Source organism: Streptococcus sp. 27098_8_186 (assembly GCF_041432055.1).
GTDB classification, from domain to species: domain Bacteria; phylum Bacillota; class Bacilli; order Lactobacillales; family Streptococcaceae; genus Streptococcus; species Streptococcus dentalis.
The window spans coordinates 288358-403700 of record NZ_JAPVYV010000001.1; the positions used below are offsets into that span (position 1 = coordinate 288358).

Annotated in this window: 106 protein-coding genes and 1 tRNA gene (1 of these 107 running past the window's edge); 27 read left to right on the plus strand and 80 right to left on the minus strand. The window is 42.5% G+C overall.

The features are described 5' to 3' along the window. Positions 1–99 precede the first annotated feature (99 nt). The gene (gene trpX / locus O3602_RS01410; protein ID WP_371610996.1) at positions 100–1101 is read right to left on the minus strand and encodes a tryptophan ABC transporter substrate-binding protein; all 1002 of its coding nucleotides are present in this window, start codon (positions 1099–1101) and stop codon (positions 100–102) included. A 516-nt stretch (positions 1102–1617) separates the two neighbouring features. Here trpX and O3602_RS01415 point away from each other — a divergent pair. Continuing rightward, positions 1618–3279 (plus strand): NFACT family protein, encoded by a 1662-nt coding sequence (locus O3602_RS01415; RefSeq protein WP_371610997.1) that lies wholly within the window; start codon positions 1618–1620, stop codon positions 3277–3279. A gap of 562 nt (positions 3280–3841) precedes the next feature. Here O3602_RS01415 and budA read toward each other — a convergent pair. The 3 genes from budA to O3602_RS01430 form a co-directional block, all read right to left on the minus strand. Then, a complete protein-coding gene (gene budA, locus O3602_RS01420; RefSeq protein ID WP_003002766.1) occupies positions 3842–4558 on the minus strand; it encodes an acetolactate decarboxylase in 717 nt (238 codons plus the stop codon). Positions 4559–4630: 72 nt separating this feature from the next. Next, the gene (locus O3602_RS01425; protein ID WP_371610998.1) at positions 4631–5860 is read right to left on the minus strand and encodes a tetratricopeptide repeat protein; all 1230 of its coding nucleotides are present in this window, start codon (positions 5858–5860) and stop codon (positions 4631–4633) included. After that, entirely contained in the window at positions 5850–7025 is a 1176-nt protein-coding gene (locus O3602_RS01430) for an AI-2E family transporter (protein WP_151378623.1), read from the minus strand. Before O3602_RS01430 ends, O3602_RS01425 begins: the two co-directional genes overlap by 11 nt. Positions 7026–7193: 168 nt before the next feature. Here O3602_RS01430 and O3602_RS01435 point away from each other — a divergent pair, with 168 nt between their 5' ends. Further along, positions 7194–8204: a lactonase family protein gene (locus O3602_RS01435; RefSeq protein WP_003011099.1), complete on the plus strand. Its 1011-nt coding sequence runs from the start codon at positions 7194–7196 to the stop codon at positions 8202–8204. A gap of 95 nt (positions 8205–8299) precedes the next feature. Next, positions 8300–8485 carry a hypothetical protein gene (locus tag O3602_RS01440; RefSeq protein WP_003002861.1) on the plus strand — a complete coding sequence of 62 codons (186 nt, stop codon included), beginning with the start codon at positions 8300–8302 and terminating at the stop codon, positions 8483–8485. Between the two features lie 104 nt (positions 8486–8589). Here O3602_RS01440 and eno read toward each other — a convergent pair whose 3' ends face one another. Continuing rightward, the gene (eno, locus tag O3602_RS01445; protein WP_003011192.1) at positions 8590–9894 is read right to left on the minus strand and encodes a surface-displayed alpha-enolase; all 1305 of its coding nucleotides are present in this window, start codon (positions 9892–9894) and stop codon (positions 8590–8592) included. Between the two features lie 210 nt (positions 9895–10104). Between eno and O3602_RS01450 the strand changes: the two genes are divergently transcribed. Continuing rightward, a complete protein-coding gene (locus O3602_RS01450; protein WP_371610999.1) occupies positions 10105–10557 on the plus strand; it encodes a DUF1694 domain-containing protein in 453 nt (150 codons plus the stop codon). Between the two features lie 42 nt (positions 10558–10599). Here O3602_RS01450 and O3602_RS01455 read toward each other — a convergent pair whose 3' ends face one another. The 9 genes from O3602_RS01455 to O3602_RS01495 all read right to left on the minus strand — a co-directional run bounded on the left by O3602_RS01455 (position 10600) and on the right by O3602_RS01495 (position 22256). After that, on the minus strand, positions 10600–11715 hold the full coding sequence (locus O3602_RS01455) for a glycerate kinase (RefSeq protein ID WP_371611000.1): 1116 nt from the start codon (positions 11713–11715) through the stop codon (positions 10600–10602). Next, positions 11700–12368 (minus strand): phosphoserine phosphatase SerB, encoded by a 669-nt coding sequence (gene serB, locus O3602_RS01460; RefSeq protein ID WP_371611001.1) that lies wholly within the window; start codon positions 12366–12368, stop codon positions 11700–11702. Before serB ends, O3602_RS01455 begins: the two co-directional genes overlap by 16 nt. Positions 12369–12480: 112 nt before the next feature. Further along, complete coding sequence (gene ezrA / locus O3602_RS01465; RefSeq protein ID WP_371611002.1) at positions 12481–14205, minus strand: septation ring formation regulator EzrA; 1725 nt, start codon at positions 14203–14205, stop codon at positions 12481–12483. An 87-nt stretch (positions 14206–14292) separates the two neighbouring features. Continuing rightward, on the minus strand, positions 14293–16242 hold the full coding sequence (gene gyrB / locus O3602_RS01470; RefSeq protein ID WP_003012372.1) for a DNA topoisomerase (ATP-hydrolyzing) subunit B: 1950 nt from the start codon (positions 16240–16242) through the stop codon (positions 14293–14295). A gap of 12 nt (positions 16243–16254) precedes the next feature. Next, complete coding sequence (locus O3602_RS01475; protein ID WP_003012375.1) at positions 16255–16818, minus strand: HAD-IA family hydrolase; 564 nt, start codon at positions 16816–16818, stop codon at positions 16255–16257. Positions 16819–16983: 165 nt separating this feature from the next. Continuing rightward, a complete protein-coding gene (locus O3602_RS01480) occupies positions 16984–17535 on the minus strand; it encodes a DJ-1 family glyoxalase III (protein ID WP_371611003.1) in 552 nt (183 codons plus the stop codon). A gap of 19 nt (positions 17536–17554) precedes the next feature. Further along, a complete protein-coding gene (locus O3602_RS01485) occupies positions 17555–18784 on the minus strand; it encodes an FtsW/RodA/SpoVE family cell cycle protein (protein WP_371611004.1) in 1230 nt (409 codons plus the stop codon). 33 nt (positions 18785–18817) lie between these two features. Beyond that, on the minus strand, positions 18818–19798 hold the full coding sequence (locus O3602_RS01490) for a YeiH family protein (RefSeq protein ID WP_371611005.1): 981 nt from the start codon (positions 19796–19798) through the stop codon (positions 18818–18820). A 4-nt stretch (positions 19799–19802) separates the two neighbouring features. Then, positions 19803–22256 (minus strand): bifunctional DnaQ family exonuclease/ATP-dependent helicase, encoded by a 2454-nt coding sequence (locus O3602_RS01495; RefSeq protein ID WP_371611100.1) that lies wholly within the window; start codon positions 22254–22256, stop codon positions 19803–19805. A 118-nt stretch (positions 22257–22374) separates the two neighbouring features. Between O3602_RS01495 and O3602_RS01500 the strand changes: the two genes are divergently transcribed. Next, positions 22375–23016: an MBL fold metallo-hydrolase gene (locus O3602_RS01500; protein ID WP_155126251.1), complete on the plus strand. Its 642-nt coding sequence runs from the start codon at positions 22375–22377 to the stop codon at positions 23014–23016. Positions 23017–23085: 69 nt separating this feature from the next. Here O3602_RS01500 and ftsX read toward each other — a convergent pair whose 3' ends face one another. The 3 genes from ftsX to prfB all read right to left on the minus strand — a co-directional run bounded on the left by ftsX (position 23086) and on the right by prfB (position 25837). Further along, a complete protein-coding gene (gene ftsX / locus O3602_RS01505) occupies positions 23086–24012 on the minus strand; it encodes a permease-like cell division protein FtsX (protein WP_037606699.1) in 927 nt (308 codons plus the stop codon). Further along, positions 24005–24697 (minus strand): cell division ATP-binding protein FtsE, encoded by a 693-nt coding sequence (gene ftsE, locus O3602_RS01510; protein WP_003002791.1) that lies wholly within the window; start codon positions 24695–24697, stop codon positions 24005–24007. The genes ftsX and ftsE overlap by 8 nt, the downstream gene beginning before the upstream one ends. Before the next feature lie 44 nt (positions 24698–24741). Next, a protein-coding gene (prfB, locus tag O3602_RS01515) for a peptide chain release factor 2 (protein WP_371611006.1) occupies positions 24742–25837 on the minus strand; the annotation gives its coding sequence in 2 pieces (ribosomal slippage) (positions 24742–25764 and positions 25766–25837; 1095 coding nt in all). 174 nt (positions 25838–26011) lie between these two features. On the opposite strand from prfB, the gene O3602_RS01520 reads away from it, so the two are divergent. After that, on the plus strand, positions 26012–26869 hold the full coding sequence (locus tag O3602_RS01520) for a metallophosphoesterase (protein WP_003002655.1): 858 nt from the start codon (positions 26012–26014) through the stop codon (positions 26867–26869). A gap of 28 nt (positions 26870–26897) precedes the next feature. Here O3602_RS01520 and O3602_RS01525 read toward each other — a convergent pair whose 3' ends face one another. From O3602_RS01525 to O3602_RS01535, 3 genes are all read right to left on the minus strand, one after another. After that, the gene (locus O3602_RS01525; protein WP_371611007.1) at positions 26898–27566 is read right to left on the minus strand and encodes an MIP/aquaporin family protein; all 669 of its coding nucleotides are present in this window, start codon (positions 27564–27566) and stop codon (positions 26898–26900) included. A gap of 121 nt (positions 27567–27687) precedes the next feature. Continuing rightward, positions 27688–30372, minus strand: coding sequence for a cation-translocating P-type ATPase (locus O3602_RS01530; protein ID WP_371611008.1), 2685 nt, complete (start codon positions 30370–30372; stop codon positions 27688–27690). A 211-nt stretch (positions 30373–30583) separates the two neighbouring features. Further along, positions 30584–30967 (minus strand): DUF1934 domain-containing protein, encoded by a 384-nt coding sequence (locus tag O3602_RS01535; protein ID WP_003008038.1) that lies wholly within the window; start codon positions 30965–30967, stop codon positions 30584–30586. Between the two features lie 115 nt (positions 30968–31082). Between O3602_RS01535 and O3602_RS01540 the strand changes: the two genes are divergently transcribed. Genes O3602_RS01540 through O3602_RS01555 form a run of 4 tightly spaced genes read left to right on the plus strand, consistent with a single transcriptional unit; the run spans position 31083 to position 35645 of the window. Beyond that, entirely contained in the window at positions 31083–32393 is a 1311-nt protein-coding gene (locus O3602_RS01540) for an HD domain-containing protein (protein ID WP_371611009.1), read from the plus strand. Next, positions 32383–33189 (plus strand): sugar-phosphatase, encoded by an 807-nt coding sequence (gene yidA / locus O3602_RS01545; protein ID WP_371611010.1) that lies wholly within the window; start codon positions 32383–32385, stop codon positions 33187–33189. The genes O3602_RS01540 and yidA overlap by 11 nt, the downstream gene beginning before the upstream one ends. A 3-nt stretch (positions 33190–33192) precedes the next feature. After that, a complete protein-coding gene (locus O3602_RS01550) occupies positions 33193–34404 on the plus strand; it encodes an aminoacyltransferase (protein WP_371611011.1) in 1212 nt (403 codons plus the stop codon). Between the two features lie 5 nt (positions 34405–34409). Then, a complete protein-coding gene (locus O3602_RS01555) occupies positions 34410–35645 on the plus strand; it encodes an aminoacyltransferase (RefSeq protein ID WP_371611012.1) in 1236 nt (411 codons plus the stop codon). Positions 35646–35719: 74 nt separating this feature from the next. On the opposite strand, the gene tpiA is transcribed toward O3602_RS01555, so the two are convergent. From tpiA to ftsW, 4 genes are all read right to left on the minus strand, one after another. Further along, complete coding sequence (tpiA, locus tag O3602_RS01560; protein WP_003008052.1) at positions 35720–36478, minus strand: triose-phosphate isomerase; 759 nt, start codon at positions 36476–36478, stop codon at positions 35720–35722. A 164-nt stretch (positions 36479–36642) separates the two neighbouring features. After that, positions 36643–37839, minus strand: a complete 1197-nt coding sequence (gene tuf / locus O3602_RS01565; protein ID WP_003008055.1) for an elongation factor Tu — start codon at positions 37837–37839, stop codon at positions 36643–36645. Positions 37840–38117: 278 nt separating this feature from the next. After that, positions 38118–40943, minus strand: coding sequence for a phosphoenolpyruvate carboxylase (ppc, locus tag O3602_RS01570; RefSeq protein ID WP_371611013.1), 2826 nt, complete (start codon positions 40941–40943; stop codon positions 38118–38120). A gap of 38 nt (positions 40944–40981) precedes the next feature. Beyond that, the gene (gene ftsW / locus O3602_RS01575) at positions 40982–42223 is read right to left on the minus strand and encodes a cell division peptidoglycan polymerase FtsW (RefSeq protein WP_371611014.1); all 1242 of its coding nucleotides are present in this window, start codon (positions 42221–42223) and stop codon (positions 40982–40984) included. A 248-nt stretch (positions 42224–42471) separates the two neighbouring features. On the opposite strand from ftsW, the gene O3602_RS01580 reads away from it, so the two are divergent. The 3 genes from O3602_RS01580 (at position 42472) to O3602_RS01590 (ending at position 44604) form a co-directional block, all read left to right on the plus strand. Beyond that, positions 42472–43344, plus strand: a complete 873-nt coding sequence (locus tag O3602_RS01580; protein WP_371611015.1) for a GH25 family lysozyme — start codon at positions 42472–42474, stop codon at positions 43342–43344. Between the two features lie 140 nt (positions 43345–43484). Then, entirely contained in the window at positions 43485–43958 is a 474-nt protein-coding gene (locus O3602_RS01585) for an aminoacyl-tRNA deacylase (RefSeq protein ID WP_371611016.1), read from the plus strand. 22 nt (positions 43959–43980) lie between these two features. Beyond that, positions 43981–44604 carry a histidine phosphatase family protein gene (locus tag O3602_RS01590; protein ID WP_371611017.1) on the plus strand — a complete coding sequence of 208 codons (624 nt, stop codon included), beginning with the start codon at positions 43981–43983 and terminating at the stop codon, positions 44602–44604. 36 nt (positions 44605–44640) lie between these two features. Here O3602_RS01590 and lysS read toward each other — a convergent pair whose 3' ends face one another. The 4 genes from lysS to O3602_RS01610 all read right to left on the minus strand — a co-directional run bounded on the left by lysS (position 44641) and on the right by O3602_RS01610 (position 49572). Then, the gene (gene lysS / locus O3602_RS01595; protein ID WP_371611018.1) at positions 44641–46131 is read right to left on the minus strand and encodes a lysine--tRNA ligase; all 1491 of its coding nucleotides are present in this window, start codon (positions 46129–46131) and stop codon (positions 44641–44643) included. Between the two features lie 270 nt (positions 46132–46401). Next, complete coding sequence (locus tag O3602_RS01600) at positions 46402–47736, minus strand: ABC transporter permease (protein ID WP_371611019.1); 1335 nt, start codon at positions 47734–47736, stop codon at positions 46402–46404. Beyond that, complete coding sequence (locus O3602_RS01605; protein WP_003002759.1) at positions 47736–48431, minus strand: ABC transporter ATP-binding protein; 696 nt, start codon at positions 48429–48431, stop codon at positions 47736–47738. Before O3602_RS01605 ends, O3602_RS01600 begins: the two co-directional genes overlap by 1 nt. Continuing rightward, positions 48415–49572, minus strand: coding sequence for an efflux RND transporter periplasmic adaptor subunit (locus tag O3602_RS01610; RefSeq protein WP_371611020.1), 1158 nt, complete (start codon positions 49570–49572; stop codon positions 48415–48417). Before O3602_RS01610 ends, O3602_RS01605 begins: the two co-directional genes overlap by 17 nt. A gap of 179 nt (positions 49573–49751) precedes the next feature. Between O3602_RS01610 and gorA the strand changes: the two genes are divergently transcribed. Next, complete coding sequence (gene gorA, locus O3602_RS01615) at positions 49752–51101, plus strand: glutathione-disulfide reductase (protein WP_371611021.1); 1350 nt, start codon at positions 49752–49754, stop codon at positions 51099–51101. A 193-nt stretch (positions 51102–51294) separates the two neighbouring features. Here the strand turns inward: gorA and O3602_RS01620 are convergent, their stop codons facing one another. The 3 genes from O3602_RS01620 to O3602_RS01630 form a co-directional block, all read right to left on the minus strand. After that, the gene (locus O3602_RS01620) at positions 51295–52026 is read right to left on the minus strand and encodes a cyclase family protein (RefSeq protein ID WP_371611022.1); all 732 of its coding nucleotides are present in this window, start codon (positions 52024–52026) and stop codon (positions 51295–51297) included. Between the two features lie 12 nt (positions 52027–52038). Then, the gene (locus O3602_RS01625; protein WP_371611023.1) at positions 52039–53181 is read right to left on the minus strand and encodes a 5-methyltetrahydropteroyltriglutamate--homocysteine S-methyltransferase; all 1143 of its coding nucleotides are present in this window, start codon (positions 53179–53181) and stop codon (positions 52039–52041) included. A gap of 161 nt (positions 53182–53342) precedes the next feature. Further along, positions 53343–53555, minus strand: a complete 213-nt coding sequence (locus tag O3602_RS01630; protein ID WP_003002541.1) for a YdbC family protein — start codon at positions 53553–53555, stop codon at positions 53343–53345. A 90-nt stretch (positions 53556–53645) separates the two neighbouring features. Here O3602_RS01630 and O3602_RS01635 point away from each other — a divergent pair, with 90 nt between their 5' ends. Then, positions 53646–53978 (plus strand): hypothetical protein, encoded by a 333-nt coding sequence (locus tag O3602_RS01635; RefSeq protein ID WP_013903885.1) that lies wholly within the window; start codon positions 53646–53648, stop codon positions 53976–53978. A 17-nt stretch (positions 53979–53995) separates the two neighbouring features. Here O3602_RS01635 and O3602_RS01640 read toward each other — a convergent pair whose 3' ends face one another. Together O3602_RS01640 and O3602_RS01645 are read right to left on the minus strand one after the other, a co-directional pair. Further along, positions 53996–55282 (minus strand): U32 family peptidase, encoded by a 1287-nt coding sequence (locus O3602_RS01640; RefSeq protein WP_003002878.1) that lies wholly within the window; start codon positions 55280–55282, stop codon positions 53996–53998. Between the two features lie 94 nt (positions 55283–55376). After that, positions 55377–56306 carry a peptidase U32 family protein gene (locus tag O3602_RS01645; RefSeq protein WP_045759685.1) on the minus strand — a complete coding sequence of 310 codons (930 nt, stop codon included), beginning with the start codon at positions 56304–56306 and terminating at the stop codon, positions 55377–55379. 129 nt (positions 56307–56435) lie between these two features. Between O3602_RS01645 and O3602_RS01650 the strand changes: the two genes are divergently transcribed. Beyond that, a complete protein-coding gene (locus O3602_RS01650; protein ID WP_254742236.1) occupies positions 56436–56729 on the plus strand; it encodes a DUF3270 family protein in 294 nt (97 codons plus the stop codon). Between the two features lie 130 nt (positions 56730–56859). Here the strand turns inward: O3602_RS01650 and O3602_RS01655 are convergent, their stop codons facing one another. The 8 genes from O3602_RS01655 to O3602_RS01690 all read right to left on the minus strand — a co-directional run bounded on the left by O3602_RS01655 (position 56860) and on the right by O3602_RS01690 (position 62945). Continuing rightward, on the minus strand, positions 56860–57318 hold the full coding sequence (locus O3602_RS01655; protein ID WP_003008108.1) for a YtxH domain-containing protein: 459 nt from the start codon (positions 57316–57318) through the stop codon (positions 56860–56862). Positions 57319–57332: 14 nt separating this feature from the next. After that, a complete protein-coding gene (locus tag O3602_RS01660; protein WP_013903891.1) occupies positions 57333–57716 on the minus strand; it encodes a DUF948 domain-containing protein in 384 nt (127 codons plus the stop codon). Between the two features lie 3 nt (positions 57717–57719). Continuing rightward, positions 57720–58502 carry a prolipoprotein diacylglyceryl transferase gene (lgt, locus tag O3602_RS01665; protein ID WP_371611024.1) on the minus strand — a complete coding sequence of 261 codons (783 nt, stop codon included), beginning with the start codon at positions 58500–58502 and terminating at the stop codon, positions 57720–57722. Further along, the gene (gene hprK, locus O3602_RS01670; protein WP_003008114.1) at positions 58499–59431 is read right to left on the minus strand and encodes an HPr(Ser) kinase/phosphatase; all 933 of its coding nucleotides are present in this window, start codon (positions 59429–59431) and stop codon (positions 58499–58501) included. Before hprK ends, lgt begins: the two co-directional genes overlap by 4 nt. Before the next feature lie 172 nt (positions 59432–59603). Further along, entirely contained in the window at positions 59604–59978 is a 375-nt protein-coding gene (locus O3602_RS01675; protein WP_371611025.1) for a hypothetical protein, read from the minus strand. 12 nt (positions 59979–59990) lie between these two features. Continuing rightward, positions 59991–60272 carry a PspC domain-containing protein gene (locus tag O3602_RS01680; protein ID WP_013903896.1) on the minus strand — a complete coding sequence of 94 codons (282 nt, stop codon included), beginning with the start codon at positions 60270–60272 and terminating at the stop codon, positions 59991–59993. A gap of 74 nt (positions 60273–60346) precedes the next feature. After that, entirely contained in the window at positions 60347–60802 is a 456-nt protein-coding gene (locus O3602_RS01685) for a SprT family protein (protein WP_371611027.1), read from the minus strand. Next, positions 60789–62945, minus strand: a complete 2157-nt coding sequence (locus tag O3602_RS01690; RefSeq protein ID WP_023918702.1) for a Tex family protein — start codon at positions 62943–62945, stop codon at positions 60789–60791. The genes O3602_RS01685 and O3602_RS01690 overlap by 14 nt, the downstream gene beginning before the upstream one ends. Before the next feature lie 147 nt (positions 62946–63092). Between O3602_RS01690 and O3602_RS01695 the strand changes: the two genes are divergently transcribed. The 4 genes from O3602_RS01695 to zwf all read left to right on the plus strand — a co-directional run bounded on the left by O3602_RS01695 (position 63093) and on the right by zwf (position 66619). Then, positions 63093–63242, plus strand: a complete 150-nt coding sequence (locus O3602_RS01695) for an SPJ_0845 family protein (protein ID WP_023918704.1) — start codon at positions 63093–63095, stop codon at positions 63240–63242. Continuing rightward, positions 63242–64147, plus strand: coding sequence for a permease (locus O3602_RS01700; protein WP_045759689.1), 906 nt, complete (start codon positions 63242–63244; stop codon positions 64145–64147). The genes O3602_RS01695 and O3602_RS01700 overlap by 1 nt, the downstream gene beginning before the upstream one ends. Further along, positions 64144–64959, plus strand: a complete 816-nt coding sequence (locus O3602_RS01705) for a TIGR03943 family protein (protein WP_003005141.1) — start codon at positions 64144–64146, stop codon at positions 64957–64959. The genes O3602_RS01700 and O3602_RS01705 overlap by 4 nt, the downstream gene beginning before the upstream one ends. Positions 64960–65152: 193 nt before the next feature. Next, on the plus strand, positions 65153–66619 hold the full coding sequence (gene zwf, locus O3602_RS01710; RefSeq protein WP_371611028.1) for a glucose-6-phosphate dehydrogenase: 1467 nt from the start codon (positions 65153–65155) through the stop codon (positions 66617–66619). Positions 66620–66711: 92 nt separating this feature from the next. On the opposite strand, the gene ftsY is transcribed toward zwf, so the two are convergent. Genes ftsY through rnc form a run of 5 tightly spaced genes read right to left on the minus strand, consistent with a single transcriptional unit; the run spans position 66712 to position 74216 of the window. Then, a complete protein-coding gene (gene ftsY / locus O3602_RS01715) occupies positions 66712–68373 on the minus strand; it encodes a signal recognition particle-docking protein FtsY (RefSeq protein ID WP_270299417.1) in 1662 nt (553 codons plus the stop codon). Further along, complete coding sequence (locus O3602_RS01720) at positions 68374–69195, minus strand: Cof-type HAD-IIB family hydrolase (RefSeq protein ID WP_371611029.1); 822 nt, start codon at positions 69193–69195, stop codon at positions 68374–68376. Further along, positions 69192–69998, minus strand: a complete 807-nt coding sequence (locus tag O3602_RS01725) for a Cof-type HAD-IIB family hydrolase (protein WP_371611030.1) — start codon at positions 69996–69998, stop codon at positions 69192–69194. Before O3602_RS01725 ends, O3602_RS01720 begins: the two co-directional genes overlap by 4 nt. Then, complete coding sequence (smc, locus tag O3602_RS01730) at positions 69988–73524, minus strand: chromosome segregation protein SMC (protein WP_371611031.1); 3537 nt, start codon at positions 73522–73524, stop codon at positions 69988–69990. The genes O3602_RS01725 and smc overlap by 11 nt, the downstream gene beginning before the upstream one ends. Then, a complete protein-coding gene (gene rnc, locus O3602_RS01735; protein ID WP_371611032.1) occupies positions 73515–74216 on the minus strand; it encodes a ribonuclease III in 702 nt (233 codons plus the stop codon). The genes smc and rnc overlap by 10 nt, the downstream gene beginning before the upstream one ends. Before the next feature lie 333 nt (positions 74217–74549). Between rnc and O3602_RS01740 the strand changes: the two genes are divergently transcribed. Continuing rightward, complete coding sequence (locus tag O3602_RS01740; protein ID WP_024054733.1) at positions 74550–75011, plus strand: hypothetical protein; 462 nt, start codon at positions 74550–74552, stop codon at positions 75009–75011. 251 nt (positions 75012–75262) lie between these two features. Here the strand turns inward: O3602_RS01740 and O3602_RS01745 are convergent, their stop codons facing one another. The 4 genes from O3602_RS01745 to yycF form a co-directional block, all read right to left on the minus strand. Next, positions 75263–75649 carry a YbaN family protein gene (locus tag O3602_RS01745; RefSeq protein ID WP_070449711.1) on the minus strand — a complete coding sequence of 129 codons (387 nt, stop codon included), beginning with the start codon at positions 75647–75649 and terminating at the stop codon, positions 75263–75265. Between the two features lie 119 nt (positions 75650–75768). Continuing rightward, entirely contained in the window at positions 75769–76578 is an 810-nt protein-coding gene (locus O3602_RS01750; RefSeq protein ID WP_023918725.1) for an MBL fold metallo-hydrolase, read from the minus strand. A 7-nt stretch (positions 76579–76585) separates the two neighbouring features. Then, on the minus strand, positions 76586–77938 hold the full coding sequence (gene vicK / locus O3602_RS01755) for a cell wall metabolism sensor histidine kinase VicK (RefSeq protein WP_031573918.1): 1353 nt from the start codon (positions 77936–77938) through the stop codon (positions 76586–76588). Then, positions 77931–78632 (minus strand): response regulator YycF, encoded by a 702-nt coding sequence (gene yycF, locus O3602_RS01760; RefSeq protein WP_371611033.1) that lies wholly within the window; start codon positions 78630–78632, stop codon positions 77931–77933. The genes vicK and yycF overlap by 8 nt, the downstream gene beginning before the upstream one ends. A gap of 501 nt (positions 78633–79133) precedes the next feature. Between yycF and O3602_RS01765 the strand changes: the two genes are divergently transcribed. Next, positions 79134–80183: a DUF389 domain-containing protein gene (locus tag O3602_RS01765; protein WP_371611034.1), complete on the plus strand. Its 1050-nt coding sequence runs from the start codon at positions 79134–79136 to the stop codon at positions 80181–80183. A 211-nt stretch (positions 80184–80394) separates the two neighbouring features. Here the strand turns inward: O3602_RS01765 and thrS are convergent, their stop codons facing one another. The 4 genes from thrS to ccpA all read right to left on the minus strand — a co-directional run bounded on the left by thrS (position 80395) and on the right by ccpA (position 86160). Continuing rightward, complete coding sequence (gene thrS, locus O3602_RS01770) at positions 80395–82338, minus strand: threonine--tRNA ligase (RefSeq protein WP_003005013.1); 1944 nt, start codon at positions 82336–82338, stop codon at positions 80395–80397. 353 nt (positions 82339–82691) lie between these two features. Next, positions 82692–84014, minus strand: a complete 1323-nt coding sequence (locus tag O3602_RS01775) for a glycosyltransferase family 4 protein (RefSeq protein WP_125826745.1) — start codon at positions 84012–84014, stop codon at positions 82692–82694. Between the two features lies 1 nt (position 84015). Then, positions 84016–85014 carry a glycosyltransferase family 4 protein gene (locus O3602_RS01780; RefSeq protein WP_371611035.1) on the minus strand — a complete coding sequence of 333 codons (999 nt, stop codon included), beginning with the start codon at positions 85012–85014 and terminating at the stop codon, positions 84016–84018. Between the two features lie 141 nt (positions 85015–85155). Continuing rightward, the gene (gene ccpA, locus O3602_RS01785; RefSeq protein WP_371611036.1) at positions 85156–86160 is read right to left on the minus strand and encodes a catabolite control protein A; all 1005 of its coding nucleotides are present in this window, start codon (positions 86158–86160) and stop codon (positions 85156–85158) included. 160 nt (positions 86161–86320) lie between these two features. Between ccpA and O3602_RS01790 the strand changes: the two genes are divergently transcribed. Then, positions 86321–87403 (plus strand): Xaa-Pro peptidase family protein, encoded by a 1083-nt coding sequence (locus O3602_RS01790; protein WP_003013129.1) that lies wholly within the window; start codon positions 86321–86323, stop codon positions 87401–87403. A 21-nt stretch (positions 87404–87424) separates the two neighbouring features. Continuing rightward, on the plus strand, positions 87425–87763 hold the full coding sequence (locus O3602_RS01795; RefSeq protein WP_003013296.1) for a hypothetical protein: 339 nt from the start codon (positions 87425–87427) through the stop codon (positions 87761–87763). Positions 87764–87889: 126 nt separating this feature from the next. Here O3602_RS01795 and O3602_RS01800 read toward each other — a convergent pair whose 3' ends face one another. The 4 genes from O3602_RS01800 to O3602_RS01815 form a co-directional block, all read right to left on the minus strand. Continuing rightward, positions 87890–88333, minus strand: a complete 444-nt coding sequence (locus O3602_RS01800) for an Rrf2 family transcriptional regulator (protein ID WP_003013054.1) — start codon at positions 88331–88333, stop codon at positions 87890–87892. Positions 88334–88444: 111 nt separating this feature from the next. Further along, positions 88445–89287 (minus strand): metallophosphoesterase, encoded by an 843-nt coding sequence (locus O3602_RS01805; RefSeq protein WP_003013207.1) that lies wholly within the window; start codon positions 89285–89287, stop codon positions 88445–88447. A gap of 443 nt (positions 89288–89730) precedes the next feature. Further along, positions 89731–92454, minus strand: coding sequence for an FtsX-like permease family protein (locus O3602_RS01810; protein WP_371611037.1), 2724 nt, complete (start codon positions 92452–92454; stop codon positions 89731–89733). A 13-nt stretch (positions 92455–92467) separates the two neighbouring features. Beyond that, positions 92468–93169, minus strand: coding sequence for an ABC transporter ATP-binding protein (locus O3602_RS01815; protein WP_003013217.1), 702 nt, complete (start codon positions 93167–93169; stop codon positions 92468–92470). A gap of 168 nt (positions 93170–93337) precedes the next feature. Between O3602_RS01815 and O3602_RS01820 the strand changes: the two genes are divergently transcribed. Then, positions 93338–94684 (plus strand): Nramp family divalent metal transporter, encoded by a 1347-nt coding sequence (locus O3602_RS01820; RefSeq protein ID WP_003013089.1) that lies wholly within the window; start codon positions 93338–93340, stop codon positions 94682–94684. Between the two features lie 340 nt (positions 94685–95024). Next, entirely contained in the window at positions 95025–95567 is a 543-nt protein-coding gene (locus O3602_RS01825) for a TetR/AcrR family transcriptional regulator (protein ID WP_003013462.1), read from the plus strand. 128 nt (positions 95568–95695) lie between these two features. Here the strand turns inward: O3602_RS01825 and tehB are convergent, their stop codons facing one another. The 15 genes from tehB to O3602_RS01900 all read right to left on the minus strand — a co-directional run bounded on the left by tehB (position 95696) and on the right by O3602_RS01900 (position 109122). After that, the gene (gene tehB, locus O3602_RS01830) at positions 95696–96556 is read right to left on the minus strand and encodes an SAM-dependent methyltransferase TehB (protein ID WP_155126781.1); all 861 of its coding nucleotides are present in this window, start codon (positions 96554–96556) and stop codon (positions 95696–95698) included. 128 nt (positions 96557–96684) lie between these two features. Then, positions 96685–97152 carry an SsrA-binding protein SmpB gene (smpB, locus tag O3602_RS01835; protein WP_003005443.1) on the minus strand — a complete coding sequence of 156 codons (468 nt, stop codon included), beginning with the start codon at positions 97150–97152 and terminating at the stop codon, positions 96685–96687. Further along, on the minus strand, positions 97115–99475 hold the full coding sequence (gene rnr, locus O3602_RS01840) for a ribonuclease R (RefSeq protein WP_003013344.1): 2361 nt from the start codon (positions 99473–99475) through the stop codon (positions 97115–97117). The genes smpB and rnr overlap by 38 nt, the downstream gene beginning before the upstream one ends. 96 nt (positions 99476–99571) lie before the next feature. Beyond that, positions 99572–99805: a preprotein translocase subunit SecG gene (secG, locus tag O3602_RS01845; protein ID WP_003005710.1), complete on the minus strand. Its 234-nt coding sequence runs from the start codon at positions 99803–99805 to the stop codon at positions 99572–99574. 41 nt (positions 99806–99846) lie between these two features. Next, positions 99847–99996, minus strand: coding sequence for a 50S ribosomal protein L33 (rpmG, locus tag O3602_RS01850; RefSeq protein WP_003013480.1), 150 nt, complete (start codon positions 99994–99996; stop codon positions 99847–99849). Next, a complete protein-coding gene (locus tag O3602_RS01855; protein ID WP_227223626.1) occupies positions 99986–101185 on the minus strand; it encodes a multidrug efflux MFS transporter in 1200 nt (399 codons plus the stop codon). Before O3602_RS01855 ends, rpmG begins: the two co-directional genes overlap by 11 nt. A gap of 16 nt (positions 101186–101201) precedes the next feature. Then, positions 101202–101798: a dephospho-CoA kinase gene (coaE, locus tag O3602_RS01860; protein WP_342977171.1), complete on the minus strand. Its 597-nt coding sequence runs from the start codon at positions 101796–101798 to the stop codon at positions 101202–101204. Beyond that, complete coding sequence (gene mutM / locus O3602_RS01865; protein ID WP_371611038.1) at positions 101799–102623, minus strand: DNA-formamidopyrimidine glycosylase; 825 nt, start codon at positions 102621–102623, stop codon at positions 101799–101801. A 48-nt stretch (positions 102624–102671) separates the two neighbouring features. Next, a complete protein-coding gene (era, locus tag O3602_RS01870) occupies positions 102672–103571 on the minus strand; it encodes a GTPase Era (RefSeq protein ID WP_003004993.1) in 900 nt (299 codons plus the stop codon). Positions 103572–103600: 29 nt separating this feature from the next. Further along, positions 103601–103999 carry a diacylglycerol kinase family protein gene (locus O3602_RS01875; RefSeq protein ID WP_371611039.1) on the minus strand — a complete coding sequence of 133 codons (399 nt, stop codon included), beginning with the start codon at positions 103997–103999 and terminating at the stop codon, positions 103601–103603. Further along, positions 103980–104477, minus strand: a complete 498-nt coding sequence (gene ybeY, locus O3602_RS01880) for an rRNA maturation RNase YbeY (RefSeq protein WP_003005431.1) — start codon at positions 104475–104477, stop codon at positions 103980–103982. The genes O3602_RS01875 and ybeY overlap by 20 nt, the downstream gene beginning before the upstream one ends. Positions 104478–104573: 96 nt before the next feature. Next, positions 104574–106310: a tetracycline efflux ABC transporter Tet(46) subunit B gene (tetB(46), locus tag O3602_RS01885; RefSeq protein WP_371611040.1), complete on the minus strand. Its 1737-nt coding sequence runs from the start codon at positions 106308–106310 to the stop codon at positions 104574–104576. Position 106311: 1 nt separating this feature from the next. After that, complete coding sequence (tetA(46), locus tag O3602_RS01890) at positions 106312–108036, minus strand: tetracycline efflux ABC transporter Tet(46) subunit A (RefSeq protein ID WP_003013187.1); 1725 nt, start codon at positions 108034–108036, stop codon at positions 106312–106314. Between the two features lie 393 nt (positions 108037–108429). Next, positions 108430–108502: transfer RNA gene (locus O3602_RS01895), tRNA-Thr, on the minus strand. Between the two features lie 50 nt (positions 108503–108552). Beyond that, complete coding sequence (locus tag O3602_RS01900; RefSeq protein WP_003013062.1) at positions 108553–109122, minus strand: GNAT family N-acetyltransferase; 570 nt, start codon at positions 109120–109122, stop codon at positions 108553–108555. 200 nt (positions 109123–109322) lie between these two features. Between O3602_RS01900 and ald the strand changes: the two genes are divergently transcribed. After that, positions 109323–110435, plus strand: coding sequence for an alanine dehydrogenase (gene ald, locus O3602_RS01905; protein WP_003013302.1), 1113 nt, complete (start codon positions 109323–109325; stop codon positions 110433–110435). A 47-nt stretch (positions 110436–110482) separates the two neighbouring features. Here ald and O3602_RS01910 read toward each other — a convergent pair whose 3' ends face one another. The 7 genes from O3602_RS01910 to rplK all read right to left on the minus strand — a co-directional run. Continuing rightward, positions 110483–111478 carry a PhoH family protein gene (locus tag O3602_RS01910; RefSeq protein ID WP_270299351.1) on the minus strand — a complete coding sequence of 332 codons (996 nt, stop codon included), beginning with the start codon at positions 111476–111478 and terminating at the stop codon, positions 110483–110485. A 79-nt stretch (positions 111479–111557) separates the two neighbouring features. Next, positions 111558–111773: a YozE family protein gene (locus tag O3602_RS01915; protein WP_003005127.1), complete on the minus strand. Its 216-nt coding sequence runs from the start codon at positions 111771–111773 to the stop codon at positions 111558–111560. 10 nt (positions 111774–111783) lie between these two features. Further along, the gene (gene cvfB, locus O3602_RS01920; RefSeq protein WP_371611041.1) at positions 111784–112638 is read right to left on the minus strand and encodes an RNA-binding virulence regulatory protein CvfB; all 855 of its coding nucleotides are present in this window, start codon (positions 112636–112638) and stop codon (positions 111784–111786) included. A 99-nt stretch (positions 112639–112737) separates the two neighbouring features. Then, positions 112738–113295 carry a ribosome recycling factor gene (gene frr, locus O3602_RS01925; RefSeq protein WP_003005165.1) on the minus strand — a complete coding sequence of 186 codons (558 nt, stop codon included), beginning with the start codon at positions 113293–113295 and terminating at the stop codon, positions 112738–112740. A 19-nt stretch (positions 113296–113314) separates the two neighbouring features. Continuing rightward, positions 113315–114046, minus strand: a complete 732-nt coding sequence (gene pyrH / locus O3602_RS01930; protein ID WP_003005706.1) for a UMP kinase — start codon at positions 114044–114046, stop codon at positions 113315–113317. A gap of 163 nt (positions 114047–114209) precedes the next feature. Next, positions 114210–114899, minus strand: coding sequence for a 50S ribosomal protein L1 (gene rplA, locus O3602_RS01935; protein WP_003005355.1), 690 nt, complete (start codon positions 114897–114899; stop codon positions 114210–114212). A 97-nt stretch (positions 114900–114996) separates the two neighbouring features. Beyond that, positions 114997–115343: the 3' portion of a 50S ribosomal protein L11 gene (rplK, locus tag O3602_RS01940; protein WP_003005369.1), read on the minus strand. It continues 79 nt past the right edge of the window; the window shows 347 of its 426 coding nt (coding positions 80–426); the start codon falls outside the window, past its right edge; it ends in the stop codon at positions 114997–114999.

Genomic DNA, 115343 nt, shown 5'->3' on the forward strand with positions numbered 1-115343 from the left:
AAAAGTTGGTTCTGGGCACTGGTAGACATTTTCAAAGGTCACGATTTAAAGACCTGCCAAAGCCAAATTCCTCCGCCATTCTTGTGATTCGTTTTCTTTTTATTTAATGACTTGTCCAGCATCTTTCAAGACAGATTCTGGAATAGTAATGCCCAATTCATCTGCGACTTTTTTATTGATGACAGATTTTCCTTGGCTAAAGATTTCAACTGGTGTATCCGCAGGTTTTTGACCTTTCAAGATCTTCGCAGCCATTTTACCAGTTGCTACTCCAAGATCATGTTGGTCGACAACGACTGAACCAAGACCACCAGCTTCTACCATAGCTGTCGCACTTGGGAAGATTGGTTTTTTAGCTGTTTTGTTGGCTTCGACAACTGTTGAGAAGGCTGAAGCGATGGTATTGTCGATTGGAACCCAGATGGCATCGACTTTACCAGTCATGACAGAAACTGTTGAAGCAACTTCGTTTGTTGAAGGTACAGAGTAAGGAATCACCTTGAAGCCTGCTTTTTCAGCTAATTTTGTAAATTCTTCTACTTGAGATTTGGAATTATCTTCACTGGTTGAGTACAGGATCCCGATTGTTTTCACGTTCGGAGTCAACTCTTTGATTAATTTCAACTGTTGCTCAGTTGGATTGTGGTCAGATACCCCAGTGATATTGCCACCTGGTTTTTTCAAATCTTTGACCAAGTTTGCACCGACCGGATCGGTAATAGCACCCATGACAATTGGTTTGTCTTTGGTTGCACTAGCCAAACCTTGAGCAGATGGGGTTGCAATCCCAATCAAGACTTGGTTATCCTTGTCTACCAATTGTTTACTCATGGTTGCAACTTTGTTTTGGTCGCCTTCTGCATTAAGGAAATCAATGTCCACTTTGTCCTTGTCATAACCTTCTTCAGCTAAACCATCTTGAATCCCTTTGTAGATCAAATCAAGCGAAGGGTGACTGACCAACTGCAAGACCCCAACTTTAGCCTTTTCATTGCTGCTTGCTGCCTTGTTATCCTTGCCTGCTGTAGCTGAATAGATCGCTGTCCCAATGACTGCTGCTGCAATCAAACCAATAATTCCCATTAAACGTTTATTTTTCATTTTTAATACCTCTTCTATTTTTTTCATTTTCTTCTTTTTTTCCATCATCTAAAGACTGCGACGCCATCGTTTCTTCATATCTTTTCTCCCTTCTCATCTAAAACAAAAAACACGCCCACACATAGCAAAAGCTATGTGAGGACGTGTCATCGCGGTGCCACCTCACTTATGGGAAAAAGATAGTCTCCCCCATATCTCTGTCTTGTCTAGCAACAAGTTGCACGATAAGGTGTGCCAACCGAATTTTTATTGTTTCAAATTCATCTCATCATTAGTCCAATTTCATAAACTGCCGCTACCCACTCTCAGCAACCGTAGGCTCTCTTGAAACTTTCATTTACTACTTTTCTAATTTCTTACATTTTAAAATTTTCTTTCAAAAATGTCAATACTTTTTCTGAATTTTTTTGAAAACGTTCGCATTTTCTATTGAATAGCCTCTTGCTTCTTTCTGGGATTTCCTCGCTATTTTTGATATAATTTACTAGAATAAACGCTAGAATGATGAGGAATCCCATGTCTTTTGATGGATTTTTTTTACACCATATGGTGGAAGAATTGAAGGCCGAACTCTTGAGTGGTCGCATTCAAAAAATTAACCAACCTTTCGAGCAAGAATTGGTGCTCCAAATCCGAGGCAATCGGAAAAACCAAAAGCTCTTGCTCTCTGCCCATTCTGTCTTTGGACGGATTCAACGGACCCAGACCAACTTTGAAAATCCTGCCTTTCCCAATACCTTTATTATGGTTATGCGCAAATATCTTCAAGGAGCTGTTATTGAAGGGATTGAACAAATGGAGAACGACCGGATTCTCGAAATCCGTGTCTCCAATAAAAACGAAATTGGAGATGCTATTTCTGTCAGCCTCATGATCGAAATCATGGGTAAGCACAGTAACATTATTCTCCTGGACCGCACCAGTAATAAAATCATCGAAGCCATTAAACATGTCGGCTTCTCACAAAATAGCTACCGGACCATTCTCCCAGGGTCAACCTATGTAGCTCCTCCGAAAACCGACGCGGTCAATCCTTTTACTATTGGAGACGAAGCCCTTTTTGCCCTTCTTCACAAGGAAGAGTTAAGTCCAAAGAACCTTCAAAAATGTTTCCAAGGTTTGGGGCGAGATACGGCTCAAGAATTAGCCAAGAGACTTGAGACGAATGAAAAATTAAAGACCTTCCGTGCCTTTTTCGAGACGCCTACTGAGCCTCACCTAACGACCAAATCCTTCTCGGCTATCCCCTTTGCGGATGCGTCCAGTCAAACGTTTGAAACACTTTCAGATCTGCTAGATGACTATTACCGAGACAAGGCTGAACGCGATCGGGTGCAACAACAGGCTAGTGAATTGATCCGAAAGGTCGAAAACGATCTCGAAAAGAACCGAAAAAAATTAACCAAACAAGAAGCTGAGTTAGCAGCGACCGACAATGCGGAAGAATTCCGCCAAAAAGGAGAATTGCTGACAACTTTCCTCCATCAGGTACCAAACGACCAAGAGCAGGTTGTTTTGGATAATTACTATACAGATGAACCGGTCACCATCCAACTCAACAAAGCCCTGACCCCTAATCAAAATGCCCAACGCTACTTTAAACGCTATCAGAAGTTAAAAGAAGCCGTCAAACATTTGACCATCCTCATTCAAGAAACCAAGGAAACCATTTCTTATCTTGAAACGGTTGAAACAGCTCTTTCTCAAGCGAGCCTGGCTGAGGTGGCAGAGATTCGAGAGGAGTTAATCCAGACCGGCTTTATCAAACGACGCAACCGTGAAAAAATTCATAAACGGAAAAAACCAAAAAAATACCTGGCTAGTGACGGAAAAACCATTATTTTAGTGGGTCGCAACAATCTCCAAAACGATGAATTAACCTTTAAGATCGCTAAGAAAGACGAACTCTGGTTCCATGCCAAAGATATCCCAGGCAGCCACGTCGTCATTACAGGAAATCTAAATCCATCGGATGAAGTAAAGACCGATGCTGCAGAGTTGGCGGCCTACTATTCCAAGGCCCGTTTCTCTAACCTGGTCCAAGTGGATATGATCGAAGCCAAGAAACTCAATAAACCATCTGGCGGAAAACCAGGCTTTGTCACCTATACCGGCCAGAAGACTCTGCGGGTCACCCCAGAAGAAGAAAAAATCAAAGCTATGAAACTAGAAGACTGATTTCAAAAATAAAAGGTTGAGTATCGCTCAACCTTTGAGTATGTAGACAAACTGTTCCAAGTATGCTGAAAAATAAAATGAGGTATACTTTTAGGCTCATTCAACATATATTGAAACTTCCCGCCGTGAGAAAAGTGCTAGAAACAAGATTGTTTCTAGCACTCGGGAGTTTTGGGAGTAAAACAGTTTGGGAAACTGTTTTAGCCTGAGCCCAGAAATTAAAGAGTGAAGAGGTTCAAAACTAATTGAACACAGGCTGAGGATGGTGTCAAAACACAAGCTGCAATAGCAATAAATCCAAGACACAGTAGCTGATTGGATTCTTCTGTCGCTTTCAAGCTCGGAAGAATACCTAATCAGCCTTGTGGGGGTAGGACGACGAAGCGTTCATAAATAATATTGCTTCTGTCCTACTCCCTATTTTGACTTTATCCGCAAACGCCCTCTGTATCTTAATTAGTCATGGAACTTCTTTGAAGTTCGCTGACGTCCGTTCTCACCTAAGGAAAGTTTCTTAAATAACATTATCTTCAATACGAAAGGTTGAGCAATGCTCAACCTTTTATTCTGCTTTATGGATGTCTTCTTTGACCTCATCAACATTGAATTTGGCAAAGAGGTACTGACGGTCTTGAACTGGGAAACGTTGATCCAGCTGATCGATAGCCCCTACCTCTACAATCCCTTCTAAGATGACAAAATCCATGACATGGCCACCAAAGGTATGGTCATCTGAAATAAAGTGCAAATGGTAACCTGCCACACTCACGCCATGGAAAATTTCCGGTGTCCAAAAACCGACGATGGTACCTGTGACATTTTCCCGTGTATATTCTGGCTGATGGGTTGCAACCTCTGCAAACTTCATCTCTGGTGTTGATTTTGGAATCATACGGACATGCATCTTGGCAAAATCACCATGAATCTTAATAGAGCGGAACAGATTTTCCCCATCATAATAAGACTCAATACGGGCTTCCAATTCCTCGTCCGTCATTTCAAAGCGTTGGCGGAAAATCACTTCTGCTTGGTGAGGGACAACTGCTGCATAAGGAACCTTGGCATCCGGAGAAACTTCGACTATTTCAGGATGGTCCCCTGATCCTTTGGCCTGATATGCCTTACCATCTAATACGATCAACTCTCCATCAATAGAATCAAGCGTCCCAACTCCCAGATCTCCGTGTTCCAAGAGTTCTCCAATCGTAAATGAACCCCCGTACAGACCCGCCATTAGGGCACCTAAGGTATTGTATTGAAAAAGTTTCACTGGTTCCATGTTTTTCTCTCCTCATTCTATCTTCTACCAGTATACCACAAACTATTGCGAATCTTCACGATATGATTTATATTAGAGGTTATCATAGAGGGTTTGCATCTGCACATCGTCTGGTACGATCGCCAAATACTGGTTAGCCACTTCACGCGCCTTCGTCACATCTCCAGCCTCACGCAACAGATAAACGTAGGCTTCGAGGAATTCTGGGTTGTCCTTTAAATCCTCATAAAGCTCTTGGTAGGCTGAGACGGCCTCTTCTGTTTTCCCCAAGGCAGCCAAGGCACGGGCAATGTTCCAACGAGTGACAACTGTTTCGACTTCTTCATTTTGCCAATCTAAGACTTGGTCAAAACGTTCTTGTTCCAAATAAAGGGTAGTCAGGCGAAGAGCAATCTCTTCGAGATCATCCGCCACTTCTTTAGCCTCCAACAGATAAGTTTCTGCCTGTTCAGGCTGGTGGAGCTCATAAGAAAGCTGAGAAGCAAGGAGCTTCAACTGTGCGTCAAATGGATTCTTCTCAATCCCTTGTTTGGCAATTTCAAGCGCTTTTTCACGGTCATTTTCAGCCTGTAAAGCTAAGGCATACCCGTACTCATACCCTTCAAACTCAGGGGACAAAGTGTCAATTTGTTTGTAGTAGATCAGGGCTTTTTGGTATTCTTCTTGGTCTGACAATAAGGTCGCTAATTCGTAAGCAATTTGGTCATCAAACTCAATCTCCAGAGCTTTCTCTAAGAAAGGAACAGCTGCTTCAAACTTACCAAGATTGGCATAGGCAAAACCAATCCGTTGATAGGTGGAAATTCCTGTCGCTTCCAAAATCTCTCGATTGTCCAACTGGGCATACTCTTGGATAGCCTCTTGATAGCGTTCCAATTCCAGATCAATTTCAGCTAACCCTAATTGAATAATCGGATCATCAGACAGACTGGCTGCTTCAACTAATTTTTCACGCGCAACATCTGCGAGTCCTTCCAGTTGATAGAGATCCGCCTTAACCAAGAGACTCGCCACATACCAGTTAGACTCAGGACCAATTTCTTCTAAATAAGCAAAGGCCTCTTCCATTTGACCTTCCTCTGCAAGGATGGTTGCCAGACTTAGATACACTTCTGGATAGGTTTCTGCAATCTGTTCATAGATCTCTTTTGCCTGAGGGTAAAAACCGATACTTTCAAGATATTGACCCAAATCCAATAATTGTTCTTCACTATCTTCTAACAAGGCCTGTTGAAATTGAACTTCTGCCTCTTCTAGCTCTTGCCGATCGAGAGCCTCTACCATTTTTTGACTATGACTCACTATGTGTTTCCTCTTCTACTTCATTGTGTTCTTCGTACAAGCCACTGACGACCTTATACCATTCAAAGATAGCTCCGATAACAACCTTAGCAGATGCATAGACTGGAATTCCAAGGAAAACTCCCCAGATTCCAAACATAGATCCTGACGTCAAGAGCACAAATAAAATGGTAATCGGATGAATATTTAACTGGCTTCCCAAAACCAAAGGTGATACAAAACGTCCTTCAATGGTTTGTTCCACCGCAAATACAATCAAGACCTTGATAAACATTTCTGGTCCTGCTACTAGGCCTAATACTAAAGCAGGTAACATAGCTAAGAAACTACCCAAGTAAGGGATCAAATTTAAGATCCCTGCAGAAATCCCCAGTGTCACGGCATAGCGCAAGCCAATGATCTTAAAGAAGATGATGAACATAATGGCGACGACAATGGCTACTGTAATTTGCCCTCGAACATAATTGGAGAGTTGGGTGTTGACGTCGGAGAGAACTTGTTCCACAGATTTACGAATCTTGGTCGGTAAGAAGCGAACAATGTGGCCCTTTAAATTTTTTCCATCTCGTAGAAGATAAAAGACAATAAAAGGCATGATGATCAAGGCAACAATGACTTGCGAAGCAACTCCGATCAAATTGCTGACCCAATTAACAGCCCGCCCAGAGATCGAACTGGCCCAAGAAGTAATGTTTGCAGACAATTCCTTAGTGATCTCATCTAACTGGGGTTTGACATCAGAAGAAACGCGATTATCTAGAAAATCATCGATGGTTGCATTGGCCTTCTCCAAATAAGTTGGCAGGTTATGAAAGAAACTCACCACTTGTCGTTGGACAGCTGGAATCACTACAGCCAGACCCCAAATTAAGAGCACTGCAATCAAGAAAAAGACGAAGGAAATCGCAAAAATCCGCTTAAGTCCTTTTCTTTCAAGAAAGTCAACAATGGGGTTGAGCAGGTAATAGAGCAAACCAGAGATAATGACAGGCAGCATGACGGCTCCTGCAAACTCAAAAATAGGAATAAAAATAAAGGTGATTTTACTCAAAACCAAAAGGTTCAAACCCAAGAGCAAGGTGACTAAAAATACGGTAATGGCCTTGTTGTCTAAAAACCATCTAAAAAACCAGGACAAACTAAACTGTTTTTCTTTATTATCCACAGAGAACTCCTTTTTCATTTCAATCTGTTTCTATTTTAGCATTTTTTGAGCTTGAAGTTACGAAAAAACTAGCAAAATAAGAAAGAAAGGCCTCCCCTTTTCAACTAGCAATTGCCTTCCAATAGGACCTTTGATATAATAAACCTAACAAATCATACGAGGTGACCTATGTCTCAAACCATTTATTTCGGTACCTATACCAAAAAAGAATCCAAAGGAATTTACAAGGCACAATTTGATCCTGAAACAGGGATATTGAGCCAACTTGAACTAGTGGCAGCTGAGCCCAATCCAACCTATATCGCTTTTTCTGAAAAAGGCAACCTCTACAGTGTCGGAGCTGAAGAGGGAAAAGGAGGCATCGCAAGTTTTACAGCTGATTTTCAGCCACTCAATCACGTTGTTGAAGAGGGCGCTCCACTCTGCTATGTCTCTGTCGATGACAAGCGTCAACTGGTCTATGGAGCCAACTATCACAAAGGCCAAGTTCTCGTATATAAGCTAGAGGCAGATGGGCGTTTGTCCTTTGTCGATCAAGACACCCACCAAGGAAGTGGTCCTCATGCCAATCAAGCAAGTCCGCATACCCACTATGCAGACCTTACACCAGATCAGTACTTGATCACGTGTGACCTAGGAACAGACAGTTTGCATGTCTATGATGTCAGTGAGGAAGGAAAACTTACCCTGATCAATCAGTACCAAATAGCTCCAGGGGCAGGACCTCGTCACCTTGTCTTCCATCCTCATTATAAGACTGCCTATCTCATCAATGAATTAAATGCCACCATCGACGTCCTCTTTTATGACGGTATGGGTGAATTCGAACACTTCCAAACTGTTTCCACACTTCCATCAGACTACGATGGTCAAAAATGGGCTTCTGCAATCAAGCTCTCAGCTGATGGAAAATTCCTCTATGCATCTAACCGTGCTCATAATTCCATCGCGGTCTTCAAAGTTGTGGCTGATGGTAGCCTAGAACTGATTGAAATTGTTCCAAGTCAAGGGCTCAATCCACGAGATTTCACGCTTAGTCCTGATCAAAACTATTTGATCGTAGCCCATCAAGATTCACCTAATGCCACCGTCTTCAAACGAGATTCTGCTAGCGGAAAATTGACCCTTCTATCCGACGACTTCTATGTTCCAGAGGCCGTTTGTACGGTTTTTCATTAAGTCGTTTTAGTTGTCAAACCTCTAAAAAAATGATTAAATAGATGAGGAAAAGGCGTGAGCCTGACTTCACAACTTATATTTTAGGAGACCCTAACATGAATCCATTAGACTTATTTAACCAAGTGAAAGAAATGATCGAAAAGAAAGATTTCGACGCTGCAAAGAAATTTGTTGATGACAACAAAGACAACCTCGGTGACTACCTTGAACAAGCCAAAGGGCTTGTATCTGGAAATGAAATGGTCAGCGGTGCCTTGGACAAAATCAAAGGCTTGTTCTAATAAGATGATTCCTCAACTAGATAGTTGAGGAATTTTTGTTTACCCCAATCGCAAAAAAAGATCCTTGAGAAAACTCAAGGATCTTTCTAATCTAGTATACTAAATTATTTTTTAAGGTTATAGAAAGATTCCAATCCACGGTATTCAGCAACTTCACCAAGTTGATCTTCGATACGAAGCAATTGGTTGTATTTAGCGATACGGTCTGTACGTGAAAGTGAACCAGTCTTGATTTGTCCTGCATTTGTTGCAACTGCGATGTCAGCGATGGTTGAATCTTCAGTTTCACCTGAACGGTGTGATACAACGGCAGTGTAACCAGCTTCTTTCGCCATTTCGATAGCGTCGAATGTTTCAGTAAGAGTACCGATTTGGTTAACTTTGATAAGGATTGAGTTAGCACATCCTTCTTTGATACCACGTGAAAGGTAATCAGTGTTTGTTACGAAGAAGTCGTCACCAACCAATTGAACTTTACCACCAAGACGTTCAGTAAGAGCTTTCCAACCTTCCCAGTCGTTTTCATCCATACCATCTTCGATAGTGATGATTGGGTATTTGTTTACCAATTCTTCAAGGTAGTCGATTTGTTCAGCAGCAGTGCGGACAGCAGCTCCTTCACCTTCGAATTTAGTGTAATCATAAACTTTACGTTCTTTATCGTAGAATTCTGATGATGCACAGTCAAATCCGATAAATACGTCTTTACCTGGAACATAACCAGCAGCTTCGATAGCAGCGATGATAGTTTCTACACCATCTTCAGTTCCGTCGAAACGAGGAGCGAATCCACCTTCGTCACCAACGGCAGTTTCAAGACCACGACCTTTAAGGATTTTCTTAAGTGCGTGGAAGATTTCAGCACCCCAACGAAGAGCTTCTTTGAATGTAGGTGCACCAGCAGGTACGATCATGAATTCTTGGAAAGCGATTGGAGCATCTGAGTGAGATCCACCATTGATGATGTTCATCATTGGAGTTGGAAGAACTTTAGTGTTGAATCCACCAAGGTAGCTGTAAAGTGGGATTTCAAGGTAGTCAGCAGCAGCACGAGCTACAGCGATAGACACACCAAGGATTGCGTTTGCTCCCAATTTACCTTTGTTAGGAGTACCGTCAAGAGCGATCATTGCACGGTCAATAGCTTGTTGGTCACGTACATCGTAGCCGATGATTGCTTCAGCAATGATGTTGTTTACATTGTCAACAGCTTTTTGAGTTCCAAGACCACCGTAACGAGATTTGTCACCGTCGCGAAGTTCTACAGCTTCGTGTTCACCAGTAGAAGCTCCTGATGGAACCATACCACGTCCGAAAGCACCTGATTCAGTATAAACTTCTACTTCAAGTGTTGGGTTACCGCGTGAGTCTAGGACTTCGCGAGCGTAAACATCAGTAATAATTGACATTTCTTACTCTCCTTATTGAGTTATATTTTTTACTCCTCTATCATATCGTAATTAAGCTATTTTTTCAAGAAAAAACAAGGAAATCTACGAAAATTGAGAAGTTTTTAACAAGAAAACGGTTCCACGTTCTTTTTTTCTTTCATTTCCCTTCTTATTTAATTTTTTTGCATACTTCTATTCTTCTGCCGCGCTTTATGCTATACTAAGCTTATGACAGATATTAATAAAACAATTTTAGAAAAAGCCGCTGGTCCTACTCGATTCAATCCGGATGAGCAGCGTCGATTTTTGGAAACTTATGAGGAGCGGGTGATTGCTTCATGCACCTTGGAGGAGGCAAGGGACAAGATGTACCTGGAGCAGTATTCGACAATCCTCACTGATATTTCGGATCGCTTTCATCCTGTTTTGATCAAGATCTCCCCAGCTTTAGATGAAAGCAGCCAGCTACAATATTTGAAAAAAACCAAGGATCTTGGCTTGGTAGCGAGCATCGTTTCGGATGACTGTCGCCATTCTCCCTTTGGCCTCATCATCCATACTGACCACCCATCTGGAATTTCACCAACAGACATGAGTCTCCAGTATCCTAATTTATTTGAAAAGAAAGAAGAGACTGCCAGTCCAGAAAAGAAATCATTTTGGAAACGTCTCTTTAGCTAAAGAAAAACCAATGGAAGGGAACATCCCTTTTCCATTGGTTTTTTAGTTTGCTTTCATTTTTAAAAGGTTGCCAATATTTCGCGCGCAGGAAATTAGATTTCTTTCAGCGTGAGCGAGTGCATCTGCTACCTCACAAGGACCAGGTACGATAGAGAAGGCGGCTTCAATGTGATGGCTAGGAAAAGCAGGCAAATCCTCCGCTAAGCTACCACAAATAGCAAGCACTGGGATCTTCTCTGGTGTTCGTTTGGCTACCCCGACAGGTGCCTTCCCAGAAAGAGATTGGAGATCCATCCTACCTTCCCCGACCACGACCAGATCAGCTTTTTGTACTTTGTGATCAAAGTCAATCAAATCGAGGCTTTTTTCAATTCCTGATGAAATCTGACCTCCCGCAAAAGCGACCAAGCCAGCAGCCATGCCACCTCCAGCTCCGGCGCCAGGCATAGACAAAATTCGTGCATCAGCAAGCTGGTAAAAATCCTGCATAGCCTGATCAACAGCTGGAAACAGAAGGGGATTCAATCCCTTTTGCCCACCAAAGATATAGGTCGCTCCTTGACTGCCACAGAGAGGATTGGTTACATCCGTTAAGACTTGGAGCTCAATGTCTTGTAAAGCTTTTGGAACCGCACTGGTATCTATTCTAGCCACACGACCGAGCGAAGCCCCAACGGGACGAAGTAGATGGCCTTGATCATCATAGAAGGCTACCCCAAGTCCAGCAGCCATCCCAATCCCACCATCATTCGTTGCAGAACCACCAATTCCCACACAGATCGTTTTAACCCCTTTGTCAACCAATTGCAGAATAAGTTCACCAATTCCTCGTGTTTCCAGTTCAAGAGGATTTCGTTTTTCAGCTTGAATTAATCCTAGACCGACAAGAGAGGCCATCTCAAAAAAGGCCATCTCATCTTTTTGATAGTAGGACATTGAAACAGGCTGGCCAAATGGTCCTGTTACTTGAGTTTGGTACTCAGTTACATCCAGAACTCCAGCAAGGGTTTCCATGGTTCCTTCGCCACCATCCCCAATAGGAAGGAGATCAAAAGTTGCATCTGGTAGAGCTTCTTGAAATCCTTTTTTTAAGGCTTCTGCTACTTGTTTGGCGGATAGGGATTCTTTAAATGAATCCGGTGCTAGTAGGATATGCATTCTGTTTCCTTTCTGTGCTGGTCTAAAATTTCAAGAACAAGTCTTAGATCCCTCGTCTCGATACGATATGTGGCACGCTCTGCGACGATTGGCTTTGCCATAAAGGCAATCCCGACAGCAGCTGTTTCAATCATCGGAAGATCATTGGCACCATCTCCCATCGCAATCGTCTGACTTTGTGGGACATGATTTTCTTTTGCCCACGTCAAAAGTGCCTCTTTTTTCCTTTCAGGTGTGATTATCCCACCGAGGACTTCCCCTGTCAGACGGCCATTAGAAACCTGCAAATGGTTGGCTCGGACCAGATCAATTCCTAAAGACCTCGCGATGGGGTCGATGACTTCATGAAATCCCCCTGAAACAAGGCCAACCTTGTAACCTCTTTGATGAAGTTCCGTGATCAACGTTTCAGCACCCGGCGTGACTTCCATCTGCTCCAAAATTTTCGGAAAAATAGAGGTCTCTAATCCCTTCAATAAAGCGACACGCGCCTCTAAAGATGCTGAAAAATCCAGCTCCCCATTCATTGCTTGTGTTGTAATCTCTGCCACTTTTTCTCCCACGCCAGCTTCTTGAGCTAGTAGATCAATCCCTTCCTGTCGGACCAAGGTTCCATCTACATCCATAACCAGGAGTCCTGTTACTTCTTTCATCGCTTTCCTTTCTTATTTCTCACTTACTATACAAAAATAGGTAGTTAATTTCAAGTTTCAATGATCATTTGAAGATAAAAAAACAACCTCCTAAAAGGTCGTTTTTCTGTTATTAGAAGTGAATTTGCTCCCGCGTTTTTTCATATGATGTAACAAAGCGATCGGTTACGCCAGCTTCTACCATTTCCAAAGCATCTGAGATGACTTTGAAGGAAGCCGCATAGTCATATTCTCTTTCGAAAATATAAAGGGACTCATCAAAGGCTGCCTGTACATGATCATCAAATGAACGGTAACGGTTCGAGTATTGCAACAATTGCTCTGTCAAAGTCGCATTTTGAACAATTCGATAAGCCGCTTCTTCCAATTCATTCATATCATTGGTCAAGATTTCCAACAAACGATTGGTTGATTCGATATTGATTTTATCCCCTTCCAACTCATCCATCAAAGCTTCTGTATTGTTACTTGCTGTAAAGAAAATTTCTAAGAATTCTTGAGGAATTCCTGGCAAGTTCCGTTTGTCCATATAGCGTTTAATGGCATGCAAACGGTTGGCATAGATGTTGACTTTTTGGCGAGCATTGGCATCGTCTTTTTCAATTTTTGAAAGGGAATCACTCAAGGCGATTTGCTCATCTTCGATTTCTTTCAAGCGAGCCTCGATGGCTTCTAATTCTTCTTCTACGATAGAATAGGCTTTTTGTGTTTCAGATGAATCTTTCAAGGCATCTTCTACCACATTTTCTTGTGAAGATAGCTCAGCCTCTAACTCTTTTAACTGTTGGCTGAAGGCTTCATTCAAGACGAATGTTTTACCGAGACGTTCCACTTCTGCCGCAAGGTTGTTATTGTTATCTTTGGCATGTTTCAAATAGCCAGGCAGTTGTTTCACTAACTTCTTCACAACTTTTTGTGATTCAATTTCACGTGTAAAGATGTGATACAATGAATCAATTTCTTCTTGAATTTGTTCATTTTCGTAAATGGCATTGTCTAATTCAAGGGCAGATACATTTGCCATATTGTTCTTCAAGGAAGCATGCAACTGTTGGAAACGAGATTCAATATCTGTTTCAGTGAAGTGGTAGCCTGATTCCAAAAGCTTGCGGTAGCCACTTTCCAAATCCTCTAATTGGTCTGGAAGTTTTGACTGAAGAGCAGTGACAATTTCTGGCACTCGCTCAACAATTTGTTTTAAGGCTACAATATGATTCTCAGCTGTATCAAGGATTTCAGCCGCTTCAACAGGGTCACCTGAAGAATTTAAGGTTACAAATTGCGAAAACTCAGATTGAATATTTCCAATTTGTTTTTCAATTTCAGGAAGCGCACTGCCAAAACGATCTTGATCTGAGGAGACTTCTTTTTGAAGTTCTTCAAACATATCTAAGGCATGAACCACACGACCGCTATTCTTTTGTTCCTGCTCTTCCAGATCAGAAAGGGCTTTGCGAATCGCCTTGATATCTTCGTCGATCAATTGGATCTGACTTTCGACATTGTCAATGGCATGTTTAGCCTTTATGAAACGGAATGAATTATTATAGCCTTCCGCTTCAAACAGATTGTTTTCGATATCAGCAAATGAATTTAAGGATAGATCTACCCATTTTTGATTCCATTCACGAAATGCAATTTGACTTTGACCAATCAAATGCATGTTTTTTACGGCCTCTACTTCATCGTTGACCGGAAGGTTGTATAACTTTTCTTTTCGTTCTTCCAGTGCTGCCAGTAAGGCTTCATTTCGTTTTCTCAAAATGACTGCAACCACATATCCTACAATCAAGATAAGGGCGACAATAAGGATGAGAACAATTAGTCCACTAGACATATAAAAAACTCCTTCATCGTATTACTTGAACGTAATCCTAGTAATTATACCATAAAATATCCATTAATGGGAAGCGTTCGGTGAATTTTATACATCGAGTGTACTATATTCAGCGTTTTCTTCGATAAATTCACGACGTGGTTCCACACGGTCACCCATCAACATATCAAAGATCTTATCCGCTTCCGCAGCATCGTCTACTGATACTCGCGCCATCAAGCGGTGTTCTGGATTCATGGTTGTTTCCCATAATTGATGATCATCCATTTCTCCAAGACCTTTATAGCGTTGGATAGTTGGCTTTGAGCGACCTTCTGAATAACGTTCCAAAGCCGCAGCTAATTCTGCTTCTTGGTTGGCACCAGGTTGGATATATTCTTTGATCTCACTACCGACTTTAACCCCATAGATTGGTGGTTGCGCAATATAAACATATCCCGCTTCCAAGACTGGTTTCATATAGCGATAGATCAAGGTCAACAGAAGGGTTCGGATATGAGCACCATCGACATCAGCATCTGTCATGATCACTAATTTTTGATAACGCGCTTTTGTAACATCAAATTCTGCACCAAATCCAGTTCCCATAGCAGTAAATAAACTACGGATCTCTTCATTAGCTAGAATTTTGTCCATACTTGCTTTTTCAACGTTTAAGATCTTACCACGGATTGGTAAAATCGCTTGGAATTCCCGATTTCGACCGGATTTTGCAGATCCTCCTGCTGAATCCCCTTCAACAATAAAGAGTTCTGTTTCTTGTGGATTGTTTGAAGAACAGTCTGCCAATTTACCAGGTAAGTTGGAAATCTCAAGTCCTGATTTCTTACGTGTCACTTCACGAGCTCGCTTAGCAGCCACCCGAGCCTTCGCCGCTAAAATCCCTTTTTCGACGATTTTCTTAGCAATTTGTGGATTTTCCAAAAGGAAGTCAGAAAAGGCTTCACTAAAGAGTCGATTGGTAATTTTAACAACTTCTGAATTTCCAAGTTTGGTCTTGGTTTGTCCTTCAAACTGTGGATTAGGATGCTTAACTGAGATAACTGCCGTTAAGCCTTCTCGAACATCTTCCCCGGTTAGATTGTCTTCGTTTTCTTTTAAGAGCTTATTTTTCTTAGCATAATCATTGATCACACGAGTGAGAGCTGTACGGAAGCCCTGTTCATGCGTCCCACCTTCATGGGTATGAATGTTATTGGCAAAACTCATGACCGTCTCATAGTAGCCTGTGGTATATTGCATAGCTACTTCAACTGTAATATCATCCATTTCACCATCTGTGTAGATTGGTTTTTCAAAGATGACATCCTTGTTCTCATTGATGTATTCGACGTAACTAGAGATCCCACCTTCGTAGTGGTAATGCTTTTCTTGCTCTAAACCTTCCCGCTTATCTGTCAAGGAAATACGCAAACCACGATTCAAAAAGGCTAATTCTTGAATCCGTTTATTTAATTTTTCAAAATCATACTCGGTTGTTTCCGTGAAGATTTCTGGATCCGGAATAAAGTGGACGGTTGTCCCTGTCCGATCTGTCTCACCGATAACTTTCAAATCATCCACAACGTGTCCACGACGATACTCTTGGTAATAGATACTACCATTTTTATAGACGCGAACATCGAGGGATGTGGAGAGGGCATTCACAACGGATGACCCTACCCCGTGAAGACCACCAGATACCTTGTAGCCGCCTCCGCCGAATTTTCCTCCTGCATGAAGCACGGTAAAGACAGTTTCAACGGCAGGTCGCCCCGTCTTTTCTTGGATATCCACTGGGATCCCACGACCATCATCGACAACCGTGATAGAATTATCTGCTTCAATGAAAACTTCAATATGGCTAGCAAAACCAGCTAAGGCTTCGTCAATCGAGTTATCAACGATTTCCCAGACCAGATGATGAAGACCTTCTTTTGAGGTAGATCCAATATACATTCCCGGACGCATCCGAACGGCTTCTAGTCCTTCCAAGACCTGAATCTGACTGGCATCATATTCTTGTGCTTGATTTTCTTGCTGTTTATCCTCTGTCATAATTTCCCTTTTCTATTCAAATATAAACTGGCGTAAGTGTGGCATAGAATCAAATAAATAGGTCGAAAGCCCTGCAGCCTTCCCAGCTTCTATATCGATCGGACGATCTCCGATGACCAGACCGTCTTGAATGCCATATTTTTCCTTTAAATAAAGCATAGAGGCTGGGTCTGGTTTTCTAGGAAAGCCCTCGTCTGCTGTTACAATCTCCGCAAAGAAGGGAGCAATACCTGTCTGATCAAGAAGGGTCAAAACTTGGCGATCCCGATGTGATACCAAAAAATGACGTCCTCCATGTGCTTGTATCTCTTCTAGTAACTCTTTTGCTCCCTCAAATAAGACCGGCTCTTGCAAGCCCAAGGCTTCTTTTTTCTTGTATTCCGTACGAAAATTGGAAATATGAGGTGCAAAGGTTTGAATTGCATCCTGTGTTGAGATTTTTAATGCTGCATAAACAGAATCATGATCGGCTTGGATGTGAAAGTCCTTCAATGTCGCTACAAAGGCATTTGTGGACGTTTCGTAATTATCCAATAGCGTCCCACCAAGATCCCATATAAAATCATGATAATTCATAGTCAATATTATACCACAAATAGACAAAAAAAATAAGCTAAAACCCTCATTTAGGGGGGATTTTAGCCATTTTTTACGGTCATCTCATTTTAAATCAAATAGAAGGCATTTTCTATCATAGAATGTGATCTTTCAGCAGAAAAAATGGTGTCCAAAAGAGCCTTTTTAGGCATCTCCAAAGACATCTTGATAGAGCATTCCTTGACGAAGACTTTGGGCATCTCCTCCAAATTGGTCTACCAAGGCATAGGCTAAGGCAAGAGCAGTTGAAGGACCACGACTGGTCAGGAGATTCCCGTCTTTCACCACTGTTTCTTTCTGATAGTACCCATCTTGAATCTCTTCTTCAAAACCATCGTAACACGTATAGTGTTTATCTTTTAAGAGGCCAGCACGCGCCAAGACAATTGGTGCTGCACAAATCGCTGAGATGATTTTTCCTTTTTTACTTTCTTCTTGGAGAGCTACAATCAATTCCGGATTATCCCTCAAATTCGCAGCTCCTGGCATCCCACCTGGCAAGAAGATTCCATCATAATCTGACAGGTCCCCATTCCACAGGCGGTCGACTTCCACTGTGATCTGGTGAGAACCTGTGACCGTTTCTTCCATGCCAATGAGGTCACAGTCGATTCCAGCCCGTCTCAAAACATCGACAATGGTCAAGGCTTCAATTTCTTCAAAACCGTTTGCTAAAATCGTTGCTACTTTTTTCATTTTCATTCCTTCTTTCTATCTATTGCGCCTTTTTAAGAACTACTTTTTTACGGATTGGAGGCCCTTCTTCTGGCTCTTTCTTTTTGCTACTATGATTATATATTGAGAGGACCAGACCAATACCAATCAGATTACTAATAATAGAGGATCCACCTTGTGATATAAAGGGGAGGGGAATCCCCGTCAAGGGGAGAAGACCCGTTACTGCTCCAACATTTTCAAAAATATGAAAGACCAGCATCATAATAAATCCAATGGAAATATAGGTATAAAATTGGTTATTGGACTGGAGGGTAATTTTTAAAATGCGGTAAATCAGGGTCACATATAAAATCAACAGCACCAGAGCTCCAACAAAACCAAAGTCCTCTGCTACGACCGTAAAAATCATATCACTCTCCCGTACGGGAACCAATAAATTGGAGACATTAAAGCCTTGCCCAAAGAGACCACCACTTGCAATGGCTAGCTGTCCCTGCGCCTGCTGGTAGGTGGTGGTTTGTGCATAGTCAAAAGGATTTAACCAGGCTAAAATACGGTTCATCTGATAGGTTGGCATCCCTACTTGCTGGTGCAGAAAAGCCCGACCCCCTTCTGATAGAAAGAGGAAGAGAAAGCCTGCTAGCCCACCTGCTAGAAGCAAGATGACCGGCAAGATAATTTTCCAGGAAACTCCTGAAACGAGCACTAAGCCCGCAAAGATGGCCAAGAATACTAAGGCCGTTCCCAAGTCCTGCTGGAGAGCCAATAAGGCAAATACCGGAATCGTATAGATGGTCAACTCTAGAATCAAAAACCAATCTTGTCGTAATAATCGCTCACGCCCCTTATTTCTTTGCAAAAATCGGACAATAGAGCGTGACAGCATCAGGATGAAGGGGATCTTCATAAATTCTGAAGGCTGAAATAAGGTGATATTTCCATAAGCCACCCAGTTTTTAGCTCCAGTCGAAGCTACCAAGTTGGGATTATAAAAAACAAGGGGAAGAACCATCAAGGCCAGGCCAAGCATGTAAAGAAAGGGAGTGATTTTCCAAAGAAATTTCGTGCTAAAAATCGTCACAATCAGGCAAATGACACATCCCACACCAATCCAGGCCAATTGCTGCCCTAAAAAAGGCCACACCATTTGGGGATAGTCATGAGAAACTGCTACATAAACAGATAAAATCCCAATCATGAGAAGGGCGAAGACAATCCCAATGATCGAATAATCCAGGTGAATCGTCAAAAAATGATGTTTCTTCATTCACGTTCCTTTCTGTGAGAATCATCAAATCAATTAATAGAACAACATTTGTAGAATCAAGCTAGATCCTGCTACACAAAACCAAGCAATCAACCCTACTAAAAGAGGGGCTGCTCCTGCTGCACGGAACTGTTTCCAAGAAACCTTGCTTCCGATTCCGACCAAGGCCATAGCCATAAAGAGGTGAGAAAGGTCCTTTAGGTAAGGAAGAACCACTTTAGGTAGAAAGCCGATAGATGAAAGAATAGAAGCCACAATAAACCAAATGATGAACCAAGGAATAATTTTCTTTAACATTCCTTTGTTTCTTCCTTGTTGCTTGCTCCGATACCATTTTAAACCGATCAAGCCCAAACAAACTGGTACAATCATCAGGGCGCGTGTCAACTTAACAATGGTCGCCATTTCACCCGCCGCCTTACTATAAGAAAACGCTGCTGCTACAACTGATGACGTATCGTTAATGGCTGTTCCTGACCAGAGGCCAAATTGAAAATTAGACATATGCCATACATGCCCTAATACTGGAAAGATAAAGACAGCCAAAATGTTGAAGAAAAAGATGGTTGACATAGATAAGGCAATTTCCTCTTCGTCTGCTTCAATGATCGGCGCAGCTGCTGCGATAGCAGATCCACCACAAATAGCCGTTCCAAATCCAATTAAGGTCCGTAAGTGAGATTTCAGATGGAAGACTTTCCCAAAGATCATCGCTGCAAGAAAAGCAACTGTTATCGTTGGCAGACTAATCTTCAAAGAAGACAAGCCTGTAGAGGCAACCGTCGCAATCGGCAAGCTAAATCCCATGAAGATAATCGAATACTGCAATAATTTCTTACCGGACCAGTTCAGTCCTGGTCGTGAATTCTCCGGCAAATCTACTAATTCATTGAGGACAATTCCTAAAATCAAAGCAAAGACACTGGAGCCAATGATGGGAAAGAAAGTTCCCAAAAACATGGCGCAAAGAGCCAGTACAAATGCAATTGCAAGTCCAAATCCTTTATTTTTCATTCTCTCAATTCCTTTCAAAAAAGGCAGCTGCTTGCTCAACAAGCCGCTCTCTCACTGTCGTATGAAGGGGCAACACTTGCTGCAAACCATCTAAAATTTGTTTTCCATATCGTTTGGTCACCACTCGCTGATCCAATAAGAGGACCAACGATTCCTGGTCTTGAAAACGGCTGGTTCTCCCAATAGCCTGTTTGAGCCTTAAAATCGCGACCGGAAGGCTATAGTCATAAAAGGGATTTTTCCCCTGTTCTCTGAGTTGGGTATTCAGCTTTTGAACCATATAATCTTTGGGGTTGTCAAAAGGAAGGCGCGTGATGATTTGAATCACTTCTTTTTGTTGGGAAAAATCGACACCCTCCCAGAAGCTTCCTGTTCCCAATAAAATAGAGCTTTCTCCTCGGTCAAATCGTCGCTTAATATTAGCTGCATCGCCATTTCGATACTGGGCCAAATGAGGAAACTTCAATGCGTTTGACGTCTCCAGTAACAATTCTTTTGAGGTAAACAAAAGAAAAATTGGTTTTCTTAGAGGAAGGAGTTCATCGATGAGCTGACAAATCTCTCCTGCATACTCCACGGAAGATAAAGAAACGACATCTGGAAAATCTATCGGCACCAACAATTCCTGGTGTTGTTTGACTGTTATTGGCACCCGGTAGATTTGCTGCTCTTGGTATCCCAAAAGGGCAGGTAAATGCACCTTTTTACTGATCGCGATCGTCGCTGATACAAAGAGCACGGGAACTTCTTCAGGCACAAACTCCTTAAAGGATAGCAAGTCCTCAACTCCTCCATGGAGACGAAGAATCTGGTGGCTTTCGACCACTTCCTTGTCCATCCAAAAAATCTGGTAGCGCTCATCAAACAATTCTCTTAGATTCTCTAGAGATTCGTTTTTTAATTCCGATACATCCTGTCGAATTTTTGCCACTGTTTGATCTGATAAGATCGCTGTTTTTCCTTGTACAACTTCCTTAGAGCAGGCATTTAACTCAAATTGAATACTTTCCAGCAAACGCCGTTGCAGCAGATCTTTTTCCTCTTCAATAGCGTGTTGCAAGCTTAGAAGAAGAGATTGCAAGGTTTCTTCTCTCTGTGAAAACTGCTCCAAAGCAAAGAAGAGTTTTTGCGCTTCATCCACTACCAGAACAGATTCTTGAAGTAGACTCTTATCATCTTCTAGACGGGTTAACAGATAGGCATGATTGGTCAGAATTACTCGGCTGGTTTTCACTTTTTCCTGGCCGAGACGCCAAAAATCTTCCTGATAAAAAAGCGAACGTTTCGACAATTGGCCATCGTGGCAAATGTCAGCTACAAAATGAAGATGACGATAGAGTTGACCAATTTCACTGAGCTCTCCCGTTTCCGTCATGGTCAGCCAAACCAACAGTTGCATTTTAAAGCGTCGGATCATCCCATTATCTGACTCACTCTGTAAGGCCTCATAAAATTTATCGAGTTGGATGTAATCCTTGGGACTTTTCAGGCTATGAAAGGGAATTTGGAAAAGATCTTGGATGGTCTTTCCTTCCTTCTTCATAATTTGATCCTGAAGAATTTTAGTGGGAACACTGACAAGAATGCGCTTAGAGGTTTTCGCCAAAAGCGTTAATAGATAAGCGTATGTCTTCCCGATACCCGTTGGCGCTTCAATAAAACTCGGAAGTGGCTGTTGCAAACTATCCTCGATATAGGCAACAAATTCTCTCTGCTCCGGATAAGCCTCCATTCCCAACAGCTGCATATTGAGTTCAAACTGTTCAGACAAATGACGACTTTCTAAAAACTGCTGTGGCTTGCGCAGATAGAGACCATGAACTTCTACTAAATGAGCTGGTAAAAAAAGGCTACTGTCTTCAAGCGCATCTTCTATTAAGAGTCGTGATTCATAAATCAAACAATCTGCCATCGAAAGAAGTTTTTCGATCAATCCTCTCGGTAAGCTCGCAATTTTCTCTCTCAATTTCAACAGTAGCTGGGCTGTTGCCATAGCATCCGCTAAAGCGGAGTGAGCATGGTGCAACTCAATTTCCAGTTCAGCTGCAAGCGCTCCTAAATTGTAGCGTTCTAAAGTCGGATAGAAAATTTGAGACAATTCAACCGTATCAATCCGAGGAGTCGTTAGCTCAAATCCTTCCCAAAAGAGGGCTTCTGCTAATAAATTCGCATCAAATTTGACATTATGGGCCACAAAGACGGCATCTTCTATTAATTCAAAAATTTCTTTTGCCACTTGTGCAAACTCTGGTGCTTTTTTCAAGCGAGCATCTGTCAGGCCAGTCAATTGTTTGATATGCTCATCCAATCGTTCATGGGGATTCACATCCGTCTCATAGGATTGCGTAATCCTCCCATCTTCGATGATGACAATCCCAACCTGAATGATCTTAGCATTGCTTCCAGCACTGGTCGCTTCCAGATCCACAATGGCATATTTCCGTTTCTGTCTTGTCATAATACTTAAAATTATATCACGTTTGAGCAAGCTCTGCAGATTTTTTTCTCCTTTCATGTTGACTTCAATCCTGTTATTTTCCTTGCAATTTGATACACTATTCTAGAAAGGAGTCCTTATGAAAATCTATCGTACTGTTAATCCTGTAGCTTATGAAAACACCTACTACCTTGAAAATGACCACTCCCTCATTCTTGTCGATCCAGGTAGCGACTGGGCGACTATTCAAAAACAAATAGATCGCATCGGAAAACCAATCGTAGCGATTCTTTTAACCCATACGCATTACGATCACATTATGAGTCTTGAAAAGGTTCGTCAGACATATCATTTCCCACCAGTCTATGTCCATTCGGCAGAAGCCAGTTGGTTGTCTTCTCCTGTCGATAATTTATCTGGTTTGGATCGTCATGTGGATTTAGAAGATGTTGTATGTAAGGAGGCCGACTTCCTTTATGAAATTCTCTCCGATTACCAAATAGCCGATTTCCACTTTTATGTTCTGGAGACCCCAGGCCACTCTGCAGGAGGGGTTTCCATCGTCTTTCCTGAGGATCACCTGGTTCTATCTGGTGATGCCCTTTTTCGCGAAACCATTGGACGGACCGATCTTCCGACAGGGAACGCGACACAGTTGCTTAGCAGTATCAGAGAAGAACTCTTTACCCTTCCATCTTCCTACACCGTCTATCCCGGTCATGGCCCTGAAACTTCTATTGGTCACGAGAAAATGTTCAATCCCTTCTTTAGACAATCCTAAAGAGTCCTGTATCCTCCTTCCTGTCCTCGTATAGTAGACAAAAAAAGCAAGTGTGACCTTGCTTTTTTATTATATCTTAAGAAATCGTCTCATGGAGATTGAAGAACCAATCGCCCCGATCAAAATTCCTAATCCAAAGAGGCCACCCACCATGATCGGTACCAAAACATGTGGACTATAGAGATACAGATTTTGATCTGCCAAATTATTGTTCATTGATGTATAGACAACATTATAAACATAGAAGACCAAAGCTGAAGGAATCATGGCTCCCAAGAGACCAATCCAAGCACCTTCAAAAAGGAATGGTGCACGAATATAGCCATTTTTTGCTCCTACCAGTCGCATAATCTTAATCTCACGACTACGTGAAATGATGGTAATCCGAATGGTATTAGAAATCAAGAAGACTGCAATGAAGATCAATAAAGCTACACCAATCAATCCCCAGTTTCGAATGAAAGTTCCAAGTGCGAACAAGCGTTGGGTATCCACCCCACCATCTTTAACTTCAGAGACCCCTTCAATTTTTTTGGCATCTGCTGAGACTTGCTTTACATATTTTGGAGCTGTCGTCTCTACATAATAGGCATCGTAGAGAGGATTGGCATCTCCATCAAAAATCTTCCAGTTGTTCCCAGCCGTTTTGATCAGTTTATCATACTGTTCTTCCTTGCTAGAAAAATCAACCTTGTCAACATGTTTCATGGCTGTTAGAGCATCGTAGACCTTATGGTAGTTTTCATTGGTCACAGTTTGACCTTCTTTTTCAATCTGCTCGCTCTGATCTTGAATATCTTTACGCATGTATACCACAACACGCACACTATTTTGAATATCATCTGAAAGCTTGATGGTATTGGCAATCACAGAGGCGAAAATAGCAACCAAGCTAAGAGTAATCATAACCGAGCTGACCGCTGCAATCGTCATCCAACCATTTCGTTTCAAGCTTTTAAGCGATTCGATTAAGTGTCGGAAAAATCTTCTAATCATCGTATCCGTACTCTCCTTCCGCTTCATCACGCACTACACGACCATTTTCAATCGCGATGACACGGTGACGTAAAGTATTTACAATCTGGCTATTGTGGGTCGCCATCAATACTGTGGTCCCTTGGAGATTAATCCGCTCCAAAAGATTCATGATTTCCCAGGAATTATCTGGGTCCAAGTTACCAGTTGGTTCATCTGCAATCAAGACTTTCGGATTGTTGACGATCGCGCGAGCAATCGCAATCCGTTGTTGCTCCCCACCGGACAATTCATTCGGGAATGAGCGGACCTTGTGTTTCAAACCAACAAGATCCAAAACTTCCATTACACGTTTTTTAATATTGCGACGGCGTTCACCGATAACTTGCATTGCGTAGGCGATATTTTCATAAACGGTTTTCTTTGGAAGCAATTTATAATCTTGGAAGACCACTCCTACATTGCGTCGCAACATTGGGATATCGCGTTTTTTGATTTTATCCAAATTAAAACCAGCTACTTTTAAGCTTCCTTTATCGTGTTTGACTTCACGGTATAAAAGTCGAATAAAGGTCGACTTTCCTGCACCAGAAGGTCCTACGATATAGGCAAATTCTCCTGGTTCAATTTGGACAGAGACCCCGCGAAGGGCCGTAGTCCCGTTGTCATACTTTTTGACAACATCTTTCATTTCAATCATTGACATGTAATGAAATTCCTTTCATTCTTTTCTGTTTGATTCCCTTTAGGTTATTGGAGACGCCATTTGAGATAGGCATCGATAAAGCCATCGATATCTCCATCCATCACCTTATCCACCTGCGCTACTTCGTAGTTGGTCCGGTGATCCTTCACCATGGTATATGGGGTAAAGACATAAGAGCGGATTTGACTTCCCCAGGTGATTTCTTTTTTATCCCCTTTTAGAGAATCCACTTCTGCTGCTTTTTTCTCTTGCTCCAATTGGTAGAGTTTAGCTTGCAACATCTTCATAGCCCGATCACGGTTCCCGTATTGGGTCCGATCCACGGTGGATGCCACTACAATCCCTGTCGGAATGTGGGTCAAGCGCACCCCTGTAGAAACCTTGTTGACGTTTTGTCCACCAGCTCCACCAGAGCGGAAGGTATCCATCTTGATATCATCATCACGAACTTCGACTTCGATGGTATCGTCTAATTCGGGCATGACCTCAACAGATGTAAAGGAGGTATGACGTCGTTTAGCAGAGTCAAATGGAGAGATTCGAACCAAACGGTGTACCCCCATTTCAGATTTCAGAAGACCGTATGCATGTGGCCCTTCAAAGGATAGGGTCACAGACTTGATTCCAGCCTCATCCCCAGCCTGATAGTCCAAGACTTCAACTTTAAAGCCGTGGGCATTTCCAAAACGTGTATACATCCGAAGAAGCATGTCCCCCCAGTCCTGAGCTTCTGTTCCTCCAGAACCTGGGTGGATTTCTAAGATGGCATTATTATTGTCATAGGGTTCAGACAATAGCAAGGTCATCTCATAGCTGGCCATACGTTTATCCAGCTCCTCCAACTTCTCGATCAATTCTTCTTTGACCGAATCGTCTTCTGCCAAAAAATCCAGTAAGATTTCTGACTCATCAAAGAGATCCACCATTTGATGGAAATTTTCATAGGTCTGCTTAAGTTCATTTAATTCTTGAGATGTCTTTTGCGCAGCAATGTTATCATCCCAAAAATCAGGTTCTGTCATTTTATTTTCTAAAATGGCAATTTCTTCTTCCAATGCCTCTAAGTCAAAGAGACCCCCTGAAAGAAGCTAATTTTTCACGATTTGCGTCAATTTTTTGACGAATTTCTGAAATGTCCATAAGTACCTCTTTCTATGTATCTAGTCTATTATATCATAACCTTCACTATTTGCCCACCTTCCAATATTGGATCAGCTGGTTAACCATTAGCAATCTAGCTAATTTTCAACATTTTTCCATTCATTTGTAACCTAATTGTTAGAAAAAAAGATGCTCTTATGCTAGACTGGTAGCATGACAACTGTAGCTTTTATGTCCGATTTACATATTGATTCGAACAACTTTGGAAAAGAAGAATTAGAGACTCTGATCACCCTTTTCCAGCAACAAAACATTCAACATCTCCATATTGCAGGAGATATTGCCAACGGCTTTGAAAAGACATCACAGGAATTTATAGACCAACTTCAATGTCACCTTCCAGTAACCTTTAGCTTGGGAAATCATGATATGCTGGGCCTGTCAGAAGAAGCCATAAAACCTTTTGAATTTCAAAAGATTCCCTTCTCCAATCATACGCTTCTTACTTTTTCGGGCTGGTATGACTACAGCTTTGTTCCTACTATTTCTCCCCAAAAACATCTCCAAACCAAGAATCTGTTTTGGTTTGACAGACGCCTCCAACGAATGGGATCTGATCCAGCCATTACCAAAAATCTTTTACAAGAGCTGGAACAAGAGCTCATGCGTGTAGATCACCCCTTGATCATCGCCATGCACTTTGTGCCTCATCGTCAGTTTCTCCTGCGCCACCCTTATTTTGAACGCTTTAATGCTTTTCTAGGGAGTCAAGCCTTTCATGAGCTTTTTAGACAATATCCTGTCAAAGAGGTGATTTTTGGTCATAGCCACCATCGAATGCCAGCAACAACCATTGACAACATCACCTATCATGCCAGACCTTTAGGCTATGTCCGAGAATGGGAGCTCTGCAAACAATTTTTCGAAGCTTTTCCTGAATACGATTTTCCAAAACGATACGATCCCTACAAACGCTATCGCAGAATCAAAGACCTCCCCGAATTTAAAGCATACAAGAAAAAACAGCTCACTCATGAATTTTCTCAAGCTATGACGATCCTTGAACTATAAAAAAATTGGTTCCTTCGGAACCAATTTTTTACTCTTCTGTATCCAAAAGATTTTTTGCAACGATTGCAGCCAGAACACCACCGACAATTGGAGCCAAGATAAAGATCCAAATTTGTTGAAGGGCTGCACCACCAACAAAGAGGGCAGGTGCCAAGCTACGAGCTGGGTTAACAGAAAGTCCTGTAATGTTCAAACCAATAAGAATAATCAAAGTCAAGCTCAAACCGATCACAAGACCCGCGATCTTGCCATTTCCTTTAGAAGCTGATGTTACTGTCATGATGACCAAAATAAAGATAAAGGAAGCAATTACTTCAAACAAGAATCCGCCAAATGGAGTCACACCCTTCGCTAGGGCGTTTTCACCAAGACTAGCTGTTGACATACCTGAATTTGACAAGAGGAAGAGTACTGCTGCAGATGCGAGAACCGCGCCCACTACTTGCGCTGCAATATAATTAATCAAGTCCTTTGAAGACAAGCGTTTGTTCACAAACATGGCAATCGAAACAGCCGGGTTCAAGTGGGCACCCGAAACAGTCCCAATTGAGTAAGCTGCTGCAACAATGGATAAACCGAATGCCAAGGCAATTCCTAAATGTCCAAGACCTTCTGTCCCATTTCCAAAAACAACTGCGCCAGTCCCGATAAAGACAAGCATAAATGTGCCGATTACTTCAGCAAAAAACTTTTTCATAATATAAGTTTCCTTTCTTCAAACTGTTGTCTAGTTTATCAAAAATCCACACGTACCTCAAGAAATATGCCCAGTCTATTTTGCCCGCAAAAAAGCCATCCGGAGATGACTTCTTTTATGTTTAAATAGCGTTTTTATCTTTTCCAAGTGCACGTTGAACGGCTTTAACAATCTCAACGAGAACAACAATCAAGAGCGAGCCAATCATAACAGCTAACCATTGTGTCAAACTTAAATGAGACACATGGAAGAGTTTGTTAAATCCAGGGACAATGATGGTTGCCATCAAGAGAACAAAGGCAACTGGAATCGACCAGTTAAAGGTCTTGTTCTTAAAGAGTCCCACTTTAAAGATGGATTGGTAAACCGATTTGACGTTAAAGGCATGGAGCAATTGGATCAAACCAAGAGTTGCAAATGCCATGGTCAAAGCGTCTGCATGGATTTCTGCACGAGTCGCATGTTCTGGAGAGAGCAAAGCCCAGCCATAAACACCAAGAACCAGCATGGTTTGGAAGACACCTTGATAAAGAATGGCTCCAAAGACCCCACCGTCAAAGAAGTTAGATTTACGTCCACGAGGTTTGTGGGTCATGACACCTGGCTCAGCTGGTTCCACACCAAGAGCGATGGCTGGTAGCGTATCTGTCACCAAGTTGATCCAGAGAAGATGTACTGGTTGAAGCACATCCCATCCAAAGAGCGTTGAAAAGAAGATGGTGAAGACTTCAGCCATATTGGCGGACAAGAGATACTGAATAGATTTTTGGATATTGGAGAAGACCTTACGTCCTTCTTCTACCGCTACGATAATAGTGGCGAAGTTATCATCGGCAAGGACCATGTCTGAAGCTCCCTTAGAAACTTCTGTACCTGTAATCCCCATACCGATACCGATGTCAGCTGTCTTAAGTGATGGTGCATCGTTGACTCCATCCCCTGTCATGGCAACAACTTTTCCTTCATTTTGCCAAGCTTTCACGATTCGAACCTTGTGTTCAGGTGATACACGCGCATAGACAGAGTATTGCTTGAAGACTTTTTGGAATTCTTCATCAGAGAGTTCGTTCAACTCAGCTCCTGTAAAGACGTGGTCTTCTGTATCATTTGGATCGATGATTCCAAGACGTTTAGCAATGGCTTCTGCTGTATCTTGATGGTCACCCGTGATCATGATAGGACGGATACCCGCTTCCTTAGCGACACGGACCGCTTCTGCTGCTTCTGGACGCTCAGGGTCAATCATGCCGACCAAACCAGAGAAGATCAGATCAGACTCAACAATTTCAGATTCCAAGGTTGGAATTTCGTTGCTTGTCTTATAAGCCATCATCAAGACACGAAGGGCTTGTTTAGCCAAGTCTTTGTTGGTAGCAAGGATAGCTTTCTTATCTTCATCCGTGATAGGACGAACTTCCCCATTAACTTCAATACGCGTCACACGTTTGAGCAATTGGTCAGGGGCCCCCTTAACAGCGATAAAGTAAGAACCGTCAGCTTCCTTATGAATGGTTGACATAAGCTTACGGTCTGAGTCAAACGGCAATTCAGCCACACGTGGCTCATCCTTCAAGACTTCACGAACGTCAAAGTTGTGGTCCAAACCAAACTGAACAAGGGCTGTTTCCGTTGGATCCCCAATCAATTTACCAGATGGGTCCACTTTAGTGTCATTGGCAAAGTTCATGATACGAAGCGTATTGTTGTTAGCTCCAATTTCGGTTGCTGCACTTTGTAATTGACCGTTGGTATAGACTTTTTCAACTGTCATTTGGTTCATGGTCAAAGTACCTGTTTTATCAGATGCAATGATTTCTGTTGAACCAAGTGTTTCAACGGCTGGCAATTTACGAACAATCGAATTGCGTTTGGCAAGGGTTGTAGTTCCCAAAGAGAGAACGATGGTTACAATGGCAGGAAGTCCTTCTGGAATCGCCGCAACCGCAAGGGCAACAGCTACCATCAAGCCTTCCAATGGATGTTCACCACGAACGAATACACCAACCAAGAAAGTAATAACGGCAATCACAACAATCAAGTAAGTCAAGGCCTTAGATAATTGTTCCAAACTTTGCTTCAATGGTGTCTCTGTCTCGTCAGCATTAGCCAACATATCTGCAATCTTACCAACTTCTGTGTACATACCAGTGTTTGTCACGACACCAATACCACGACCGTATGTTACGTTTGAGTTTTGGTAACCCATGTTAACACGATCCCCGATACCAGCATCTGCTTCAACAAGTCCTGTCACATCTTTTTCTACTGGCACAGACTCCCCTGTAAGAGCTGCTTCTTCGATCTTAAGAGAAGCTGCTTCCAACAAGCGCATATCAGCAGGAACCACATCTCCAGCTTCTAGCAAGACGATGTCTCCAGGTACCAATTCTTTGGAATCAATTTCAATCACGTGACCATCACGGCGTACACGCGCTAATGGACTAGACATGTTTTTCAGTGCTTCGATAGCTGCTTCTGCTTGTCCTTCTTGGTAGACACCAAAGGCTGCGTTCAAAACAACAACGGCTAAGATGATCATGGCATCTGTAAGGCCGTCCATTCCTTCTGTAATCACAGAGAGAGCTGCGGCGATCAGCAAGATGATGATCATCAAATCTTTAAACTGATCGATAAACTTAGACAAGAGGCTAAGTTTTTCACCTTCGTCCAGTTCATTATGACCATAAGTCGCCAAACGTTCTTGAGCTTGAGCAGTTGACAAGCCTTCAATTGAAGAGTCCAATTCCTTTAGAACTTCTTCTTTACTCTGTGTATAAAACAAAGCTTTATTTTGTTCTTTTGACAAAATAATTTCCTCCTTATAGCTTTCTACTAGGTCTCTTTTGCACAAAAAAGAGACCTGTTTGAAAAAACAAGTCTCGCCGTTTAATATAGTGCCGGAAATAATTCGTAATGACGACACTATCGCGGAAAACCGCCAGCTACTCCCTTGAGTGGTTTTATTATACCATTTTTATAGAATAAAGCAAGCGGGATCTCGAATAATTTAATGAGGTCTATTCTTCCCATTCCACCAGTAATTGATAATTGGCAAATTCCTGTTCTCCATCGAGAGTTAACAAACGATAAGAGACTTGCAAATGACCTGCTTCTAATTGAAAGAGGTCCGTTGTAATCAAAAACTGCTGAATGCCCATCGGAGTTGGGATGATTGCCCCACCATCTTCATTTTTGTAGAAACGCATGATGGATTTAGGACTTGAGAATCGTGTCATGACCAGTTCATCATTGGAAAATTTCAAAGCAACCTTTTCATCTTCTTCATTGGTATACAAGAGATATTGAAAACCTGCTTTTTCCTTCCATTCACCTTGATAGTACTGATCAACGATTTCCATTTCTTCTCCAAATCGAATGGTATTTTGAATGCGAATCTGCATCTTTGTCTCCTTCTCTTCTTTTCTTGCCTTACTATTCTATCAAATTTTACGCATTTTGACTGCCCCTATTAGCCTCTAGATCGCAAAATAGGCTTTTTTTTGCTATAATAGACCCATGAATGAAAAAGTCTTTCGCGATCCCGTGCATGATTACGTTCATGTGGATCATCCCATCATTTATCAATTAATTAATAGTAAAGAATTTCAACGACTACGCCGCATCAAACAACTGGGGACATCTGGTTTTACCTTCCACGGTGGGGAGCATAGTCGTTTTTCTCACTGTCTTGGCGCCTATGAAATTTCAAGACGCATCCTGTCCATTTTTGAGGAAAAGTATGCAGAACAATGGAATTCTGATGAAAACTTACTGACCATGACAGCCGCTCTTCTTCATGACATTGGACATGGTGCCTATTCCCATACCTTCGAAGGACTCTTTGGGACCGATCATGAAAAAATGACACAGCTGATCATCACCAGTCCAGAGACGGAGGTCAATCAGATCCTCTTACAGGTAGCACCTGATTTCCCAAATCGTGTAGCCAGCGTCATTGATCATACCTATCCCAATAAACAAGTGGTACAATTGATTTCTAGTCAAATTGATGTGGACCGAATGGATTATTTACTGCGGGATGCCTACTTTACGGGTGCTTCCTATGGAAAATTTGACTTGACCCGTATTTTGCGCGTCATTCGACCGATTGAAAATGGCATTGCCTTCCAACAAAATGGCATGCACGCTGTCGAGGATTACGTGGTCAGCCGTTACCAAATGTATATGCAGGTCTACTTCCACCCGGCTACTCGTGCCATGGAAGTCCTCCTTCAAAATCTACTCAAGCGTGCTAGAACCATTTATCCAGATCAGAAAGAGTATTTTCGACTGACTTCACCTCGCTTGATTCCATTTTTTGAAGAAGAGGTCACCATTCAAGACTACCTAAATCTAGATGACGGTGTGATGAATACCTATTTCCAAGTCTGGATGGATAGTCCAGATACCATCTTGTCTGATCTTGCTCAGCGCTATATTAATCGGAAAGTCTTTAAATCGATTCTATTTACAGAAGATAAGCGAAAAGACTTAGTAATCCTTGAAAAACTGATTAAAGAGGTTGGGTTTAATCCAACCTACTACACAGCTATTCATCAAAATTTTGACCTGCCCTACGATATTTATCGACCAGAGCTTGAAAAACCGCGGACTCAGATCGAGATGATCCGAAAAGATGGGAGTCTCGCTGAATTGTCTCAGTTGTCTCCACTCGTCGCTGCTCTTGCAGGAACTCGCTATGGGGACAACCGCTTCTATTTCCCAAAAGAAATGCTGGAGGTTAATGGACTTTTCAGTAAGCAAGTAGAGGAATTCACTTCCTATATCAACAATGATTATTTTACAGGAGAGACGGATGTCCATTAAATTAGTTGCGATCGATATCGATGGTACACTTCTCAATTCAAAAAAAGAGATCACACCTTCCGTATTTGAAGCCATTCAAGACGCTAAAGCTGCAGGCGTTAAAATCGTGATCACAACCGGTCGTCCTATCGCAGGGGTCTCAAAACTTTTAAAAGAACTCCATTTGATGGATCCTGGAGACTATGTCATTACCTTTAATGGCGGTCTGGTGCAAGAAACCGCTACAGGAAAAGAACTCATTAAAGACCTTTTAGATTATGAGGACTATCTCGATATCGAGTCTCTTGCTAACAAACTCCAAATCCACTCTCATGCTATTACTAAAGACGGCATCTATACCAGCAATCGAGATATCGGACGCTACACCATTCGTGAATCCCAACTGGTCAATATGCCCCTTTATTACCGGACGCCTGAGGAAGTTCGTGAGAAAGAATTTGTCAAGGCCATGTATATCGATGAACCAGACATTCTGGATGCTGCTATTGCAAAAATTCCTAAAGAATTCAAGGACCGCTTCACCATGGTCAAATCAGCCCCTTTTTATTTAGAAATTCTAGGGAAAACAACCAATAAAGGAGCTGCCCTTCTTCATCTAGCTGAACGACTTGGAATCCAGCAAGAAGAAACCATGGCCATCGGAGATGAGGAAAATGACCGTTCCATGCTAGAAGTCGTGGGACATGCCGTCGTTATGGAAAATGGCAATCCAGCTCTTAAAAAAATTGCTACAACTATCACCAAATCAAATGATGAATCCGGCGTTGCATACGCCATTAGAAAGTGGGTATTATAAGAAATGTACCATTACCAGCTAGGAATTTCTGCTAGTGAGCATGATGACTTTGTTATTCAGAGTGACCAAACCAATCTCTTACAAAGTAGTTCATGGGCAAAAATCAAAGATAATTGGGGAAATGAACGGGTTGGTTTTTATCAAGAAGACCAATTAGTCGCTGTTGCAAGCATCTTGATTCAACCCCTGCCACTTGGCTTTTCCATGCTCTACATTCCTCGAGGCCCAATCATGGATTACCAAAATAAGGAGCTGGTTTCATATGTGATCCAGTCCCTTAAAAAGATAGCCAAACAATACAAGGCCTTATTTGTGAAATTTGATCCAAGTCTTTTCTTGAGTAAACACTTGATTGGACAAGAAAAGACGGAAGCTCCTGCTGTGCAAGCGGTGATCGACACCTTAACTAAAGAAGGTATTGAATGGACTGGCCGAACCAGTGATATGGCAGAAAATATCCAACCACGCTTTCAAGCGAATATCCACAAAGAGGTTTTCACTGAGCAAGATCTTTCAAAATCTACTCGACAAGCCATCCGAACTGCTCGAAACAAAGGGATCCAAGTCCAATTTGGCGGGACTGAATTGTTAGGGGACTTTGCTTCTCTCATGAAAAAGACTGAGGCACGTAAAAGCATTCATTTACGTGGAAAAGACTACTACGAAAAACTACTCACAACCTACCAAGGACAATCCTACATTACTTTGTCTACGCTTGATCTCGCAGAGCGGAAAACCTCCCTTACAAAGGATCTTGAAAAAAACAAGGCTGAGGCTGAAAAATTCACAGAAAAAACAAAGCCTGGCAAGGTTGAGAACAACCAAAAAGAAAAAGAGCGTATAGAGGAAGAACTGCAATTTCTTGAGCAGAATCTCCAAGCAGGTAGACAGATTGTTCCTTTATCTGGTACCTTAACCCTTGAATTCGGTGGGACGTCTGAAAATGTTTATGCAGGGATGGATGAAGAATTCCGCCGTTACCAACCTGCCATCCTCACCTGGTATGAAACTGCCCAACACGCTTTTGATCGTGGTGCTTCTTGGCAAAATATGGGGGGCATTGAAAATTCACTCGATGGTGGTCTCTATCATTTCAAATCAAAATTTAATCCTGTCATTGAAGAATTTGTTGGGGAATTCAACCTCCCAACCAGTCCACTCTATCCACTTGTAAACAAAGTCTACAAGATCCGGAAAAAATTAAGGAGTAAATAAGTTACATGACTCTTACGACAATTTCAAAAGAAGAATTTACCTCATTTGCAAATACTGTCTCCCATCGCTCTTTTATCCAGTCTGCTGAAATGGCAGATCTGCTTGAAAAGCGAGGAAACACGGTCCAATTTATCGCTTGGAAACAAGAAGATAAAGTCCAAGTGGCAGCGATCTTGTACAGTCTTCCTATGACAGGTGGTCTCCATATGGAAATCAATTCTGGACCCCTTTACCAAGAGGAAGCCATGCTAGAACCCTTCTATGCAGCTTTAAAAGACTATGCGAAAGAGAATGGAGCTATTGAACTCGTTATTAAGCCCTATGATACTTATCAAACCTTTGACAGTGACGGGAATCCAACCAGTGAAGAGCAAACCCATTTCATGGATACCCTAAAAAATTTGGGCTATCAGCATGATGGTTTAACAACAGGTTATCCAGGTGGAGAAGGAGATTGGCACTATGTGAAAGATATGGAGGGCATCACCGAAAAAAATCTTCTCAAGAGCTTCAGTAAAAAAGGAAAGCCACTTGTCAAGAAAGCTAAATCTTTCGGTATTGAACTGAAACGATTAAACCGGGATGAACTACAACTCTTTAAGGATATTACTTCCTCTACCAGTGACCGTCGAGACTATCAGGATAAGACCTTGGATTATTACCAAACCTTCTATGATAGTTTTGGCGACAAAGCAGATTTCATGATCGCAACATTGAACTTCCACCATTACTATACGAATCTTGAAAAAGACCAAGGAAAACTAGCACAGAAGATTGAGAAATTACAGAAGGATCTTGAAGTCAACCCACATTCAGAGAAAAGACAAAATCAACTTCGTGAATTCTCTAGCCAGTTTGATACCTTTGAAGTGAGAAAGACGGACGCAAAAGAATATATTGAAAAATATGGAGATCAAGACGTCATTCTTGCAGGTAGCCTCTTCGTCTACATGCCACAAGAATCCACCTATTTATTCAGTGGCTCTTATACAGAATTTAATAAGTTCTATGCTCCTGCTGTTCTCCAAGAATATATGATGCTTGAAACCATCAAACGTGGTATCCCAAGATATAACTTCCTTGGTATTCAAGGAATCTTTGACGGGTCAGACGGTGTTCTTCGCTTCAAACAAAACTTCAATGGTTACATCGTCCGTAAGATGGGGACCTTCCGTTATTACCCAAATCCTCTGAAATACAAAATGATTTCTCTCATTAAGAAATTATTAGGACGTTCCTAACTCAAAAGACCAGCTTTGAAGCTGGTCTTTTCTACTATAAAAAAGACGAGAAACCTCTCGCCTTTTAGATGTCATTATTTAACGAAGTCAAGCAATGCCAAGAAGCTTTCTGGATCAAGCGATGCACCACCTACAAGAGCTCCGTCAACGTCTGGACAAGCCATATATTCAGCAACGTTTTCAGGTTTCACAGAACCACCGTATTGAACACGTACTTTGTCAGCCACTTCTTGACCAAAGTCAGCAGCTACAACGTCACGAACAACTTTACACATTTTTTGTGCGTCGTCTTGTGAAGCTGATTTACCCGTACCGATCGCCCAGATTGGTTCGTATGCGATAACTGTTGAAGCGACTTGCTCTGCAGTCAATCCAGCAAGAGCAGCTGAAACTTGAGCCCCTACGAATTCTGCTGCTTTACCAGCTTCGTAAGTTTCAAGGCTTTCACCACAACAGATGATTGGAAGCATACCGTTCGCAAAGATTGCTTTTGCTTTTTTGTTGATATCTTCATCAGTTTCATGGAAGTAGTCACGACGTTCTGAGTGACCGATCACAACGTAGTCAGTACCGATTTCTTTCAAAACTTGTGGGCTAGTTTCACCAGTGAAGGCACCAGCATTTTCAAAGTAAGTGTTTTGGGCAGCAACTTTAAGGTTTGAACCTTTAGCAGCAGCAAGAACAGCTGTCAAGTCAACTGCAGGAGCTGCGATACCAGCTTCAACAAGGTCAGCTGAAGGAAGTTTTGATGCTACAGCTTCAACGAATGCTTTTGCTTCTTCTGGATTTTTGTTCATTTTCCAGTTACCAGCGATAAATGGTTTACGTGACATTTCACATACCTCTTTTTTCTATTTTTATACTATCTATTTTACCATAATTTTCGTCATAATGAAAGGTTGCACAAGCTCATTTTACTTTTTACCAAAATAAAAACCCCGTCTTCACGGGGTTTTCTGTCTGTCTATATAATTGTTAATCTGGGAACTAGATCGAATTAAGCTTCGATTTCAGTAACCATACCTGAACCAACAGTACGTCCACCTTCACGGATTGAGAATGTAGTACCTTGTTCAACGGCGATTGGGTGGATCAACTCAACGTCGATAGTCACGTTATCACCAGGCATTACCATTTCAGTTCCGGCTGGAAGTTCGATAGATCCAGTTACGTCAGTTGTACGGAAGTAGAACTGTGGACGGTAGTTGTTGAAGAATGGAGTATGACGTCCACCTTCTTCTTTAGTAAGGATGTAAACTTCACCTTTAAATTTAGTGTGTGGGTTGATTGAACCTGGTTTAGCGATAACTTGTCCACGTTCGATTTCATCACGTTGGATACCACGAAGAAGCACACCAACGTTATCCCCTGCAAGACCTTCGTCAAGTTGTTTACGGAACATTTCAACACCAGTAACAACTGCTTTTTGGATTTCGTCTTTGATACCAACGATTTCGATTTCGTCGTTGACACGAACAACACCACGGTCGATACGTCCTGAAGCAACTGTACCACGTCCAGTGATTGAGAATACGTCTTCGACTGGAAGAAGCAATGGTTTGTCAGTATCGCGTTCTGGTTCTGGGATGTACTCATCAACAGTATCCATCAATTCCATGATGATGTCTTCATATTTAGAGTCACCTTCAAGAGCTTTAAGAGCTGAACCTTGGATAACTGGAAGGTCATCACCTGGGAAATCGTATTCTGAAAGAAGATCACGGATTTCCATTTCAACCAATTCAAGCAATTCTTCATCGTCAACCAAGTCAACTTTGTTCATGAAGACGATCAAGTGTTTAACACCAACCTGACGTGAAAGAAGGATGTGTTCACGTGTTTGTGGCATTGGTCCGTCAGTTGAAGCTACTACAAGGATAGCTCCGTCCATTTGAGCGGCACCAGTGATCATGTTTTTAACGTAGTCCGCGTGTCCTGGAGCGTCGATGTGAGCGTAGTGACGTTTAGCAGTTTCGTACTCAACGTGTGCAGTGTTGATGGTGATACCGCGTTCGCGTTCTTCTGGAGCAGCATCGATAGACGCATAGTCTTTAGGTTGGTTAACTGATGAAGGCAAGCGACGTGCCAAAACAGTTGTGATTGCTGCAGTTAGGGTAGTTTTACCGTGGTCAACGTGTCCGATTGTACCGATGTTAACGTGCGGTTTACTACGATCGTATTTTTCTTTTGCCATTTGAGTAAAAGCCTCCAATAAAATATATTTTATAGATAGACAGTAGGCAATACAGTCTAACTTTCCTTACTATTCTATCGAATTTTAGATAAAATTGCAAGCCTTTTACCTATATTTTCTTAATTATTCCTCTTCTTTTCTTTTATTTTATCAGCTTGCTGAAAGATCCTGATCTAGCTTTGAAAATTCTCATTTTAAATCTTCTATTTAAGCCATTACATACCTTTTGGTCCTTTAATATCAGGGACTAAAAAAATCGGAACAATGTTCCGATTTTTTTAACCTGAATTTCGTAATCCTGTAGCCACCCCGTTGATGGTGATATGGATTAGCTTGTCTTGATCAGCTGATAATTGGCCGGTCCGTTGACGTCGAATCAATTCTAACTGAATATAGTTCAAAACGTTGAAGTACGGCATCCGATAATCCAAACTTTCTTTCAGATAAGGGTTTTCAGCGAGCAATTCGTCTTGCTCTTCAATCATCAATATGATATTCTTGGTCAATTGCCATTCATGTAAGATGATCTGATAGATATTACGGACTTCTTCTTCTTCACACAATTGCGCGTACTCAAAGGCAATATCCATGTTGGCTTTGGATAAGACCATGTCCACATTTGACAAGAGAGATTGGAAGAAAGGCCAGTTTTTATACATGTATCGAAGAGTTTCGATATTCTCAGGATCCTCATCGATAAATTCCTTAAAGCTAGAACCTACTCCGTACCAACCAGGGAACATCACTCGACTTTGTGACCAAGAGAAGACCCATGGGATAGCACGCAAACCACCGATTTCTGTAATGGTCTTACGAGCAGCAGGACGTGAACCAATATTAAAGCTTGAAATTGCTTTGATCGGACTTGATTCAAAGAAGTAATCATAGAAGTGCTCATTTCCAAAGACCAAATCACGATAGATATCGTAACTGCGATTCACGACTTTATCCATGACTTCCCCGAAACGATCAAACATAGAGAATGGACTCTTTTGTTCGGCAATCATTCGGTTAATGGTTGCCGAAACCAGCATCTCAAGGTTGTAGTAGGCAGCATCTTTATTTCCATATTTATTGCCGATTACTTCCCCTTGCTCGGTTAAGCGGATACGGTCATTAATGGATTTCAATGGTTGAGAAGTGATGGCTTCATAAGTAGGACCTCCACCACGACCAACAGTACCACCACGACCATGGAAGAAAGTAATCTTCACGCCAAACTCATCTCCGATAGCGGTCAATTGTTGTTGGGCTTTAAAGAGAGTCCAGCAAGAAGACAAGTATCCACCATCTTTGTTGGAATCAGAGTAACCTAACATAATCTCTTGGTAGTTGTTCTTAGAAGCAATCCAACGTTTGGCAATCGGTAGAGACAAGTAACTTCTCATGGTTTCTTCTGAATGATCCAAATCTTCGATCGTTTCAAACAACGGTACGATTTGAACGCGAGCTTTTTCCGTATCGACTAAGCCCACTTCTTTCAACATCACAGCCAATTCCAACATATCTGACACACTTGTTGCATGAGAAATGATGTTTTGACGAATGACTTCTTCTCCTAAACGATCCTTCAATTCACGGGCCGTTTGGAAAATCGCCAATTCTTTTTCAAGCAGTTCAGATTTTTCAGCATGGGTTGCTGATAAAATACGTGGGTCTTCTAAAAGTTCTTTCAAGAGAACTTGACACTTTTCATCCTCTGATAAATCAGAATAGTGGTCATTAATCCCTGCTGATTTCAGCAATTCTGCCACACAGGCTTCATGTACACTCGAATCCTGGCGCATATCAATAGAGGCGAGATAGAATCCAAAAACATCGATGGCTTCTAGAAGTTCTGCAAACTCACCAGAAATTAAATACTCTGATTTGTTTTCTAACAAGGAATCTTTGATCTTTTCAAGGTCTTCTTTAAATTCTTGAGCTGATGCATAAGCTGGAGACTCTTTCTCAGAAATTTTTTTTAGAGCTCCAGAGATACGATTGCCGATATAATCAGAAACTGGCCCTTGTTGATGAGCGTTTGCCCCTAATAATCTCTCAACAGCATAACGATCTTCTCTTGTTTCTCCCACCATCGTCCATTCTTTTAAATTGACCAAGGTTTGGATCAATTTTGACTGGATATAGTGGAAAGCACGACGGTAAGGTTCTTTTTCACGAAAGACAGATGTATCACTTGATAGGGCTGCCATTTCAGCTACTGCTTCACTTGTTTTAGAAAGACTCGTTGAAAGCGAGAAATGACGGTATAATTTAGAAATCTTTTCGATGTAATAGTTCAAAATGACTTCACTCTGAATAGTTGCTGAACGCTTTAAGGTCTCAGCTGTTACAAACGGATTCCCGTCCCGGTCTCCCCCAATCCACATGCCCATTGTGATCGGACGTGGTTGTTCAAGCTCTAATCCATGCTCTTTTGCCAAGCGTTTGTATTCCAACATAAGATTTGGAACAGCTTGTAAGAAAGAGCTATTGTAATATTCCATGACATTGGTGATCTCATTAGTAACCTTCAATTTTTTGTCACGAATCATATCCGTTTGCATCATGATTTCAATATTACAACGAAGGTTGTTATACCACTTATCCTCATTCATTAAACCCGCTTTAACATCCCGGTGCTGACGAAGAAGAGCATGAATATGATTGGTTAGATCCAGCATGGTTTTTCTTTGCACTTGAGTTGGATGGGCTGTTAAAACAGGTACAATATTGAGGTTTTCAAGAATTTCCTGTGCATCTTCATTTTTTGCAACTTCCTTGATCGTTGAAGAAAGTTTTCCGAGGTATTCACCATCCACGTTATTCAAATGATTGATTTCATAAGCCAAATCGACATCTTCTGAGATGTTAATCAAGAGTGGTAAAATGGCAAAATAACGTGAAATCACTGTCATTTCTTCATTTGTCAATTGTTCCACTAGTTGATTCAACTCACGATAGTTCTGTGTTTTTGATAGATCCTTCAACTGCGTAATTTTATCAAAGGTTTCCGGACGAACCAAATTTTTCGTAATATCATCTAATAAATTAGTTAAAATTTCGGCTTCTTCTTTGATAATATCTTTATTTGTGAAGTTCTCTAATTTTTGTAAGACCATTTTTTCTCCTTTTTGAATAGCCATTCAACAATTCCCTTTTAATAATAAGGTTTGATTTTACCTTTTTCTTCAAAAACCATACCTTCTTGTTCCATCTTGGCCCGTTTTTCACTAGCATCGATATTCAAAACGAAAGCAATCGCTATGGATAAGACCCATAAGCTATTTCCCCCTTGAGATAAGAAGGGGAAGGTCACTCCTGTAGACGGAATCAAACCAGAAATACCTCCGATGTTAATGAAGGTTTGCACTAAGATCATCCCACCGATCCCAATGGCCATCATCGAATTAAAAGGATTCTTTGCTCGAATACCGACTAAAATGATCCGAAGAATTAAGAAGAATAAGAGAGCAAGAATCAAGCTAGCTCCAACAAAACCTAATTCTTCAATCACAATCGCAAACACAAAGTCTGTGTGCGCTTCTGGTAAGTAACCTTGTTTTTCAATGGAATTTCCTAGCCCCAAGCCAAACCAACCACCATTACTCATGGCATAGTAAGAATTAGCTAATTGGTGACCTGCGCCAGACAAATCATTAAAGGGGTTAAAGAAGGCACTAAAACGTTTGGCTACATAACCAAAGACTGGAATTTTAGCGACACGGTCCACACCGATGATCCATATTGAACCAAGGACAATGGACGATGCTCCAACAACTAAAGCAAGTAGTGAGGTAAACCAACGGTAGCCCACCCCACTAACCGTAATCATAATCAAGACCGTCAAAGCCAAGATCGTCGCATTTCCCAAGTCCGGCATAATCACAACGATTCCAATCAGAATCAAGGTCAGCCAACGCCAATCGTTTAAATTTCTTGGAATCCATTCATTGTGCGTCAAGGCTTGATAATCATAATCACGGATTTCATCTTGTCGTTTAGAAAAAATCAAGGCCAGATACCAGACTAAGATCACCTTGAGGTATTCTGCTGGCTGGATACTAAACATTCCTGCAATCGTCAACCAACCGTGAGCTCCATTGACCGTATCCGTAATAAACCTAGACAAGATCAACAAAATCACCTCAATAAAGATGACAAAAGCTAATACTTTTTTATTTCGCAGGAAGTCTAGGCTAAATTTATAAATCAAGGCAATGGTTAGGAGACTAAAGATGAAGAAGAGCCCCTGTGTCCGTACCATTCGAATCGAACTCACTCCACTTTGAATTGCCAAGGCACTTGTTGTCGAATAGACTACAATCAAACCAATAATAGATAAAATCAAATAGGGAATGAGGATGGAATAATTTAAAAGATGTCTTTTTTCAATTTTCATAATTCACCATATTCCTAATGTTCAACCTCCATTATATCATTTTTAAGAAGCAAAACCAAGGAAAGGGTAGAAAAGATTCGGCTTCTTCCCCATTTTCAAGAAATATTCTAATGATTCTTCTTATTTTCATAAATTTTTATCCTTTTTTGATGAAAAGATTCCTTTTTTTTGAAAACAATGGCTGAAATCGTGATCTTTTAAGCATTAAGTTTTGCCTTTTCGTTTTATTTACGGTAAAATGATTTTGTATGAGAAAAAGGATAAAACCCGTTGTTCTCTTAGTCTTTTTTATCGGTTTCATTTCTTTTCTCGTTCTTTCACGAACGATTGCTGATATGCAAGCAAGAGAGCAACAAGAAACAACCCAAACGATTCCGAACTCCAATACACCTCGAAAAACAACCACTGCAAGCTCTTCTTCTAAAAAAGAAGACATCAATCCAGAACTAGTTGGCCGCCCGATCATTGATATCTCAGGCTGGCAATTGCCAAGCGAAATTGATTACGATATCCTCTCCAGAAATGTAGGTGGTGTGATCGTTCGTGTCCATAGCGGGGCTCAAGCTAAAAAGGAAAATGCGGCAACCTACTTAAATGGTCTGGATAAATCTTATAAAACCCATATCCAAGAATTCCAAAAACGAAATATCCCTGTCGCAGTCTATGCTTATGTCGCTGCTAAGGATAAAAAAGAAATGGAAAAAGAAGCAGAAGAATTTTACAAGGCTGCTTCTCCTTACAAACCGACCTACTATTGGTTAGACGTTGAGGAAAAAACCATGAAGGATATGAACGCAGGTGTTGAAGCTTTCCGAGCAAAACTACAAGCTTTGGGTGCAAAAAATATTGGACTCTATATCGGAACCTACTTCATGGAAGAACATAGTATCTCCACTGATAAATTTACGGCTCTTTGGATTCCTACTTATGGATTTGATGATGGCTACTATAATGCCGCGCCAGATACCAACACGGAATACGACTTGCATCAATATACCTCTCAAGGGCAATTAAATGGATTCTCACACTACTTGGATCTCAACCAAATTGCTCTGACGCAAGACCAAGAAGCGATTTATCGGAAACTATTCAAGGTACAAAAAGATGGCTCTTCCTCATAGCCTTAAAACAGCAGATCAAGTGATCTTCACTTTTTCTGCTGTTTTCTATTTTTAAGGAGAAGGCAATATTGTCGCTATTATATGTTATAATGGTCTAGTGAAATCTGATTTTGTAGAGAAAAAGAGAAAAGGAGAAAGCCGTGGCAAAAAAAAATAAAGTGAAAAAAACCTTGGTCGAGCAGATCTTGACGAAAGCAAAAATTGAGCACATAGGCTTACAAATCAACGCTTTAGAAGGGATCTTACCAGAAGGAATTGATCGCTCTACTATTTTCAAAACCCTAGCTCTCAAAGGGGATAAAACGGGTCCCGTGATTGGGATCATTCCTATTACAGAGCATTTATCAGAAAAAAAGTTAGCCAAATTATCGGGGAATAAGAAAGTGGCTATGATTCCTCAGAAAGATCTTGAAAAAACAACGGGTTATATTCATGGTGCCAATAATCCGGTGGGCATTCATCAAAAGCATTCTTTTCCTATCTTTATTGATAAATCAGCCCTTCGGTTAGAAACCATGATCGTATCTGCTGGGGAAATTGGCCATAGTATTCAAATCAAACCTCAACTTCTAGCAGACTTCGTCAAGGCGACTTTTGCTGATATTTTGGAATAAAGATAGAGAAGGAGACAAGATTGTGAAACTATATTTTATTCGACACGGACGGACAGAATGGAATGAAGAGGGACGTTTTCAAGGATCAAATGGCGATTCTCCGTTGTTGCCAGCCTCCATTCATCAGCTTGAAAAATTAGGAAAGCATCTAGCTACTGTCCCTTTTGATGCAGCATTTGCAAGTGATCTGCCACGGGCAGTCCATACCGCACAGATCATCCTCGATCAATTGGAGATACCTCTAAAATTACAAGTAACATCTGCTCTTCGTGAGTGGAATTTGGGAAAACTAGAAGGAGCTAAAATTTCTACCATTTCGGATATCTATCCCCAACAAATGGCTGCCTTTCGGCATAACTTAGCATGCTTTCAAAATGAAATCTTTGATGCAGAATCTGTCTATGAAACGACCAAACGTACCTGTGATTTTGTAAAAAGCTTGAACGGAAAAGAGCTCAATAGCGTTCTCATTGTTGGACACGGAGCTAATTTGACAGCTTCTATTCGGACTTTGCTTGGTTATGAAACAGGAGAACTCCGCAAAAATGGCGGACTAGACAATGCCAGCGTGACGATTTTGACAACAGATGATTTTGAGCACTATCACTTAGACACTTGGAACGACACTTCTTATATGGAAGACTAAAAAACACTGATCTTGCGATCAGTGTTTTCTTTTAGCTTATTTCATAGTTGGGAAGAGAAGGACGTCGCGAATTGTTGTTACATTGGTCAACAACATAACGAGACGGTCAATACCAATTCCAAGTCCACCTGTTGGTGGCATACCATATTCGAGGGCTTCAACATAGTCATAGTCGATGCCTGTAGCTTCGTCATCTCCCAATTCTTTCGCACGCGCTTGCGCTTCGAACCGTTGCAATTGATCGATCGGATCATTCAATTCCGTAAAGGCATTCGCATACTCTTTGGTCATGATGAAAAGTTCGAAACGGTCAGTGAAGCGTGGGTCTTCTGGATTTTTCTTAGCTAATGGTGACACTGCTACTGGGTGACCGTAAACAAAAGTTGGTTGTGTCAAGGTTTCTTCAACGAATTCTTCGAAGAAGGCATTGATAATTTGTCCCACTTCTGTGTAGTGTTTTTCAACTGGTACATGTTTTTCGTTTGCAAGTGCTACAGCTTCTTCAAAGGTCATGTCTTGCCAGAAGTCAACGCCTGTGATTTCTTTGATCGCATCAACCATGTGAACCCGTTTGAATGGTTCATTGATTTTGATTTCTGTTCCTTGATAGTCAATTGGACCATCACCATGAACCGCTTTCGCAGCATGTTGGATAATGCCTTCTGTTAAGTCCATGATATCGTGGAAGTCAGCGTAAGCTTGATAGACTTCGATCGAAGTGAATTCAGGGTTGTGAGTAGCATCCATTCCTTCGTTACGGAAGATCCGTCCGATTTCATAAACGCGTTCCATCCCACCAACAATCAAACGTTTCAAGTGGAGCTCAGTCGCGATACGAAGCACCATGTCAATATTTTGTGCATTGTGGTGAGTGATAAATGGTTTGGCTGCCGCACCACCAGCTTCATTGTGAAGCACTGGTGTTTCCACTTCAAGGAATCCTTGACCATCTAAATAACGACGGATTTCAGAGATGATTTTTGAACGGGTTACAAAGCGTTCGAAGCTTTCACGGTTTGAAATCAAATCCAAATAACGTTTGCGATAGATGGTTTCAACATCTGAAAGTCCGTGGAATTTTTCAGGTAAAGGACGAAGGGCTTTTGACAAGTGGGTGATATGAGTTGCTTTAATCGAAAGTTCACCCATGTCTGTGCGCATGATTTCCCCTTCAACACCAAGGAAATCACCAAGGTCTGCTTTTTTGAAGATTTCGTAGTTCTCTTCTCCAACAGCGTCTTTGCGAACGTAGATCTGAATCTGACCTTCACGGTCTTGAAGATGGGCAAAGCCAACCTTTCCTTTTCCACGTTTGGTTACGAGACGACCGGCAATAATAGCTTTTTCGTTCAAGTCGTGGAGTTGTTCTTTATCTAATTCTGAATATTTTTCTTTTAACTGACCTGAATTTGCAGTACGTTCAAATCGCTTTCCAAATGGATCGATTCCTTGTTCACGAAGGGCCGCCATTTTCTCACGACGGACAATCTGCTGGTCATTTAATTCTTCCATATGTTCAGTAGTCATTTGGAACCTCCTAAGTTATTCTCCCCTATTCTATCATATTTAGAGCAGAAATTCACTAATATTTACCAATTAAACAAAAATATGATGGAAGAAAAAATGCAGCTTCTTGAATGAATACTCAAAAATATCTGAAGACCGTTGTTGACCACCTAAATAGCTTGACCTGTATAAGACGAGATGATTGAAAATGTTTCGACAAGCTATCCACAACAGCATCAAAAAGGAGCGTGGAGAATCTTGAACCATTCATCCTGACACGCTCCTATTTTTTTATTCATAACGCAGTGCTTCGATCGGATTTAACTTAGAAGCCTTATTCGCTGGTAAAATTCCAAAGATGATTCCTACAAAAGCAGAGAAGATAATGCTACCGATTGCGACATTTAAGGAAATAATCGGTGGTCCTTCTAGGGAGGCTGCAGCGAGTGTAGTAATCAAGCTATTCACACCATAAGCAAGGCCAAGTCCAATCAGCCCACCAATGATGGTCAAAACCATCGACTCAATCAAAAATTGAACCAAAATCTTACCTCTGGTTGCTCCCAATGCTTTGCGAAGACCAATTTCTCTCGTCCGCTCGGTGACAGAAACCAACATGATATTCATGACTCCAATTCCACCAACTAAGAGGGAAATTCCTGCAATGGCACCGATGACTGTCGTCATGATTCCGACCACTTTGTTGGTTTCCTCTAGGATGCTATCCAAATTAAAGATTTGAAATTCTCCCTGGCGAACACCTGAAAGTTCTGTTAACTTTTGAGCAGCCTCAATCCCAACGGTTTTAATCTGCTTCACATCTGGCACATGGACGACAATATTTTGAATTTCATCGGTTCCGAATTCAGAGGCGAGTTGGGTATTGGCCATCAAGGCACTTCCACCTGAAGAAGCTCCATAGAGTGCTGTCCCTGCATTTGGATCCTTGAAAATACCAACGACGCGATAATTGTTATCCCCAACAGAGACCACCTGATTCAGTGGATTCTCCGTTCCAAATAATTGTTGAGCCAATCCTTCATCAAGGAGCACTACCCGTGAGAAATTACTATAGTCTGAAGGGGTTAATTTTCGTCCAGATAAGAGCTCAACCTTTTTGACAGAAAAATAGGTCTCATTTACCCCTTGGATGTTTACCCCTTCTGCTTTTTTCTTTTGAAAAGCAATGGTTGCATTGGAGGTATTGCCAACATAATAGCCATCAATTCCTTGAATCTTGGTTAATTCCTTGACCCAAGATTCTTGCACAACTGGAGGGGCTTCTTGGACTTGACCATCAACATCTTCAGCGTTTTCCCCATCCATATCCGATGGAGCAGCCATCCCTCGGTCTTCAGCTGCAGGGCCACTTTCGCCTCCTTCTCCTGTATCTTCAGAAGGGCCAATATTGATTCCTGTCACATAGCCACTCTTGTTCGGAGAATAAGAGATTTGTACATACTCTTGGTCTTTGGTGAAGGTCTTGGTGACACCAGCCTTCATACCATCTCCCAGTGCCATGATGACAACAACAGAAGCAACCCCAATAATGATTCCCACCATGGTCAAGAAAGACCGTAATTTATGGCTCATAATCGAGCTGATCGCAAATTTCCAATTTTGCATTAGGTCCCCCTTTCCAGCTTGCTATCTGAGGAGATTACTCCGTCACGAATGACAATGCGACGATGCGCAAAGGCTGCAATTTCTGGCTCGTGTGTAACCATGATAATGGTTTTTCCTTCCTGGTTTAGCTTGGTTAACAAGTCCATTATTTGCTCCCCCGTCTTGGTGTCTAGGGCTCCAGTCGGCTCATCTGCTAAGACGATGGCTGGCTGATTGACAAGAGCTCGAGCAATCGCAACCCGCTGTTTTTGACCCCCTGAGAGCTCTGAAGGCAAATGGTGCATGCGAGAATGGAGCTCCACCTTTTCAAGGTACTGCTCAGCTAATTCCTTCCGTTTAGCAGGATGAACTCCTGCATAAATGAGAGGTAGTTCTACATTTTGAAAAGCATTGAGCTTGGAAAGAAGGAAGAATTGTTGAAAGACAAAACCGATCTGTTCATTTCGAACACGTGCTAATTTTTTCTCACTGAGATTTCCAACTTCCTGTCCTTCTAGAAAATACTCTCCACTGGTCGGCCGATCCAACAAGCCAATGACGTTCATCAAGGTTGATTTCCCTGAGCCAGATGGGCCCATAATGGCTACAAACTCACCCTCTTCGACTTCTAAATCGATATCTTTTAAGACACGAAGTTCCTGATCCCCATTTTTATAGGTTTTATTGATTCCTTTTAGTTCAATCAATTTTGTCATATTTTCCGATCTCTTTTCCATCTTCCAGTTTCTCATTAGGATTCACAATAACTTGAGCATCTTTCTTCAAGCCTGACAAGATTTCCTGGTTTTCAGCATCGGCGTTACCAAGCGTTACTTTTACTTTCTTAGCCTTGCCATTTTCGACCGTCCATACATAACTTGTATCCCCATCAGCCATGACACTTGTCACGGGAACAAGAGGATGTTGAGTAGAACTTTTGACTTCAATATTGACAGAAAAGCCTTGTTTGAGTTCCCCAATCTCACTGGTAATATCCACTGTGAATGGGTACTTGGCCCCACCGCTTCCTTGTGTTCCACCTGCTGCATTAGCACCTGCTTGACCAGCGTCAGTCGGATAGTTGGCTACATAAGAAATTTTTCCTGTCCAGGTTTTATCCGGATAGACTTTGGAAGTGAGAATCACTTCCTGACCTTCAGAGATATTGGCCAAATTGTATTCAGACAATTCCCCTTTAACTTGTAAATTTCCGTTGCTCACAATGTGAACCAGAGTTTGGTTGGTCCCTGTAGTCGATTTTGAAACATCTTTATTGACTTCTACTACGGTACCATTTGTATTACTTTTTACGGTTGTCGCATCCAGAAGAGCCTTAGCCTTGTTCATATTATCAACCGCATCAGACAAGGCATCTCGTAAATCGCTAGCTTGAGAATCGACTGTCCGTTGGGTCTGTGAAGCTAACTTGGCATCTGCTTCTTTATCCCCTGTGGTATCAATAGTCACACCATTTGTCAGCAAATCATTTAACTGACGATCCGCTTTATTGACAGCACGAACGGCTGCATCGTAAGCTGTTTGGGCCTCCGTACTGCTATACTGAACGATTGGCTGACCAGCCGTTACTTGATCTCCTACATTGACCAAAATCGACTGCAAATCCCCTTTGGTTCCATCAAAATAGACATACTGTTCCTGGTTGGCAGTGACCTTTCCACTTAGCAAGACCGAAGAAGCGATCGATCCATCCTTGACCGTTTGCACCATTGGAGTTTCTTTCGTCACTGCTTGATCAGGTGTACTTGGGTGCGAAAACATCATCACACTTCCTGTTCCAATCACCACAATTGCTGCACCTGCAGCTGTAAATAGTTGCCATTTTTTCAATTTCTTCATCGTTTTTCTCCATCAAAGAAAGCGTTTTATTCTATACCATAGTATACCATATTTCCTTACTTTTCTATCTAAAATTGATACGGCAAAATGAAATTTAAATGCTTGGTAACATGCTAAACCCTTGACTTTTGTAACAGTTGATATTACAATCAAACTGAAATCCCATTTAGGAGGAAAACATGAAAGAATTTGATATTATTTCAATCGGTGGAGGTAGTGGAGGAATCGCTACGATGAACCGGGCTGGAGAGTACGGAGCGAGCGCTGCTGTCATTGAAGAAAAACAATTGGGTGGCACCTGTGTCAACAGAGGATGTGTGCCTAAAAAGATTATGTGGTATGGTGCGCAAATTGCAGAAGCTATTCGAGATTATGGACCAGACTATGGATTTACTTCTGAACAAACAAAATTTGATTTTGCAACCTTAAGAAAAAATCGCGAAGCCTATATTGACCGTTCCCGTAATTCCTATGATGGCAGTTTCAAACGCAATGGGGTTGAACGAATTGAAGGACGTGCTCGTTTTGTGGATGCTCATACGGTTGAGGTAAATGGAGAAACCATTAAGGCCAAGCATATCGTGATTGCGACCGGTGCCCATCCTTTTATCCCTTCTGTTCCTGGAGCTGAATTTGGCGAAACTTCTGATGATGTCTTTGCTTGGGAAGAACTCCCTACATCTGTTGCCATTATCGGGGCTGGCTACATCGCGGTGGAACTAGCTGGTGTGCTCCACCATTTAGGAGTCCAAATAGACCTCTTCATCCGAAGAGATCGGGTTTTACGTAGTTTTGATTCCTACATTGTCGATGGCTTAATGGAAGAAATGGAAAAACAAAACCTTCCGCTTCACAAACATAAGGTTCCCATGAAGCTTGAAAAATTAGAAGACGGTCGTGTGAAGATTTATTTTGAGGATATGACCAGCCACGTGGCAGATCATGTTATCTGGGCAACAGGACGAAAACCAAATGTCCAGGATCTCAATCTAGAAGCTGTAGGCGTCACCTTAAATGAAAAAGGATTCATTGCAGTGGATGAATACCAGAACACAGTTATTCCAGGAATCTATGCTCTTGGGGATGTCACAGGAGAAAAAGAGTTGACTCCTGTCGCTATTAAAGCTGGACGCACTCTTTCTGAACGACTATTCAATGGAAAAGTCAATGCCAAAATGGATTATACAAACATCCCAACCGTTGTCTTTTCTCACCCTGCTATTGGAACCGTTGGCCTAACGGAGGAAGAAGCCCAGCAAACTTATGGTAAAGAGAATATCAAAGTCTATACTTCTCAATTTGCTTCCATGTACACCGCTGTTACCCAACACCGCCAGCAAGCAAAATTCAAACTCATCACTGCTGGTCCCGAAGAAAGGGTCGTTGGCCTTCATGGTCTTGGCTACGGAGTCGATGAAATGATCCAAGGATTTGCAGTTGCTATCAAGATGGGAGCGACAAAAGCCGATTTCGACGCAACCGTCGCCATTCACCCAACCGGATCCGAAGAATTTGTGACAATGAGATAAAAAATAAGAGGCTGGGACAAAAGTCCTAGCCTCTCAATTGTTTTTGGATTGTCGAGCAAGACGCAGTGGTTGAGTGGGCTCTAATACGCTGATTTCATCAGCTTTTACAGCCCTACTCAACTGTGCGGAGGTGGGACGACGAAATCGAATTCTATCAAATTACCGATTTCTGTCCCACTCTCTTTTTCTTTGTTTATGGTAAGATGGCAATGGCACGAACAGGTGAACCAGTTGCCTTGTCCCAGTGAGGGAAAGCAATCGAAATCAAAGCACCTACAGCTGGAACTTGGTCCAATTGGTTCAAGACTTCTACTTGGTAGATATTTTGTTCCAAAAGGTAGTATTCATTGACCAAGCCATGCTCTGCTGCTGGAATACCTGCATCGGTATCGAAGGTTTCATGACCCACAGCCTTGACATGGCGTTCATGAATCAAGAATTCCAAGGCTTCACGGCTCCATCCTGGACTTTGTTGAACCCCATTTTCATCAAGATTGCGCATAGCATCTTGATCTGGCCAACGTTTTGACCAATCACTACGGAAGGCAACAAAAGCTCCTTCTGTAATTTGTCCATGCTCTGCCTCAAAGTCTAAGATATCTTGTTTGCTCAAGATAAAGTTTGGATTGGCTGCAACTTCTTTAGACTTGTCGATAACATAGAGTGGCAAGAGGAGATCTTTGAGGTCAATCTCATCCAACCAACGACCCCCTTCTACAAAGTGAATCGGCGCATCAATATGCGTTCCGTATTGACCAACCACTGTAAATTTTTGAACATGGAAACCATCTTTTAATGTGAAAAGATCTTCTTGCTGCAAGGCAGGAAGGGCTGGGAAGTGTGGACTTTCCGCATTGATTTGGTGGCTCAAGTCCACCCATTTTTTAGCTTGCAATTCTTTATAAATACTTAGTAAATCTGACATGTTTCTTCCTCCTTATTCGCCCCAAACTTCAGCGACAATTTCCTTAATCAAACCGATTTTTTTCCATTGGTCTTCTTCTGTCAAAATGTTTCCTTCTTCTGTCGAAGCAAAGCCACACTGAGTAGATAGGTATAGATTTTCCAACGGTACATACTGACTCGCTTCTTTAATACGAGCAATCACTTCGTACTTGTTCTCCAGTTGACCACTCTTAGATGTCAAGAGGCCTAATACCACTCCTTTTCCAGGGGTTACTTCCGCAAGTGGTTCAAAACCACCAGCCCGATCAGTATCAAACTCTAGGAAGTAAGCATTGACGGCTTCTTCTCCAAGGAGTTCTTTTGCAATCGGCGCATAGCCACCTGATGAAGCCCAAGTAGAATGGAAGTTCCCACGACAAACGTGCGTATTGACGGTCAAACCAGCTGGAACATTTTGGTAGACATCGTTGTTAAAGGTCAAGAAGAGATCAGCGAGTTCTCGGCGAACCTCATCTTTTGACTTGCCTTGAGCTGCTCCCCAAGCCGTCAAGAAATTATCATCTACCAAGACACCCCAAGTACAATCATCTACTTGAAGAGTTCGAAGACCTGCATCATACAAATCTTGAATCACTTGAAGATAGGCTTGCTTGATGTCTTCACGAACAGCCGCAAAATCAGGATAGATGGTATTCAATTGTTCTACATGTTCTGCATCACGGATCAATTCAAAATAGAATTGCGCAGGTGCTGGAATGGTATATTTAGCCTCTACACCATCTACATCTGCTACAAGATCCCGCAAGAACTTGTAATGCTCTACAAATGGATGATTGGCTCCTGTGATTTTTCCAACGACAAGCGCTGAATCCGCCTTGGTTGTTTCATCATGGAATTGATAGCCTTGAGCAGCTTGTACATGATCAATGCCACCAAAGCCCCAGAAGAAATCCAGATGCCAATAAGCTCGGCGGAATTCTCCATCTGTTACTGACTTCAGACCTGCAGCAATTTCTTTTTCAACGAGGTCACGAATCGCCTGATCTTCTACTTTTGTTAAGTCAGCCTGACTGATTTTTCCAGCTGCGAAATCTTCACGAGCTTGAACCAAAGCGGCTGGACGAAGAAATGAACCAACATGGTCTACACGATAAGGTGCATGTGTATGTGTCAATATGATTCCCTCTTTCCTATAAGTTTTACATTAATTCATCAATGCAACCATTATAGCAGTCTAAAACTTGATAAACAAGGGTTTAGGATAATCTAATATCTTTGACATCTATATAGCCTTAGACTATAACAAAAAAGAAGCCCTTGAAGGACCTCTTTTTCTTAATTTTTAAATGCATCGAGCATGACTTGGAACTCTTCGTTCGTGAGTGTAATGCCTTTTCCCATCTTTGTATGGTCGGGACTCCAGGTCCGGATATCATACTTAGCAGGAGCACCATTAAAACTCACACGGTTCAATTCTTTGGTCCAACCCTTGTCATTTTCTGACAAGACCAGCAAATGTTCTTCGATTTGGAATGAAAATTCTGCCATTTCACGACTCCTTTCTTGCCTTCTCATCTCTAATATTCGTAAATCATTTACAAAATCGTTGAAATTATCTATAATATATTGTATCAAGTTATGGAGAATTTAGCTATGAAAAAATTTCTCGAGATCGTTAAAGACCGAGCAAATGAATTTTTCAATGGAAAAGTCAGTACCCCTGCCCCATTAGAAGATGAGAGAATTATTGAAATCATTCAACAAGCATTGCGAAAAAAACAAGGGGTACATGTTATTTTTTCAAACAAGAGTTTTACAGGCGATATTGTCAAGTATGACCAAGAACGCCGACAACTGATCGTGAAAAATTTTAAAAAGAGTATGTCCACGATTATTCGGATTTCTGAGATCCAGAAAATCAGTTTGGTCCCCAATAATATTCGCATCGCCCAACAAAAAGGAGAGGTTTAACCCTCTCTTTTTTTTTGTTATACTCGAACAGTTTTACTTGCCCCATCTTTTGAGTAGAGATTGATTAAGCCCTCCTGGCAAGAACGAATCATATCTCCTGGCTTGACTTCTTGTGGGACCGTGATCGTGAGAAGTTCCATCGGATTTGGTGCGCGATCAATCTTCACTCCATCCTTATCATGCAAGTCTTGGATCTGGCATTCAAAATGACGGAAGCCTGGTCCGTAGAATTCCACTTGGTCGCCTTCATTGATGACATTCCGTTGGCGAATCGTCGCAGTCATGGTAGATGGATCAAAGTCCACCACTTCTCCTACAAATTTGTATTGAGGAATCTTACGACGTGCCCCAAACAATTGTTCATTTTCAGTCGGTGTTTGGTAGTAGAATCCAGTTGCTAATTCACGTTGAGCGACTTTCCACAATTCATTGATCAAATCATCCTTGATGGCATAAAAGGCTTCTGGACTTTCCATATAGGCATCACAAGCCGCCTTGTAACAGTTGGCCACTGTTGATACGTAATGGACAGATTTCATACGGCCTTCGATCTTCAAACTATCAACCCCATTATCAATCATGTCTGGAATATTTTCGATCATACACATGTCCACGGCTGACATAGAGTATTCTTCTGGGACTTGTCCTTTGATACTCTTACGTTCTTGGCCAAATGGCATATCGTAGAGATCGTATTTCCAACGGCAAGATTGAGAACAGCCACCACGGTTGGCATCCCGGTCAGACATGTGGTTAGAAAGGGTACAACGTCCGGAATAGGAAATACACATGGCTCCATGAACGAAGGCTTCGATCTCAAGATCGGTACGCTTACGAATCTCAGCCAACTCTTCCATGGATACCTCACGGGCCAAGACGACACGAGTCAGGCCATATTCTTTCCAGAAATGGAAGGTCTCCACGTTGGTTGCAGAAGCTTGCGTAGACAAGTGAATATTGAGTCCAGGTGCATAAGTTGCACAGATTTCAATCAAGGCCGGGTCTGAGACGATCACGGCATCAAGGCCCATATCCCGCAATTCACGGAACCATTCACCAGCCCCTTGTTCATTTCCCTCATGGGTTACCATGTTTGAAGCAACGTGAACATCAACGCCACGTGCATGAGCATATTCGATACCTTCACGAAGCTCATCCATGGTAAAGTTTCCGGCACGGCTACGCAAACCATAGGCTTGTCCACCAACGAAAACAGCATCTGCGCCATAATTAACGGCAACTTTTAACTTTTCTAATGTTCCAGCCGGTACCAAGACCTCTGGACGTTTTTTTGTATTTGTCATGTTTTCTCCAATTTACAAGATTGTCGATATGATGAATAGCTTCTTCGTTCCCTGAAAAAGGAAAACTCACAAACGAAGAGGCTTAATTTTTTTATTATTTTACACGATCTGGTTCATAATCGTAGAAACCAGTATCCAAACCACGATTAGCTGGATGCAATTTGCGGATTTCTTCATCAAACAGATAGGCTTGATCCTGTGTAAATGTTCCTTTTTGAATCAAATCACGGGCCTTGACAAAGTACTCTGTAATCTTGACAAAGTTTTCACCCGGACAGTAGACACCATCGAGTTTCCAATGATCAAAGCCATGTTCAACCAACTCAGACAATTTGGTCATCATATTCAAGTCATTATTTGAGAAGATATGGGTTCCATGTTTGTCTTCGTAGACCGAATAATGAGAATTGGGATCTCCTGGCTCGGCCAAGAACAGATCCCGATCTTTGGTCACAGACTCTTCTGTCTTGATAAAGTTGTAATAATTCTGAAGTAGCGGTCGTTTCGAATGGTGAATAATGCTAGCACCATAGACCAAGACTTCTGCTGGAATCTGAAGATTCTCAGCCATTACGAATAATTCGGCAGATGGAATCTCACGAGCCAAAACAGCCTCAGAAGCTCCTGCTTGTTTTCCCCAGAAGTTGATCTGGCGGCTCGAAGTGACCATGGTTGAGGCATCGTAAATCGTTTTGAATGGATAGCCATCTCGTTTCAAGACATAAAAAACGCCCGCATCTCCGACAGTAATATAATCAGCCTGAATTTCCTTTAGAAAATCTAGGAAAGGCTTGATTGAATCCATCATCGATTGGTGCATGAGTGCATTTACAGCTACTGTCAATTCTTTGCCAGCAGCATGGACCAGTTGGGCAATTCGATTTATTTCGTCATAGCTTAAAGTTTGAGGCAATCGTAATCCGTAATCTTTTTCACCGACATAGATTCGGTCAACCCCTGCATCAATCAGGGCTTGCGCTTGCTCAACACTCTCTGCTGTTGCTGTAATAATAATATTTTTCATAGAACCATTATAACAAAAATTCCGATATTCTAGAAAAATTTATTCATTTTGTAAAATTTGTAACATTTTTGTAACATTTATATACCTGAATTCATGATAGAATAATAGAGTACTGTTAGGAGAGAGAAAATGCCCGTAAGAAATTTAAGACACTATGATGAAGAATTCGATTATATCGAATTAACCAAACAAACCCAAGAAACCCCTATTCAGGACTATGCTCCTGAAGTTGAACCCGCACCTCAATTAAGTGAATTGCTATATTTTTTGAATATCGCTATTTTCTGTGTGTTGACGGTTGTATTTAGTTTTGTCTTTTTAGCAACAAAAATGAATACCTTCTTTGCGTTTGCTTTAGCGATTGGTTCTAGCTTTGCTACTATTCAAGGGTTCCGAATTTACTACAATAAACGAAAAAAATAAAAATCAGGTTCGCCTGATTTTTTTATTTACTCGAATTTTTTTAATTGGAATAACAGTTGGAAGACAAAACTTAACTGCCAATTGCCATCTTACCTTCCATAAAAAATGAGGCTCACTGAGCCTCATTTTTTTATACTTCTTTTGTTTCTTCTTCAGCTGCTTCTTTAGAATCTTTTTCATCCAACTCTAACACGATGTCTTCTGATTCTGTTTGTTTGCGAATGGATTGAACCAAGTCATTGCCACTTAGATTTTCTTTTTGAAGTTTATCCTTAAATGAGTGATAGACTTCTTGAGATTTTTCAACCACATCTTGCGTTTTTTCTTTGACAGATTCCAAAACAGTTCCTGTCGTAATTTCTCCAGAACCAACTTTTTCTTTGGTTTGTTGGATCACTTCTGCTGCTTGTTTTGAAACATCCTTAGCAGTTTGTTTTACCGATTCATGTACTTCTTGAGGATCTTCTTGATAATCTTTTACGAAGCGCACCACTTTTTTAGTGACTTTCTTTCCTTGCTCAGTTGATAAATAGTAGGCTGCTGAAGCACCTGAAATCACACCAATTAATAAACTAGATAAACGTCCCATATTCTTCCTCGATTCTATTTAAATAATTTTGAAGCCATCTTAATCGCTTTTAATCCGATAGAGGCTTTCACTGTTTTTCCACCAGCTGATACAGCTTTGACACTCAATTGACGGGCTTGATCATTCAAATCTGAAACAGACTCTGAAAGATCCGCCACGGCTGTAAAGAGTGGGTCAATCGTTGCAACTTTTTGATTCAAATCATCCGTTAAAACATTGACTTTTGCCAATAGATCATTGGTCTGATGCAAGGTGACATTGACATCTGATGTCAAAACTTGGATGGTTTTTTGCGTCTCATCTACAACTTTTCCAATCTTTGAGAGGAAAAAAATCATATAAATGACAAGCGCTACTAAGGCAAGGCCTAAGAGGCCGTAGGCAATTTCAATAAACATATATTACTCCTTTGCTTCTACATAATAAGGGGCTTTTTTGCGACGTTGGTAAAGGATAATGGCAAGTCCAACTAGAATCAGGATCATCGACAACCACTGGGAAACACGTAAGCCTGCAAACATCAAGCTATCCGTCCGCATTCCTTCGATGATCATCCGACCAAAACCATACCAGATAAGGTAAAAGGCTGTGACCTCACCTTGCCGCAAAAATTGGGGCTTCCTACGAAGAATCAAGATCAAGAGAAATCCTAGCAGATTCCAAATGGATTCATATAAGAAGGTTGGCTGACGGTAACTACCATCTATATACATTTGATCTCGAATAAAAGAGGGCAGGTAGTTGAGACTTTTAACAGCAGCTCCATAAGCTTCCTGGTTAAAGAAGTTTCCCCAGCGACCAATACTCTGTGCAATCATGACGCTTGGGGCCGCAATATCTAAGAAATCAATTGGCTCAATCAAGCGTCTACGAGAGAATAGATAGAGGACAAGGGCACCTGTCAAGAGGCCACCATAAATCGCGATTCCTCCGTTCCAGATGGCGAAAATCTCGCCAAGATGCTGGCTATAGTAGCCCCATTCGAAAATAACGTAATAGAGTCTGGCTCCCACAATCGCAAGCGGAAAGGCGATCAAAATGAAATCAATGATGGCATCTGGATCAATTTTTTTACGAGGTGCTTCTTTCATAGAAAGATAAACGGCTAGAATCAAGCCAGAGACAATACAAATTGCGTACCAACGAATACTGATCGGACCTAATTGAAGGGCTACTGGATTCATTCCTTCACCTCATTTTGACTAATCAACTGGGACAAACGTTCTTCAAAGGTTTTGGTGGCATCATAGCCCATTTCTTTAGCCCGAACATTCATAGCTGCGGCTTCGATCACGACCGAAATGTTCCGACCAGTCTTCACAGGGATGCGTATACGAGGTATAGTCACGCCACCGATTTCCAACTCTTCTGCATTATTACCAAGACGATCATAAACTTGATCCTTAGCATAATTTTCCAAGTAAACGGCAATTTGGACTTGTGAAGAATCCTTGACAGCACTCGCGCCGTAGAGACTCATGACATCGATAATCCCGACACCACGGATCTCTAGTAAGTGGCGTAGGATTTCAGCTGGCTCTCCCCAAAGGGTCATCTCGTCTCTCGCATAGATATCGACTCGGTCATCTGCTACGAGGCGGTGACCCCGTTTGACAAGTTCCAGACCTGTCTCGCTTTTTCCGATTCCGCTATCTCCTTGGATCAAGACACCCATCCCATAAATATCCATCAAGACACCGTGTACACTCGTACGTTCTGCTAGCCGACTATCCAAATAGCTAGAAAGCTCTCCAGATAAACGACTGGTTGCAACATTGCTCTTCAAAATGGCTAGTTGCTTCTCTTCCGCAGCACGCAACATTTCTTCTGGAATTTCTAAATTCCGCGCGACAATGATGACAGGTGTCTCTGGCTGGAACATCTTGCGCAGGACCTGATGACGGTTGTGAGAGCTCATCTTTACCAAGTAGGACCATTCTTTCATTCCTACAAGCTGAATCCGCTCAGGTGTGTAATAGTCGAAATAGCCCGTCATTTCAAGACCTGGACGTGAAATGTCCGCAGTCGTAATTTCCTTGCTTAAGAGGCTATCATCCCCATAAACAACCGATAGACGAAGCTTTTCCTGTATATCGCGAACAGTAACTGCCATATCATTCTCCCTTTTCAAATTCTCTCTCTATTATAGCAGATTTTCTCTTCAGACGAGAGACTGAAGTGTCATTTGAAAGATCCATTTTCAACTCCTTTTTAAGGCAAGCAAAAAGAGGCCGAGACAAAGGTCTCCAACCTCTAGGAAATGATGGGAACATATGAAAAATGCTCTAGCCTTCACCATGCAAGTAATCTGTAATCATGGATTTGATTCCGGTAGAGACCGCATAGACCACCGCATTTGAAGGGAATGCGATCAATCCGAGCATAAAGACGGCAGGTCCTCCCCCCAACAAGGAGAAAACCAGATACAAAACCGGCAGAAATAAAATCGAAAACCGATAAATTTGTGGCTTTCTAGCCATTTCTGTTGGCAGAAACAAGAGGTAGAAGAGACTATTCCAAATGCCCAGTGGAAAAAGGGCCATTCCGATCAAAACTGTTCCAACTCCTTCTCCAAAAACACGATTTAAAATGAAAAACTGTCCTATAAAACTGAAGAAGAGATATAGAATAAAAGCAAGGGAATAGAACTTCTGCTTCACTCAAATCTCCTTTTAGAAAAATGGACTATCATTCTGATCATGGATGGGTTCGGCCTCTTTTCTTCGACGAGGTCGAGGGCCATAGTCAAACATTTCCTGCTCCTCCTCGTCCTTATAAGGTAAGGTCGTATCTAACAGTAAATAGATAATCACACCGATAAAGGCATGAGAAACCGTAAAAAGAATAAACAAGAAGCGTAGGAGAGTTACACTAAGACCAAATTTATCAGCTAAGCCAGCTAGCACACCTGAAACCAGGCGATGTCGTTTTAATTTGTAAAATGATGCTGTCATTTGATTTTCCTCTTTCTAGTTAGACCTATTTTAGCAGAGTCGAACTGGAAAGAGATCCGCCTAAAGACTGATTCTTACACTTGTCTCATTTCAAGAAATTGCAGGCAGCTGTGACAGCGACCGCAGGCATATTTCTTCAGATCGATTTTTCGCTTTCGTCTATACTCTTGGCCACAATGGGGACATTGATAGAGATAGATCCGCTTGACTCGCCTAGTTCTATCTGGTAGAGGAGGTGTGAAACGAAGACCGTCCACTTGCTTAAGGAGTTGCTTAAAGGCTAGATCTTTGTGTCGATAGCCTTTACCTTGATCGTAAAGATGGTAATGGCAGAGCTCGTGGCGGACGATTTTGCGAAAGACCTCTAACCCGAAAACTTGGTATATTTTCGGGTTGAAATCAAGGTGTCGATCCTTGGGAAAGAAACGACCTCCAGTGCTTTGAAGACGTGAATTCCACTCTGCTCGATGACGGAATTCTCTCCCAAAATCTTCTAGGGATACTTGGCGCACATACTCAGTCAGATTCATTCGGAGCTACCAAACTGAGATTGACTTTTTCGCGTTCCACATCGATCTTCTTCACCCAGACGGTTACCAAATCACCTACTGAGACGACCTGGCTTGGATGCTTGATAAACTGCTTGCTCATATGGGAGATATGAATCAAGCCATCTTCGTGAATGCCAATATCGACAAAGGCCCCAAAGTCAACCACATTGCGCACAACCCCTTCTAATTTTTGGCCTATATGGAGGTCTTTAATATCTAAGACATCCTGACGGAGCACGGGTGCATCAAAGGAATCCCGCAAATCGCGACCTGGTTTTAGGAGATCGGCAATGATATCTTTCAAGGTTTCTGGTCCCAGATCCAGCTGAGTAGACATCTCCTTTATGTTCACAGCTTTTAATTTTTCCTGAGCGGATGCATCGAGGTCGGTAATTTCAAGAAGTTGAAAAAGTTTTTCAACTTCCTTGTAACTTTCAGGGTGAACGCCGGTATTGTCCAAGATATTTTTACTTTCAGGAATGCGTAAGAATCCAGCCGCTTGCTCGAAAGCCTTGGCGCCGAGACGAGGGACTTTTTTAATCTGTGCTCGTGAAAGAATCATTCCTTCTTCTTCCCGGTATTTCACAATATTTTCAGAGATGGTTTTATTGAGTCCTGCTACATGGGCTAAGAGAGAGGGACTAGCCGTATTGATATTGACCCCAACTTGGTTGACGACAGTATCTACCACGAAATCCAAGCTTTCTGTCAGTTTTTTCTGATTGACATCGTGTTGGTATTGACCGACACCGATGGATTTGGCATCGATTTTCACCAATTCTGCTAGCGGATCTTGCAAGCGACGGGCAATGGAGATGGCCGAGCGTTTTTCAACGGTTAGCTCTGGGAACTCATGACGGGCCAACTCACTAGCTGAATAGACAGAGGCTCCGCTTTCATTGACAATAACATAGCGAACTCCTGGATGGTCATGAAGCACCTCTGCGACAAAGGCCTCACTTTCACGGCTGGCGGTTCCATTTCCAATCGCAATAATTTCTATTCCGAACTCTTTGATCAAGGAGGATAGATCCTTTTTAGCCTGCTCGATCTGAGCTGGTTTTGCAGGAGCAACTGGATAGATGACCTGGGTGGCAAGCATCTTTCCTGTCTCATCAACAACGGCTAGTTTAGCACCGGTCCGAAAGGCTGGGTCAAATCCAAGGACCACGCGCCCTTTTAATGGAGGAATGAGCAATAGATTCCGTAGATTTTCAGAGAACAATTGAATGGCTCCGTCTTCTGCCACCTCCGTTAACTCTGTCCGAATCCGACGTTCAATCGCAGGAACGATTTTTTTCTTAACCGCTTGTTGAATAACCTCATCGACATAGGCATTTTTCGTTTTAAAACGAGCCTCAAAAATACGAATGATCCGATCCAGTTGGTGCTCGAATCCGACTTTGAGAACGCCCAATTTTTCCCCACGATTGAGAGCTAGAGTCCGGTAGCCTTGCATATTCTTGATCTTCTCAGAAAAATCATAATAGATTTCAAAGGTTCTCTTAGGATCTAAGCTTTCATCCTTCAAGGTTGACGTCATGAGGGAATGCCCATGAATTTCTTGATAGGTGAGGGCCCGTAATTGGGTATCCTCTGAAATAGCCTCTACCAGAATATCCACTGCACCAGCTAATGCTGCGGTTTCAGTTGGGAAGGCCTCGCAGGTAAATTTCCGAGCCTCTGCTTCCAAGTCTGGACTATTTTGCAAAATGAGACGTGCCAAGGGGAAAAGTCCTGCTTCTCGTGCAATCGTCGCCTTGGTCCGCCGTTTTTCCTTATATGGGAGATAGAGCTCTTCGACATCCGCTAATTTTTCAGCAGCCTCAATAGCCTGCTTGAGCGCCTCTGTCAGTTTGCCCTGTTCCTCAATCTTAGCAAGGACAGTTTCCTTTCGTTCGGCTAGAGTCGTTAAGGATTTGTCCCGGTCAATAATGGCCTTGATCGCTACTTCATCTAAATTTCCCGTCATATCTTTTCGATAGCGGGCAATGAAAGGAATAGTTGAGCCTTCTGCGGTCAGACTCAATACGGTATCGATTTGTTTTAAGCTAACACCCAATTCTTGGGCTATTTTTTCATATTTATCCATAGCCTCTATTATAGCATATTTTGCTGCCATCAAGGGTGAGAGCGCCTGTTCTGGTCTCTGTTTCAGGGATTTTTCAGAGAATAATTTTGACCCTATGGTTCTTTCCTTTTATGCTCCATTTCCCCCTTGCTCTTTCCTTTTTGTTATAATGAAAGAAAATAAAAAGGAGGCCCAACAATGGCTATTAAATTCTCAAAAACAGATGATCTTGATAAAATGTTTGAAAATTTTGCGAGTTTTCCGGATGTAGAAAAGAAAGTAGAATTTCCTGAAGAAAAAAAGAAGGCAGAAACTGCTACAACTAAAGAAGCAAAGAAGGTTAAGTAATGACATTCTTTCAACACCTTCCCTCTAGCGTCTTGCAGGCTGGGGCTATTTTTCTCTCGATTATTATCGAGGCCCTACCGTTTGTCCTAATCGGAAGTATCATTTCAGGGATTATTGAGGTCTATATCACCCCCGAGAGGGTCTACCGCTTTCTTCCCAAAAATAAATTTGGGCGGATCTTCTTTGGGACTTTTATCGGCTTTATCTTTCCTTCCTGTGAATGTGGAATTGTTCCCATTATCAATCGCTTTCTAGAAAAGAAAGTCCCAAGTTATACTGCTGTTCCCTTTCTGGTGACAGCACCGGTCATCAATCCCATCGTTCTCTTTGCGACCTACTCAGCCTTTGGGAATTCTGTTAAGATGGCCCTCTACCGCGCCCTTGGTTCCTTGCTTGTCGCAACAGTACTAGGGATCTTCCTTGGCTTTATTCAGACAGATTCGATCCAAAAAGAACATCGCAAACCTGTGCATGAACATGATTTTAGGGACTTGAGCAAAGGCCAAAAGCTCTTTCAAGTCTTGGTGCAAGCCATTGATGAATTCTTTGATACAGGACGTTACCTGGTATTTGGTTGTCTCTTTGCCAGCCTCGTCCAAGTCTATGTCCCAACACGGATCCTTACCTCGATCAGTGCGACACCGGTTATTGCTATTCTCCTCCTTATGGTCTTGTCCTTCCTCCTCTCACTTTGTAGCGAGGCGGACGCCTTTATCGGCTCTTCTCTTTTGAGTAGTTTTGGAGTAGCGCCTGTGCTTGCCTTTCTGGTGATTGGGCCTATGCTTGATGTCAAAAATCTCCTCATGATGAAAAATTATCTCAAAACCCGTTTCATCTGGCAATTTATCGGTATTGTGAGTGGAGTTGTGCTCCTTTATGCTTGGTTTGTGGGGGTAGTGCTATGATTCGTTTTTTGATATTAGCTGGCTATTTTGAGCTTACCATGTACCTGCAATTATCTGGTAAGCTCAATCAATACATCAACTTACACTATTCTTACTTGGCTTATATTTCCATGTTCTTGTCCTTTGTTTTAGCTCTTGTACAGCTGATCATCTGGGTCAAACAGATGAAGATCCACAGTCATCTCTCTGGCTTCTGGGCAAAAGTGGCGAGTATCTTCTTGCTCTGTATTCCTTTGTTTGTCGGGCTATTTTTCCCTACAGTGACACTGGATTCCCAAACAGTCTCTGCCAAAGGCTACCACTTCCCGGTTGCGGCCGGTTCTTCCAAGGAAATCCAGCAGGACGAAGGGACAACAACCCAGTATCTCAAACCAGATACTAGTAGCTATTTTACCAGATCTGCCTATGAGTCAGAAATGAAGCAGGCGGCAAAGAAATATGTTGATAAAAAAGTGATCCAGGTGACCACTGAGAATTACATGGAAGTCATGGAAGTTATTTATGATTATCCTGACCAATTTGCAGGAAAGACGATCGAGTTGACCGGCTTCGTATACAATGACCCCAATAACAAGGACAGCCAATTTCTCTTTCGTTTTGGGATCATCCACTGTATCGCAGATTCCGGAGTCTACGGTCTCTTAACGACTGGTGCTCCGCAGCATTTCGAAAACAATACCTGGATCCATGCGAAAGGAACCTTGTCCATTGAATACCACAAGCAACTCAAGCAAAGCTTGCCTGTTCTCCACATTAGCGATTGCCAGACCATTACGAAACCGGCTAATCCATATGTCTACCGCGTATTCTAATGGAGCTTCCGTTGTAGATCCAAACAGCTTATAGCAGTTGAAGCTAGAATCCACATTGGTTCTAGCTTTTTCTATGCTTTCTTCTCAAATCTCCTAATCCAAGCGGAAAATATTCGGAACAACGATTCCATCAAAGAAATCTTGTAGATTTTATGGTAAAATATGGTTAATAAGATAGGAAATAGGTACTTAAATGTCTTCAAAAGTTATTGTAACCATTTTCGGGGCCAGTGGAGATTTAGCTAAGCGAAAACTCTACCCATCCCTTTTTAGACTCTATAAATCAGGAAATCTATCTGAAAACTTTGCGGTTATCGGAACAGCCCGCAGACCATGGAGCAAAGAATACTTTGAATCCGTCGTGGTAGAATCCATTACAGATCTGGCCGATAGCCCTCAACAAGCTCAAGAATTCGCTAGTCATTTCTACTACCAAAGCCACGATGTCAATGATACCGAACATTACATCGCCTTGCGCGAATTGCAAAACAGCTTGGATGAAAAATACCAAACGGAACACAATAAGGTCTTCTTCTTGTCCATGGCTCCTCAATTTTTTGGAACCATTGCCAAACACCTCAAATCAGAAGGCATTGTGGATGGGCAAGGCTTTGAACGCTTGATCGTTGAAAAACCTTTCGGTACAGACCTAGAAACAGCTAGTCAGCTTAACAAGGAATTGGAAGAAACCTTTAATGAAGAACAAATCTTCCGGATCGACCATTACCTTGGAAAAGAAATGATCCAAAATATCTTTGCCATTCGTTTTGGAAATCTTATTTTTGATAATCTTTGGAACCGAGATTTTATTGACAATATCCAAATTACTTTTGCTGAACGCTTGGGGGTTGAAGAACGCGGTGGCTACTATGATCACTCGGGTGCCCTTCGAGATATGGTGCAAAACCATACCCTTCAGCTTTTGTCATTGCTTGCCATGGATAAACCAGCTACCTTTACCAAGGATGCAATTCGGGCAGAAAAAGTTAAAGTTTTTGAGCAATTGTACAATCCAACAGATGACGAATTAAAGAAATTCTTTATCCGTGGTCAATACCATTCAGGTACGATCGAAGGGAAAAAAGATATCTCTTATCGTAGTGAGCCCAATGTCGATCCTGAGTCTACTACAGAGACCTATGCTTCTGGTGCGTTCTTTGTTGATAGTGATCGCTTCCGCGGTGTGCCTTTCTTCTTCCGTACCGGAAAACGCTTGACGCAAAAAGGAACCATGGTCAATGTGGTCTTCAAGCAAACCGACTCCATCTTTGGACATAGTTTGCAACCAAATGTCTTGACCATTTATATCCAACCAAATGAAGGTTTCTCATTGAGCATCAACGGAAAAGAGGTCGGAGAAAAATTCAGTATCGCACCAATTTCCTTTGATTATGAAACAGATGCGACCGCAACTGGGGCTTCACCAGAGCCTTATGAAAAATTAATTTTCGACGTTTTGAACAATGACTCAACCAATTACAGCCACTGGCACGAAGTCCGTGCTTCATGGCAATTGATTGACCGGATTGAAAAACTATGGGCCGAAAATGGAGCACCGCTCTATGAATACAAGTCTGGATCCATGGGACCAACTGCATCCGATGATCTCCTTGCAGAATACGGAGCTGAATGGGTTTGGAAACCTGAACCTAAGAATTAAGGAAAGCCACCTTCGGGTGGTTTTTTTTGATAGCGCAAGGAAACAAAAAGACAAATTGTCCTTCCAACAACTTGTCTTTTTCTATTTGACTCTTAAATCAAGCCTTCCAAGAGACCCCTCATGAAGTTTTCTGAGTGGAATGGTCCGATGTCATCAATCTTTTCTCCAAATCCAATCAACTTCACTGGGATGTCCAACTCTTCACGGATCGCAAGGACGACCCCACCTCGAGCCGTTCCATCGATCTTGGTCAATACAATTCCTGTCACAGGTGTAATTTTTGAAAATTCTTTAGCTTGCACCAAGGCATTTTGACCGGTTGATGCATCGAGGGCCAGCAAGGTTTCATGCGGTGCATCAGGTACCACACGCTTGATAATGCGGCCGATTTTTTCAAGCTCGGCCATGAGGTTGTCCTTGTTTTGCAGACGCCCCGCCGTATCAATCATCAGAACATCGATGTTTTCAGCGATCGCGCGTTCCATTCCATCAAAGACGACGCTAGCAGGATCTGATTTTTCAGGACCTGTTACAACTGGAACATCTACACGGCGTCCCCATTCTGCCAGTTGAGCCACAGCTCCTGCACGGAAAGTATCTGCTGCAACCAACATGACTTTCTTGCCCTCTTGTTTGTAGCGGTGGGCTAACTTCCCGATAGAGGTTGTTTTACCAACTCCATTGACCCCAACAAAGAGCATGACCGTGAGACCATCTTGAAAACGAATGGCTTCATTAAATTGGCCATCCTTTTCATACAAGTCCACCAATTTTTCGATGATCACGCGCTTGAGAGCATCTGGTTTTTTGGCATTTTCCAAACGGGCTTCATAGCGCAACTCTTCGGTTAAATTAGAGGCCACTTGAACCCCAACGTCACTCATGATCAAGAGTTCTTCCAATTCTTCAAAGAATTCTTCATCAACTGAACGGAAATTGGCAAAGAAGGCATTGAGGCGTGCTCCAAATCCAGTCCGTGTCTTTTTCAAGCTACGATCGTATTTTTCCTGAATGGTTTCTTGCTGAGGTTCAACCTCGTCTGGAATTGGCTCTTCTGCCTCTTCAACAGTCCTATCCTCAACGGCTGATGCAGTTTCTCCTTCCGGAAGCCTGGACTCAGCTTCTGCTACTTCTGAAGTTTCCTCCACTTGAGCGATCGCTTCTGATACTTCAGGTTCTGAAACCTCATCCTGAGCGTCTACTAGTTCTGGAACCTCCTCTTCTGTCGTGCTCCCTTCTACTAGCTCAGCTTCAGATGATGGAGAAGCAATCGGTGACTCTTCTTCCAGTTCTGAACCGTTAGCCCCATCTGCTTCCTCACCATTTTCAGTTTCTTCCGCTTCAATTTTCTCTTCTTCAAGAGGCTCAATCTCCTCCGTTTCATCAGCTAGTGGTGAAACTTCTTCAGGACTTGCCTCTGCTTGAGCAGGTTCAAAGACAACTGGAGACTCCTCTTCTGGTTCCTGATCTTCATGAGTCTCTGAAGTCACGATTTCTTCAACAAGAGGTTCCTCTGCCGGCTCTTCTTGAGCGAAGGTTGAAACAGGTTGATGAGTGGCTGCAATTCGCGCTTTGAGCTCTTGGTAATAAGCCTCCATATCAGCGATTTTTTGCTCTTCTTTGTCATTTCGGGTAGCCGGTGGCTCCTCTTTGACAGTTTCTTCAACCTCAGTACTTTCCGTCACTTCTTCCGAAGACGGAAGCACTTTTTCAGTCTCTTCTTTTTTACCAAATAAACGATCAAATAATCCCATTTATTCACTCTCCTTTAGCACATAATTTTCAATCGCCCATGCGACGGCATCTTGGTCATTAGTCACGGGTGCGACAAGCGCCGCCACCTCTTTCACCGCCGGGACCGCATTGCCCATGGCAACCCCCAGTCCAGCCCACTGGATCATAGACAGGTCATTGGCTTCATCTCCACAGGCCATGACTTGATCTGCCTTAAGGCCCAAAATAGCTGCCAGTGCCTCTAAACCCGTTGCCTTGTGAACATTTTTAGGACACCATTCCAGCAACATTTCCCGAGATTTAAAAATTTCATAGTCTTGAAATAACTCCGGCTTGATCTGCTTGATCGCTGCATCTAAAAAGGCTTGATCGACGGCTGTCACACACTTGTTGTAGGAAATCGTGGATGGCAGGTCTTTAAAATCTGTCTCAATAAAGTTCAGGTAGGGATTGTAAAGGGAATAGAGAGACTTTCGCTCTGCATGAATCTCATAAACCGTTCCCTCACTGATAGCATCCAGCGGAAGGCCTAGACGGGCTGTTTCATCATGAATGGTTGCGACATCTTCTGGCGCCAAGACAACTTTTGAGAGGATTTCTCCATTATTTCGCTGCACTAGACCACCGTTGAAGGTAATCGTATACTCTTCTTTGAGGCCTGCTGTTCCCAATTCTTCCAAAAGAAAATCCATGGCTTTCAAGGGACGACCAGTGGTTAGAACCACCTTGACACCTTGGGCCTGTGCAGCAGCGAGGGCTGCTCTATTGCGAGGGGAAATCTTTTTTTCTGAATTGAGAAGGGTCCCATCTAAATCCAGCGCAATCAAGAAAATCTGACTCATACGATTTCCTCCATGTAGCGGAGGACAGAACCAGTCGCATGGTGGCCGATGACTGTTTCAGCAATGGCCAAGATTTCAGGACGTGCATTTTCTGGCGCTACAGGATGGCCCACGACTTGCATCATATGGAGGTCATTTAAGTTATCCCCGAATGCCATCACCTGATCCAAGGAGATCTCTAGTTTATCCGCTAAGGCAGTAATCGCCACTCCCTTATCGACATAATCGAGGACAATATCAATCGATTCAAAACCTGTCGTCATCGCTTTGACACCGGGGATATTCTCAGTGACCCATTGTTCACCTTCAAGTACAAGAGCTGCATCAAAGTTGGTGGTCAATTTGAAAATTTCATCCTGAATATCCGCTAGACTTTTCACTTTTTGAATGTTTTCATTGTAGTGTTGACTCAAGGCCAGATAGTCGGGATCTACTGTTTCTAAGACATAGCTTCCTTTTTTCCCAGTCAAAAGAAGCTTATTCGGGTCTGCATAAGGGGAAGCTTTCAAAGCCTCAAAAACACCCAAATAAAAGTCTTTGGACATGGTCGCTTCGTAGAGATCTTCTCCATGAAATTCTACCACACTACCATTTTCAGCAATGAAAATCATCTGGTCCTCAAATCCTTTAAAGAGGGATTTGAGAGAAAGGAGGGCACGGCCACTTGCAGCAGCAAAATAGATGCCTTTTTCTTTGCAGCTTGCTAACACCTTGCGTAAAAGGTCTTGATCATACTGATGTTGGTCATTAAGAAAGGTTCCATCCATATCCGTAGCAATCAATTTAATATCATTATTCTTCATTTTCTAAGTCTTTCAATTTTACTGAGACGATTTTAGAAACCCCAGATTCCTGCATGGTCACACCATAGATGGAATCTGCAGCTGACATGGTTCCCTTCCGGTGCGTCACGACAATAAATTGGCTTTCCTTATCAAAGCGGTTCAAATAATCCCCAAAACGCTTGACATTGGCCTCATCTAGGGCAGCCTCTACCTCATCCAGAATGACAAATGGAATGGTCTTGACACGAATAATCGAGAACAAGAGAGCCAAGGCAGACAAGGCCTTTTCTCCACCACTCATAAGGTTTAAGGATTGGATCTTTTTACCAGGTGGCTGTACAGAAATTTCAACACCAGCTGTCAGAAGATCTGGCTCTGTCAGAATCAAATCAGCAGAACCCCCACCAAACATTTGACGGAAAGTGACTTTAAAGGATTCACGAATGGCTTCAAAAGTTGATTTAAAGCGTTCCTTGACTTCGTCATTCATGTCGTTGATGGTAGACAGAAGCATATTTTTCGCAGCCAAGACATCCTCACGCTGGCTGGAAAGGAAATCAAAGCGCCCCTTCACCTCATCGTACTGCTCGATTGCATCCACATTGACTGGACCAAGTGCCTTAATATCTTTTTCGATGCTCTTGAGCTGGTTTTCAGCTGCTGCAAGATTTTCAACAGGTTTGGCCTGGTCTTTGGCTTGGTCAAAGCTTTGCATGAATTCATCGGTAATTTGCGTTAAGAGCTTGTTCAAACGATCTGCATGCTTTTCACGTGTCGCTTCAGCCTTAGCTTGTTGACGAATCCACTCTTCGTTTTTCTTACGAGCTTGTTCCATCTGTTCTGCCACATCTTCGGCCTGGCCTTCCAAATCATCCAGCTCAAAGCGTTTCCGAATGACCCCTTGTTCCAAGTCCGTTTTCTTGGCTTGGGCCTGTGCCAATTGATTGGCTAGCTGCTCCACATCTACTGTTTGAACTTGGGCATCGCCTTGTTCAATCAGCAATTGCAACTGATGCTCTTCTACTTCCAACTGGGAGATCGTTTCTTCCAAGCGACGAGCATCTGTTTGCTCATAGCTTTGTTGGCTCTTACATTCCGTCTGTTGAAGTCGCAGGTCTGCCAATTGCTCTTGCAGGTTTTGTACCTTTTGTTGCAAGACATCTTTGTCCGACTTCATGGTTTCAATATCGCGGTTCAAGTTTTCTTTTTGAAGCTCAATTTCTGCCAATTGCTCAGTAAGGGACTCCAGCTCTTCTTGGAGAGACTGGGTTGCATCTGTTGCCAATTCTGACTTCAAAGCTTCTAAGAGTTCCTGAATTTCTTTCAGTTGCTCTTGGCTTTGTTGGTAGGCCAATTGGGCCCGCTGTTGCTCCAGACGCGCTTGCTCACCTTGGCTTTGAATAGAGGCCAGGTATTCTTGCGCCTGCTTGAGCAGATTGTCCTTGGTCTCGACCTCCTGCTCTGCTTCTCTCAAACGAGCATCCAGAGCTTGCATTTCCTGCTTCAAACTATCCAATTCTGGTTTGACAAAGACCGTATTTTGGGAGCGATTGGCACCACCCGCATACGATCCTCCGGTCCGCAATTCGGTCCCATCCAAGGTCACCATCCGAACTTGATAGTTGACTTTACGAGCCGCCTCACGCGCATGCTCCGTCGTGTCAAAGATGGCCGTTACTCCAAGCAAGTTTTGGAAAATCTGTTCAAAACGATGCTCATAGGTCACTAAGTCACTCGCAATTCCTAGAAATCCTGCACTGGCTTGAATTAATTCCAAATTCCGAGGAGATAGTTGACGGGCTTTGATGGTCGTGAGCGGAAGGAAAGTTGCCCGTCCCAAGCGATTGCGTTTCAAGAAATCAATCGCTCGAGTTGCAGCCTTTTCATCCTCGACAATGATCTGTTGGCTGCTAGCTCCTAGAGCAATTTCAAGCGCCGTCTGGTAGTCTTTTGAGAAACTCAAATTCTCACTAACAGCCCCACAGATGCCTCCTAACCGTTCTGCTTCTTGCAAAACGCTCTTGACGCCTGCGTAGAAGTTACTATGGTTCTTCTGAATAGCTTCCAAGCTATTGATCCGCGCCCGTTTGTTTTTGCTCTCATCCATCAAGTCAAACATGGCCGTTTGAGCCTCTTGGTAGACAGCTTTGGCCTGCTCCACTTTTACCAATTGATTTTGGTATTCTGCTAATAGTCTTTTGACCATCGCTTGTGCCTGATCCAACTCTTCCAATTGTCGGACTTCTTTTTCCTTGGCAGTTTCAAAGTTTGTTTGTGCCTTGGTCAAATCCTCTTGACGATGGCTAGATTCTTGCAGGAGTGCCTGGATCCGGCTCTCAATCGCCGTCCGCTCATTCGATTTTTCAGCCTCTGTCTGCAAGAGCGCGACATACTGCTCGCGTAGATGCTCAATGACTTGTTCCGGGTCTTCTTCGTAGTTGGCTAATTCTTTTTCCAACTCTTCTTGTAGCTGACGGTTCTCTGTCAGTCTTTGTTGAAGCATAGCTAGCGTCTTTTGTTTTTGAGCCAGCTCTTGTTTCGCTTCTTCCAGACGGGCCAAAACAGCATCCAGCCGCTCAAGATTTTCCCTGCGACTATGGGCTGCTTGACTCGATTGCAACTTAGCTACTTCAATTTGCTTTTCTAAATCACTGATCAAACGAGTGACCTCAAGCAAGCTCGCCTGGTCCTCAGCTAAGCTCTCATCCAACTGATGACGGGCTTTCTTGATGCGTACATTCTCTTCTTCTAAGACCTGACGACGTTGATAATAAGAGGCCAACTGTTCTTGAATAGCTTTTTCTTCTTGATCAGCCTTTTCGTAGAGCTCTTTTGTCAGATCGACTTGAGCGACCAAAACATCCAGCAAGAGAACCTGCCGTTCTTGGTCTAATTCCAAGAAACGGCGAGCGACCGTTGCTTGCTTTTCAAGAGGTTGGATCTGTCCTTCTAATTCATAGAGGATGTCTTCCAGACGGTCCAAATTCTCCTGGGTCTGATTAAGCTTAGTCTCCGTTTCCTTGCGCCGCGTCTTAAATTTCAAGACACCGGCAGCTTCTTCAAAGATAGCCCGGCGTTCTTCCGGTTTGGAGTTAAAGATCTCCTCTACCCGACCTTGGGAGATAATGGAGAAGGAATCACGTCCCAATCCCGTATCCATGAACAAATCATGAACATCTCTGAGACGTACTTTCTTACCATCGATCTTGTACTCGCTGTCTCCTGAACGATAAATATGCCGTTCGACACGAATTTCTTTCCCTGCCTGTTGGATAAAACCATCCTGGTTATCTAAGACAACTGTGACACAGGCATAATTCAGCGGTTTACGCGATTCTGTCCCTGCAAAGATGACATCGGGCATCTTGCCCCCACGTAGACTCTTGACACTGGATTCCCCCAGGGCCCAGCGCAAGCTCTCCGTGATATTTGATTTTCCAGATCCATTAGGCCCTACAACGGCAGTGACCCCTTTGTCAAATACGACTTTTGTCTTATCCGCAAAGGATTTAAAGCCTTGGATTTCAATCTCTTTTAGATACATGGGCCATCATACCTCGTTTCAACTGCATTGCGGGCTGCTTCCTGCTCCGCTAATTTCTTGGAACGACCATGACCATGTCCCATCGTTTGACCGTTCACGAATACTTCTACTTCAAACTCTTTGGCATGAGCAGGACCGGCCTCGCTGACCACTTGGTACTGGATCTCCACATCCCCATGAACCTGCAACAGTTCTTGCAAACGAGTCTTATAGTCAATGACTTGAGAAAATTGACCCGTTTCAACCTTGGGAATCATGACCTGATAGATGAAGCGTTTGACCGCTTCCACACCTTGATCTAAGAGCAAGGCACCTAAAAAGGCTTCAAACAAATCGCCAAGAATCGTATCGCGGTCCCGACCACCAGATTTTTCTTCGCCCTTGCCTAGTTTGATGTAATGATCAAATTGGCAATCCCGAGAAAAGCCAGCCAGACTTTCTTCACGGACAATCATAGAACGGAATTTGGACAAATCTCCCTCCGGTCTGTTGGGGTGTTCCTTATACAAATATTCGGAAATAACTAATTGAAGAACAGCGTCTCCTAAAAATTCCAAACGTTCGTTATGTGAAATTTTTAAGAGGCGATGCTCATTGGCATAAGAGGTGTGCGTAAAAGCTGTATCTAATAAACTGCTATCTGAAAAAACGATCTGAAACCGTTCCGATAACAGGGCTTGTAATTTCTCCATGGAAAGCCTACTTTCTAATAAATTTATACTCTTAAGTATACCAAAATTTTAAAACGATTACCATTAGATATCCATTAGATACAGTTGATTGCTTTTACTATATTTTAGGTTTGTTTGGATATCGATCCAATAAGTTGAATACCACGTTTTGTAAGTTTGCTCCATGAATTTTAAGTTTCTTCAACTTTCGCATTTCTATATCTTACCAACTTAATGCCCACTTCTTATAGTGAATTTTATTTCTTTACCTCGTTATTATTTCATTCCCCTTCGTTATTTGATATAATTAAAACAAAAGAGTTTGGGATTGAAATAATAATAAGGAGTATTACTATGAAAATAGGAGTTAGAAAACCCAGTCTTTCAAAGAGTTTAAAAGCTCGGACAACATCGAAATTAAAGAGACAGGTTAAACGAGCAATCATTCCAACATACGGCCAAAAAGGGACAGGCCTTATTAAAGATCCTAAACGTGCAATATACAATAAGGTATATAACAAAACCACTGTGGATGCTTTCAGCAGTGTTAAGAAAGGAAATATAAATTACCAACGAACAAATCGTGGTCTTTATACATATAGAGGGGCAAAGGTATATCCAGCTTCTTCTTGGTATTTTCCTGTAGGATTATCTGCATTTTGTAGCCTTTTATACTTTACCATTAACCCTGTTATCGCTTGTATTTTTTTGATTATCACACTCATTCTCTTTGTTAAGAAAATAAAAAATAATCCTTTCAAGACGCAAAAGGATATACAAGAAATGTTAGAAAAGATAACTGAGTTAGAACAATGATATAATAGATACATATCACAATAAGAGATATTTAATAAAAGATGGATCAACTCTTAAATATACTTTAATCATATTTAAGAGTTGATCCTTTTATAGAAAACTAAAAATCCTAAAGTAGATCGCTTATTAAAATTTCTTGAAGCGTAGTCAACGCACCAAAACCCTTGATACACAAGGGTTTTTGCTTTTATACAAAAAAAGAAGCACGAACGCACTTCTTTTCCTAGTTCTAGGGCCTGATTTCTCCATTTTTAATCAGGATCTTCGTCTGTTGGATTTTCAGGCTTATTAGGGATCACTTTTAAGAGATAAAAGGTGATAAAAATCGTCAAAGCCCCTAAAGCAAGCTTCACCCAAATAATCGGGGCCAGATAGATCGAAATGCCCATCAGGATGTAGATCTGAAGAAGGATCCATTTTTTCCGTTCTTTGGCAATCGATTTGGTCTCTCGATAATCCGATACATAGGTTTGATAAAGCTTGGTTTGGTAGAGCCAAGTTTCAAAGCGTTTGGAACTTTTAGCAAAGCAAGCCATAGACAACAGTAAAAAGGGAGTCGTCGGTAAAATCGGTAATGGAATCCCAATAATTCCTAATCCCAAAGACATAAAACCAATCGTAAGATAAACAAGGCGCATTTACTTCTCCTTCACACAATACAAATTTCGAACCTTTTCAGTAAACAAAAAAATAAAAAACCTACATCTATGTTTAAAAAAGGAAGCAACTAACAAGATGACAGTTGCTTTTCTCTATTTTATATCTTCGTCAAAGGGGTCGCGGTATCTGGCGAGGTATCTAACACCTCAAAATCATGGCCGACAGCTAGATCTGCTCGAGCCAGTTGATTCTCCATGGTCATATGGGCCAATTCTTTGATATTGTTCTCTTTTGACAAATGCCCAAGATAAATCTTCTTGGTGCGATTTCCCAAGGTTCGGATCATGGCATCTGCACCATCTTCGTTAGAAAGGTGGCCTAAATCAGACAAGATCCGCTGCTTCAAGCGCCAAGCATAAGAACCTGCTCGAAGGATCTCTACATCATGGTTGGACTCAATCAAATAGCCATCCGCATCCGCGACGATGCCTGCCAAGCGATCACTCACATAGCCCGTATCCGTCAGCATGACGAAGCTCTTTCCATCCTTCATAAAGCGATAGAATTGAGGGGCAGCAGCATCGTGACTGACCCCAAAACTTTCAATATCGATATCGCCAAATGTCTTGGTCTTCCCCATTTCAAAAATGTGCTTTTGAGCATCATCGACCTTTCCTAGATACTTGGTGCCTTCCATAGCCTTCCAAGTTGCTTCATTAGCATACAGATCCATGCCGTATTTCCGCGCTAAAACACCCACACCATGGATATGGTCTGAGTGTTCGTGCGTAATCAAAATGGCATCTAAGTCTTCTGGTTTGCGATCAATTTCAGCCAATAGTCCCGTAATCTTTTTCCCTGATAGGCCTGCATCAATGAGTAGTTTTTTCTTTGGTGTCTCAAGGTAGAAAGAATTTCCACTAGAACCTGAAGCTAAAATACTGTACTTAAATCCCTCTTCTGTCATTGACTCCTTATTCTTCCTCTTCTGTATCCCAGTCGTCTTTAATAGCATCTTTGTCGTACGGCAAGACAATGGTAAAGGTAGACCCCTTGCCATATTCACTCTTGGCCCAAATAAAGCCTTTGTGTTGCTTAACGATCTCCTTAGCAATGGCTAAGCCCAGACCAGTTCCACCTTGGGCCCGGCTACGTGCCTTATCCACTCGGTAAAAGCGATCAAAAATGCGTGGCAAGTCTTTCTTTGGAATCCCCAAGCCCTCATCTGAAATGGAAATAATCAACTGGGCATCCGTCGTTTTCATCCCTACCTTGATTTTTCCACCATCAGGTGAGTACTTGATGGCATTGTTCAAGATATTGTCGATCACCTGGGTCATTTTATCCGTATCAATTTCAACCCAGATCGGGGTGATCGGGTATTCCCGGATCAGTTCATACTTCTTGGTATCTTCTTGCGATTGACTCTTGATCTTATCAAACCGGTTCAAAATAAAGGTGATAAAGGCCGTAAAGTTGGTCAACTCGATGTCCAACTGACTGGTTTCATTATCGATTCGTGACAAGCTCAATAGATCTGTGACCATGCGCATCATGCGGTTGGTTTCATTGAGCGAAACCTTGACAAAATCTGGTGCTACCGGCTCTGACAAAGCGCCATCGTCCAGGGCTTCTAGATAGGATTTCACACTGGTCAAAGGTGTCCGTAATTCATGACTCACATTGGAGACAAAGAGGCGACGTTCCCGCTCTTCCTTGTCCTGCTCCGTCGTATCGTGCAAGACAGCTACCAGACCAGAGATAAAACCTGACTCGCGACGAATCAAGGCAAAGCGCACACGAAGACTTAAGTATTCCCCATTTTCATCCTGGGAATCGATGGTCAACTCTGGTACTTCTGTAATCAAGCTGCGCAGATCATAGTCGTCTCCTAGCGAAAGCAAATCCAGAATACTGGTATTGAGCACCTCATCTGGATTTACATTCAATTGCTTGGCGGCCATTTCATTGACCATGATGATCTGACCACGTCTATTGGTCGCAAGCACCCCATCTGTCATGTAAGAAAGGATACTGGTCAAACGCTTGGTTTCTTGTTCCAAGTTTTCATGCGTCAGGCGAATAACCTCCGACAGATCATTGATACTATTGGTCATATCTGTCAGCTCTGGACTCCCTTGCATGTCGACCACTTCAGAATAGTCCCCTGCAATCAGATCCTTAATTTTGGCGTTTAATTGTCTGAGCTTGATATTGTCTCTACGGTTTTCTAACAAAAGCAAGGCTACCACAATGATAAACCCAACCGTAATCAGAACAAAGACAAAGTTCGACGACATTACAAATTGTTTTAGTTGATCAATCATTGTTTCTCATATAATATCCAACACCACGACGGGTCAAGATATATTCTGGACGTCCCGGTGTGTCCTCGATTTTTTCACGCAACCGACGAACCGTCACGTCTACTGTCCGAACATCACCAAAGTAATCATAGCCCCACACCGTCTCAAGAAGGTGCTCACGGGTCATCACTTGACCGACATGGGTCGCAAGGTGATAGAGCAATTCAAATTCGCGATGGGTCAAGTCCAATTCTTTGTTGCCTTTTTGAACCAAGAAAGCATCTGGAAGAATGTGAAGATCACCAATGACAATTTCCGTATCGGCATCATTTTCAAGCTGAGGATCAGCCGCAAACTCAGAACGACGCAACAAGGCTTTCACACGCGCTTGTAATTCCCGATTAGAGAAAGGTTTGGTCACATAGTCATCCGCCCCGATTTCAAGCCCGATGACCTTATCAAATTCCGTATCCTTAGCAGATAGGACAATGATGGGCACATTGCTGGTCTTACGAATCGTCCGCGCCACTTCCAAGCCATCAATCTCTGGCAACATCAAATCTAGAATAATAACATCTGGGTTTTCAGCTGAAAAGACTTCTAAAGCTTCCCGCCCATCAAAGGCCGTTAAAACTTCATATCCCTCTTTTGCCATGTTAAATTTGATAATATCTGAAATTGGTTTTTCATCATCAACTACTAATATTCTTTTCATCTTACATACCTGTTTCTAATGCAACTTTTCCTTATCAATCTCTATCTTCTTATTATATCAAACTTATGAAGAAATGTGGAGTCTCAATTGCTGGACTTTCCAGGAAGAAAAAGCAAAAAGACTGAGATCGTTACATCTCAATCTTTTTATTTTTTCATTATTTCTCAACACGTGATTTGTTGGAGATATCAGCTAGGATTGCTGCTACATACTCATCATGTTTAAACATTAAAACGGTATCTACTTTCAGAGGAGATATCGTTTTTCTTCTTCGGATAAGGATACAAAAATTTCTGCCTTCACTATCTTTTAAATTGATTGAGTTCTTCAGAGAAAGACTGTAAACTTTTTGATATAATATCTAGGATGGACTGATGGATATTTAAAAAATTATGTTCAAAAGAATGACAGGTGAGAATTAAAAATATGTAAGATTGGACAGAGGTCTCTCTACCATCGTCTATGCAGAAACAAGATTATATGAAATAAAAGGAGTAACCAATGACCGGAAACTATTCAACACGTGAATACCGTGAAAAATTATATGATGATCTTCATGTTCGATTAAGAGATACTGCAATTTTAATGTGTGCGATTTTTATTGCCTCTATAGGTCTAAATATGAATTCAACAGCTGTTATTATTGGAGCCATGCTGATTTCCCCTCTTATGACACCGATTGTTGGACTGGGATTCGGTTTAGCTATTTTTGATACGCGTTTAATCAAGCAATCTCTAGAGGTTTTATTTACTCAAATATTGGTCAGTTTGCTTGTCTCGACTCTGTATTTCTGGATTTCTCCCTTATCTTATGCAAGTAGCGAGTTGATTGCACGAACCTCTCCAACAATTTGGGATGTTCTCATTGCTATTGCTGGTGGGATAGCAGGTGTAATTGGTTCAAGGAAAAAAGAAGCAAACAATATCGTGCCTGGCGTAGCCATTGCAACAGCTCTGATGCCACCTATCTGTACTGCAGGCTATGGTTTAGCTAATGGAAATGTGCGATTTTTATTCGGGGCTCTCTATCTTTTCTTGATTAACTGTGTCTTTATCATGCTAACCAATATTGTTGGAACAAGAATTTTAATGAGAAAATCTCCTTTAAGTTCATTTAAAGAGCTAAACATTAAAATGAAAATTGGGTTGATCTCCTTGATTGTATTATTGGTCCTTCCAGCCAGCTATTCAGCAGTCACTCTGACGATGGATCAAGCGCGAAAAGAAGGGATCAAACAGTTTGTAGGCAAAGAGTTCTCTAATCATACGATCATTAATCAAGTCTACAAGTCAAGTAGCAATGAATTAGTCTTGACAGTTGTTGGAGATCCGATTTCAGAAGAAGAATTAGAAACAATTCGCCAAAAGCAAGCCTCTTACGGTATTCAATCTGTTCAATTGAAAGTCAATCAAGTCCATAATTCGACAAAATTAGATAGTGAGATGACCAAGGAATTTTATGAAACCATTAACAAGTATATCGATCAAAAACTCTCTGAAAAAGATTCTCAAAAAGATCTCGTAAAAGAAAATGAAGCAGACAAGGATTGAGGATATTGACCTTATCTAACTCGAGGAAGCAAATCTTGGGAGGATATCCTATATCCAAAAGTTAGTGGATAGAAAGAATTGTTGATGAGGATACTATTTGTGGTGGTTTGACAGATCACTACTAGCTCAGCTTAATCAAAATGTAAAAAAGCAACAACTATTTCAGTTGTTGCTTTTTAGGTGGCTGAGATTTTGTTCTAGGTTAAATGGTTTATTTCTCAACACGGGATTTATTTGCAATATCTGCAAGAATCAATTCTACAAATGCATCCACTGACATGGTTTCTGTTTCTTTTTGACCATAACGACGTACGTTTACAGCCTTGTCTTCCATTTCCTTGTCACCAACAATCAATTGGTAAGGAATTTTTTGAGTTTGTGAAGCACGGATCTTGAACTGCATTTTTTCATTGCGTTCATCCACATCTGCACGAACACCACGGTCACGAAGTTTCTTAGCCACTTCCCAAGCATAGTCCACGTGTTTTTCGTTCGATACTGGGATAAGGGTTACTTGGTGAGGAGCAAGCCAGGTTGGGAAAGCTCCCTTGTAGTTTTCAATCAAGATCGCAGTAAAGCGTTCCATCGTTGAGATAACCCCACGGTGGATCATAACTGGACGGTGTTCTTCTCCATCTGCTCCAATGTAATGAAGATCAAAGCGTTCTGGAAGCAAGAAGTCCAATTGGATGGTAGAAAGGGTTTCTTCTTTACCAAGAGCTGTTTTCACTTGGATATCCAATTTTGGTCCGTAGAAGGCTGCTTCCCCTTCTGCTTCATAGTACTCAACACCCATATCATCAACGGCTGCTTTCAACATGCGTTGAGCATTTTCCCACATTTCATCGTTGTCAAAGTATTTGTGTTTGTCTTCAGGATCACGGTAAGACAAGCGGAAACGGTAATCTGTCAAGTTAAAGTCTTCATACACATCGATGATCAATTGAAGGATCTTCTTGAATTCTTCCTCGATTTGTTCTGGAGCTACAAAGGTATGACCATCATTCAGAGACATTTCACGCACACGTTGAAGACCAGTCAAAGCACCAGATTTTTCATAACGGTGCATCATACCGATTTCAGCGATACGGATTGGCAATTCACGGTAAGAGTGCACATGGTGTTTGTAGACTTCAATGTGGTGAGGGCAGTTCATTGGACGAAGAACAAACTCTTCTCCATCCCCCATATCCATTGGTGGGAACATGTCTTCGCGGTAGTGATCCCAGTGACCTGAAGTTTTATAAAGTTCTACAGAAGCAATTGGTGGAGTGTAGACGTGTTGGTAGCCTGCTGCTACTTCTTTATCAACGATGTAGCGTTCCAACTCACGACGGATGGTCGCACCATTTGGCAACCAGAATGGAAGACCTTGACCAACTTCTTGAGAAATCATGAAGAGATCCAATTCTTTACCAAGCTTACGGTGGTCACGTTCTTTAGCTTCTTCACGCATTTGGAGATAGTTCTTCAAGTCTTTCTTGTCAAACCAAGCAGTACCATAGATCCGTTGCATCATCGCGTTGTCGCTATTTCCACGCCAGTAAGCACCTGCTACATTGAGAAGGTGGAAGATTTGGATGCGACCAGTTGATGGGACGTGTGGCCCACGGCAAAGGTCAACGTATTCACCTTGACGATAGATGGTCAAACCACCTTCGTCATCTGAGTGTTCTTCAATCAATTCCAATTTGTATGGATCATTTTTGAAGATTTCACGCGCTTGGTCTTTAGTCACTTCTTCACGGATTGATGGGAAGTTTTCCTTCACGATTTTCTTCATTTCTTCTTCGATACGAGGAAGGTCTTCGTTAGAGATTTGACCCGCTTGGTTATCTGTATCGTAGTAGAAACCATCTTCGATCGCTGGACCAACACCCAAGTGAATATCTGGGAAGAGGCGACGAGCTGCTTGGGCAAACAAGTGTGCCGCTGAGTGACGCAAGATTGGAAGAGCATCTTCGTGATCAGGTGTCACGATTTCAATGCTTCCATCTTCAGTAATGGCACGAGTTGTGTCAATCAATTTGCCGTTGAATTTACCAGCAAGGGCTTTTTTAGCCAAAGAATTGCTGATAGATTGAGCAATTTCAAAAGTAGTAACGCCAGATTCGAATTCACGAACAGCGCCATCTGGGAAAGTAATCTTAATCATGATTTTCTCCTTATAAAGTTTTTAGTAGCTAAATGGGTGGGAGGTGTCTTTGAACATTGGAATCGTCACTCCTTTTGATTTCCTCATTAAAAAATCAAAAAAGCGACCTCCTCGAAAGGACGTCGCAACGTGGTTCCACCTTCATTTATGTTCCTCAAAAAAGAGGGACACCTCTGATTGGCTCTAACGTAGCCACCGTTTTATGTTTGCATAAAAGAATCACGAGTAGTCCCAAACCTATCCTCTACGCGATTTCCAGCCCCACGCGCTCTCTATCAGATTTCCTAGATTTGATATGTCTCTGTCAGTTATTATAGCACGATTGAAAAATTTTGCAAGAAAAAGTTTCATTTTCAATCAAAGAAATGTGTGATTTTACGGATTTTCTTCACTTGTTTGACCGAAGCCTTCATCATTTTCACAGATCCATTGACCGGAAGAGCAATCACCTTGGTCGGTATTTTCACAATGGTCTTAGACATCCGCTTGACCCGACTTTGTTCAGGATTCAAATCATTTGAGAAGTCTTTAGAGATGATTTTATCCAGGTAAAATTCGTAGACCCGACGACCAAAGGTTGCTGCAGAAATATCATCGATCTTTTCCGCCCACTTGGTTTCATCAATTGCAGGCATCTCGTCAATCGCTTCAAGAATTGCTTGGGCCAGATCGCTCTCCTCATAAAAGAGCTTTCCAAACATAGGGTCATCAATCACATGTTCGAGATAAGGATTGCCATGAGCAATAATCGGGGTACCACTAGCAATACTCTCTAAATAGGTCAAACCTTGCGTCTCACTCGTTGAAGCTGAAATAAAGAAGTCAGCCGCCTTATAGTAGAGAGCTGTTTCATTGGGTGGGATCATCCCTGTAAAGACAACCGCATCTGAAATCCCCAGTTTCGCTGCCTGTTTTTTCAAATCATCCAAATAAGGACCATCTCCAGCGACAATCAACTTAACTTTTTGATTGACCTTTAAGACGTCTGGAAGGGCCGCAATAACAGCCTGAATATTCTTTTCATAAGAAACCCGCGAAAGGCTCAATAGAAGCGTTTCATCTTCTGCTACTTCATATTTTTCACGAAGAGCTGCTGTCTCTGTCGGAGTAATTTCCGGTCGGTCAAACTTGGCCAAATCAATCCCTGTCGGAATAATGCGTTTTTCTGCCTTAACCTTGTACTTTTGGAGCAAGTCATAGACGATCTCGCTTGGACAGATCACTCCGTCCAAATCATTCATATAGCTTCTCACAATGTATTTGACCATACTTGGGCGAATGACCATGCCTCTCGCAATATAGCGGACATAATCCTCATACTGGGTATGGTAGGTATGAATGACAGGAATCCTCAACTCACGTCCAATCCATACTCCTAAAAGTCCCAGTGAAAACTCAGTCTGGGTATGGATAATATCCAGCTGGTATTGCTTGGCAATGGCAAGCGCCTTTGAGAAGCCACGATAAGCGACCCGACGGTCCTTAAAGGCGAAGAAAGGCACACTTGGAATTCGAATAATCTGCCAATCTTCATAGCGGTTGACATCTTTATCCGTTGTCGTAAAGATAAAGACCGTGTGACCCAATTTTTCTAATTCTGTTTTGAGCGTCCGAATACTGGTCGCCACTCCCGAAACTTGCGGGAAATAGGTATCTGTAAATAACCCTACACGCATCTTACATCTCCAAAACTGTTTGATAGGCTTCGACCAATTGATAAGCCACTAAGTCGATCGAACGACTTTCAGCGACCTTGTAGCCCGCCTCTCGCTTGTCTACTTGTCCGTTCAAGACCTTATTCAAGGAATCCACAAATTCGTCTACATTGTGGCACAATTCAGATGACGTCTCGTCGATCCAGCCATTGTATACTGGAATATCCCTCAAGACCGTGTGCTGATGACTGGCCAAGGCTTCCAAAACAACGATACCTTCTGTTTCTTCATAAGAAGGGAAAAAGAAAGCATCTGAACCCGTCATGGCCCCTTGGAAGACCGCTCCCTTGAAGTAGCCAGGGAATTCCACATTACTAGGATGATCCTTTTCCACGATACGACGAATCTTACGCGGAATGATCCATTTGTTGATAGAACCTAGCCAAATAAAGCGCACATCCGGCATGCGACGGGCTACTTCTACAAAGTCTTCGATCCCTTTACGTTTAAAATAAAGCCCGGCACAGATAACAACCTTTTGGCCTTCTTGGATATTAAAATGCTTGCGAAAGACTTCTTCTCTTTTCGGATCCTTCTCATATTTTTCCAAATCAATCCCATTGGAGACCGCAATAATCGGTGTGGTCACCCCATAAGACTGAATCAGGTGTTTGGAATACTCAGATGGTGTGATCACATAGTCTGCCTTTTGGTACATGTGAGCCAAATACTTCCCAAACAAGGGCGCAAAAAAGTTAGACCCGATAAAGGAATTTTCAAAATCCTCACGGGTTGAATGGCCATGCATGATGACTTTCTTTCCACGACGCTTTGCTGCATGGAGCAAAAGGAAACTCCGTGGGCCATAGGTATTGATATGCACCACATCATAATCTCCTAAAATATCTGTCGTATACGGAATACCAGCCAAATCAAGTGCATGCATTTGATGCTGCAAGGCTCGACCAATTCCTGATTTTTGTAAGACGGATTTTCCTTCTAAATACAGTAAAACTTTCATACCTTCTATTATACCGAAATAAAGAGTGCCCAGCAAGTCTCTACCTGTTTGCAGTATAAAAAAGAGGCTAGAACAGTTCTGTTCTAACCTCTCAGACTAGTAGACACGTCTTCCCAAATCGAGACTCTAGTCTACTAATCCTTAATTTTTGGTCGTTCCACGTTGGTTGATCGTATGAGACAACAGTACTTCGCGTTCTTCCAACTCTTCTTTGTGCATGATCTTGGTCAACATGCGCATACTGATCGCACCAAGGTCATACAAAGGTTGGCCAATCGTTGATAGATTTGGACGCGTGTAACGAGTTACTTGTGAATCATCGCTGGTGATAATTTCAAAGTCTTCTGGTACTTTGATCCCTTTATCAGACAAGCCGTTCAAGAGACCTGCAGCCAATTCATCACCTGTTACAAAAGCAGCTGTTGCTTTTGACGCAATGATGCGTTCTGCCAAGTTATAACCTTCATCATAACGGTACTTGGATTCAAACACAAGTCCTTCGCTATAGCTCAATTTTTTCGCTTTCAAAGCTTCTTTGTAGCCTGTCAAACGAATTTTTCCATTGATATCATCCACCAATGGGCCGCTTACAAAAGCAATTTTCTTGTTGTGTTTTGCCAACTGTGTAACAGCATCAACGGTTGCTTGCTTGTAGTCAATATTGACACTTGGTAATTGGTGTTCAACATCCACTGTCCCAGCAAGGACAACTGGCGTACGAGAGCGTGAAAATTCTGAGCGAATCTTTTCAGTCAAGTGATAACCCATGAAAATGATCCCATCCACTTGTTTTGAAAAGAGGTTGTTTACCACTGAAACTTCTTTGTCATCGTCTTCATCGCTATTTGCAAGAACAATATTGTACTTGTACATTTCAGCAATGTCATCGATCCCCTTAGCCAATGTAGAGAAATAACTATTCGTGATGTTTGGAATAACAACACCGACTGTTGTGGTTTTCTTGCTGGCAAGACCACGCGCAACAGCATTTGGACGGTAATCCAAGCGTTCGATCACTTCTAATACTTTTTTACGTGTATTTTCTTTAACGTTCTTATTTCCATTCACTACACGACTAACGGTTGCCATTGAAACCCCTGCTTCACGGGCGACATCATAAATCGTTACTGTATCGTCTGTATTCATAAGATTTCCTTTCATTATTGAAAATTTCGTTTTCACTCTCTAATTAATCCTATTTTATCATGGATTGTAAACACTTTCAAGTATTTTGGTAAAATTTTGTAAACTCTTGCTTTTTTGGGGAAAATTTGACAAAATAGATCCATAGAAAGAAGGTAGCATTATGTCTAAATTAGATCAAATCGTCGATTTTCTTGAAACTGAAAAAACAGATGTCGCTGTTGTATCCGATCCAGTCACGATCAATTACCTGACTGGATTTTACAGTGATCCCCACGAACGTCAACTCTTCTTGTTCGTTTACACAGACCACGAACCACTTCTCTTCGTTCCTGCACTTGAAGTGGAACGGGCGACTGCAGTTGTCGATTTCCAAGTGGTTGGCTATGTGGATTCTGAAAACCCATGGGAAAAGATTAAAGAGGCTATCGCAAAACCTGATGCCAAAACCGTTGCACTTGAATATGATAACTTGATCCTTACCAAATACAATGGCTTGCGTACTGTCTTTGAAAAAGCAACATTTACCAACTTGACACCACGGATTAACCGGATGCGCTTGATCAAATCTGCTGATGAGGTCCAAAAAATGTTGGTGGCTGGTCAATATGCAGATAAGGCTGTCAATATGGGATTCGACGCCATCTCACTGGATAAAACAGAAACTGATATCGTAGCAGAAATCGACTTTGGTATCAAACGATTGGGTTATGAAATGAGCTTTGAAACCATGGTCTTGACTGGAAATAATGCAGCTAACCCACACGGAATTCCAGGAAGCAACAAAGTCGAAAATGATGCTCTCTTGCTCTTTGACCTTGGCTGTATGGTCAATGGTTATGCGTCAGATATGACTCGTACTGTTGCAGTTGGGAAACCAGATGATTTCAAAAAAGAAATCTACCACTTGACTTTAGAAGCTCAACAAGCAGCCATTGACATGATCAAACCAGGTGTAACAGCTCACGACGTCGATCGTGCTGCACGGAGCGTCATCGAAAAAGCTGGCTATGGTGAATACTTCAACCACCGCCTCGGACACGGGATCGGAATGGATGTGCATGAATTCCCTTCTATTATGGAAGGAAATGACATGGTTATCGAAGAAGGAATGTGCTTCTCAGTCGAACCAGGAATCTATATCCCAGGTAAAGTCGGTGTCCGTATCGAAGACTGTGGCTATGTGACAAAAAATGGCTTTGGACTCTTTACAGAAACTAGCAAAGATTTGCTATATTTTGATTAAGATAGAAAAGGAGATTGTTTTATGATTGTTTGGCGTGGTAAAGGCTTGCTCGTTGTACTTGCTTTATTTATTGGAGGAGCTGTCTCCAACCTTGCTATTTATGTCCTTCATTTTAATGTCGCTAATCGAGTTCATGGCTTTCTGATGGGGATCATGTTCAGCCTATTTACAGCAGCCACAAATTATTTATTAACAAAAAAATTTGTTTCAGATGAAGTTCGTTATCTTATTGATGAAGAGACAGGGCAACGAATCGCTTACCGTGATTCTTCTTCTTTCATGTTTATTCCCAATCGCTATTGGACCTGGATCTTCTTAGGTTTATCCCTCATTCCATTATTAGTGTCCTTCATCAATTAATAAAAAAATTTCAGTATCTAAGGTACTGAAATTTTTTATTTTAACGTATCTATCAATGAATCAGCAAGTTCCTATCGGTAACTTTCTCTCTTGCTTACCAGAGATTGATAGCTTCTGTTTATTGGACTAAGAGGCTACTTCCATCTTCATTTTAGCTTCTTTCACTACTTGCTCTAGACTTATTTGTGCCATTTCTTTTTCCATGGCCAGCTGAATCTCTTCCAGCTTCCCATCTAGAACGCCATGGATGCTATTTCCAATTGGACAAGCAGGATTTGGATGTTCATGGAAGCCAAATAATTGACCTGTCGAACCTAAGCATTCTACCGCTTGATAGATATCCAGCAGGCTGATCTCATCGGCTGCTTTTGCGAGCTCAGCTCCGCCTGTCCCACGCGCCACATGGATTAATCCGGCTTTCTTCAACTGAGACAAGGTCTTTCGAATAATAACAGGGTTCACGCCGACACTTCCTGCCAAAAAATCACTGGTTACTTTTGTTTTTTCTCCTTGTAGAGCAATCATGATCAAGACATGAGTCCCAATGGTAAAGCGACTCGAAATTTGCATAACTTCACTCCTTTCTACCCGTTTTGAAGGTAGAGTCTATTGAACAACCGTCAAGAGACGACTTTCGTTATTCCTATTATACTCTTTTTAGTTGTAATGTCAACAGTTACACTATTGAAAGAAGTCCTCTAGCCAAGCATCGATTTCTCGATCATGACCTTCTCTCTGCTCAATTTCATGAAGGAGCTCATGATTGTGGGTATGATGAATGCCATTGACCAAACTTTCATAATACACTTGGTAATAAGGAAGATGGAGGTCTTTTGCAAGTTGCAGTTCTTTTTGGACATCATAGTCCACCCGTCTAAAATCTACATCTTTTAACCCCATTTGATCAAATTCAAGAATAGCATACATGGCCCGAAGGTCCTTGCGAAGATTCTTTTCTAAAAAGAAAGGTTGACCGATCGAGCCAGGATTGATAATCAGTTCTCCTCCTGTCCCATAGCGGAAAAACTGCTGGTGAATGTGTCCGTAGACTGCAATATCACAAGACGGGTTTGTCACCAAACGATCAAAATCCTTCTGCTCACCAATATGGATCAATTCGCGACCCCAATTCTTATCAGGTAAGTGGTGGGTAATGCCGATCTTTAAACCTGCGATTTCTCTATGGACTTGCATGGGCATTTTCTGCATGTCTTCAATTTCCTGGGGCGTGATTTCTTCCAGAATATATTGACACTGGCGCATGAGGTAGCGATGACTGGATCTAGTCTCATCCAACATCCCCCTCATAGCCCGCCAAAGACTATCTTCCCAGTTTCCAAGGACTTTGACCGTAATAGGTAACTCCTCTAACAGCTTCAAGAGGGCCCGTCTCCCTGTTCCTGGCATCAAACTATCTCCTAAGAGCCAATATTCATCCATCTTGGCTTTTCGACTATCCTCTAGGACAGCTTCCAATGCTGTCGTATTTCCATGAATATCTGAAAGTAAAGCAATTTTCGTCATGATCTTCTCCTTCTCTCCATTATAACAAAGAGAAGAAAAACTTCCACCCTAAGGTGAAAGTTTTATGAACATTCATTGCTACTAGAAATGAAAAAAAGCTAGAGGGCCTGTCGCTATCAGCTACAGGCTTTGTATCTTAGTGAATTGCGCCAGGATGAGAGAGGATAGATACTATCCTCCCGAAGAGTTAGTAATTCGTGTAGGCAAGCCACCATAGTGCTTGCCGTTACACGAATTGAACACGCCCTAAATGCTGGGTGAAAAACGCAAACTGTAATAGTACTAACTTCAAAGGCACAGTAGCTGATTGGATTTTTCTCTCGCTTTAAGAGCTCGGAAAAATCCTAATCAGCCATGTGGGGGCAGGACAACGAAGCATTCTATACAACAGTGCTTCTGTCCTGCTCCCTATTTTCCTTTGAGTTGCTTAACGTCTTTGCATCTTAGTCTACTGATTTGAGGGCTTCGAGCATGTCTACTTTTCGGAGATAATGGTCAACATAAATTCCTAACAGGATCAAGAGAAGGAGCATTCCTCCGACAGGAAAGAGAAAAACGCCAAGTCCCACTTTAGGGTAAAAGAGAATGGCATCTGGTGCTATCATGGCAATGAGGAATTGATGAAGATAATAGCCACCTCCTAATCCTATGATGATCCCTATGATAGACAATAAGATGGTTTCGCGGTAAATATAGAGCGTCACTTCCTTATTATGGAATCCTAAGACCTTAATGGTCGATAATTCCCGGATCCGCTCTGCCACATTGATATTGGTTAAATTATACAAGATCACGATGGCTAGCAAGATCGATACGACTACTAGAATCATCATAGTGGTGTCCAAGGATTTGGCAACTGAATTAAAGAGGGAAATCATCGAAGCATTCTGACTAACTGCCTTCACAGCTGCAAGATTCATCATATCCTGACTGATAGCCTGCACTTGTCGTGTAGAAGGATTTTTCAACTGCAGCAAATAGCTATTTGCTGAAGTCCGCTTTCCGTAGATTTTTTGGTAACTTGCCTGATCCATATAGACAAAATGGCCGACATAATTTTCAGTGATTCCCTCCACCTTAAAAGTGTGACCATCTAAGGTTAGTCGATCGCCAACTGTAACCCTGGCAAGTTGTGCTAGCTTACTACTGATGATAACCCCTTTCTTGAGAGACAAGGGCTCTCCTTGCTTGAGAGAACGCAGGATGACAAAGGGAGAAAAATCTGCACGATCCGTAACCATCATCGTAATGGTCTGCTTGTCGCGTCCACCCTTTAAAGATGCTTCGATGACCTTACTATAGATGGCTCGATAATCTTTGATATCTGATTTTTCCAGACGATTGGTTAGTTGCTTGCTTTCTTGGCTTGATGCATTCGTTTTTTTGACTACAATCAACTCATAGGATAGGATCTCTTGAAATTGGCGTTTAGAAACCCCTCCTACAGAAGATTGAATCCCTAGCCCTGCAAAGAGGAGAGCAACAGAACCTGCCACTCCAAAAATGGTCATCAGCATCCGTTGTTTGTAACGAAAGAGATTACGAGCAGTGACCTTATGGGTGAAACTCAGACGCTTCCAAATAAAATGGAGACGCTCTATGAAAATCTTCGAACCGGATACCGGTGGTTTAGGCAGTAATAAAAGATTGGCTTCTTCTTTTAATTCCTTGCGAGAAACCCAGTAAGCCGGAAGCACACTCGCGATGAAAGACAGTCCGAGCGCAATCAGAGTCATATCCCCATAAAAATACTCTCTGCTCTCTCCAATCACCATCCCTTGCGTGATAATGTTGGAAATGATCCCCGATAGGAAATAATGGCCCAGCAAGGTTCCTGGAAGGGTACCGATCGTCCCTGCAAAGAATCCATAGAGGACAAATTTGAGAATGATGTCCCTGGTACGATAGCCCAGCGCCTTAAAAATACCTGCATTGGTTCGCTCTTCATCGACAAAGCGGGTCATCGTGGTAAAGGTCACCATGGCGGCTACTAGATAAAGAACAACCGGAAAAATATTTCCGACAGCGGAAATACTGCTACTGGCATTGCTATACATCAGGTAACCTTGTCCACCTGGCATAGTCTTGCGGTCATAGATATGATAAGTTGGAATCTCCAGCTGATCTCGCTCCCTTTGCGCTTTTTTTAGCTCCTCCTCTTTTTTTGCAAGCTCCGTTTCACCTGTAGCCCAGTCTTTCTTTTTCTGATCCAGTTGTTCTTTGGCTTGATGGATCTTTTCTTGACTGGCTGCTTGCTCTTTAGCTGGCAGAAATGGAGCTATTTTCTTGAACTGGGCCTCCTGCAAATCTAATTGCTTTTGAGCCTGATCGATCTGACTCTTGGCTGACTGGAGTGTTTCCTTGGCACGACTGAGTTCTTTCTGGCCTTTTTGAATCTGCCCATCAGCCTCCTGCTTGAGTCTTTGATAGCGGGCCTTTCCATTGTCTTTCAGAAGTTTTTCTAACTCTTCTTGATGAGCTTCGAGCCGTTTTTGGTAGACTTGCGAAAAAGAATCTAAAGACCTCAGATCATCAAACTGGATCCGCGCCATCGCGGGAAGTTTGGTGGTGAAGACTTCTTTTGAAACCAGAGCATAGGCATCCAGATTCCCACTGCCACTCATGGCAGTGCCTAAATTCTTTTGAGACCACATCTCAGAGGATTGTACAAAGCCAACAACGGTAAATTGCTTTCGCTTTAAACTAGAGCGCGTTCCAGCCTTTTCTTCAAGTGTGAGGCTATCCCCTATCTGATAGCGATCCTCCCAAAAACTTGCTAGGGCCAGTTCCCCTTCTTTTTGTGGTAGGCGCCCCTTAGTCACACGAAAAGAAGAAAGGCTCTTTGGGGCAGAAAAAAGTCGAATTGCCTCTCCCGTTCCTTTCACTGTCAAATCCAGCAGGGAACCAAATTCGACACGCGCCCCTTTGAGTCCTAAAAGCTCCTCTTGATCTGCCTGGTCTAATCCCAAGTCCCCCATGACAGCAAGATCTAGCATCTTTTGTTGCTGAATAAACTGGTTAGCCGTTCGGTGCATATTTGGAGTGGTCACCTTTAAGCCAACTAAGGCCAAGCTTCCCAATAACATCAAGGTTAAGATGGAGAGAAAACGTCCTTTTGAATGTGCAAAGGAAGCAAATAGATCCTTCCAATAGACTTTTCGTTTCATGCTACCACCTCTTCTAATACTCCAGTGTAGCAATATCTTGAGGAAATTCATTGATTTCTACCGACTTGACCTTGGCATCATGCATGCGAATCACACGGTCTGCAATCGGAGCTAGGGCACCATTATGGGTTACGATGATGACCGTCGCTCCCTTTTTTCGAGACATATCCTGTAAAATCCCCAATACTTGCTTACCCGTCTGGTAATCCAAGGCTCCCGTCGGCTCATCACAAAGGAGGATTTTTGGATTTTTCGCCACTGCGCGAGCGATCGCCACCCGTTGTTGCTCGCCGCCTGACAATTGAGCAGGAAAATTATTAAGACGTTTGCCAAGTCCTACTTCTCTTAAAACAGCTTCCGGATCTAGAGCATCAGAGACAATTTCTGACGCCAACTCAACATTCTCCTTAGCTGTCAAATTAGGGACCAAATTATAGAATTGAAAGACAAAGCCAACGTCATCTCGTCGATAACTGGTTCGTTGATGAGCATTGAGCTTTGCAATATCCACCCCATCAATCAGAATCTGACCCTCGTCATTGGTGTCCATCCCTCCTAAGATATTGAGAACCGTTGATTTTCCAGCACCTGATGCTCCCAAAATAATGACCAACTCGCCTTTTTCAATTTCAAAGGAAACATCCTGGTTAGCGAAAATCTCAGTCTCCCCACTCGTATAGCGCTTGTAACAATGCTGCATTTCGATATAGGCCATTTCTTCTCCTCCCTCCTACTTCCTAACTCTATTATAGTCCTTTTCTGATAGATTACAAAGAAATCGAGGTAGCAGAAAACAAGGTTATCCTAAATTATCATGAACTATTATAAATTTTATGCTATAATTAGAGACAAATTTGATTTATTCTTAGAAAGAAGGCTCATCGTGAGTTTACAACAGTTTGAAAGGAAATCACTTCAAGAAATCAACCAATCTATTGACGTGCCAAAAGGGATCCCTTTTTGGAAGACACTCCTGCTCTTTTCAGGACCAGGAAGTCTAGTAGCTGTCGGCTATATGGATCCGGGAAACTGGATTACTAGTGTCGTCGGAGGGGCCCAATACCGCTACCTCCTCTTATCAGTGGTTCTTCTCTCGTCTTTAATCGCCATGCAGTTGCAACAAATGGCTGGTAAACTAGGGATTGTCCATCGTAAGGATCTGGCCCAAACAACCGCCCATCATTTGCCAAAATGGCTTCGCTATACCCTTTGGATTGTGATCGAGCTTGCCTTGATGGCGACAGATTTGGCTGAAGTCATCGGATCAGGGATTGCCCTCCACCTTCTTTTTGGCTGGCCCTTGCTCTTTTCTATCCTGATCACCATCTTTGATGTCTTCCTATTACTAGGACTCATGCATCTAGGATTTCGAAAGATCGAGGCCATCGTTTCAACCTTGATCCTCACGATCCTTGCAATTTTTGGCTATCTGGTTTTCCTATCGAAACCAGATATCGGAGGAATCTTCGCTGGCTTCCTCCCTCAAAAAGAGGTGCTGGGAATTGGACTTCCAAAAGGAAATGAAGCCTTAACCTTGGCGCTTGGGATCATCGGTGCAACCGTAATGCCTCACAACCTCTATCTCCACTCTTCCATTTCGCAAACACGAAAAGTCGATTACAAGGATCCAGCAGATATCAAACGGGCAGTGCGCTTTATGACCTGGGATTCAAATATTGAATTGAGTTTGGCTTTCGTCGTCAACTCCCTCCTCTTGATTCTTGGAGCAGCCCTCTTCTTTGGTCACGGAGATAAGATCGGTGCTTTCTCTAGCATGTACAACGCCCTCAAGGATAACCATATTGCTGGTGCTATCGCCAGTCCCTTCTTGTCCACCCTCTTTGCCATCGCTTTGTTAGCCAGTGGTCAAAATTCAACCATTACCGGGACCCTAACCGGTCAAATCGTTATGGAAGGTTTCTTGAGATTCCGCCTGCCACAATGGGTCGTTCGTCTCATGACTCGGATCATTGCCCTTCTTCCTGTCATCATCGTTGCGATCTTATTTGGAGATCAGGAACATGTCCTCGATGACCTTCTGGTTTATTCTCAAGTCTTCCTATCAGCTGCTCTTCCTTTCTCTATCTTCCCTCTGGTTTATTTCACCTCCAACAAGGAAATCATGGGAGAGCATGTCAATGCGAAATGGAATACGTTCTTAGGCTATCTCGTTGCAATTGTCTTAACCATCTTAAATTTTAATTTGATCGTGACAACTTTTATCAAATAAAGAAACCAGCACTTCAACGGTGCTGGTTTTTGTTCATTACACAAGCTTCTCCATCTTGTTTCTTCATTTCCTAAAAATTTCCTGACCATTTTTTTAGGAGGGAATTATTTTAAATCACTAATTGTTGTGAGGTTTTCACAAAATCTTGTCAGTGCCCGTCATTCATAAACTTGTAAAATTTTTGTACATTTTTCATTATTTGTACAAAAATGAGAAATATTGTCTAATTTATTTTTTTGGAGTATAATGCTATTTGTTGTGGCGTTAAATTATTTAAGAAATAAATTATTTTAACGTCAAATAAATAGAAATCGATTGATACAACTACAGAAGGGGACATATGGCACGCCAAAGACACACGACAACCAAGTCAGACTTACGAAATGCGCTCTCAAAACTGCTCTTGCAACAACCGTTTGATAGCATCACTATTCGACAATTAACTGAAAGCGCTGGGATAAACCGAGGGACCTTCTACTTGCACTATGTCGATAAATACGACATGTTTGAGCAAATGAAAATGGACATGATGCAAGAATTAGATAGCCTCTTCGTTGAAGGAAGCCCTGTCAAGGTGAACTTTCTCAATGTCTTGACAGCTATTAAAGAGAATTATGATTTTATTTATGCATTGTCACAATCCTGTTGCTCGGACTTCCGTAAATTAGTAAGAAGTTTTACTCTCCATGCACTAGACGATACTCCCCATGCAAAGGAACATATCATTTCAGACTTTCAAGTTCCATACAAGTATGGTCTAGAGATTTTCATAGCTACGATTGAATCTGTGATTGTGACCTGGTTAGAATCCGGTGCGAAAGAAGAGCCAATCGAAATCGGGACGATCATTCTCAGCGTCTGTGACTTTGCTAGCTGGAACTAAATTCCCCAACCTTCTCCTACCTTTATGGAGAAGGTTTTTCTTTTTGGCAAATGAACAACATTCAGATCACCTTGTTCAACTTGTTTGTAGAAAGCAAAAAATCAGGATGCTAGGATCCTGCTTTTTCTCTATTTTCTCTTTGCCAACATGGTTGCAAATCGAAGTTGAATCCGATGGCCATTCTCATCTCGACGATGGAGATGGCCAGGATTTTCATTGTATTTGACCAATTCCCAATCCTTGTAATACTCCGCCAATTCTCCTTCTTTAAAGGTGAACGAGAAAGGCATCTGGCAAGGATAATCTTCTGTATCCATGGCACAGACAATGAGATGGTAGCCACCTGGATTGGTATGCTCTTGCATATTGCGGATAATCGCTGGAATCCGATCAGCGTCTAAAAACATGAGGACCACAGTCGATACGATGAAATCATAGTTTTGGGTGAGTGCAGCAGCATTGATATCATAGAGACCCACAGGCATCTCTAGATCTTCCTCAGCGACAATACTTTGTAAGATCTCAAGAGCCAGTTCATTTTGATCGACGGCCGTCACGTCAAAGCCATGTTGGGCCAAAAAGAGGGCGTTGCGTCCTTGCCCGCATCCTAGATCCAATGCCTTTCCAGCGGGGACAATTCCCACTGCTTCTAGCACTTCTGAATGGACAGGATTGGTGTTGTATTTTTTGGGGAAATAGTCTTTTGGCTCACAGTAAAATTCCAGGTACCACTCCACATCGTCAGTCGCCGCTTCGACACGATGCCAGGCCTGGGGCTCGGCCATGGGGGTCTCTGCTCCTGCTTCAAAGAGGTGGCTCGCGATTTCTTCCCCCTCTTCGGTCAATTCAATAAATCGTAACTGACCCTTTAAAACTGTAATCTTTCCCCAGGTTCCTACCTTAGTATTGTGCTTTCTTTGAAGAGCTTCTGGCATGGTATCCTTGGTCCAGATAGGCATGCGCTTGTAAGCAATCAATTTTTGTGTCATGCTGCTTCTCCTTTTTCTTTCACTACCCTTATCATACATAAAAAAGCCCCTTTTTACAAGTTGGAAAAAGGAGAACCCGTTACCACAAAAAGACAGATCTGAAACAAGTTTCAAAACTGCCTTTTTCTTTAACGTGTATTGTACTGTTTCATGACCCGTGCGATGTCTCGGTTTTGTTCCCGACGTTTGATGGACTCACGCTTGTCATAATCATGTTTCCCTTTAGCGAGCCCCAAAAGCAATTTGGCATAGCCATCCTTGAGATAGACCTTCAAAGGCACCAAGGTCATTCCGGTCCCTTTGGTGTCTTGGTCCAGCTTTTGGATTTGCTTTTTATGAAGCAGGAGCTTGCGACGACGGTCTGGATCTTGGTTCCAAATATTGCCTTCCTCGTAAGGGGCAATGTGGACATTGCTAAGCCAAACTTCGCCATTTTTTACTTGTGCAAAACCATCTTTCAAGTTAATGCGTGCTGCACGGACACTTTTGATCTCTGTCCCCGTCAGCACCATCCCTGCTTCTATTGTATCCACGATGGTGTAGTCATGTCTCGCCTTTTTATTTTGCGCGACTACCTTTCCTTCGCCCTTTGCCATGTTTGGCTCCTTTCTTTGCTACTTCCTTGTAAAATGGTTTCTTCCCTTTTTTCTTTTTGGATTTAGATGAAGAATCTTTCCGTTTGTCATCTTTTCTAGCGGTTGATCCCTTAGAAACTTTTTTGTCCTTGCGTCTGCGATCCCTGCGATTACCATCTCGGTCACGCCCTTTAGCCTTGAGGCCTTTTTCGACGACATCCCATTCACTTGGAATATAAGAGAAATCAATCTCTCCTGTCATCTTGTCGGCTCTTTCTACCTTGATTCGGATTTGCTGACCGACACGGAAGGTCACTCCCGATTTTTCTCCCCGAAGGGTGAGATCTCTTTCGTTAAAATGGTAGAATTCAGGAAGATTGGTAATATGGATCAAGCCTTCAACTGTATTTGGCAACTCCACAAAGAGGCCAAATTTCACCACACTGGAAACCACGGCATCGTACTCTTCCCCAACATAGTCTTCCATGTATTCTGCCTTCTTCATGGCTTCTACTTCGCGCTCTGCATCAATAGCTCGGCGTTCCCGACTAGAGGATTGGCTGGCAATGTCTGGAAGAACTTGCTCAAAGTGCTCTGCTACTTCTTGGGATTTTCCATATTCGCGCACCATTCGATGAACCATCAGGTCCGGATACCGACGAATGGGACTGGTAAAGTGGGTATAATACTCAGCAGCAAGCCCATAGTGGCCATGGTTATGCTCTGAGTAGCGGGCCTGCTGCATCGAGCGCAACAACATCATCGAAAGGACATCTGCATAGGGTTCTCCTTCGACCTTGCGCATAATTTCTTGCAGGGCTTCTTGGCTCATCTCACTAGCCGTTCCGTAGATTTGGATCCCAAAGCTAGAAGCATAATCGATAAACTTCTGTACTTTTTCTGCTTTTGGATCTTCGTGAATCCGGTAGATGAACGGCAGTTTCAGTCGTGTAAAGTGCTCCGCCACTGTCTCATTAGCAATCAGCATAAAGGACTCAATCATCCGCTCGGCAATTCCTCTTTGACGAAGGACGATATCGACCGGTTTTCCTTCTTTATTGACCAGAATTTTAGCCTCATTGGTATCAAAATTAAGGGCTCCGCGGCGAATCCGCATACTCTCTAAAATGCCGTGCAAGGTGGCCATTTGATGAATACTTGGGACAATTTTCTTAAAGATTTGAGCCTTTTCTTCGTCTCCTGCTAAGATATCATTGACGTCGCTATAGGTCATTCGGAAGGTTGTCTTGATCACTGTTTGGGTAATGGTATGCTTGACAACCTTGCCATGAGGATCAATCTCCATGATGGCAGACTGGGTCAGGCGATCCACATTCGGATTTAAAGAACAAATCCCATTGGAGAGACGCTCTGGTAACATGGGTACTACTCGGTCAGTCACATAGACAGAGGTTGCCCGATTCAGAGCTTCCTTGTCAAGTGCTGAACCTTCTGTAACATAATAAGAAACATCTGCGATATGAACACCCAGCTCAAAGTTGCCGTTCTTGAGTAGCTTGATATGGACCGCATCGTCCAAGTCTTTGGCATCTGCCCCATCAATGGTAAAGGTGATCTCATCTCGCAGATCCAAGCGTCCCTCTAAATCCATAGCAGACGGTGCATCTGGAACCTGCGCAGCCTCTTTCAGCACTTCTTCTGGAAATTCTGAGACGATGTCCATGGATTCTAACACTTCCAAGACATCGATTCCTGGATCTGTCACATGACCGACCACATCCCGTACCGTCGCTACAAAATAATTGTGCTTGCGGCTCGGGTATTGATCAATTTCGACCTTGAGGATTTCGGTCCCTTCCAATTGGATGGCTGGCTTCTTCACATAGATCAGCTGGCTGATTTTTTGATTTTTCGAACGAATGTAGCCGGCATATTTAGGTTTTTCCTCATCCAGGACAATTTGTCCAACTACCGTTTTGATGCTATGTTCCAAGACATCAATAATCTTAGCTTCTGCTGCCGTTCCCTTGTTTCGGTCTGCTACCTTGGTAATAACGATCTCAACGGTGTCGCCATCGATAGCGTGGTTGACATCATTTCGGCCAACAAAGAGGTCCTCTTCTTCGCCCTCTAAACTGACAAAGCCAAAGCCATTTTTATGGGCATGAAAAATCCCCTTGAGAGTAATGGCTGGGGCCTTCTTTTGAGCCAAACGAAGAGAGCCATCATCTTCGAATTTCAACTCATGACGGCGTTCCATCAGAGAGATGGTTTTGACCAAGTCACGGAAATCCTTAGACCCTTCTTTTCCTAGAGCCGCTGCCAGATCATTGATCTGGACTTTGTCATGCTCTTGTAAATATTCTTTAATACTTGTTTTCATGAATGTATTTGCTGGTTATCCAGCCTCCTTTTTTCTATCTGGTTGGGATATCGTTTTGCAAAATAAAAATAGGCAAAGACATTGTCTGAGCCTATCTTATCTACTAGAAAGTACCATTAAAATCATCGCAATCAATAACCAAAAGAAGATCATAACAGCTGTTAAGCGTTGCATCACGGCTTCAAACCCGCGCGCTTTTGATCGTTCAAATAAGTCATTTGAGCTTGCGTCAAAGACGTTGCTCGATTGGTTTTTCGTTGGTTGCATAAAGATTGCAATAATAATCAATACTGATAATACTAGTAAAATAGTTGTTAATGCTCCGCTCATAATTAAAACTCCTTAAAATCTAAACTATTATATCATGAAAATCATTTTGATTCAATATGTAAGATTACTTTTCTTTCCTTGGGACAATACTTCAAGACCTGGATCTTTTCAGGATGGGTTTTGGTATTCTTACTGGTCAAATAATTCTGACTCCCACAGCTGGTGCAAGTCAATTGAACTTTAATTCGCACGTACGTCTCTCACTTTCAAATACTTTCTAAATAAGAACAAGAGGAACATCAAATCGGTAAAAGCCAAAAGGGCTGTACCGTAAAATACCCAATGATAGCCAAAATGCATGAAAATACTCGATCCCATCATTGGCCCTAATACACCACCTAAGTAATAAAAGAGCTGGTTGTAGCTAAAGATCCGAGAAATCCCTTCAGGAGGGGTTAATCGATTCAATAATGCAGAAACTCCAGGTAGTAGGGCTCCTGTCCCGATCCCAAAGAGGAAACGTAAGATTCCTAATTGTAGGGGTGTTTGCGCTTGGGCACAAAGGATATAGAGACAGCCACTGTAAAGAAGGGCGATTAATAAGAGCCGGTGATTCCCGATTCGGTCTCCGAGTTTTCCCATCCAACCCGAAAAGAGCATACTAGAGACTCCCATAGCTGAAACAATCATCCCCGATACGAAGATCAGGTTATCTCTTTGTCCCAAAGCTCGCACATAAAGAGGCAGGATCGGAGAAATAGATTGGGCGATCATTTGAATGGTCATGCTGGTCAAAAAGAGACCCAAGAGGATATCTTTTTGCTGAATGGACATGAGCAACTCCCAGCTGGATTTTTGTTCTTCTTTTGGAAGGGGCTCATAGTCTTCCTCAATGCCCCAGAAGGTTAAGAGGGAAACCAAAAATAAGAAGAAGCCGACCAAGAGAAAGACATTGCGCATGCCTAGATTTTCAGCAATGAGACCCCCAATCAAAGGGCCCATCAAGGTTCCAGCTACGACACCAGTCGACAAAGTCCCTAGGGCATAGCCAGATTGGTCCTTGGGAACTTGACTGGCAATCAGGGCTGTACTATTGGGAACAAAGCCTGAAAAGACCCCATTGAGCAAGCGCAGGACCAAGAGCCAAAAGACAGAAGGGACAAAGGCAATGCCTCCCATGGTCAGCGTCATGGCAATGGAAGCTCTAAGCATCATAGGTTTTCGACCATAGCGGTCGGCCAGGCTCCCCCAGATGGGGGACATGATCGCGGAAGTCACAGAAGAACTCGCGACGGCAATCCCAGCATAAAGGGGAACAGCCTTACCCGTAACACCCAACTCTTCCACAAAGAGGGCCATAAAAGGGACGACTAAAGAAAGGCTGGCTCCGATGAAAAAGCACCCGATCCAGGCAATATATAGATTTTTACGCCAATTGATTTCTCTTGTGATAAAATCATCTTCTTTCTAATTGTTTTAGGGCTGCATCTAATTGGGCATAGAGGGCCGTTAGATCGCCATTATTGTCTAAGACCAGATCTGCATGGACTCTTTTTTCATCTAGCGGCATTTGAGACGCGATGCGTTCTTGGGCCTGCAGTTCTGATAAGTGGTTGCGTTCCATCAGGCGTTTGAGCTGGGTTTCTTTTGATACAGCTACCAACCAGACAGATTCAAACCACTCTTCATAGCCTTGTTCAATTAAGAGTGGAATATCCATAAAAAAGAGATCGGATTGTGCAGCTTGTCTATCTCTTACCTCTGCTAGAGCCTCACGAATAAGCCTGCCTTGGACGCGATTGGACCAGTCTCGTTCACTAGGGTCTGAAAAGATCCGCTGACCCAAAGCGACGCGATCCAACTCTCCTTCTTTGGTAAGGATCTCTCTACCAAAATGATCTACTAGGACACGGTAGAGGGCTCCTCCTGGTGCTTGCAAATCATGAACCACTTGATCCGCATCAATGACAGGATACCCTTTTTCTCTCAGATAGGAGGTCACAGTGGACTTTCCTGAAGCAATCCCTCCTGTTAATCCGATGATTCTTGCCATCTAGTTCTCCTTTTGGCAGTGGGGGCAAAAATGGGTTCCGCGTCCCCCCAGCTGAATTTTCTCAATCGGCGTCCCGCAGCGCAAACACGGCTGGCCTGTTTTTCCATAGACCTGGTGTTCTTCCTGCATGGTGCCGTCTTCTCCAAAAGCATTGCTGTAGGAGCGAATGGTGGAGCCACCCTTTTTAACAGCTTGAGCAAGCACAGCAATCGTTTCTTTGCGGATTACTTTGGCTTCTCTAGCAGTCAAGCTTTGACCCAAACGGGCTGGATGAACCTTGGCTCGATAAAGGACCTCATCCACATAGATATTGCCCAGACCAGCCACTAATTTTTGGTCTAAAAGAGCTGATTTAATGGGTTTCTTTGATTTTTTAAGAGCTGCTTGGAAGGCTGGTGCTTTAAAATCCGCTTCCGTCGGCTCTGGACCAATTTTTTTCGCCAAAAAATAGCTGTCGACAAGCTCAGGTACTAGGACTTCCATGGTCCCAAACTTGCGGACATCTTCATAGACCAGGGTGCTACCATCTGTAAAATGAAAGAAGACATGGGCATGCTTGCGAAGAGGAACCTCGTCTGGATAAAAGAAATACTTGCCTTCCATCCGCAAATGCGAGATGAGGACCAGATCCGTCAGATAAAATAAAAGGTATTTCCCACGGCGCCCCATGACCCGAATTTCTTGGCCTGGGAGATCTTGACGAAAAGTATCCAGATCCGTCTGAATCATCTTTGGATACTTTACTTCCACGGACTGGATGGTTTTCCCAAGAATTAATTTCTCAAGACCGCGTCGAACCGTCTCTACTTCTGGTAATTCAGGCATAGCTTCTCCTTCTCTAAAAACAAGAAGCAGGCTTCTGCCCACCTCTTCTTAATATTCTTTTTCGTTGTATCCGAAATCAGCTAGGTCTAATTTCTTATCCCGCCAATTTTTCTTGACCTTGACCCAGGTTTCTAGGAAGACTTTGTCCCCTAGCATGAGCTCGATATCCTTACGCGCAAGGGTTCCAATCTTCTTGAGCATGGCGCCGCCTTTTCCGATGACAATCCCTTTTTGGCTATCGCGCTCGACCATGATGGTTGCACGGATATGTACCTTATCTGTCTCTTCATCCCGCTTCATAGAATCCACGACTACTGCCACAGAGTGGGGAATTTCTTCCCGCGTTAAATGCAAAACCTTTTCACGGATCATTTCAGAGACCAAGAAGCGCTCTGGATGGTCAGTGATTTGGTCGGCAGGGAAATATTGGAAACCTTCTTCCAAGTTTTCACTCAAAATATCAATCAAACGCGAAACATTGTTTCCTTGGAGGGCTGAAATCGGCACGATTTCCTTGAAATCCATCTGACTACGGAAGTCATCGATTTGCGCCAAGAGTTGGTCAGGGTGCACCTTGTCGATCTTGTTGACCACCAGAATAACCGGCACCTTAGCAGCCTTGAGACGCTCGATGATCATGTCATCGCCCTTCCCACGTGGCTCATCTGCTGGCACCATAAAGAGAACGGTATCCACTTCTCGAAGGGTGCTATAGGCCGACTCCACCATGAAGTCTCCAAGCGCTGTCTTGGGTTTGTGAATCCCTGGGGTATCGATAAAGACGATCTGTTCCTTATCCGTCGTATAAATCCCCATAATCTTATTGCGCGTTGTCTGCGCCTTGTCACTCATGATGGCAATTTTTTGCCCCATGACGTGGTTCAAAAACGTTGACTTCCCAACATTGGGACGTCCTAAAATGGCTACAAAGCCTGATTTAAATGTCATATTATCCTTTCACGAGGGCATACTCCCTCTTATCCAAATACCAAGGCCCAGAATTTGGGCACAAAAATCACCAGTCCTGTTAGTAGGGCAAAGCCTGATACGACGAGGACTGCTCCAGCTGCCATGTCTTTGGCATTCTTTGCCAACATGGAGAAATGGTAGTTACTCGCTAAATCCACCACATTTTCAATGGCTGAATTCATAATTTCAAAAGCAATCACCAAGGTGATACTGAGCAATAAAAAGAGCCATTCTATCGCAGAAATCCTAAATACCAAACCAGCAAGAATTGCTACAAGGGCTGATAAGGCATGCTTGCGCATATTGCGCTCTTCTTTGATCGCTGTGAAAATTCCTGTTATCGCAAACTCCAGACTTGAAGTGAAGTCCCGATTTTTCCATTTTCGCTTATTGTCTTGTGAGTCCATAGGCTGTCAAAATCTCTTCCTGTAAGCCAAACATTTCCTTTTCTTCCTCCGGCGTATAGTGATCATAGCCATTGATGTGAAGAAAACCATGCACTGCTAAAAATCCCATTTCGCGCTCAAAGCTGTGGCCATATTCTTCGGCTTGCTCACGCGCCTTGTCAATTGAAATAAAGAGCTCACCAATATAGGTATCGAATTCAGCCATCATCTCTGCCAATTCTGGATTTTCTGCAAGGTCTTCCTCATCAAAAGAAATCTCCATCTCTGGCTTGTATTCTAAACTGATGACATCCGTCGGACGATCCGTATCACGGTATTCAAGATTTAGTTCATGACTGCGTTCATTGGTTACAAAAGTCACAGCCATTTCCTTGTCTTCTTTCCCAATTTTTTGAGCAGCAAATTCTAAAATTTCTTGCGTTTGTTTTAAGATTTCGTCAGAGACTTGACCAGTCTCATCTACCATTTCAATATACATCTGGATCACCTCACTATTATCACTTCATTATAGCATAAAACCAGCCTATATACTAGATACAGGCTGGTTTTCAATCTTTTTCTTTACACGACAATCTTACACCACTGTTTGCTGGATGGCATTCATCTGGGCATAGATCCCGCCTTGTGCAACCAGTTCCTCGTGTCTACCACGCTCCACAATGCGTCCTTCAGATAAGACTAAGATCTGATCCGCATCTTGGATAGTGGACAAGCGATGGGCAATGATAAAGGTGGTCCGGCCCTTTTGCAGGACTGCCATAGCCTGTTGGATGATTTCTTCTGTTTCCGTATCGATGTGAGAGGTTGCCTCATCCAAAATCAGAATTTGCGGATTCATATAGAGCGTCCGCGCAAAAGAAATCAATTGGCGCTCACCACTTGAAAAGGCAGATCCTTTTTCTACGACTGGATGGTCTATCCCCTTTTCAAGGCGCTCTACAAAGGGCCAAGCTCCGACTTTTTTCAAGGCATCTTTGACCGCATTCCGATCAATGTGATCCTGACTCATGGCCACATTACTAGCAATAGTCCCTGTAAATAGATAAGGATCCTGCAGAACAATCCCCATGTGTCTTCGCAGGCTCTCACGAGAAACTTGGCGAATATCTTGACCATCGATCAAAATCGCTCCTTCTTGAGGATCATAAAAACGATAGAGCAGGTTCATAATCGAAGACTTACCCGATCCAGTATGGCCCACAAGAGCGATGGTTTGACCTGGACTAGCCTGAAAGGCAATATCCCGCAGAACTGGCTTGCCTTCTTCATAGGCAAATTGAACGTCGTCAAACACGACTTGAGCTTTTTCTATCTTCAGTTCCGATGCACCATCGGCCTCTAACGGTTGGTCTAAGAAAGCAAGGACGCGGCTCCCCGTTTCTAAGGATCGCCGAATATTTGGGAATTGACGACTAAGATTGGCCATGAGATCAAATAGATTAATCACATAGTTAATATTGATAAATAAGAAACCAGCAGTCACACCGATATTGCCTTGTAGGAAAGAAATCCCAGCGATGGTCAAAATGCCCGCAATCACTAAAAACTTGAGCAATTCCGTCAAGGTCCAAGAAGCGATAGAATCAGCCAGGAGGATTCGATCATTAGCTCCTAACATCTTCTGGGTAGTGGCTTCAAACTCATCCACCACACCAGGCTCTTGATGATAGAGTTGAATCATACTGGCACCGTGCAAGAGTTCATTGACCTGGGTATTGACCTCGCTTCGCGCATCAAAGAAATCCTTCATAGGCTGGTCCGTCATGACCTTGTAGAGATACTGGATCCCATAGAAAATTGGAAAGACCAAACACAAGAGAAGGCCCATCATAGGACTCAGGTAAAAGAGAATCCCTAGGATAAAGAGGAAACGCACCAAGTAGATGACTAAAATCATACAAGAGTTATAAAACTGGGTCCGCAAGGTCTCCGTATCATTGACAATTCTTGTCGCGATCTTCCCAGCTGGCTTATCATCAAAATAAGAAATAGGCAGCCCTTGCATGACTTGAAAGGCTTGGTCTCTCAGACTAGCGGTTACTTGATTACTTCCATGTAGCAAGATCCGATTGCCCATGTAGCTAATCAGCTGCCCCAGGCTCAAGACCAAGAGATAAAAGCCTCCCATCTGAAGCAAGTCCCCTCGCCCGCCACCGTGGGTCAGTGCAGTCAAAGGCCCATCGATCATCTTTTGGAGAAGAAAGGGTGACAATTCAGAAAAAATGGTAGCTAGCAAGAGGTAAATAAAGCCAGCAAGAAAGACAGTTGGATAAAGCGTGATCCTCGATAATAATCGTTTCAAAACTTTCATCTTATTCTCCTTCCTGTTTTTGTTGCCGTTGGTATTGTTCATAATACCAGCCCTCTTGAGCTAATAAATCACTAGCCCTGCCTTCTTCTACAATACGCCCTTGATCCAAGACAATGATCCAATCCGCCTGATGAACAGCAGACAAGCGATGGGAAACAATGATGGTCGTCTTGTCTTTTCGTTCTTTTTGAATCGTGTCAATAATAGCCTGTTCAGTCTTCGCATCCACCGCCGAAAGGGAATCATCTAACAGCAAGAGCTCAGCATCTCTTAAGAAGGCACGCGCCAAAGAGATCCGTTGTTTTTGACCTCCTGATACAGAGACCCCTTTCTCACCGATCAGGGTGTCCATTCCCTGAGACATCCGCTCAAGATCATCCACAAAAGCAGCTTGGGCTACTGCTTCCACCAAGTCCTCTTGGCTGGCTCCTTTTTTACCAAGCGCTATATTTTCACGGATAGACTTGGAAAATAAAATATGTTCTTGGGAAACATAGCCAATTTTTTCTTCGATGGAGTGTCGGTTGTAGTCCACGATCGGTTGCTGGTTGACCAAGAATTCTCCCTCACCAACTGGGTACTGCCGCAAGAATTGTCGAACCAGGGTAGTCTTTCCTGCACCGGTACGACCAACAATTCCAACCGTTTGTCCTTTCTGGATAGTCCAATCAATGCCTGATAGGCTCTTTCGCTCAGCACCAGGATAGCTGAAAGAATAGTCCTTAAACTGCACCAAATCAATCTGCTCTAGGTAATGAGAACCATCTGGCTCCAGATCATCCGTTTCATCAATCACTTCTTTTAATTTTTTATAGGACATTTGCCCTGTCTGGTAGACCAAGATCAAGTCCGCCATCATCCACATAGGCTCAATTAAAAAGACCAAATACAGCTGTAAAGCCAATAACTTGCCAAGGCTCAACTGCCCGCTTGCCAGGGACTGGCCTCCAAATAGTAGGAGCAAGACCGTCGAGAATCCAATAAACAACAGGGCTAAAGGTCCAAAAGAATACTGGATAGAGGCAATTTTATCCCCTGTTTTGGATAGACTGGCTGTTTTCTTCTGAAACTGTTTGACCTGCTGGTCCCGTCTACTATAGGCCCGCATGACCCGAATTCCTTCGATGGACTCCAAGACTTCATCGTTCAACTGAGCGACCGCTTCCCGGTTTTGCTCAACATACTCCTCCTGCTTTCTACTCAAAAAATAGGTAGAGACGACGAGGAAGATCATGGGAATAAAGGAAATCAAGGTTAATTGCCAAGAAATGAAAAACATGGTCGGAATAATAAAGGCAAACAAGCCACCGCCAAACAGGAGCACCATCATCCCGTAACCAGCCATATCGGCCATTCCATCCACATCTGTCGTGAACCGCGTCAAGAGATCCCCTGAACGGAATTTCTCAAAAAAGGGACGCCGCATAGCTACTAGCTTACGAAACGCTTGTCCCTGAAGGGTTGCCTTGAAATGGACTGACGACTGAAAGAGTCGCAACTGCCAATAAAAAGCTGTCAGGTAATTAAGGATGGCTGACCCTACCAAGAGGACCATATCCCATACAAAGTTGGATTGCGTCAGCGTCTGCTGACTCAAATGATCCACTAAACGCTGGATAACTTGCGTCGGGATCAATAAGGTGTAATCATAAAGAATCAGGACCATAGCGATCTTCACATATCGCCACTTGCGTTCCCTGATATACTCCCAAATAGCTCTGATCATATATTCTCCTTTTCAAAACGGCACAGAAAAAACCCAAGCAAGGAGCTGAGTACGTGCTCAGTCCACACTTGGGCCTTCTGATGCCTCTCACCAATTCAGTTAAGGCAGGTAAAAATGCATACAAAAAACCCAAGACAGACTCCTCCATCTTGGGTTCCATTTATGGTTTACATCGAACTCAACTGAGATTGGAGAAGTTGTGTATTCAATTGTGTCATCAAGAATGCTACTTTGTTCATGATGGTTTTCTCCTTTCTCTTTGTTGTTCTAACTTTACCACGTATTTTTGTGCTTGTCAACGCTTTTTTGAAAATTGTTGAAAAAAGCAAAATTTTTAAGATGGACTCGCAAAAAAAGAAGCCTAGATCCTCTCTAAGCTTCCCTCTTCTTCTATGCTAGTTGCCGGGATTGAACCGGCGACCTCATCCTTACCATGGATGCGCTCTACCGACTGAGCTAAACCAGCAGTACCTATCTACTATATCATGGAGATAGGCCTTTTGTCAATATCCTGACTCATTTTTCTGACAAATATTCTTCCTTAGTGAGGACATAGTGGACTCTTGTCACCATTCTCCCTTCTTCATGCAGGTCTAGCATCGCGTAGGGCTCCTCGTGAGAATATTTCATCCCTGATTTGGCCATCACCCGTCCAGAAGCTGGGTTGTCCTGATCATGAACAGCAATGAGCTTGTTCATCCCTAACTGTTCAAAAGCCAAGTCAATGACTGCCTTGGTAGCCTCTGTCGCAAGACCTTGGTTCCAATAGTCTTTATTCAGAACATAGCCGATACTCCCCTTCTTCAGACAAAGATCCAAATCCAGTAAATCAATCGTCCCGATAAATTTTCCATTTTCTTTGAGCTCGATCCCCCATTTTCCAAGTGGGCTCGCTAGGTAAAAGAGGGCAATATTATTACGCGTCTCTTCTAGACTTTGATTGGTTGGAAACGTATAGCGTGTAACTGTCTCATCAGAAGCGTACTCAAACATAGCCGGTGCATCTTCAAGAGTGACCGGACGCAAGTGCAAACGCTCTGTCTCCACTTCACGATAAGCCACTAACTTCACATATAAATTTTCCATTTGACACTCCTTCTTTAGGGATTAGTTTAGCAAATAACCTAAAGGAAGGCAAGCTCAAATTTTTCTTGCTTTTTATTCTACTTTTCTATACAATAATATCAATCAAAACAATCGGATAAGGAGTAAAAAGGTCATTGAGTCAAGAGAGCAATCTCACAACAATGGCCTTTTTACACCTAAATCTGAGCAAGGAGGCAAGAATGCTCATTGGAATTCCTAAAGAAATTAAAAACAACGAAAATCGGGTCGGTTTGACTCCCGCAGGCGTACAAAGCTTGGTCAAGAAAGGACATCAAGTTTTAGTGGAAACAAATGCTGGGCTTGGTTCTGGCTTTGCGGATGAAGATTACACGAAGCAAGGGGCAACCATCGTTGCGACTGCTGCAGAAGCTTGGGCCGCTGAGATGGTGGTCAAAGTCAAAGAACCCCTCGCTGAAGAATATGGCTTCCTTCGCGAAGACCTCTTGCTCTTTACCTACTTGCATATGGCTGCTGCACCAGAATTAGCGGGCGCTATGGTCTCAGCTAAAACAACAGGTGTGGCCTACGAAACGGTGCGTGACCTTGATGGACAATTGCCACTCTTGGTGCCAATGAGTGAGGTTGCTGGACGGATGGCCGTGCAAATCGGTGCTCACTTCCTGACCAAACAAGAAGGTGGATCAGGAGTCCTCCTAGGTGGGGTACCAGGTGTTCCCAAAGGAAAAGTCACCATCATCGGAGGCGGGGTCGTTGGAACCCACGCGGCTCGTATCGCCCTTGGACTTGGTGCCCAAGTGACCATCTTAGATATCAGTGCTAAACGTTTGGCTGTTCTGGAAGATGTCTTTGGTCACCAAATCCAAACCCTTATGTCCAATCCATTTAACATTGAGGCCAGCGTCCGTGATGCCGATGTTGTCATCGGTGCTGTCTTGATTCCTGGTGCTAAAGCTCCTAAATTAGTGACAGACGATATGGTTAAACAAATGCGTCCCGGTTCAGTCATCGTCGATGTGGCCGTTGACCAAGGTGGGGTTATTGAAACAGCAGACCGTGTCACAACGCATACCGAGCCAGTTTACGAAAAACATGGTGTGCTCCACTATGCCGTTGCCAATATCCCAGGGGCTGTCGCTCGTACCTCTACTATCGCCCTTACCAATGTGACCCTTCCTTATGTCGAATCCCTAGCTGACAATGGCTTCCACAAGGCCATCGCCCTAGACGAAGGCCTGTGCCAAGGGGTCACCACTTACCAAGGTCACATCACTAGCCAACCCGTTGCTACTGGTTTAGAGCGTGACTTCACACCAATTGATGAATTGGTTTAATTTCTAACATAAAAAAGGCAAAGATCTGATGATCTTTGCCTTTTCTTTTATGCTTCTTCTTCCACATCCGGTTTTTCTTTGAGCACTGGATTTGGGATTGGCTCGTAGGCCCGGATAATTTCTGCTACTACAGGATGGCGAACAACATCCTTGGCAGAGAAATGCACAAAGTCGATCTGAGAAATATTTTTCAATTTCTCCTGGGCATCAATCAAGCCGGATTTGACATTTCGAGGAAGATCGATCTGGCTAGTATCCCCATTGACAATCATCTTGGAATTAAAACCAAGACGGGTCAAAAACATCTTCATCTGCATGATGGTGGTATTTTGCGCTTCATCGAGGATGACAAAGGCATCGTCCAAGGTCCGCCCCCGCATATAAGCCAAAGGCGCAATCTCGATAATCTCCCGCTCCATCATCCGAGTGGTTTGGTCTTTCCCTAAAATCTGGTAAAGAGCATCATAGACCGGTCGTAGATAAGGGTCCACTTTTTCTTTGAGATCTCCTGGTAGGAAACCAAGGCTCTCTCCAGCTTCTACAGCAGGACGCGTCAAAATGATCCGTTTGACTTGACCACGCTTGAGGGCAGTCACGGCCAAGGTCACCGCTAGGAATGTTTTCCCAGTCCCCGCTGGTCCAATCCCAAAAGTGACATCATGGTTCTTGACACTATCGACATAGATCTTTTGACCAAGCGTTTTAACTCGAATGGGCTTGCCGTAACTATCCTTGATAATCTCTTCTTCATAGAGAGCGATGAACTTATCCAATTCACCATTTCTCACCATGGTAATGGCGGTCACCACATCCGGCGTCCCAATGGTCATGCCACGATTAACGAGGACCAAAAGAGCCTGCATGACTTGACGAACCTGCTCGCAGCTTTCTTCTTCTCCAATGATTTGGACGATTTCTGTCCGGGCATGAATAGTTACCCCAAATTCTTGCTCCATCAAACGGAGATGGCGTTCGTTAGATCCAAACAAATGAAAGAGATCGTCTGGATGCGTTAATGTAATTTCAACTGAATGTTCTTGCAAATAAAGAACCTCTCTACCTGTGTTTTTCTATTATTATAACAAAGAGGCCGAGAAAAAACCATCCTCGACCTATCCTTCTCTAGTGGGCTTGGTATTCTTCCCAAATCGCATCAAAATCGCCAAGATTAAAGGAAAAGCTGGCATGCTCTTCTAGATAGCGACTGACCTCGTCGAAGTCATCTGTATGCTTGGGAAAAGCAGACTCGTGAAAAGCAAGATCTGCTAGAATGGCCTTAGGAGCATTGCTTTTAGGATTGCGCTCCGTCATCAGCCAAGTATAAAACGATTTTCGCATAAGCCTCCTCTTAGATTAACTCTGTTCCAAACTGGTCTTGCTTGATTTTTTTGGCCTTCATCAAGCCACCCAAGGCCTTTTTGAACTGGCCTTTTGAAATCCCAAAAGTTGCCTTGATTTCTTCTGGAGATGACTTATCATTCAAGGTCATAAAGCCTCCATTGGCTTCCAAATAGGACAAAATCATTTGGGCATCGTTTTCCAACATCTCAAAGGAGCGTGGCTTCAAAGATAGGTTCAAGGTCCGGTCCACCTCACGAAATCCAATGACCCGGGTATTTAAGACCTCTCCCAAACGTGGTTCTGCATAGCGCTCACTTGGGTGGATAAAGCCCAGCATATTGTTCTCTGGAAGGTAAACAAAGGTTCCAGACAATTTCAAGCGGTAGACAATGGCTGGCCAGTTTTGGTTTTGCATATTGTTATAGGCTGGACGAGCCAAACGCTGGAAATCTTCCTGGTAGGCTAAGATCCCCCAAATCCGATCTTTCTTATCGACTTCTAAGCGAATATAGAGACGATCGCCCTTTTTAGGCCATAGATCTTTGATCTCCGGTAGGATATCTAGTGAGACAACAATCTGCTTATCTGGAAGTCCTGTATCCACGAAGACTCCTAAATCCTTGCGCACTTCCGTAACTGTTCCCCAGCCAAAGTTTTCTTGAGTTGCTGTGACTTCAATTGTCGTGAGTCGGAGCTTTTGCTTCATATCTGTATAGGCAAAGCCCTTGACACTTTCTCCGACTTGGTGTGGGCCTTCTGCTTTATCAAGCGCGTAGGTCTGGCCATCTTTTTGAACAAAATAGAAGTGATCATTTTCATCAATGACCATTCCCATGATGTAGCTTGCTAGATTCGTATTCATGTTTCCTTCTTTCCTCTTGCCTCTTCACAAGAATAATGGAAATAAAACTCAGCCAGCAGTGCCAACTGAGTCTTTCTTTCCTGTAATGGTTGGGATGGATTAAACTTCCATCAATTCTTTTTCTTTGTGAGCTGTCATTTCATCTACATGCTTAACAGCATCATCCGTAACTTTTTGGATCTCTTTTTCAAGACCTTTCAATTCATCTTCTGTGATTTCTTTTGCTTTTTCTTGTTTCTTCGCTTCATCCATAGCATCACGACGGATGTTACGGATCGCTACTTTAGCATTTTCACCCACTTTTTTCACTTCTTTTGCCAAGTCACGACGAGTTTCTTCTGTCAATGCTGGGATGACCAAGCGGATGACAGATCCATCGTTGGCTGGAGTGATGCCAAGGTCAGATGCATTGATGCTGTGCTCAATGTCTTTCAAAGATGATTTATCAAATGGAGTGATCAACAAGACACGCGCTTCTGGAATCGTGATAGATGCCAATTGGTTCAATGGAGTTTCTACTCCGTAGTATTCTACAAAAATACGATCCAAAAGACTTGCATTTGCACGTCCAGCACGGATGCTACCAAATTCACGTCCCAAACTTTGATGAGACTGAGTCATTCTTTCTTTTGCTTTTTCTACGATTGGGTTTGCCATAATCTTCCTCTATTTTCTATTATTTTTCTACGTTATTTGATACAGTTGTACCGATATTTTCACCAAAGACAACCCGTTTGATATTGCCTGGTTCATTCATATTAAAGACAACCAAGTCAATATCGTTGTCCATGGAGAGAGTGGAGGCTGTTGAGTCCATGATGCGAAGACCTTTGTTGATGACATCACGGTGAGTCAATTCCTCAAATTTCACAGCTGAAGCATCTTTTTTCGGATCGGCATTGTAAACACCATCGACCCCATTTTTAGCCATGAGAATGGCATCTGCTTCAATCTCAGCTGCACGAAGGGCTGCGGTTGTATCTGTTGAGAAGTAAGGAGAACCGATCCCTGCACCAAAGATCACGATCCGATCTTTTTCAAGGTGACGAAGGGCACGACCACGGATATATGGTTCTGCAACTTGTTGCATGGCAATCGCTGTTTGAACACGGGTATCCACGCCAACTTGTTGAAGCGAATCAGCCATCACAAGAGCATTCATGACAGTACCGAGCATCCCTGTGTAGTCTGCTTGGACACGATCCATTCCTGCTTCAGCAGCAGGTTCTCCACGCCAAAGGTTTCCCCCTCCGATCACCAAGGCAATTTCAATTCCAAGTTCATGAACTTCCTTGATTTCTTGGGCCATATTTTGGACAGTTTTGATATCGATTCCGACACCACGTTCGCCGGCAAGAGCCTCACCAGATAGCTTGATTAAGATACGTTTATACTTAGGTTCTACCATTTTCTCTCTCCTTTTTTAATCTGTATTATTTTACCATAAATTACGTTTTTTATATAGTCATATCTATCAAAATTTTCTTTTTTCCATCCGATTAGTTTTACCAACTGTAGCAAATAAAAATGGAGTACAAAAAAAGCTACCCGAAGGCAGCTTTTTATTTCAATTAAAGTGAGTTAACATCCACTTTGATACCAGGACCTTGAGTTGTAGTCAAAGTCAAGCTAGTTACGTAAGTACCTTTAGCTGTAGCTGGTTTTGCTTTTTGGATTGTGTCGTTGAAAGCTTTAAAGTTTTCAACCAATTTAGTATCATCGAATGAAACTTTACCGATGATCGCTTGAACGATACCTGCTTTATCAGCACGGTAAGTGATTTTACCACCTTTAGACTCTTCAACTGCTTTCGCAACATCCATTGTTACTGTACCAGTTTTAGGGTTTGGCATCAAGTTACGTGGTCCAAGGACACGTCCAAGACGTCCAACAAGAGCCATCATGTCAGGTGTAGCGATAACAACGTCGAAGTCCAACCAACCATCGTTGATTTTCGCAACAAGGTCATCTTCACCTACGAAGTCTGCACCAGCAGCTTTTGCTTCTTCAGCTTTTGCACCACGTGCAAATACAAGTACGCGAGCTGTTTTACCAGTTCCGTTTGGCAATACCATTGCACCACGGATTTGTTGGTCAGCTTTTTTCACGTCGATGTTCAAGTTGTAAGCAACTTCTACAGTTGCGTCAAATTTTGCAAAGTTAGTTTCTTTTGCAAGAGCTACAGCTTCTTCTACGCTGTAGACTTTTGTGCTGTCGATTTTTTCAAGAGCAGCACGAAGTTGTTTGCTTTTTTTAGCCATTTTATCTTTCTCCTTGTAATGTGGTCATATCGATTTTCATCTCCCACGTCACTCGTCATTTGATCAAGTGTATTGCGGGCAAATAGGATTGTTACAATTAGTCAGTAACAGTGAATCCCATAGAACGAGCAGTACCTTCGATCATACGCATTGCAGACTCAATGTTTGCAGCGTTCAAATCTGGCATCTTAGTTTCAGCGATTTGTTGTACTTGTGCACGAGTTACAGTTGCAACTTTCGTTTTGTTCGGTGTACCTGAACCTTTTTCAACACCTGCAGCTTTTTTCAAAAGAACAGCAGCTGGTGGTGTTTTTGTAACGAAATCGAATGATTTATCTTCATAAACAGTGATAACAACTGGGATGATCATACCAGCTTGATCAGCTGTACGAGCGTTAAACTCTTTAGTGAATCCCATGATGTTGATACCTGCTTGACCAAGCG

Excerpts from the sequence above, each read along its gene's own strand:
- trpX (WP_371610996.1), bottom strand. The coding sequence starts at position 1,101 with ATGAAAAATAAACGTTTAATGGGAATTATTGGTTTGATTGCAGCAGCA.
- O3602_RS01415 (WP_371610997.1), top strand. The coding sequence starts at position 1,618 with ATGTCTTTTGATGGATTTTTTTTACACCATATGGTGGAAGAATTGAAG.
- budA (WP_003002766.1), bottom strand. The coding sequence starts at position 4,558 with ATGGAACCAGTGAAACTTTTTCAATACAATACCTTAGGTGCCCTAATG.
- O3602_RS01435 (WP_003011099.1), top strand. The coding sequence starts at position 7,194 with ATGTCTCAAACCATTTATTTCGGTACCTATACCAAAAAAGAATCCAAA.
- O3602_RS01440 (WP_003002861.1), top strand. The coding sequence starts at position 8,300 with ATGAATCCATTAGACTTATTTAACCAAGTGAAAGAAATGATCGAAAAG.
- eno (WP_003011192.1), bottom strand. The coding sequence starts at position 9,894 with ATGTCAATTATTACTGATGTTTACGCTCGCGAAGTCCTAGACTCACGC.
- O3602_RS01450 (WP_371610999.1), top strand. The coding sequence starts at position 10,105 with ATGACAGATATTAATAAAACAATTTTAGAAAAAGCCGCTGGTCCTACT.
- O3602_RS01455 (WP_371611000.1), bottom strand. The coding sequence starts at position 11,715 with ATGCATATCCTACTAGCACCGGATTCATTTAAAGAATCCCTATCCGCC.
- serB (WP_371611001.1), bottom strand. The coding sequence starts at position 12,368 with ATGAAAGAAGTAACAGGACTCCTGGTTATGGATGTAGATGGAACCTTG.
- ezrA (WP_371611002.1), bottom strand. The coding sequence starts at position 14,205 with ATGTCTAGTGGACTAATTGTTCTCATCCTTATTGTCGCCCTTATCTTG.
- gyrB (WP_003012372.1), bottom strand. The coding sequence starts at position 16,242 with ATGACAGAGGATAAACAGCAAGAAAATCAAGCACAAGAATATGATGCC.
- O3602_RS01475 (WP_003012375.1), bottom strand. The coding sequence starts at position 16,818 with ATGAATTATCATGATTTTATATGGGATCTTGGTGGGACGCTATTGGAT.
- O3602_RS01480 (WP_371611003.1), bottom strand. The coding sequence starts at position 17,535 with ATGAAAAAAGTAGCAACGATTTTAGCAAACGGTTTTGAAGAAATTGAA.
- O3602_RS01485 (WP_371611004.1), bottom strand. The coding sequence starts at position 18,784 with ATGAAGAAACATCATTTTTTGACGATTCACCTGGATTATTCGATCATT.
- O3602_RS01490 (WP_371611005.1), bottom strand. The coding sequence starts at position 19,798 with ATGAAAAATAAAGGATTTGGACTTGCAATTGCATTTGTACTGGCTCTT.
- O3602_RS01495 (WP_371611100.1), bottom strand. The coding sequence starts at position 22,256 with ATGACAAGACAGAAACGGAAATATGCCATTGTGGATCTGGAAGCGACC.
- O3602_RS01500 (WP_155126251.1), top strand. The coding sequence starts at position 22,375 with ATGAAAATCTATCGTACTGTTAATCCTGTAGCTTATGAAAACACCTAC.
- ftsX (WP_037606699.1), bottom strand. The coding sequence starts at position 24,012 with ATGATTAGAAGATTTTTCCGACACTTAATCGAATCGCTTAAAAGCTTG.
- ftsE (WP_003002791.1), bottom strand. The coding sequence starts at position 24,697 with ATGTCAATGATTGAAATGAAAGATGTTGTCAAAAAGTATGACAACGGG.
- O3602_RS01520 (WP_003002655.1), top strand. The coding sequence starts at position 26,012 with ATGACAACTGTAGCTTTTATGTCCGATTTACATATTGATTCGAACAAC.
- O3602_RS01525 (WP_371611007.1), bottom strand. The coding sequence starts at position 27,566 with ATGAAAAAGTTTTTTGCTGAAGTAATCGGCACATTTATGCTTGTCTTT.
- O3602_RS01535 (WP_003008038.1), bottom strand. The coding sequence starts at position 30,967 with ATGCAGATTCGCATTCAAAATACCATTCGATTTGGAGAAGAAATGGAA.
- O3602_RS01540 (WP_371611009.1), top strand. The coding sequence starts at position 31,083 with ATGAATGAAAAAGTCTTTCGCGATCCCGTGCATGATTACGTTCATGTG.
- yidA (WP_371611010.1), top strand. The coding sequence starts at position 32,383 with ATGTCCATTAAATTAGTTGCGATCGATATCGATGGTACACTTCTCAAT.
- O3602_RS01550 (WP_371611011.1), top strand. The coding sequence starts at position 33,193 with ATGTACCATTACCAGCTAGGAATTTCTGCTAGTGAGCATGATGACTTT.
- O3602_RS01555 (WP_371611012.1), top strand. The coding sequence starts at position 34,410 with ATGACTCTTACGACAATTTCAAAAGAAGAATTTACCTCATTTGCAAAT.
- tpiA (WP_003008052.1), bottom strand. The coding sequence starts at position 36,478 with ATGTCACGTAAACCATTTATCGCTGGTAACTGGAAAATGAACAAAAAT.
- tuf (WP_003008055.1), bottom strand. The coding sequence starts at position 37,839 with ATGGCAAAAGAAAAATACGATCGTAGTAAACCGCACGTTAACATCGGT.
- ppc (WP_371611013.1), bottom strand. The coding sequence starts at position 40,943 with ATGGTCTTACAAAAATTAGAGAACTTCACAAATAAAGATATTATCAAA.
- ftsW (WP_371611014.1), bottom strand. The coding sequence starts at position 42,223 with ATGAAAATTGAAAAAAGACATCTTTTAAATTATTCCATCCTCATTCCC.
- O3602_RS01580 (WP_371611015.1), top strand. The coding sequence starts at position 42,472 with ATGAGAAAAAGGATAAAACCCGTTGTTCTCTTAGTCTTTTTTATCGGT.
- lysS (WP_371611018.1), bottom strand. The coding sequence starts at position 46,131 with ATGACTACTGAACATATGGAAGAATTAAATGACCAGCAGATTGTCCGT.
- O3602_RS01600 (WP_371611019.1), bottom strand. The coding sequence starts at position 47,736 with ATGCAAAATTGGAAATTTGCGATCAGCTCGATTATGAGCCATAAATTA.
- O3602_RS01605 (WP_003002759.1), bottom strand. The coding sequence starts at position 48,431 with ATGACAAAATTGATTGAACTAAAAGGAATCAATAAAACCTATAAAAAT.
- O3602_RS01610 (WP_371611020.1), bottom strand. The coding sequence starts at position 49,572 with ATGAAGAAATTGAAAAAATGGCAACTATTTACAGCTGCAGGTGCAGCA.
- gorA (WP_371611021.1), top strand. The coding sequence starts at position 49,752 with ATGAAAGAATTTGATATTATTTCAATCGGTGGAGGTAGTGGAGGAATC.
- O3602_RS01620 (WP_371611022.1), bottom strand. The coding sequence starts at position 52,026 with ATGTCAGATTTACTAAGTATTTATAAAGAATTGCAAGCTAAAAAATGG.
- O3602_RS01630 (WP_003002541.1), bottom strand. The coding sequence starts at position 53,555 with ATGGCAGAATTTTCATTCCAAATCGAAGAACATTTGCTGGTCTTGTCA.
- O3602_RS01635 (WP_013903885.1), top strand. The coding sequence starts at position 53,646 with ATGGAGAATTTAGCTATGAAAAAATTTCTCGAGATCGTTAAAGACCGA.
- O3602_RS01640 (WP_003002878.1), bottom strand. The coding sequence starts at position 55,282 with ATGACAAATACAAAAAAACGTCCAGAGGTCTTGGTACCGGCTGGAACA.
- O3602_RS01645 (WP_045759685.1), bottom strand. The coding sequence starts at position 56,306 with ATGAAAAATATTATTATTACAGCAACAGCAGAGAGTGTTGAGCAAGCG.
- O3602_RS01650 (WP_254742236.1), top strand. The coding sequence starts at position 56,436 with ATGCCCGTAAGAAATTTAAGACACTATGATGAAGAATTCGATTATATC.
- O3602_RS01655 (WP_003008108.1), bottom strand. The coding sequence starts at position 57,318 with ATGGGACGTTTATCTAGTTTATTAATTGGTGTGATTTCAGGTGCTTCA.
- O3602_RS01660 (WP_013903891.1), bottom strand. The coding sequence starts at position 57,716 with ATGTTTATTGAAATTGCCTACGGCCTCTTAGGCCTTGCCTTAGTAGCG.
- lgt (WP_371611024.1), bottom strand. The coding sequence starts at position 58,502 with ATGAATCCAGTAGCCCTTCAATTAGGTCCGATCAGTATTCGTTGGTAC.
- hprK (WP_003008114.1), bottom strand. The coding sequence starts at position 59,431 with ATGGCAGTTACTGTTCGCGATATACAGGAAAAGCTTCGTCTATCGGTT.
- O3602_RS01680 (WP_013903896.1), bottom strand. The coding sequence starts at position 60,272 with ATGACAGCATCATTTTACAAATTAAAACGACATCGCCTGGTTTCAGGT.
- O3602_RS01685 (WP_371611027.1), bottom strand. The coding sequence starts at position 60,802 with ATGAATCTGACTGAGTATGTGCGCCAAGTATCCCTAGAAGATTTTGGG.
- O3602_RS01690 (WP_023918702.1), bottom strand. The coding sequence starts at position 62,945 with ATGGCAGCAAAATATGCTATAATAGAGGCTATGGATAAATATGAAAAA.
- O3602_RS01695 (WP_023918704.1), top strand. The coding sequence starts at position 63,093 with ATGGCTATTAAATTCTCAAAAACAGATGATCTTGATAAAATGTTTGAA.
- O3602_RS01700 (WP_045759689.1), top strand. The coding sequence starts at position 63,242 with ATGACATTCTTTCAACACCTTCCCTCTAGCGTCTTGCAGGCTGGGGCT.
- O3602_RS01705 (WP_003005141.1), top strand. The coding sequence starts at position 64,144 with ATGATTCGTTTTTTGATATTAGCTGGCTATTTTGAGCTTACCATGTAC.
- zwf (WP_371611028.1), top strand. The coding sequence starts at position 65,153 with ATGTCTTCAAAAGTTATTGTAACCATTTTCGGGGCCAGTGGAGATTTA.
- ftsY (WP_270299417.1), bottom strand. The coding sequence starts at position 68,373 with ATGGGATTATTTGATCGTTTATTTGGTAAAAAAGAAGAGACTGAAAAA.
- O3602_RS01720 (WP_371611029.1), bottom strand. The coding sequence starts at position 69,195 with ATGAGTCAGATTTTCTTGATTGCGCTGGATTTAGATGGGACCCTTCTC.
- O3602_RS01725 (WP_371611030.1), bottom strand. The coding sequence starts at position 69,998 with ATGAAGAATAATGATATTAAATTGATTGCTACGGATATGGATGGAACC.
- smc (WP_371611031.1), bottom strand. The coding sequence starts at position 73,524 with ATGTATCTAAAAGAGATTGAAATCCAAGGCTTTAAATCCTTTGCGGAT.
- rnc (WP_371611032.1), bottom strand. The coding sequence starts at position 74,216 with ATGGAGAAATTACAAGCCCTGTTATCGGAACGGTTTCAGATCGTTTTT.
- O3602_RS01740 (WP_024054733.1), top strand. The coding sequence starts at position 74,550 with ATGAAAATAGGAGTTAGAAAACCCAGTCTTTCAAAGAGTTTAAAAGCT.
- O3602_RS01745 (WP_070449711.1), bottom strand. The coding sequence starts at position 75,649 with ATGCGCCTTGTTTATCTTACGATTGGTTTTATGTCTTTGGGATTAGGA.
- O3602_RS01750 (WP_023918725.1), bottom strand. The coding sequence starts at position 76,578 with ATGACAGAAGAGGGATTTAAGTACAGTATTTTAGCTTCAGGTTCTAGT.
- vicK (WP_031573918.1), bottom strand. The coding sequence starts at position 77,938 with ATGATTGATCAACTAAAACAATTTGTAATGTCGTCGAACTTTGTCTTT.
- yycF (WP_371611033.1), bottom strand. The coding sequence starts at position 78,632 with ATGAAAAGAATATTAGTAGTTGATGATGAAAAACCAATTTCAGATATT.
- O3602_RS01765 (WP_371611034.1), top strand. The coding sequence starts at position 79,134 with ATGACCGGAAACTATTCAACACGTGAATACCGTGAAAAATTATATGAT.
- thrS (WP_003005013.1), bottom strand. The coding sequence starts at position 82,338 with ATGATTAAGATTACTTTCCCAGATGGCGCTGTTCGTGAATTCGAATCT.
- O3602_RS01775 (WP_125826745.1), bottom strand. The coding sequence starts at position 84,014 with ATGCGTGTAGGGTTATTTACAGATACCTATTTCCCGCAAGTTTCGGGA.
- O3602_RS01780 (WP_371611035.1), bottom strand. The coding sequence starts at position 85,014 with ATGAAAGTTTTACTGTATTTAGAAGGAAAATCCGTCTTACAAAAATCA.
- ccpA (WP_371611036.1), bottom strand. The coding sequence starts at position 86,160 with ATGAATACAGACGATACAGTAACGATTTATGATGTCGCCCGTGAAGCA.
- O3602_RS01790 (WP_003013129.1), top strand. The coding sequence starts at position 86,321 with ATGTCTAAATTAGATCAAATCGTCGATTTTCTTGAAACTGAAAAAACA.
- O3602_RS01795 (WP_003013296.1), top strand. The coding sequence starts at position 87,425 with ATGATTGTTTGGCGTGGTAAAGGCTTGCTCGTTGTACTTGCTTTATTT.
- O3602_RS01800 (WP_003013054.1), bottom strand. The coding sequence starts at position 88,333 with ATGCAAATTTCGAGTCGCTTTACCATTGGGACTCATGTCTTGATCATG.
- O3602_RS01805 (WP_003013207.1), bottom strand. The coding sequence starts at position 89,287 with ATGACGAAAATTGCTTTACTTTCAGATATTCATGGAAATACGACAGCA.
- O3602_RS01810 (WP_371611037.1), bottom strand. The coding sequence starts at position 92,454 with ATGAAACGAAAAGTCTATTGGAAGGATCTATTTGCTTCCTTTGCACAT.
- O3602_RS01815 (WP_003013217.1), bottom strand. The coding sequence starts at position 93,169 with ATGGCCTATATCGAAATGCAGCATTGTTACAAGCGCTATACGAGTGGG.
- O3602_RS01825 (WP_003013462.1), top strand. The coding sequence starts at position 95,025 with ATGGCACGCCAAAGACACACGACAACCAAGTCAGACTTACGAAATGCG.
- tehB (WP_155126781.1), bottom strand. The coding sequence starts at position 96,556 with ATGACACAAAAATTGATTGCTTACAAGCGCATGCCTATCTGGACCAAG.
- smpB (WP_003005443.1), bottom strand. The coding sequence starts at position 97,152 with ATGGCAAAGGGCGAAGGAAAGGTAGTCGCGCAAAATAAAAAGGCGAGA.
- rnr (WP_003013344.1), bottom strand. The coding sequence starts at position 99,475 with ATGAAAACAAGTATTAAAGAATATTTACAAGAGCATGACAAAGTCCAG.
- secG (WP_003005710.1), bottom strand. The coding sequence starts at position 99,805 with ATGAGCGGAGCATTAACAACTATTTTACTAGTATTATCAGTATTGATT.
- coaE (WP_342977171.1), bottom strand. The coding sequence starts at position 101,798 with ATGGCAAGAATCATCGGATTAACAGGAGGGATTGCTTCAGGAAAGTCC.
- mutM (WP_371611038.1), bottom strand. The coding sequence starts at position 102,623 with ATGCCTGAATTACCAGAAGTAGAGACGGTTCGACGCGGTCTTGAGAAA.
- era (WP_003004993.1), bottom strand. The coding sequence starts at position 103,571 with ATGACATTTAAATCAGGCTTTGTAGCCATTTTAGGACGTCCCAATGTT.
- O3602_RS01875 (WP_371611039.1), bottom strand. The coding sequence starts at position 103,999 with ATGGACTCACAAGACAATAAGCGAAAATGGAAAAATCGGGACTTCACT.
- ybeY (WP_003005431.1), bottom strand. The coding sequence starts at position 104,477 with ATGTATATTGAAATGGTAGATGAGACTGGTCAAGTCTCTGACGAAATC.
- O3602_RS01900 (WP_003013062.1), bottom strand. The coding sequence starts at position 109,122 with ATGGAAAATTTATATGTGAAGTTAGTGGCTTATCGTGAAGTGGAGACA.
- ald (WP_003013302.1), top strand. The coding sequence starts at position 109,323 with ATGCTCATTGGAATTCCTAAAGAAATTAAAAACAACGAAAATCGGGTC.
- O3602_RS01915 (WP_003005127.1), bottom strand. The coding sequence starts at position 111,773 with ATGCGAAAATCGTTTTATACTTGGCTGATGACGGAGCGCAATCCTAAA.
- cvfB (WP_371611041.1), bottom strand. The coding sequence starts at position 112,638 with ATGAATACGAATCTAGCAAGCTACATCATGGGAATGGTCATTGATGAA.
- frr (WP_003005165.1), bottom strand. The coding sequence starts at position 113,295 with ATGGCAAACCCAATCGTAGAAAAAGCAAAAGAAAGAATGACTCAGTCT.
- pyrH (WP_003005706.1), bottom strand. The coding sequence starts at position 114,046 with ATGGTAGAACCTAAGTATAAACGTATCTTAATCAAGCTATCTGGTGAG.
- rplA (WP_003005355.1), bottom strand. The coding sequence starts at position 114,899 with ATGGCTAAAAAAAGCAAACAACTTCGTGCTGCTCTTGAAAAAATCGAC.